The organism is Neobacillus sp. PS3-12 (assembly GCF_030915385.1).
Taxonomy (GTDB): Bacteria; Bacillota; Bacilli; order Bacillales; family Cytobacillaceae; genus JAEVLT01.
Window position 1 is genome coordinate 2,640,001 of the sequence record NZ_CP133268.1, and the last position, 115,343, is coordinate 2,755,343.

Consider the following 115,343-nt stretch of genomic DNA (forward strand, 5'->3'; position numbering starts at 1 on the left):
CGCACGTTGAAAAGTGCGCGGATGAGGTGTGGGTAGCGGAGAAATTCCAATCGAACTTGGAGATAGCTGGTTCTCTCCGAAATAGCTTTAGGGCTAGCCTCACGTTGTAAGAGTCTTGGAGGTAGAGCACTGTTTGGACTAGGGGCCCTCATCGGGTTACCGAATTCAGACAAACTCCGAATGCCAAAGACTTATCCGTGGGAGTCAGACTGCGAGTGATAAGATCCGTAGTCAAAAGGGAAACAGCCCAGACCACCAGCTAAGGTCCCAAAGTATACGTTAAGTGGAAAAGGATGTGGAGTTGCTTAGACAACCAGGATGTTGGCTCAGAAGCAGCCACCATTTAAAGAGTGCGTAATAGCTCACTGGTCGAGTGACTCTGCGCCGAAAATGTACCGGGGCTAAACGTATCACCGAAGCTGTGGGTGGACACCATTAGGTGTCCGCGGTAGGAGAGCGTTCTAAGGGCGTTGAAGCTAGACCGTAAGGACTAGTGGAGCGCTTAGAAGTGAGAATGCCGGTATGAGTAGCGAAAGATGAGTGAGAATCTCATCCACCGAATGCCTAAGGTTTCCTGAGGAAGGCTCGTCCGCTCAGGGTTAGTCGGGACCTAAGCCGAGGCCGAAAGGCGTAGGCGATGGATAACAGGTTGATATTCCTGTACCACCTCTTTATCGTTTGAGCAACGGGGGGACGCAGGAGGATAGGGTAAGCGCACTGCTGGATATGTGCGTGTAAGCAGTTAGGCTGGTGAATAGGAAAATCCGTTCACCGTGAAGGCTGAGCTGTGATGCCGAGGGAAATATAGTACCGAAGTTCCTGATTCCACACTGCCAAGAAAAGCCTCTAGCGAGATAAAAGGTGCCCGTACCGCAAACCGACACAGGTAGGCGAGGAGAGAATCCTAAGGTGAGCGAGAGAACTCTCGTTAAGGAACTCGGCAAAATGACCCCGTAACTTCGGGAGAAGGGGTGCTCTTTGGGGTTAATCGCCCTGAAGAGCCGCAGTGAATAGGTCCAGGCGACTGTTTAGCAAAAACACAGGTCTCTGCGAAGCCGCAAGGCGAAGTATAGGGGCTGACGCCTGCCCGGTGCTGGAAGGTTAAGAGGAGGGGTTAGCGCAAGCGAAGCTCTGAATCGAAGCCCCAGTAAACGGCGGCCGTAACTATAACGGTCCTAAGGTAGCGAAATTCCTTGTCGGGTAAGTTCCGACCCGCACGAAAGGCGTAACGATCTGGACACTGTCTCAACGAGAGACTCGGTGAAATTATAGTACCTGTGAAGATGCAGGTTACCCGCGACAGGACGGAAAGACCCCATGGAGCTTTACTGTAGCCTGATATTGAATTTTGGTACAGCTTGTACAGGATAGGTAGGAGCCTTTGAAGCCGGAGCGCCAGCTTCGGTGGAGGCATTGGTGGGATACTACCCTGGCTGTATTGAAATTCTAACCCGCACCCCTCATCGGGGTGGGAGACAGTGTCAGGTGGGCAGTTTGACTGGGGCGGTCGCCTCCTAAAGAGTAACGGAGGCGCCCAAAGGTTCCCTCAGAATGGTTGGAAATCATTCGCAGAGTGTAAAGGCACAAGGGAGCTTGACTGCGAGACCTACAAGTCGAGCAGGGACGAAAGTCGGGCTTAGTGATCCGGTGGTTCCGTATGGAAGGGCCATCGCTCAACGGATAAAAGCTACCCTGGGGATAACAGGCTTATCTCCCCCAAGAGTCCACATCGACGGGGAGGTTTGGCACCTCGATGTCGGCTCATCGCATCCTGGGGCTGTAGTCGGTCCCAAGGGTTGGGCTGTTCGCCCATTAAAGCGGTACGCGAGCTGGGTTCAGAACGTCGTGAGACAGTTCGGTCCCTATCCGTCGTGGGCGCAGGAAATTTGAGAGGAGCTGTCCTTAGTACGAGAGGACCGGGATGGACGCACCGCTGGTGTACCAGTTGTCTTGCCAAAGGCATCGCTGGGTAGCTATGTGCGGACGGGATAAGTGCTGAAAGCATCTAAGCATGAAGCCCCCCTCGAGATGAGATTTCCCATAGCGTCAAGCTAGTAAGATCCCTGAAAGATGATCAGGTTGATAGGTCAGAGGTGGAAGCGCGGTGACGTGTGGAGCTGACTGATACTAATCGAATCGAGGACTTAACCAATATTAATGATTATTCGTTCTTTACACTTCTTCTGATTATCTAGTTTTGAGGGAATAAACCTCAATTCAATAAGTCTGGTAATAATGGCGAGAAGGTCACACCCGTTCCCATACCGAACACGGAAGTTAAGCTTCTCAGCGCCGATGGTAGTTGGGACGAAAGTCCCTGTGAGAGTAGGACGTTGCCAGGCTAGGAAAGACAACCTGATGTAGGTTGTCTTTTTTTATAATTAAGATAGAGTTTCGCATAACGGTCAATAGTTGTTTGATACGATTTTATATCCGTAAATATTGCATTTATATCCGAACATTTCTTGATATATCCGCAACTATTAGACGTATATCCGCACTGCACCTTAAATCCCGCTATAATGAGTGATATCTTTTCATATAGGACTTATTTGAAGAAAGTATTGAAAAAATACTGTATAGACATACACCCAATTGCAAGATGCAACATAAAATAAATGGAGGATTTAAGTCTGAAATATTCTAAAAATTGTATACAAATAATTAACCTGGGAAGAATGGGTGTATGGAGGTGGGGGAATTGAGTTCGCCATTAGCACAACACCAATACGGGGAAACTTGCGTGGTCTGTGAACAAATGAAAACAAAAGGAATACATCTATACACTTCATTTATCTGTATAGATTGTGAAAAGGATATAATTCATACGGATAGCAGCAATCCAAAATATAAATATTATTTAAAGCAGCTTAGAAAAATAAACACGCCTGAAATTTTTTCATAATCTAGTCCTTTAAGGGCTTATTTTTTTTGATAAAATAAAAAAGACTCTAAAAAGGAAGTATATATATGAATCAAAATAAAAGGCCCCTATATGAAGCGCTTTGTGCACATGCAAATACCAATCCAATCTCGTTTCATGTGCCTGGCCATAAATATGGGACGGTTTCTTCGGAAAAATACTTTGAGCAGATATTCAAAATTGATGCCACAGAACTCTCTGGATTGGACGACCTTCATGCTCCAGAAGGTCCCATTTTAGAAGCAGCATCGTTATTAGCAGATTTATATAAGGTGAAAAACAGCTTTTTTCTTATTAATGGATCAACAGCAGGGAACTTAGCTATGGTTATGGCTGCCTGTGAAGAGGATGATCTCGTCTTAGTCCAACGAAATTGTCATAAGTCGATCTTAAATGCTTTAAAATTAGGGAAGGTCACTCCCATCTTTTTAGAACCTGAGTTTGACCCAGACTGGAAAATTGCCACTGGGGTCAGTATCCAGACGGTAAAAGAGGCTGTAACAGCTTATCCTAATGCAAAAGCACTCATTTTAACCTATCCAAATTATTATGGACTCACTTATAACCTTAAAGAAATGGTCGAGTTTGCCCATCAATTCCAGATTCCTGTTCTGGTTGATGAAGCACATGGTGCCCATTTTATTTTAGAAGATCCATTTCCCCCTTCAGCGGTTCAGCTGAGAGCAGATATAGTCGTGCAATCTGCCCATAAAACTCTGCCAGCTATGACAATGGGGTCATATTTGCATTATAATAGTAAATTAGTTGATGTTCACAGGGTTATGGAATATCTACATATTTTTCAGTCCAGCAGTCCTTCTTATCCAATCATGGCATCATTAGATCTGGCTAGAAGTTATTTAGCTTCCTACCGCCCCAGTGACGTCCAACTTTTAATAAATGAAATAAGTGTGTTTAAAGATAGACTAAATGAAATTTCAGGAATAAGGGTACTTCGATACCCTGAGGATGGAGACCCGCTAAAGGTAACGATCCAGTCAACTTGCTGGCATAGTGGATTTGCCCTTCAAAAGAAACTTGAAACATTTGGAATTTTCACGGAGCTTGCTGATCCTTATAATGTATTATTTGTCCTCCCGTTACAAAAGACGGACAAAGTGTACCCCTATGAGGAAGCCTTGGCAAAAGTAAAAATGGCATTAAAGGATATCTCCGTCATTCCAATAAAAGAGATTAATATTCACCCGTACAATCGAATCTCGACCTTAGCTGTTGGATATAAAGAGATGAAAAATTTAGAGATAATTGACATACCTATTTCAGAATCTGTTAATCGGGTGGCAGCAGAAACAGTAATCCCATATCCACCAGGTATACCACTCTTGTTACAAGGTGAAAAAATTACACAAGATAAAGTTGAAAATTTGAAAAGGTTAATACAAGATCAAGCTAAGTTTCAAGGCGGGTCTATGCTTAAACAACATAAGTTAAAGGTTTTTTCGGAGGTATATAGTTAATGACTAGAGGAATTTTTATTACATTAGAAGGGCCAGATGGTGCAGGGAAAACTACAATTGCACGCATGTTGGCAGAGAAGTTTGAAAATACCCTGTTAACAAGGGAACCAGGCGGTATTGAGATTGCTGAACAAATTCGCAGGGTTATTTTAGCAAAGGAAAATATAACAATGGATCCTCGTACTGAAGCGCTTTTGTATGCAGCAGCGAGAAGACAGCATTTAGTTGAAAAAGTGCAACCTGCCCTGAAGCAAGGGAAAATGGTTTTATGTGACCGCTTTGTTGACAGTTCTCTAGCGTATCAGGGGTATGCGAGAGGTTTGGGCGTTGATGAGGTATTTACTATTAATCAATTTGCCATTGGGGATATGATGCCTGAGCTTACCATATATTTTGATCTTGATCCCGAATTAGGTCTTAGTAGAATCAGTAAAAATCAAGGCAGGGAAGTAAACCGTCTAGATTTAGAATCACTGGATTTCCACCAAAAAGTACATGAAGGTTATCAACTGTTACTAGAACGTTTCCCAGAAAGAATCATCAAAATTGATGCCTCCGGCAGCCCTGAAAATGTGTTGCAGGATGCGGCAAGTGCCATTGAAAAACACTTAAACAAAGAAGCCTAAGGGCTTTTTTTGTTATAATATAGATAAGTTTTCAATGGAGCCACCATAATAGGAGTTGAGAGACAATGAAATTAATTGTAGCTGTTGTTCAGGACCAGGATAGTAACCGTTTATCAAAAGCTCTGATGGATCATAATTTTAGAACGACTAAGCTTGCGACAACAGGAGGATTTCTGCGATCTGGGAACACAACCTTTTTGATTGGAACAGAGGATATTCGAGTTGAAAAGGCTCTTGGAATTATAAAAGAGAACTGCAGGGCAAGGGACCAACTGGTTTCCCCAATGTCCCCAATGGGAGGAAACGTTGATTCTTACGTTCCTAAACCGGTTGAGGTGGAAGTCGGGGGCGCAACAGTGTTCGTTCTTCCAGTAGATCAGTTTCTTCATTTTTAAGTGGGAGTAATTTTAATGGTTAGAGAGTGATGAGATTGATAAAAAACTGGAGCCAACTTGAAGAACTTCAGCCCCTTGTCTTAACAATGATGAGGAATAGTATTTTGAAAGATAGAGTTGCCCATGCATACTTATTTGAAGGGATGCGTGGTACAGGAAAACGAGAAATCGGGATGCTTTTAGCAAAATCATTCATTTGTGAGGCCCCAATAGACGGGTATCGGCCCTGTGACCAATGTGTTAATTGCAAACGGATTAATAATGGAAACCATCCCGATGTCCATATCATTGAACCAGATGGCTTATCGATAAAGAAGCAACAGATTAAAGAATTACAAGAGGAGTTTTCTAAAAAAGCTGTTGAGTCTTCAAAAAAGATTTATATTATTATTCATGCAGATAAAATGTCTGTTAGTGCTTCGAATAGTTTATTAAAGTTCCTTGAAGAACCGAGTGCTCAAACCGTTGCCTTCCTTTTGACCGAACAAATTCAGAAAATATTACCTACCATTCTTTCTAGGTGCCAAGTTTTGTCATTTAAGCAGTTACTACCACAAACATTAGCCAAGCAATTGATTCAAAACGGAGTTAATCCGGAAAATGCTTTGTTACTGGCCCATTTGACAAATAATCCCGAAGAAGCAATTGCATTAAATGTCGATGATTGGTTTGCACAAGCCCAAAAAATAGTGTTAAAATTATATGAAGTGTTGAAAAAAAATAGCCTTGAGGCAATGGTTCAGCTGCAAGGTGAATGGCATCAACACTTTAAAGATAAAGAACAGATTGATCGTGGTTTAGATCTTTTACTTCTTATTTTCAAGGATTTATTATATATACAATTAGAGAAATACGACCAGGTTGTTTTTAAAAAGAAATGGATCGGTTTAAACAATCTGCGTTAAGAGTATCGAGTCGGCGTTTAGCAGAACAAATGGAAGCGATACTTGGGGCAAAAAGAAGATTGCAAGCCAATATGAATGTTCAGCTGTTAATGGAACAGCTTGTGTTAAAATTGCAGGAGGGATCTACATTTGTATGATGTTATAGGAGTACGCTTTAAAAAAGCGGGAAAAATCTATTATTTTGATCCCAGTGAGCTCGCAATTCAAAAAGATGACTTTGTCATTGTGGAAACGGTACGCGGTGTTGAATATGGCAAGGCAGTTATTGCCAAGAAACAGGTAGAGGAACACGATATCGTCCTTCCATTGAAAAAGGTTGTCCGAATTGCTGATCAAAAGGATCGCATGATTGTTGATGAAAATAAACAGGCTGCTGAGGAAGCCTATCAGGTATGTAATGAAAAGGTAAATGAGCATCAGCTTGATATGAAGCTTGTTGATGTCGAATACACTTTTGATCGAAATAAAGTAATCTTTTATTTTACGGCGGATGGCAGAGTGGATTTTCGTGAACTTGTAAAAGATTTAGCGGCGATTTTCCGAACAAGGATTGAACTCCGTCAAATTGGTGTCAGGGATGAAGCTAAGATGTTAGGCGGGATTGGCCCATGTGGAAGAATGCTGTGCTGCTCAACATTTTTAGGTGATTTTGACCCAGTGTCCATCAAAATGGCCAAGGACCAAAACTTATCTTTAAATCCGACGAAGATCTCAGGGTTATGCGGAAGGCTTATGTGTTGTTTGAAGTATGAAAATGATGAATATGAAACAGCGAAGGAGCAGCTTCCTGATTTAGGAGAAATGATTGCCACTCCTCATGGTCCTGGTAAGGTTGTGGGACTCAATATATTAGAGCGGGTACTTCAGGTGGAGTTAAAGGAACAAGATCGTGTTCTCGAATATACACTGGATGAAATCATAAAAGAGGGCGCTTTTTCTATTCAATCCACAGAGTAATGAGGTGGAAGACGTGGATAAAAAGGAAATATTTGATTCAGTAAGTAATATGGAAACGCAAATTGGTCACCTTTATCAACAGCTTGGTGAATTTAAAACGCACTTAGCCGAAATACTAGAAGAGAATCAATCTTTAAAACTTGAAAATGAGAATTTAAGACGTCTTCTTGATTCGACAGGGAAATTCAAGGAAAAGAAAAGTTCAGAAAAAGACAATCGGACAAGTCAGACCGAGCAGCCAGGTGCAGTGGATAAACCTTTTGATATTGGGGAGGGTTATGATAATCTTGCCCGTCTATACCATGAAGGATTTCATATTTGCAGCTTGCACTTTGGAAGCCTTCGCAAAGAAGGAGATTGTCTCTTCTGTCTTTCTTTTCTCAACAAAAAATAATCAGCCTTCCTACATGGAAGGCTATTTTTACATTTTTAGGAGAATATTCATGGTTAATTTGAAAGATGATGAACGTTTGGATTATTTACTAGCAGAGGATTTGAGAATTATTCAAAGCCCATCTGTATTTGCTTTTTCGATTGATGCTGTCTTATTGGCAAGATTCGCATATGTTCCCATCCAAAAGGGGAATTTGATCGACCTCTGTAGCGGGAATGGTGTTATTCCGCTATTTTTAAGTACACGGTCGAAAGGAAACATTATTGGGGTTGAGATCCAAGAACGCTTATTTGATATGGCCGAGCGGAGTGTCGAATACAACAACTTACAAAATAAAATACAAATGATTCATGGTGATATAAAAGACATGCCTAAAATGCTGGGATTTGGCAAGTTTGACGTTGTCACCTGCAATCCTCCCTACTTTCTTACGCCATCTAAAGACGAAATAAATTTAAATGAACATCTTGCGATTGCCAGACATGAAATTTTATGTACTTTGGAGGATGCTATTCGGGTATCGAGCCAATTGGTAAAACAGGGCGGTAAAGTTACATTTGTACATCGGCCAGGAAGATTAATTGAAATCGTGACCCTGATGAAACAATATCGGCTTGAGCCGAAAAGAATTCAATTTGTTTATCCAAAAGAAGGGAAAGAAGCCAATACCTTATTGATTGAAGCCACAAAGGACGCCAGCCCTGATTTAAAAATATTACCTCCCTTGTATGTTTATAATGAGAACAACGAATACACAAAGGAAATTAGCGAGATTTTATATGGAAAGTAATCAACACTTTTTCTACGTGTTAACCTGCAAGGATGGCAGCTTTTATGGCGGCTATACCAATAATTTGGAGCGTCGGGTGAAGATGCATAATGAGGGAAAGGGAGCAAAATATACAAGGGGACGTGGTCCTGTTACGTTAACGTATTATAAAGGTTTTGACAGTAAAAGTGATGCCTTAAAAGCGGAATACCATTTTAAACAGTTATCAAGGAAACAAAAAATCAATTTTTTGAAAGAAGAAATGGGTGGATATCATGTGGCAACAGAAAAGCTTTGAGAATGAGGAACAGAAAGGGATTCTTTATCTAGTCCCAACCCCGATTGGAAATTTAGAGGATATGAGTTTTCGGGCGATCCGCTTGCTAAAGGAAGCTGACTTTATTGCCGCTGAGGATACAAGAAATACAAAAAAGCTGTGCAACTATTTTGAGATAAAAACACCCATTGTCAGTTACCATGAACATAATAAAGAATCCAGTGGCATTAAGTTATTGGAGAAGCTAAAAGAAGGGGTCAAAATTGCGCTCGTTAGTGATGCGGGGATGCCGACAATTTCGGACCAGGGCTATGAGCTCGTTGCAGCAGCACTTACGGAAGGATTAACAGTTGTGCCGTTACCGGGCGCCAATGCTGCTTTAACAGCGTTAATTGCTTCGGGACTTCCTTGTCAGCCATTTTATTTTTATGGATTTTTGAATCGGCAGAAAAAAGAAAAGAAAAAAGAGTTAGAGACATTAAAAAAACAAACAGCCACGATTATTTTTTATGAATCTCCACACCGCCTGAAGGAAACACTGACATTGCTAGAAGCGGTACTTGGCGACCGTAGAATTGTCTTGTGCCGGGAACTAACAAAGAAATATGAAGAATTTATCAGAGGCACGATAACAGAGGCGATTGATTGGGCAAATCAAGAGGAAATTCGCGGTGAATTTTGCTTAATTGTTGAAGGATCAGATGAAGATGCTGCTGAAGAAGAGACAAGCTGGTGGGTAGATTTGATGATAGAAGAGCATGTGAACCATTACATATCAACTCAAGGGATTTCATCAAAAGAAGCAATCAAGCTGACTGCAAAAGACCGTGGACTTCAGAAAAGAGATGTATATCAAGCTTTTCATATTGAAGATTAACAGGATATTAAAAAAGCTTCTCCCAATTAAGGAGAAGCTTTTTTTGTGTAATCTTAGTTAGCTAAATTGAAGGAATCTTTAATTTCCTTAATAAGTTGCTCTGCACCTTCGCGGCTAAGAATCAGCTTGCCGCCTGCTAGTGACATATTATCATCTGAAACTTCACCAGTTACTTGGCAAGTCATATTTGGTTTGTATTTCTTCAAGATAATACGCTCATCATCAACGTAGATTTCTAGCGCATCCTTTTCAGCGATTCCAAGAGTACGTCTTAGTTCAATTGGAATAACCACACGACCTAGTTCGTCAACCTTACGTACAATACCAGTAGATTTCATAATATTAATCTCCTCTCAAATCTCCTCTATTTTTCTCTATCTATTAATTCGTCATTATTCGACAAATTTCTTATTACTTTAATAATACCAGCCATTCCCAAATCCGTCAATTATTTTATCTTATAAATAACATTAAAATTTGATTAAAAAAGCAGAAAACCTAATGTTAATAGGTTTTTTAGGTGTCTAATCAGAAAATATTAATATTGTATAATTGGAAAAAATAATAGACTCGTTTAGATTCAATTTCTCTTCAATTCGACAAATTTCTCTATAATCTGCAATCCTCTATACTATTCATAAGCAGTTCCCTTTTTTTGGGGGTATTTTGAATATTTTTACATAGTTCTATTTAGCTATACAGGTTTGTTGCAGAAAATGCCATCTTTCGGTATATTTTGCAGTATAATATTAATATTCATTCTGCACGTTATGTATTTAGCCTGAGTTTTGTTATGGTAAGTAGTTTCTTATCTTATTGGCTGTGTTAACGGTCATTGATGATTTTTTAACGCTGTTGATTGGAGCGGAAGGCACTTGACTCCTGCGGGAGTACGGGGCTGGGGAGACCCCACAGGCGCTTAAGCGCCGAGGAGGCTCCCCTGGCACGCCCGCGGAAAGCAAGTGCCTGGAGCGGAAATCAACAGCCAAATTTAACACAGCCATCCTTTTTAAAATTAGCTAAATAAGGCAATAATGGTGCAATAGGATCCATTTTTAAATTATTGGAGGGGGATACTGATGGAGGAAAAATTAAAAACCTTTTATTTAACAACGCCAATCTACTATCCAAGTGGAAATTTACATATTGGTCATGCGTATACAACGGTTGCCGGCGATGCAATGGCACGTTATAAACGCCTTCGCGGTTATGATGTTATGTACTTGACTGGTACGGATGAGCATGGGCAAAAAATTCAGCGGAAAGCAGAAGAAAAAGGGGTTACACCTCAAGGCTATGTTGATGATATCGTAAATGGCATTCAAGAACTATGGAAAAAATTGGATATATCTTATGATGATTTTATTCGGACAACCCAAGATCGCCATAAACAAGTAGTCGAGAAGATCTTTGCAAGATTACTGGAACAAGGAGATATTTATCTTGATCAATATGAAGGCTGGTATTGTACTCCTTGTGAATCGTTTTATACAGACCGCCAGCTTGTTGATGGAAACTGTCCTGATTGCGGCAGACCCGTTGAGAAAGTAAAGGAAGAGTCCTACTTTTTTAGAATGAGTAAGTATGTTGACCGCTTGCTTAAATATTACGAGGAAAATCCAGAATTCATTCAGCCTGAATCCAGAAAGAATGAAATGATTAATAACTTTATTAAACCAGGACTAGAGGATTTAGCTGTTTCGCGGACAACGTTTGATTGGGGAATTAAAGTACCTGGGGATCCAAAACATGTCATTTATGTATGGATTGATGCATTGTCGAATTATATTACTGCACTTGGCTATGGGACAGAAAGTGATGCAAAGTATTTAAAATATTGGCCTGCCGATGTCCATATTGTTGGAAAAGAAATTGTTCGTTTCCATACTATTTATTGGCCTATTATGTTAATGGCTTTGGATCTTCCGCTTCCAAAGAAAGTCTTTGCACATGGCTGGCTTTTAATGAAAGATGGAAAAATGTCCAAGTCAAAAGGAAATGTTGTTGATCCGGTTACACTAATTGATCGCTATGGCCTCGATGCATTAAGGTATTATTTATTAAGAGAAGTTCCTTTCGGGGCAGACGGTGTTTTCACACCAGAAGGCTTCGTTGAAAGAATCAACTTTGATTTGGCGAATGACCTTGGAAACTTGCTTAATAGAACAGTTGCAATGGTTAACAGATATTTTGATGGTGTTATCCCTGACTACACTGATTCTACTGAAGTCTTTGATGCTGCGTTACTTCAAGTGAATCGTGAAGTTGTATCTAGTTATGAGGAAGCCATGGAGAAAATGGAATTTTCGGTTGCTCTGTCTTCCATTTGGCAATTAGTAAGCAGAAACAATAAATATATTGATGAAACACAGCCATGGAATTTGGCAAAAACGGAAGAGAATAATGCGAAGCTGGCCAGTGTCATGGTGCATTTAGCTGAGTCATTACGCAGAATTGCTGTTCTTCTCCAACCTTTCTTAACTCGGACACCTAAAGAAATATTTAAACAACTAGGAATTACCGATGAGACACTCCAAACATGGGAAAGCCTTGAACAGTTTGGAATGATCCCGAGTGGAACGAAGGTTGAAAAGGGCCAGCCTATTTTCCCAAGACTTGAAATGGAAGAAGAGGTTGCCTTCATTAAAACAAAAATGCAGGGGACAACTGCTCCCGTGGAAGAAAAGAAGGAAGAAAAACCTGAAGAACTTCCAGAAATCTCAATTGAGGACTTTATGAAAGTGGATTTACGTGTAGCAGAGGTCATTGCTTGTGAGCCAGTGAAAAAGGCTGATAAGTTATTGAAGCTCCAGCTTGATCTTGGTTATGAAAAACGTCAAGTTGTTTCAGGAATTGCGCAGTACTACAAACCAGAGGAAATGGTCGGAAGAAAGGTTATTTGTATTACGAACTTAAAACCAGTGAAGCTTCGCGGCGAACTTTCTCAAGGAATGATATTAGCAGGCTCTAAAGATGGCCAATTATCCATTGCCACTGTAGACCAAACCTTACCAAACGGCTCAAAGGTCAAGTAAGTATACAACTTAGTGTTGTCTAGCTTCGGCACCCAGCGTCTAGTAGACTTCGCCCATCTCCCTACGATAAGTCAACATCGAATCGCTAACGCTCTTCGTGTTTCCTTTATCTCAGTCGATGTGCTCCAGTCTATACGACGCTAAACGAGTGCCTCCGCTTTTCTAATAGAAATGTTCCACGTGTAACAATTTTCGGGGCATTTCTATTTTTTTACGTTGTGTTCGACATGTAGAAAGTTAAAAAGGAGGGTTAGCATGTTATTTGATACCCATGCTCATTTAAATGCAGAAGAGTATAAGGATGATTTAGACGAGGTTATTTCAAGGGCACAGGAGGCAGGAGTAACCAATATGGTTGTCGTGGGTTTTGACCGCCCGACAATTGAGCGAGCTATGGAATTAGTGGATGGCTATGATTTTCTTTATGCTAGTGTAGGCTGGCATCCCGTTGATGCGATTGATATGACCGAAGAAGATTTAATCTGGATTGAAGAGCTCGCCTCACACCCAAAGGTAGTAGCACTTGGCGAAATGGGCCTAGATTATCATTGGGATAAATCACCGAAGGACATTCAAAAAGAAGTTTTCCGAAAACAAATTAGGTTGGCTAAAAAAGTAAAACTGCCGATTATCATTCATAACCGTGAAGCCACTGCAGATATTCTCGAAATTCTGAAGGAAGAAAATGCAGAAGAAGTAGGAGGGATCATGCATTGCTTTAGCGGCAGCCCCGAGGTTGCACGAGAATGTGTAAATATGAATTTCTATATCTCTCTGGGTGGACCCGTAACATTTAAAAATGCCAAAAAACCAAAGGATGTGGCAGCTGAAGTTCCTTTGGATAAACTTTTGATTGAAACGGACTGTCCATATTTGACACCACACCCATTTCGCGGCAAACGCAATGAACCTGGTTATGTAAAATTAGTAGCTGAACAAATTGCCGAAATAAAGGGACTTTCCTACGAGGAAGTAGCAGCAGCAACAACAAAAAATGCCAAAAAATTTTTCGGCATCGTTTGACAGTGAAAATTGTCGATTTTTCTAGAAGCTTGTCCAATTTTAAGTAAAAATAAGTAGTTCTACCAGCCTCCTCTTACTCATAGGATATTTCTGTCGAGAGTTTTTCTTTGCAAATTGTGAGAATTTATGGATAATTAGAAATAAATTTAGGCAAAATGCAAAGTTTGGCCGCTGACAGCACCGTTCTTAAATATCACTCCGAGAAAGGGAGGCGTTTTTCATCGTATTCAAAAACATGAAAAACCTGTTTTCCAAGTCTTTGAGTAGAGGGGTCACTGCTTTTGCTAGCTTCGTAGTTTTTGCAGCTGTAACAGGTTTTTCACAAGATGGAAGCTTAATGTCACAAGTTGCACCTACTTTGAATGGCAAGCAAAACGTTGTGAGATCAAATGCAGATACTGTTCGATCATCACATGATGAACAAAAAGGATCCTTACGCTCATTAGACTGTATATTTCCTGTGGCAATTACAAATTTGGATCATAATTTGCAAATTGCATGGAAACAAACAAGACAGGTTGAAATTGTCAAAGACAACGAGAAAAAAACGGTTTGGACAACAGCCGTGACGGTTGCTGAGTTACTGAAAGAGCAAAAAATTGCTTTGAAATCACATGATGAGGTCTTTCCAAAACCGTCACAGCCAATCAAGGCAAAAATGAAGGTTCACCTTATGGTGGCAAAACCCCTTACATTGGTTGATGGTGGAAATCTACGACAGGTATGGTCCACTTCGACTACGGTCGCTGACCTTTTGAAGCAACAAGGCATTACACTAAACCATTTAGACCGGGTAGAACCGTCATTAAATGATACAGTCAAAAAGAATGATGTTGTCAATATCATTCGAGTAGAAAAGGTCACCGATGTGGTGGAAGAACCAGTCCAATTTGGGGTTGTTTCGCAATTGGATCCAAACTTAGAAAAAGGTACAGAAAAAACGTTAGTTGAAGGCGTAAATGGTGTTAATTCAAAGCAATACGAAGTTATTTTTGAGAACGGTAAAGAAATTGTACGAAGGTTGATTAGTGCAGTAGAGACCAAATCAAAACAAGATAAAGTAGTTGCTGTCGGAGCCAAAGAAGTGGCTTTTCAGGCTTCCCGTGGACAAAGCAGCAGTGGACAAGATTTTTATGTAAATGCGACCGCTTACACAGCTAATTGTAATGGCTGTTCCGGTAACACAGCAACAGGGTTGAATTTGCGTGCAAACCCAGGTGCTAAAGTAATAGCTGTTGATCCTAGAATTATTCCATTAGGTACAAAGGTGTATGTTGATGGTTATGGATATGCTACTGCTGCAGACACTGGTGGAGCAATTAAAGGATATAAGATTGATGTTTTCTTTTCTTCAAATGCAGATGCTTATCGTTGGGGAAATAGAAAAGTTAAAATCACAATACTGAATTAACTTTTATGAGCAGAGGGGAGATCCTCTGTTTTTTTTTGCTTTTTGGTAAAATTTCTTTATACTTACAGCATGGGGTTAAATATCATTTATATAAGATGATCTTACTTCATATTATTAGTATTTTCAAGTGTTTATTACAAAAATATTTCAATTTTCTTTCATTTATTTCAGTATATTTTTTTGCTCTTCAATACATACATAAATGAATCAGATATATGTAATATTTATTGATTGTTGGAGGATTTTATGAAGTTAAAAGAAATTATTGTTGTGGAAGGTAAGGATGATACAACTGCGATAAAAAGGGCAGTTGATGCGGATACAATTGAAACGAATGGTTCAGCGATCAATAAGGACACCATTGAAAAAATAAAACTTGCCCAAAAAACAAGGGGAGTCATTATTTTTACTGATCCTGATTTTCCTGGTGAAAAAATAAGAAAGACCATTACCGAAAATGTACCCGGCTGTAAGCATGCATTTTTAACAAAAGAAGTGGCCATAAGTAAAAATGGAAAAAAACTTGGCGTTGAACATGCTGACCCAAGAGTGATCAGAGAAGCATTAAAAGATGCACAATTAATGCACGAAGAAATCCAAGAGGAAATTACGCAAGAGGATTTGGTCATCGCTAGTCTTATAGGGGGTGCCGGATCGAAAGAAAGAAGAATAAGGCTTGGTAAGCTTTTAAAAATCGGTTATACCAATGGGAAACAACTGCATAAACGGTTAATGATGTTCCAGATCAGCAAGGAAAAATTTGCTGCTGCACTTACGGAAATAACACAGGAGGAAACAAATGGATAAGGATATTGCGACACCCATAAGGACGAGAGGGATTCTTGAAAAGTATGGTTTTTCTTTTAAAAAGAGCCTCGGTCAAAATTTTTTAATTGATACCAATATCTTAAAACGAATTGTAGATTTTGCCGACTTAAACGAAGAAGAAACGGGGGCAATTGAAATTGGCCCGGGGATTGGTGCATTGACGGAACAACTTGCCCGTGCTAGTAAAAAAGTGGTTGCCTTTGAAATTGATCAGCGTCTGCTGCCAATTTTAGCTGAGACACTTTCTCCTTATTCGAATGTAAAGGTGATTCATCAGGATGTTTTAAAAGCAGATGTTGGCAAAGTAATGGATGAGGAATTTACTGATGTCAAAGATGTTATGGTCGTTGCCAACTTGCCATACTATGTGACAACCCCCATCATCATGAAACTTCTTGAAGAGCATTTGCCAATCCGCGGTATTGTCGTCATGCTGCAAAAGGAAGTAGCCGATCGAATTTCGGCTAAACCTGGAACAAAGGATTATGGTTCACTTTCGATTGCGATTCAGTATTATACAAAAGCTGAAACGGTAATGATTGTTCCTAAAACTGTTTTTGTACCGCAGCCTAATGTTGATTCGGCCGTAATCAGGCTAACTAGACTTGAAGAGCCTGCTGTTCAGGTGAAAGATGAAGCATTCTTTTTCCAAGTAACCAGAGCGAGCTTTGCCCAAAGGAGAAAGACGTTGTTAAATAATTTAACAAGTCAACTACCAGATGGGAAGCAAAAGAAAGAGGAGATTCTTGCAGCGTTACATACAAGCGGGATTGAACCTTCACGAAGAGGCGAGACACTCTCCCTCGAAGAGTTTGCTCGGCTAAGCGACGAATTATATCCGCATTTCCACTAGGACCTTTTTATTTTACCAGAATTTAAATACTAAATTTTTTGGATGTCTCCTGCAAATGGGCCTGTTGATTTCCACTCCAGGCACTCGCTTTCCGCGGGGAGGTCCTTGAGCCTCCTCGGCGCTTTGGCGCCTGTGGGGTCTCAAGTGACCTCTTGATCCCGCAGGAGTCGAGTGCCCTCCGCTCCAATCAACAGGGAGGCAAATCAACCTATTGTATTGCAACACACTTTTTTATCTAACTTTGCTAAGTGTGTTGCAATCTTTTTATGTTTTAGTAGGCTTCAGTAAGAAGAGCCTGTTCACTTGCATTCTTCAATCCCCGTAACCGACAGTAGCGAAGCCCGTGCAGCTCTCTTGAGTCTGCGAAGCTTCGCTCAATTTTTTCCTTTCTAAATTTATAAAGTCCTTTTCCTGATTTAGACAAGCGATTTAACCTTACCTTTTCCTTGAACTCCTCCCACACATGTCTTGTTACCACCTTTACCTTATGGCTATAATCTTTTGGCTAAAACATTGGCTTCACCACTTTTTTATTTATTAGTTGAGCTGAAGGACTTTATTGAAAACACTCGTTGATTGGTGCGGAAGGCACGAAGACTCCTGCGGGAGTACGGGGCTGGGGAGACCCCACAGGCGCTTTAGCGCCGAGGAGGCTCCCCGGCGGCACGCCCGCGGAAAGCGAAGTGCCTGGAGCGCCAATCAACAGACCTGTTTAACAGCCTATACACAATACTGTTATATAATATTAGCGCGGTGAATTCCTAAAGAAATTGAATGAAATAAAGGGCCTTCGACAGCCTTTAGGTCTTTTTTTTGTCTGATTTCACAAGTACCTCAATATTTGCATAGCTTAAGATAGGAATTTATATTTTTTAAATGGAAGGCCTATTGTTTGGTCTTATTGGAGTGACGACAGTGGATATTAAATTGATGGATATTGTCGCAAGAAGGTCATATAACTGTGATATTTTGTTTCGTGTAACAGAAATTAAGGAAACAAATGGCCGAAAAATGGCTGTCCTCTATGGTGAGGATTTCCGACTTATTGCCGATGCTCCATACGAGGATTTAGTCATCATAAACCAAAATGAACGGAGCAAACTAACACAGGAGTATAGATCGCTCGAGGAGCAATCCCTGCGCCTATTTGCACAGGATTTAGATTTATTAAAACAAAAGCAAGAATACGAGACGACTGGTGGATATGCCAAGACCTCCGATTACTTTCAAATCCCCGGTAAGGTCCTTCACTTGGATGGAGACGAATCATACTTGAACAAGTGCCTGGCAGTGTATGAAAAAATTGGGGTACCCGTGTTTGGTATCCACTGTAATGAAAAAGAAATGCCACAAAGAATTGGACAATTACTTGACTATTACCGTCCAGATATCCTTGTGGTCACTGGCCATGATGCCTATTCTAAGGCAAAGGGTAAAATGACGGATATTAATGCTTACCGCCATTCAAAATTTTTTGTGCAGGCTGTAAGAGAGGCACGCAGAAAAGTCCCAAGTTTGGATCAACTCGTTATTTTTGCAGGAGCGTGTCAATCACATTTTGAGTCGCTCATCCATGCTGGTGCCAATTATGCCAGTTCACCTTCCCGAATTAATATTCATGCGTTAGATCCCGTTTATATTGTGGCTAAAATCAGCCTTACACCGTTTATGGAGCGTATTAACGTATGGGATGTATTACGCAATACATTAACTGGTGATAAGGGGCTTGGGGGCATTGAAACAAAAGGAGTGTTACGAACAGGAATGCCGTATCGGCCGGTTTATGATGAATAATATAAAAGGTTACCTCATTAGGTAATCCTTTTTTTTGAACAATAACAGTCTCTTCGCATCCATTGGTTGACACAGTTAAACGGGCACTACCGCCTTTTTTCAAAAAAGGCACATATTCCTTGGACATTAAGGTAACCCTAGTAATGTTGAAATTTAAAAGAAAAAGTAGAACGAAATTTGTTGACAATCTTTTTACTGTCCTGATATAATTTATTATTTTGATTGACAGAACTGTGTCAGCGTGTTATACTTTACATCGTGAGGTGGACCGAATGCCAAAGACCTTAGCCGATATTAAACTGAATCTTGATTCGAATTTAGGGAAAAGGCTTTTACTAAAAGCAAATGGAGGACGCAGGAAAACAATTGAACGTTCCGGCGTTTTAGCGGAAACATATCCGTCTGTTTTTGTAATTGAGTTGGACCAGGATGAAAATGCATTTGAACGTGTTTCATACAGTTATGCTGATGTATTAACTGAAACCGTTCAAATTACATTCTTTGAAGACACCGCAGGACAGGTAGCATTAAGCTAATTATTTTAGTAAGCAGTAAACCATACAGGTTTACTGCTTTTTACTTTTTCGGGATAATAATTTTTATTCATAACAAACTAATAATGCCGTGGTTGATGAAAGGGGTTTTTAAATGGGCAGAAGAAGAGGTGTAATGTCTGATCGCTTTAAAGAGGAACTTGCTAAAGAGCTTGGTTTCTATGATGTTGTCCAGCAAGAAGGCTGGGGCGGTATCAGGGCAAAGGATGCAGGAAATATGGTTAAGCGAGCCATTGAGCTTGCACAGCAGCAGTTGCTGAATCAACGGTCAAACCAATAAACTTTAATTGACTCAGACACTTCTAGTTCCTGATTAATAACAAACATTCATCACGGCAAAGACCAGGGGGCCATCCCTGGTCTTTTACTTTTATTACATAAATGCTAAAATAAGTTATTTGAATGACAATTATGAATGAATATCTTACTTTTGGTCTATTGTGGTAAAATAGGACAAAAAATGCATCGTATTCGGACAATGTAAAAGTAGGTGGACTTGAGTGAAGCTTTTAGTAAAAGCTCCGGCTAAAATCAATCTCTCTTTAGATGTTTTACATAAGCGCCCTGATGGCTATCATGAGGTCGAAATGATCATGACAACGATTGATTTGGCTGATCGGATTGAATTAACATTGCTAAATGAAGATCGGATCAAAATTGTTTCCCATAATCGTTTTGTACCAGATGATCAGCGCAACTTAGCTTATCAGGCGGCACAACTTTTGAAAGAGCGGTTTCAGATAAAGCAAGGCGTAATCATTGCTATAGATAAGACCATTCCAGTCGCAGCTGGCTTGGCAGGGGGTTCAAGCGACGCAGCAGCAACCTTAAGAGGTTTAAATAAGCTTTGGAATCTTGGCCTGACAATGGATGAATTAGCCGAGATTGGTTCGGAAATAGGGTCAGATGTTTCTTTTTGCGTATATGGTGGGACAGCGCTCGCAAAGGGCCGCGGTGAGGTTATTACAGAACTTCCGGCCCCTCCGACTTGCTGGGTCATCTTAGCAAAACCATTTATCGGCGTATCGACGGCAGAAGTATATCGCCGACTTGACTTGAAAAATGTTACCCATCCAAATATTAGTGAAATGATTAATGGGATTAAAGAAAATGATTATGGAAAAGTTTGTCAAAATGTGGGTAATGTGTTAGAGGAAGTAACTTTACATCTTCATCCTGAAGTGGCCCAAATCAAGGAACAAATGAAACGTTTTGGCGCAGATGCTGTATTAATGAGCGGAAGCGGCCCAACGGTTTTTGGAATTGTTCAGCATGATTCCAGAATGCACAGAATCTACAATGGATTAAGAGGTTTTTGTGATCAGGTTTTTGCGGTAAGAATCTTAGGTGAACGGTTACCTCTTGATTAAACCCGTACATTAGTGATATATTACAGATAGAATATTCGGTTTTTTGGAGGTAAACTATGAAATTTCGTCGCAGCGAACGACTCATTGATATGACGAACTATTTGCTAGAGCATCCGAATCAGCTTGTCCCGTTGACTTATTTTGCTGATCGGTATTCATCTGCAAAATCATCCATTAGTGAGGATTTGGCAATTGTAAAAGAGACATTTGAGCAAAGAGGAATTGGGACGCTGCAAACAGTACCGGGAGCAGCTGGAGGTGTTCGGTTTTTTGTAAAGGTTAGTGAAGAAAAGGCAAGGCCTTTTATTGAAAAACTATGTACGATGATTGCCAACCCTGATCGGCTATTACCAGGAGGATACTTATATTTGACGGATATCCTTGGGGACCCTGATATTGTGCAAAAAGCAGGGAGAATCATTGCTTCTGCCTATGCAAATGCCAAAATCGACGTCGTTGTTACGGTTGCCACCAAAGGAATACCACTTGCTTACGCTGTAGCAAGTCAATTGAACGCTCCTGTTGTCATCGTAAGAAGAGATAGTAAAGTGACAGAAGGACCTACTGTAAGTATTAATTATGTATCAGGATCTTCAAAAAGAATTCAAACAATGGTTTTGGCCAAAAGGAGCCTGGCACAAGGTGCAAACGTCTTAATTGTGGATGACTTTATGAAGGCAGGCGGAACGGTAAGAGGAATGATTAACCTCTTGGAAGAATTTGATGCAAATGTTGCTGGAATTGCTGTTCTCGTTGAGGCCGAACAAATTGAGGAACGTCTTGTGGACGAATATCTATCACTCGTACAGCTTGCTGACGTCGATTTAAAGGAAAAGGAAATAAGCGTTCATGAAGGAAATTTCTTTTTGAACCAAGATAGGGAGGATCAATAGAATGAAATCAGTACATACAGATTTAGCTCCTGCGGCAATTGGACCATATTCGCAAGGTATTTTAGTTAATAATTTATTTTACAGTTCAGGACAGATCCCATTAAAAGCAGATGGAACATTGGTGACTGGGGATGTAAAGGAACAAACCAAGCAGGTATTTCAAAATCTCGAGGCTGTTTTAACTGCAGCAGGTGCTTCGTTTGAAACAGTAGTGAAAGCAACTGTGTTTATTGCAAATATGGATAACTTTGCAGCGGTAAATGAAGTTTATGGGGAGTATTTTTCCGCTCATAAGCCTGCGCGTTCATGTGTAGAAGTTTCCAGACTGCCAAAAGATGCTTTAGTTGAAATAGAAGTTGTAGCGCTTGTTAAATAAAACAGGCGCTTTTTTTTTACAAAATTCTATAAAAATACCCTTCATTTTACATTTGTTCACTAAATTGACATATTTTCACTAAAAAAAATTAAAATTCAAGGAGGAAAACCGTTTACAATTGTTGAATTCTTTTACCTAGATTCGATATCTACTAGAAAAGGGTGTGAAAGCATGGAAGTAACTGATGTACGGCTACGGCGCGTAAATACAGATGGTCGAATGAGAGCAATTGCCTCAATCACGCTTGACAATGAATTTGTTGTCCATGATATTCGTGTTATTGATGGAAACAATGGTTTATTCGTCGCTATGCCTAGTAAAAGAACACCAGACGGAGAATTTAGAGACATCGCGCATCCGATCAATTCGGGAACACGCGGGAAAATTCAAGAAGCAGTATTAGCAGAGTATAACCGCTTGGGAGAACTTGAAGTGGAGTTTGAAGAAGCTGGAGCTTCCTAAAAAAATTAGATACAACGTGGGCCTGACTTCTTCTGAGAGTAAGGCCTTTTTTTGTGTATAAAGAAATATTCTTCGACTAAATCAACCCTTATCTTCCATAAATCCCCTTTTAATAATAATTTTCCTTTCTTGAAAAGCTTCGCTATTTACGATAATATTCATAATGGATAAAAAGGTAAATTGGAGGCTAGTTCATGTCTAATCGTTATGCTGTTATTTTAGCCGCAGGACAAGGGACTCGGATGAAATCAAAGCTTTATAAAGTACTTCATCCTGTTTGCGGCAAAGCAATGGTACAGCACGTTGTGGATCAAATTTCAAAGCTTAACATACAAAAAACTGTTACGGTTATCGGTCATGGTGCTGAGAAGGTCAAATTAGAGCTTGGCAACAAAACCGATTATGCACTTCAAGACAAGCAGCTCGGAACTGCCCACGCTGTAATACAGACAGAGGAAATTCTAAGGGATAAAGAGGGAGTAACGATTATTGTTTGCGGTGATACTCCTCTTATTAGAGCTGAAACGATGGAAGCCTTATTTAGCCACCATGAAAAATTGGCTGCAAAGGCAACGATTCTAACCGCAAAAATAGAAGATCCAACTGGTTATGGCCGAATTATTCGCAATGAGAATGGGCTTGTTGAAAAAATTGTTGAACATAAAGATGCTACTGATGCTGAGCGTAAAATTAATGAGATTAATACAGGAACCTATTGTTTCGACAACCAGGCATTATTTTCAGCGTTAAAACAGGTATCAAATGATAATGTTCAAGGTGAGTATTATTTACCTGATGTTATAGAAATTATAAAAAAACAAGGTGAAGTTGTTACAGCCTATCAAACAGATAGCTTCGAAGAAACTTTGGGTGTGAATGACCGGGTTGCCCTTGCTGAAGCTGAGCGAATTATGAGAAATCGAATCAATCAAAACCATATGCGTAACGGAGTAACCATTATTGACCCTGCCAATACCTACATCGAAAGTGATGTTCAAATTGGTCAAGATACAGTTGTTTTTCCAGGATCAATGGTAAAGGGAAAGACGGTAATTGGATCTGATTGCCAAATTGGTCCCAATTCTGAAATAGATGGTTGTGAAATTGGAGATGAAACGGTTATACGCCAATCTGTTGCTCATAAGAGCTCAATTGGTTCTCATGTAAATATTGGGCCATTTGCCCATATTCGTCCTGACTCCAATATTAGTGATGAAGTAAAAATTGGTAATTTTGTTGAGCTTAAGAAGACTGTTTTTGGAAAAGGAAGCAAGGCTTCACATTTAAGCTATATTGGAGATGCAGAGGTTGGAAGTAATGTCAATCTCGGTTGCGGATCGATTACTGTTAATTACGATGGAAAAAACAAATTCTTAACTAAAATTGAGGATGATGTTTTTGTCGGATGTAATTCCAACCTTGTCGCACCTGTTACTGTTGGTAAAGGTTCTTATATTGCTGCTGGATCAACCATTACCAAAGATGTTCCAGGTGAAGCATTGTCCATTGCTCGTGCTCGTCAAGTAAATAAGGAAAACTACGTTCAAAAGCTTAATGTGAAAAAATAAGCGAAAATAATATGGAGGCTCAAGGCTCATGTCCAATCAATATTTAGATCCCAATTTAAAGGTTTTTACTTTGAATTCAAATAAACCACTTGCTGAAGAAATTGCAAAGGTTATTGGAGTAGAATTAGGAAAATGTTCGGTTACACGGTTTAGCGATGGAGAAATTCAAATTAATATTGAGGAAAGTATTCGTGGTTGTGATGTTTACGTGATTCAATCTACCAGTTCTCCTGTTAATGAAAATATCATGGAATTATTAATTATGCTTGATGCTTTAAAGCGTGCCTCGGCAAAGACGATCAATGTGGTTGTCCCTTATTATGGCTATGCACGTCAAGACAGAAAAGCACGTGCCCGTGAACCAATCACTGCGAAACTGGTTGCAAACCTCTTGGAAACTGCGGGAGCTACACGGATGATTACACTTGATTTGCATGCACCGCAGATTCAAGGATTTTTTGATATTCCAACAGACCAATTAATGGGTGTACCCATTTTATCTGATTATTTTAAGGGAAAGCAGCTTAATGGGGATATTGTGGTTGTATCACCAGACCATGGCGGCGTAACTCGTGCAAGAAAAATGGCAGAACGCTTAAAGGCTCCAATTGCGATTATTGATAAACGTCGCCCAAGACCAAACGTAGCCGAGGTAATGAATATCGTAGGTAATATCGAAGGTAAAATTGCGATTTTAATTGATGACATTATTGATACTGCTGGGACCATTACTCTTGCTGCAAACGCATTAGTCGAGAATGGTGCAAAAGAAGTATATGCTTGCTGTACTCACCCTGTATTATCTGGACCAGCAATTGAAAGAATTCAGAATTCAAAAATCAAAGAACTTGTGATTACGAATACCATTAACCTTCCAGAAGAGAAGCGAATGGATAAGATTGTAGAGCTTTCCGTAGCACCATTAATTGGGGAAGCAATTATCCGTGTCCACGAAGAACAATCTGTAAGCACATTGTTTGATTGATCAATAGTAAATTGACCTCCTAAATATTTTGCAAGTAATAAGTCAAATAACGTTTAGGCCTTCCTGTTTTAGGGCATTTTATATAAAAGTTGATGAACAAAAACAGGAAGGTGAAAAATATGAGTACTGTATTACAAGCAAATGAGCGTAAAGAATTTCGTAAATCAGCCGTTAAGCAGCTTCGCAACAATGGAAATATTCCTGCCGTCATATACGGAGCAAAGGCTGAAAATAAACCTATTTCAATTAGTTCTGCAGAGTTAACAAAGACAATTCGTTTAGTTGGCAGGAATGGGATTATTACACTGGATATTAATGGCGATAAACATGATGTTATCTTAACTGATTATCAAGAAAGCGTCTTGAAAAAGGAAATCATTCATGCGGATTTTCTTGCCGTCAATAAATCATCTAAAATAAATGTAAATGTTAGGCTTTCACTTGTTGGTGAGGCAGCAGGAGTAAAGGATGGCGGGGTGCTGCAGCAGCCACTTCATGAAATTTCCATTACAGCTAAGGCGGCCAATATTCCTCAACAAGTGGAAATTGATGTGACCAACCTCCAAGTAGGAGAAACAATCACAATTGCTGACATTCCTTCAGCTGGAGCATTTACAATTAATCACGATGACGATGAAGTTGTTGCATCGATCCTTCCTCCTAAACAGGAAGAAGAAATTAACTCAGGTGAACAGCAAGAGGGCGGTCCTCCTAATCATGAAGAAGGTCGGGAAACAGAGCCCTCAGGGGAATAGGTAAATGGGCGTAACCTTTTACGGTTACGTCTTTTGTGATTTTTTTCCTATGTCGCATAAGTGCAACTACGCCTCTGTCTTCGCCCTTAGGGGCTCGCCAATCGGCGAGTTTTCTTTAAAAAGCACAAGCTAGTCATTATCAAATTTCACGTTGATTTGTTATCTTATAATAGAGGTAAGAGAATGTTGAAAAGAATATTATCTTCCATTCTAACAAAAAGAACCGATCAAGAAGAGGTGGGAGAAATGAAACTGATCGTTGGTCTCGGAAATCCGGGAAAGCAATATGAAGATACAAGGCACAACATTGGCTTCAAGGTTATTGATGAATGTTCAAATTTGTTCAATATTCCACTTGATCAATCAAAACATAAAGGTTTATATGGGATTGGTTTTTATAAAGGGGAAAAAGTTCTGCTATTAAAGCCATTAACGTATATGAATTTATCAGGAGAGTCTATTAGAGCAGTTGTAGATTATTATCAGATTGATATAGAGGATGTTGTCATTATCTATGACGACCTTGATTTGCCTGTAGGAAAAGTACGGCTCCGCCAAAAGGGAAGTGCTGGCGGTCATAATGGAATTAAGTCAACCATTGCACATCTTGGTACCCAGGAATTTAACCGAATTCGTATTGGAATTGATCGTCCGCCAAGAGGGATGAAGGTCCCAGATTATGTTTTAGGCCGCTTTTCAAAGGAAGAGCAGATGTCTGTCATTGATGCTGCTAAGAAAAGTGCTGCAGCCTGCGATATGTGGCTTGATAAACCATTTTTACAAGTTATGAATGAATATAATCAGTAATAGATTCATCAGGAAGCGTTTTCTTTCATACAATGAGATTAATAAGTGAAAGCCAATCAATCCTTGAATAATTTACCCTTAATAAGCTCATACTTTAATTAGTAAGTTTGGACTAGGGAGGTATTGAAGTGGCTATACACTACCATTGTCGACATTGTGGGACGGAGATTGGTAAAATTGAAAAGACTTCAATTAATAGTGAAAGCCTGGGACTCCATACATTAACGGAACAAGAGAGAATGGAAATGGTATCCTACGATCCAATGGGCGATGTGCATATTACTTCCATTTGTGAGGATTGCCAGGAGGCTTTAGAGAGAAACCCAGATTATCATCAATTGGACTTTCTTATTCAATAACCCGCTTTGGAAAACCTCCAAAGCATTTTTCTGTTTTTTTATAAGTTGGCTGTGTTAGTTGGGCTGTTGATTTCCGCTCCGTGGGCTTCGCTTTCCGCGGGCGTGTCGGGGAGCCTCCTCGGCGCTCTGGCGCCTGTGGGGTCTCCCCTGTCCCGTACTCCCGCAGGAGTCTGCGCCCCCTCCGCTCCAATCAACAGGTTAAAAAAACCATCAATGCTATTTAACACAGCCTATTGTTCCACTAATACATCAAGTACCCCTTCTCTTTTTCAATAAGGGTACTTGTGCAGTTATAACTATAAAACTATTCCTAATATTTAAAATAGAAGAACTGAAGGAGAGGAGGATACAGGTTTATGAAGGGTCTTAAATCATTATTTCTCGGACAGGATGATTTTCGCTCGATTATCGCCGGCATGAATGAAGGCCTTAAAGAGCAACTCGTTGCTGGTTTATCTGGTTCGGCGCGAACCGTTTTTGTTGCGTCAATGTATGAACAAATGAAAAGACCGGTCTTATTGGTTACACATAATCTACTACAAGCGCAAAAGCTTTACGATGATATTGTCAATCTACTAAGCGAAAAAGACGTCTTTTTGTATCCAGCGAATGAGTTAATTGCTGCGGAAATGAGTATTGCCAGTCCGGAGTTAAAAGCACAACGTATCGAAGCATTGAATTATTGGAGCAAGAATGAGAGTGGAATTATTATTGTTCCGATTGCGGGACTGAGAAAAATCCTTCCCCAAAAGCAATTATGGAAAAAATATCAGCTGCGCTTAAAAATCGGAGATGATATCAACATTGATGAGCTACTTAATCTATTTGTAAAAATGGGATATGTAAGAGCAGAAATGGTCTCCACTCCAGGTGAATTTAGCGTGAGAGGCGGAATCATTGATATTTATCCAATTACCGAATCTGACCCGCTACGGATTGAATTATTTGATACCGAAATTGATTCAATTCGATCCTTTTCGCTAGACGATCAGCGTTCAAAGGAAAAAATGAGGGAAATCACCATTGGACCCTCAACAGAGGTCGTTTTGGAGGATGAACAATACAGCCGGCTAATTGGACAGCTGGAGGACGGTCTTTCTCAAAGCTTAAGGAAATTAAAGAATGACAAAGAAAAAATATTACTTTCGCAAAATATTGGCTATGAAATTGAACAGTTAAAAAATAGGCAAAAGCCTGATCAAATCTTTAAATACCTATCGCTTATGGATGATCATGCTAGTAGTTTGCTAGACTATCTGCCTCGAAATGGAATTATGGTCATCGATGAATTAAGCAGAGTCCAAGAGATGAATGATTCGCTGGAAAAGGAAGAGGCGGAATGGTATACATCCCTATTAGGTGAAGGTCAGATTATACATGATTTAAAAATCTCACACAATTTTCATAGTTTAATGCAGAATAGTGACTTTCCTATTTTATATATGTCTTTATTTTTGCGCCATGTTGCCAATACAAGCCCGCAAAATATTATTAATATGGCTTGTAAACAAATGCAAAATTTCCATGGGCAAATGCACCTCCTAAAAGCAGAGGTGGATCGTTGGAAAAAGGGCCAGTATTCAATTGTATTTTTGGGCCCTGATGACGAACGAGTCAAAAAACTTGAACGGGTTTTAGAGGATTATGAAATTGAATCCGCTGTAGTACATGGGGACCAGGAGTTGATTCCTGGAAAGGTACAAATCGTAAGAGGGAACCTGCAAACAGGGTTTGAGCTTTCAATCCAAAAAATGGCGGTCATCACGGAAGAAGAGCTTTTTAATAAACGGGTAAAAAAGAGCACACGAAAACAAAAGTTATCAAATGCAGAGCGTATCAAGAATTACTCGGAACTCCGTATTGGTGATTATGTTGTCCACGTTAATCATGGAATTGGAAAATACTTAGGGATCGAAACTCTTGTTATTAATGGTGTCCATAAGGATTATCTCCATATTCGTTATCATGGGACAGATAAGCTATATGTTCCAATTGAGCAAATAGATCTAGTGCAAAAATATGTTGGTTCAGAAGGAAAAGAGCCTAAGATCTATAAGTTGGGCGGAAGCGATTGGAAAAAGGTTAAGAAAAAAGTTCAATCTTCGGTCGAGGATATTGCAGATGATTTAATTAAGCTTTATGCGGAACGTGAAGCAGCAGTAGGTCATGGCTTTTCTCCTGATAGTGATATGCAGCGGGAATTTGAGGCATCTTTCCCATACCAGGAAACGGAGGACCAGCTACGTTCGATTGTAGAGATTAAAAAGGACATGGAAAGATCACGTCCAATGGATCGCCTTCTTTGCGGTGATGTCGGCTACGGTAAAACAGAGGTTGCGATTCGGGCAGCATTTAAGTCTATTGCTGATGGGAAACAGGTCGCCATTCTTGTTCCGACAACCATTTTAGCACAGCAACACTATGAAACATTGCGAGAAAGATTTCAAGACTATCCGATCAATATTGGTTTGTTAAGCCGTTTTAGGACGAAAAAGCAGCAAACTGAGACAATGAAGGGATTAAAGGCCGGGACGGTTGATATCGTCGTTGGAACCCATCGCCTTTTGTCAAAGGACATTGTTTACCACGACCTCGGTCTATTAGTTATTGACGAAGAACAGCGATTTGGGGTTACTCATAAAGAAAAGATTAAAAAATTAAAAACCAATGTGGATGTCCTAACCTTAACAGCGACGCCAATCCCAAGAACCCTGCATATGTCTATGCTTGGAGTCCGGGATTTGTCTGTTATTGAAACGCCGCCTGAAAATCGTTTCCCTGTTCAAACATATGTAATGGAATATAATGGGTCACTTGTGAGGGAAGCAATTGAGCGCGAACTTGCCCGAGATGGACAAGTTTACTTTCTGTATAACAGAGTTGAGGATATCGAGCGAAAGGCTGAGGAAATCTCCATGCTCGTTCCTGATGCCCGTGTTGCCTATGCCCATGGTCAAATGACTGAAAATGAATTGGAATCAGTCATGCTCAGCTTTTTATCAGGGGATTCGGATGTACTTGTTAGTACAACCATTATTGAAACAGGTGTTGACATCCCTAATGTAAATACATTGATTGTATTTGATGCCGATAAAATGGGATTATCCCAGCTTTATCAGCTTCGCGGTCGGGTTGGACGTTCTAACCGTGTTGCCTATGCGTATTTTACGTATCGAAAAGATAAAGTGTTAACAGAGGTTGCGGAAAAAAGACTTCAGGCCATTAAGGAATTTACCGAATTAGGCTCCGGATTCAAAATTGCGATGCGTGACCTTTCCATTCGCGGAGCGGGGAATTTATTAGGGGCCCAGCAGCATGGATTTATTGATTCTGTTGGTTTTGACCTTTATTCACAAATGTTGAAAGAAGCGATTGAAGAAAGAAAAACCGATCTTAAGGTGGATGTTCCGCCAACCGTTGAAATTGATCTTGAAATTGATGCCTATATTCCAGACGCCTACATTAAAGATGGACATCAAAAAATTGAGATGTATAAGCGATTCAGGGGAATTGTTGACCTGGAGGATATTGAGGAACTTCAAGAAGAAATGCTTGATCGTTTTGGTGAATTTCCAGAAGAGGTATCTTATTTGTTCCAAATTGCTGAAATGAAGGTTTTTGCGGTGCGCTCAGGGGTAGAGCTTGTTAAACAAGTAAAACAGGAAGTTAGTGTATTCCTTAATCCACAGGCAAGCAGCAGTATTGAAGGGTCGATAATTTCCAATATCAATACGGAGTTTGGAAGAACGATCAGCCTTGGAATGGATGGAGAAAGATTAAAAATGGTTCTTCACGTTAAAGGAATGGAAACGGCACAGTGGTTAAATAGAACCTTTGAATTAATTAAAGGTCTGGTGCCAACAAATAAAAAGCAGAAAAATCCAATTAAGTAATGTTGTACACTTTTTTAAGCTTTTTATCCAAAATTAGGATTATGGTCACGAATTTGTAAAAAAATACATTGATTGCGTATAGAACTTTTCAGTTGAAAGATACTATCTTTAAGATTGGTGATTAGTACAAGCAAAGGAAAGATTATCATTACTAACTGAAAAACAATCATCAGATGAAAGTGAGGCAACATTGGATGAAAGCAACTGGTATTGTTCGTCGAATCGATGATTTGGGTCGTGTTGTCATTCCTAAAGAAATCCGCAGAACCCTGAGGATACGTGAAGGGGATCCATTGGAAATCTTTGTAGATCGTGATGGAGAAGTAATCTTGAAAAAGTATTCACCAATCAGTGAGTTGGGTGATTTTGCGAAAGAATATGCTGAGGCCTTGTTTGACAGTCTTGGAAATCCAGTATTAATTTGTGACCGAGATGCCTACATAGCAGTAGCTGGAGGCTCTAAGAAGGATTACTTAAATAAAAATATAAGTAATTTGGTTGAAAAGACAATGGAAGATCGTAATTCCGTCATTATGAACAACCAAGAAAACCTTTCCTTGTATGAAGGCAGTGATGAAACTATTTCAGCCTATACCATTGGGCCGATCATTGCAAATGGTGACCCAATCGGAGCAGTCATTATTTTCTCCAAAGAAGGAAGTCTTGGAGAGGTAGAACACAAGGCTGTTGAAACAGCAGCGGGATTTTTAGCCAAACAGATGGAACAATAAATAATAATCGAAAAAGACAGCTTAAATGCTGTCTTTTTTCGGCTAGTAGGAAAGTATAAGTGCAACTACGCCTCTGTCTTCGCCTTTAGGGCTCGCCAATCGGCGAGTTTTCTTTATTAGATTGGTTATCGGCCCTGCCTCCTATGCTATAATATTGTGAGTTTAATTTTGGAAGGAGAGGGGCACGCTGAAGCCCGTAAATCAATCAAAGGAATTAGTCAAGGGAGCGCTGATTTTAACAATTGCTGCACTTATTACGAAAATTTTAAGTGCTTTTTATCGAATTCCCTTTCAAAATATTGTCGGGGATGTCGGTTTTTATATCTACCAGCAGGTTTATCCATTCTACGGAGCAGCAGTTGTATTAGCAACTACCGGTTTTCCTGTGGTTATTTCAAAAATGTATGCGGAATTTATTGAAAAAAAGGACCTGGATGGGGCACGAAGTTTTTTATTTGCATCTTTTGTTTTTCTACAATCATTTGGACTTATCTGTTTCCTGTTTCTTTATGTCGGTTCCACAGAAATAGCTATGCTAATGAAGGACCCACATTTAGCTATATTATTAAAAGTTGTTTCACTTGTCTTTTTACTGTTTCCGCTAGCATCATTAGTAAGAGGCTACTACCAGGGAAAAGGGAATATGATTCCAACTGCAATCTCACAGGTTGGGGAGCAATCAACTAGGGTTCTGACCATTATTGTGGTGTCATACATATTTATGCAAAAGGGGTATTCCCTTTATCTTGTTGGCGGGGGAGCGATGTTTGGTTCAGTTACAGGGAGCCTGGTTTCTTTGCTATTCTTGTTTACATTTTTTTGGATTCGTAAAGAATGGAAAGGGTTAGGTTTTAACAGAAAGTCATTCAAACGCATGATGACTGGATCAGGCTGGATCTATAAAGCTTTAATTTTTCAAGGGCTGACAATCTGCATAAGCGGGATGCTCTTGATTTTTATGCAGATGGCAGACGCCATAAACCTTTATTCCCTGCTGGTTTCCAGCGGGGCCGGTAAAGAGGCGGCGAAAAGCTTAAAAGGGATTTTTGACCGAGGACAGCCATTAATCCAAATGGGCACTGTTGCGGCTACCTCGATGTCGTTATCACTTGTCCCAATGATTACGAGTGAAAGACTTAAGCAAAAACCTGAGTTTCTATTCGATAAAATCAAATTGGCTTTACAAATTAGTATTGTCATTGGGTTAGGGGCCTCATGTGGTTTATGGGCCATCATCGAGCCAACCAATATTATGCTTTTTGAAAATAATGCTGGTTCACCAGTTCTAGGTGTACTAGGGTTTGTCATATTATTTACTTCCATTATTTCAACCGCTACAGCGATTTTACAAGGGTTGGAAAGTTTGCTATTTCCAGCTATTGTGGTTGTCATCGGTTTTCCGATCAAGTATGGACTTAATTCGCTCTTGATTCCTCATTATGGAACACTGGGTGCAGCGGTATCAACGATTATTTGTTTGACAACTTTAGGTCTGATTATGTGTGTGAAGCTGCGGAAAATAGTGGGCCAGCCATTGGTTACAGTTGAATTTTTAAAAAGTATGGCAATAGCGGTTATTGTGATGGTTGTGTTTTTGAAAGGATATTTAGCTTTTACAAATGTGTTTCCTGGAATATTTGTTTCCGCTCGTTTAGCTGAAGCTTTTCGGGCTTTAAGTGGGGCCGTATTTGGCGGATTACTATTTTTGTGGATTGTCATCAGGAGAAACGTATTTTCTGAAGAGGATCTCACGCTGTTGCCATTTGGAAGTAAGCTAGGACTTTTGTTAAAGCGTAAGGATAGGAGTCGAAATTATGGCGAAAAGAATTGAAATTGTTGGCCTTGGTGCAGGGGATCTTGAACAGCTGCCACTGGGAGTGTATAAAAAAATCACCAGGGAACCGCATTTATATTTACGTACGAAGGAGCACCCTGTTGTCGCTGAATTAGTTAAAGAAGGACTGCAGTTTACATCGTTTGATTCCGTTTATGAAAAACATGAGCAATTTGAAGAAGTTTACCTGGAAATCACTTCGATCCTTTTGGAAAAGGCAGAATCGGAAGAGATTATCTATGCAGTTCCCGGGCATCCCCTTGTTGCCGAGCGGACAGTCCAATTGCTGCTTGAAAAAGGTAAGAATGCTGGAATTGAAATTGTTATTGGTGGCGGCCAAAGCTTTGTAGATGCATTGTTTCAAGCATTAAAAATTGACCCAGTTGACGGATTTCAACTGCTGGATGGAACGTCTTTGGCAGCAGATGATATCCAACAAAATCAGCATATTTTTATCAGTCAAGTATACGATCAATTTGTTGCATCAGGAGTGAAACTCACCTTAATGGAAAAATACCCTGATGAATATATGGTCACCATTGTAACAGCTGCAGGAAGTAAGCAAGAGGAGATCATTACAGTACCGCTATTTGAATTAGATCGCCAAGTGAAGGTGAATAACCTGACCCCTGTTTACATACCTCCAGTAGAGGACGAGAATGTTCTCTTTAAAAATTTTTCAAAGCTGCGTGAAATAATAAGTGTACTAAGAGGACCAGAGGGTTGTCCTTGGGACAAAGAACAGACGCATGAGACCTTAAAAAGGTACCTCATTGAGGAAACGTATGAAGTGATTGAGGCGATTGATAAGGGCGATATTGACCATTTAATTGAAGAGCTGGGAGATGTCTTGCTGCAGGTTATGCTTCACGCACAAATTGGTGAAGATGAGGGGTATTTTTCGATTGCAGATGTAATAGAAGGAATTTCGGAAAAAATGGTTCGTCGTCATCCGCATGTATTTGGCTCCGTTGAGGTAGAGAATACAGATGAGGTTTTACAAAATTGGGAGGAAATTAAAAAGCAAGAAAAGGGTGAAGCTGATCCATCCGTTTTAACTGGAGTCTCTTATTCCCTCCCCAATTTAATTAGAGCCTATGAGCTGCAAAAAAAGGCGGCAAAAGTTGGATTTGACTGGCAGGAAATTTTGCCTGCACTCGAGAAAGTGAAAGAGGAACTGCAAGAATTTGAAGATGAACTCGATGTCATAAACGGACAATCAGAGCTTGCAAAAAAGGAGTTTGGTGATCTGTTGTTTGCGTTTGTCAATGTCGCACGCTTTTTAAAGATTCATCCTGAAGAGGCCTTATTTGAAACCAATGAAAAATTTGTTCGCCGTTTCCAGTTTATCGAACAACGGGTTGGAGAAAGCGGCAAACAGTTTGAGGACTTTTCATTAGAAGAGCTGGATCAATTTTGGGATGAAGCAAAGCGAAAGGGTCTATAAGAGAGGGAGGAATAGTTATGCGCTTGGATAAATTTTTAAAAGTGTCACGTTTAATTAAGAGAAGAACCTTGGCAAAGGAAGTGTCAGACCAAGGGCGTATCCACATCAACGGTAAAGAAGCTAAGGCAAGCTCCACAGTAAAGGTAGGAGATATCTTGACGGTTCGACTTGGCCAAAGATTGGTGACAGCTAGGATTGAGCGGGTTCAGGAAACAACAAGAAAAGAAGAAGCGGCGGAAATGTATACAATCTTAAATGAAGAGAGAATTGGCTCTCCTGAACCGTTAATCTAATTATAGGTTTGTTCTATTTTCCCTCCCTCTCACATAAAAATGTACAAAAAGGTTGTACAAAGTGATTGTGAGGGATGAGGATGAACCAATATTATGATGCAAATCCGTCGAAAAGTACTGTTCCCGATCATGATGTAATCATGAGAGGCAGGAAGCTACTCGAAATAACTGGGGTTAAACAAGTAGAAAGCTTTGATAATGAGGAATTTTTGCTTGAAACTGTAATGGGGTTTTTAGCGATAAAAGGACAAAACCTCCAAATGAAAAACCTGGATGTCGATAAAGGTATTGTATCGATAAAAGGGCGGATTTTTGAATTAATTTATATAGATGAACATCATGGGGAGAAGGCTAAAGGATTCTTTAGCAAGTTATTCCGATGACACTCTCCACACAATTTTTAACAATGCTTTCTATGATTGGGATGGGAGCACTGTTTGGAACTACGCTCGATACGTATCAGCGCTTTTTACAGCGTTCAAAAAGGAAACACTGGCTTGTATTTTTAAATGATATTCTCTTTTGGACAATTCAAGCATTACTCATTTTTTATATTTTATTTCTCATTAATAAAGGCGAGATCAGATTCTATATATTTATTGCTCTTTTATGCGGGTTTGCTGCCTATCAAAGTTTATTTAAGAGCCTTTATTTAAGAGTACTTGAAGTATTGATTACTTCGTTTATATCTTTTTATAGCTTTCTCGTAAAGATGATATCAATGCTTGTATTTAAACCTGTCCGAGGCCTTATTCAGCTGGGAATTTTCATCGTTGTATTTATTGGCAGGGGTCTTATTACCCTTGTCAAATTTATTTTTAAAGTACTACTATTAATTGTCAAATTTGTTTTTAGGTGGGTTGGAAATATTTTATTGATTTTTTGGAAACTTTTGCCGAAAGGGATTAAAAAAAGCGTCGAGAAGTTATATAATAAAACGGCAGGATTTTTTAAGCCCATAAAGAATAATTTTAATAAGTTGCTAGATAAGTGGAAAACTCGAAAATAAATAAGGAGGGAAGTGAAGGATGGCAGCAGTCCAACCAAAAAATGTAGCCAAAATTGAAACATCCTACGTCCAGCAGCAAGAATATAGTGATCATGCAGCAGCAAAGAAAAAGAAAAAGTTGTACAGACGACTTTCTGTATTTTTTGTTTTTGCATTATTCGTAGCTTATTCGATGGTCTCAAGCATCCTTTCACAGGCCTCTACTTTGGATGAAAAGGTTGCTCAAAAGAAGCAATATGATAAACAATTAACTGCATTGAAAAACCAACAGAATTCGTTAAAACAAGAAATTTCAAATCTAAATGATGATGACTATATTGCAAAGCTCGCAAGGAAAGAATACTTTTTGTCCAATAAGGATGAAATTATCTTTAATATTCCTGATGGCAATAAGGAAAAATGAACCAAGTAGTTGTCTTATTGACACTCATTTTTTTCATTCTGTATAATATATTATAAGTATGACTTTTTATATTTTTAAGGAGGAACATTCTTTTTATGTCAATTGAGGTAGGCAGCAAGTTACAAGGAAAGGTAACAGGGATTACGAATTTCGGAGCGTTTGTGGAGCTGCCGGATGGATCAACAGGACTCGTTCACATCAGTGAAGTTGCTGATAATTATGTCAAGGATATCAATGACCATTTAAAAGTCGGCGATCAAGTTGAGGTAAAAGTCATCAATGTTGAGAAAGATGGGAAAATTGGATTATCCATTAAAAAGGCAAAAGATAGACCAGAAGGCCAAGGCCAAGGCCAAGGCCAAGGCCAGAGACCCCATTCGCATTCACATTCCCAACGTCCTCGTCAGGGCAGAGCAAATGATCGTAATAATCCTAGGCCAGAAAATTTTGAAACAAAAATGGCAAAATTTTTAAAGGATAGTGAGGATCGTTTGTCTTCCTTAAAACGGAATACAGAATCAAAGCGTGGCGGCAGAGGTGCCAGACGAGGTTAACTTGCTGCTTATTACGAAATAGATAGCAGGTTTAAATTAAATAACCAAAAGACAAGTACTCTACTGCTTGTCTTTTTTTTGCTCTAATAAAAAAACAGCACCAAATCAGTGCTGTTTTTTTATAAACCACTTTTCTTATAGCGGCGAAGGGGATCGAACCCCCGACCTTACGGGTATGAACCGTACGCTCTAGCCAGCTGAGCTACACCGCCAAATGGGTTAGACACAATAAATATAATACATATATTAAAAAATACTGTCAATGTATTTTTTTAAAGAATAAAATTGGTTTTTGTCAAAGATAAAAATTTTTGAATAAAGGAGTCGAACAATTTATCTATACCTGTCCTTGATTATGACATTCTTTTAAGGTTTCCACTTTTATAATAGGTGAAACAATATTAGTGATGGGGAGTGTATGTATGGCAAAGGTAGAACGAAGTTTAATAGATCCAATTGGTGAAGTAAACTTTCATTCATCTAAAATGGACCTATCAAATAATGTTAAGAAATTACGATTAAAAATAGAGAATTTCCTTATTCGAAAGGGATATCTTTTGTTACTGGTGGGATTTTTACTTGGACGTGCCTTAATCCTGTCAAAACTGACTCCATTTAGCCTGCCATTTTTTGCGGTTGTCTACTTTGTAAAAAAGGACTGGGCACCGATGGCCTTGGTTGGATTAGTAGCAGGGGCGGTCACAGTCTCGTATGCTAATGCGGCTTCAACCTTTGCTATTTCATTTCTATTTTTATTTATTTATCGCCTATCAAAAAGATGGCTAGAAAATGAAGCAAAAGCCTTGCCTGTCTATGTAAGTAGTATCCTAGCAGCCGGCAAGCTTGCTGAATCCTTTATTACTACAGGGCAATTATCCATATATGATGCCATGATGACAGGGGTACAAGCAGGACTTGCTTTTATTTTAACACTGATATTTTTACAAAGTATTCCACTCTTGACTTGGAGTAAGCGGAGACAGCCCTTAAAAACAGAGGAGATTGTTTGTGTCATCATCATGCTAGCATCGATCATGACCGGAACAATTGGCTGGGTCGTTTACAGCCTATCGATTGAGCATATCATGTCCCGCTATTTAGTCTTGGTTTTTGCCTATGTTGCCGGGGCAACAGTAGGTTCAACTGTTGGTGTTGTAACAGGATTAATTTTCAGCCTTGCAAATGTATCAAGTTTTTATCATATGAGTTTACTAGCCTTCTCTGGAGTCTTAGGGGGATTATTGAAAGAAGGCAAAAAGCTGGGTGTTGCGGTAGGGTTACTAATTGCCACACTCTTAATTGGTATGTATGGAGAAGGCGGCGGATCTCTAGTATTGGATGTTTTGGAATCGGTAGCAGCAATTGCCTTATTTCTTCTGACACCCAAGGCTTTAACTGCAAGGCTAGCAAAATATATTCCTGGAACACCTGAACATTTAGCAGAGCAGCAAAAATATATGCGGAAGATGCGAGATGTTACCGCACAGCGTGTTTCCCAGTTTTCAAATGTGTTTCATGCTCTTTCTAAAAGCTTTTCCCAGAGTAATGAGCAGCAATTTGACGAGGACGGAGATCGCGAATTAGATTATTTTCTAAGTAATGTAACGGAAAAGACATGCCAGACTTGTTTTAAGAAAGAGCATTGTTGGACAAGGAACTTTAATACAACATATGAGTACATGGAAGATATTATTCATGAAATGGACCTAAATGATGGAGTTGTTTCTGGAAAATTATCAAGGGAGTGGGACAAGCATTGTACTCGGTCAAAGAAAGTTATTGAGGTCATCCAGCAGGAATTAACCTTTTTCCAGGCAAATCAAAAACTAAAGAAGCAAGTAAAAGAGAGCAGAAGGCTGGTAGCGGACCAATTGCAAGGTGTTTCAGAGGTTATGGAAAATTTTGCGAAGGAAATACAGCGTGAGCGGGAAAATCATCATAAACAGGAGGAGCAAATTATGGAGGCCCTCCAGGATTTTGGAATTCAGATAGAACAAGTTGAAATCTACAGCTTAGAAAAAGGAAATGTTGATATTGATATCGTGCTTCCTTTTGGCAATGACCACGGTGAATGTGAAAAATTAATTGCGCCGCTTTTGACAGATATATTAGGTGAATCCATTATTGTCAGCACAGAAGATAGTTCTTCGTATCCGCAAGGATTTTGTCAAGCTACCTTCCGATCCTCAAAGGCTTTTGTGGTGGAAACGGGCGTTGCTCATGCTGCAAAAGATGGCGGGCTTGTTTCTGGCGATAGTTATTCCATGATCGAAATAGGCTGCGGGAAATATGCGATCGCCATCAGCGACGGAATGGGTAATGGGGAGAGGGCCCATTATGAAAGCCAGGAGACACTGCAGCTGCTTCAGAAATTCTTACAGTCTGGAATTGAAGAAAAGGTAGCGATCAAATCCGTAAATTCCGTTCTATCACTGCGTACAACGGATGAGATTTTTTCTACACTCGACCTAGCGATGATTGACTTGCAAAATGCCTCAACTAAATTTCTAAAGATTGGTTCAACACCAAGCTTTATTAAACGAGGAAATAAAATTATTAAAATTGAATCGAGCAACCTTCCGATGGGAATCCTTCAAGAATTTGAAGTGGATGTTGTCAGTCAGCAACTAAAAGCAGGCGATTTGCTGATTATGATGAGCGATGGGGTGTTTGAAGGACCGAAGCATGTTGAAAATTATGATGCATGGATGAAACGAAAAATACAGGAGCTTGAGACAAATGACCCGCAGGAGGTAGCGGATTTAATTATGGAGGAGGTCATTCGCTCACGTTCAGGATTAATTGAGGATGATATGACGGTTACTGTTGCCCAGATTAAACACAATACACCTAAATGGGCATCCATCCCTGTCGAAAAGTTTAAAAAGAGAGCGTAATCTCGCCTTCAGCGCCAATAAAAAATATGGTTAACCAGAGCCAAATTTTTACTTTACCCTCTCTTCATCTCATTTATGTATAAATCTTCTCCTACCAGTCGAAAATGGTAGCATCATGATAAATGGAGGAGAAGATCTATGTATACCGGGAAGATCCGTCAGATATTATTAATTACAGATGGCTGCTCGAATCAAGGTGAAGACCCAATTGCCATGGCTGCACTTGCAAGAGAAGATGGGATCACTGTCAATGTGATTGGCGTTATGGAACAGGATACGATCGATGAAAAGGGAATGAAGGAAATTGAAAATATCGCCATGTCAGGCGGAGGCGTCAGTCAAATTGTTTATGCCCAGCAGCTGTCACAAACAGTGCAAATGGTAACCAGAAAAGCAATGACGCAAACCATTCATGGGGTAGTAAACAGGGAATTACAACAAATCCTTGGAAAATCCCAGACGCTTGAGGACCTTCCCAGAAAAAGAGGAGAGGTCATTGAGGTTGTAGACGAGTTAGGTGAAACCGTAGAACTCGAGGTTTTAATTTTGGTTGACAGCTCTGCCAGTATGAAACAAAAGCTGCCAACAGTAAAAGAGGCCTTGCTAGATCTTTCAATTAGCTTAAATGCAAGATCAGGAAATAATTATTATTCTGTCTATGTATTTCCTGGGAAAAGGGATAATGTCGAAAAGGTATTAGATTGGACGCCAAATCTGCAATCTTTAACGAAAATTTTTTCCCAGCTGACAACAGGCGGAATTACACCGACAGGCCCGGCAATTCGTACTGCGATTTCCTCATTTAATCAAAATCGTTCGATGAGAAGGAGTCTCCTTTCCCGTGATGATGAATCATTCTTTGAAGAGTCAATGTAAAGTTAATCCTGGTACGGTTATTTTCGGGAAGTGGCATCAAAAAAAATATAAAATTGTAAAGGAACTAGGATTTGGTGCCAATGGAATTGTGTATCTCGCTGAACACAATGGTACGCTAGTAGCATTAAAAATGAGTGACAATGGACTTTCTATTACCTCCGAGGTAAATGTTCTTAAATCCTTTGCAAAGGTCCAAGGGTCTTCCCTCGGGCCTTCTTTGCTTGATGTTGATGATTGGCAAAGTAACCAAGGGAAAATCTCCTTTTATGTAATGGAATATATTCATGGTCCTAACTTTTTATCCTTTATCGCCCAAAAAGGAAGGTCATGGACAGTTGTTTTACTTCTCCAATTATTAAATGATCTGGATCTTCTTCACCAAAACGGCTGGGTATTTGGTGATCTAAAACCCGAAAATTTAATTGTTACTGGCCCGCCAACGAGAATTCGGTGCATTGATGTTGGGGGTACAACGATTCAAGGTAGAGCAATAAAGGAGTTTACAGAGTTCTATGACCGAGGTTATTGGGGATTAGGGTCAAGGAAAGCTGAGCCTAGCTACGACTTATTTGCAGTGGGTATGGTTATGATCAATACAGCTTATCCTAATCGCTTTTCAAAAAAAACAGGAGGTATTGTCCAACTAAGGGAAGCAATCAGGCAGAAGCCCGAACTAGTTCCTTTTGAAAAAGTGATTATAAGAGCACTCGAAGGCGGTTATCAAAGTGCAAAACAAATGCGGTCTGAAATGTTGTCATTAGTAACAAAACAACAAGTACCTGAAACCACTAAGGGACAATCCGTTTCGAAACAAGGAAATACGAATATACAGCATGGAAATACGAATAAACCAAAAAATAATCAATACCCTTCAAGAAAAACCTATAAAAAGAAAAAGAAAAAAAACGGCTGGCTGGAAACGATTTGCATCATTACAGTAATCGTTTGTTTATATTTTTTGTATATTATGTTTAAAATTTAATATTTTTTGAAACATTTATGGCTTTTGTTCGTAAATACTAGAAATACTTGCTGTTTTAGTTTTTATATATAATGGTAGTAGAAAATGATCATGACCTTAAGGAAGAATGTAAAATGTTGGAAGAAAAAGTAGAAGCCTTTCTGGAAAGACATTCATTTTCATTGAAAGGCAAAAAAATTGTAGTGGGAGTTTCAGGAGGACCAGATTCGTTGGCGTTGCTGCACTATCTTCAAGCACAAAAAGAAAAGCAAGAGCTCTCGATTGTTGTTGCACATGTAGATCATATGTTTCGCGGAGAGGAATCCTTTCAGGATGCCATGTTTGTCAAAGAGTATTGTGAGGAGCTTTTTATTCCATTTGTAATGGACCAAATAAACGTTCCAGAACTTATGAAACAAACAGGAAAAAGTGCAGAAACAGCTGGGAGACAAGCACGCTACGACTTCTTCGCTAAGGTAATGAAGGAACATGATTATCCTTATTTAGCATTGGCCCATCACGGGGATGATCAAATTGAAACAATTTTAATGCGCTTTACAAGGGGGAGTACAGGGAAGGCAAGAGCAGGAATTCCTTTTCAACGCTCGTGTCAAAATGGTATGATTTTTCGGCCGTTTTTGGGATTAACGAAGGAAGAAATTGAAGAGTATTGTGAAGAAAATAGGTTAGTTCCAAGAATAGACCCAAGCAATAAAGAAGAAATTTATAGCAGAAACCGTTTTCGTAAAGTTGTCTTACCTTTTTTAAAATCTGAAAATCAACAAGTTCATGAACAGTTTCAGCGTTTTAGCGAGGAAATGCAAAGTGATGAGGCATATCTTCAGGAATTAACAGTTCAAAAAATGAATACAGTAATGACAACAAGAAATGACCAGCAAATAACTATTGACATAAACCTTCTGCTTGAAATGCCAATACCTTTACAAAGAAGAGGGATTCAACTAATATTAAACTATCTTTACAAAGAACGTCCTTCATCACTTTCTGCTGTCCATATTGATCAGGTATTTTCTCTAATCAATCGTCAGCATCCATCAGGGACATTAGATTTTCCTAATGGACTGAAAGTGACTCGTTCCTATCAAGATTGCCATTTTCAATTTAACTTCGATAAACCGCTATCCTTTCTATTCGAAATGATAGCCCCTGGGGTTTTTGAAATACCAGGGGGAGGAATAATAAAAATGGAGTATGTTGAATCGTCATTCGTTCATCCTAATCAGTATACAGCTTTTTTTGTCAGGGAGTTGGTATCATTACCTTTATTTATCCGAACAAGGAAAACTGGTGACAGAATGACGTTAAAGGGAATGTCAGGTACGAAGAAAGTAAAGGATATCTTTATTGATCATAAAGTTCCGCTTCATGAAAGGGATACTTGGCCAGTTATTACAGATCAACAAGGCCGTATTCTATGGCTTCCCTGCTTAAAAAAGTCAGCACTTGAGGGCATTGATAATAAAGCGGGATCTTATATCCAACTTACATATTATAAGCATTGACTTCTAGGAGGAAATTTTTTGATGGAAAAAGACATTGAAAAGGTTTTAGTTAGTGAGGAAGAGATTCAGGCAAAAATCAAATCTTTGGCCGAGGAGCTGACAGCGGAGTATAAAGACCGTTTTCCACTCGCAATTGGAGTGTTAAAAGGCGCAATGCCTTTTATGGCAGACTTAGTAAGGCGGATGAATTGTTACCTGGAAATGGATTTTATGGATGTTTCCAGCTATGGAAATTCAACTGTTTCCACTGGTGAAGTAAAAATCCTTAAAGATTTGGACACTTCAGTGGAGGGAAGGGATTTATTAATTATTGAGGATATCATTGATAGCGGTTTAACCTTGAGTTATCTTGTTGATCTATTCCATTATCGGAAAGCAAAATCGATCAAAATTGTTACATTACTTGATAAACCAACGGGAAGGAAAAGTAAAATTGAAGCTGATTATGTAGGGTTCCATGTTCCAGATGAATTTGTGGTTGGATATGGCTTGGACTACGCTGAAAAGTACCGCAACTTGCCATATATCGGAATATTGAAACCTGAAGTATATAGTAACAATGATTAAGTAAAACCTATAGTATATAGCTTATTTAAGTCCTTCGTACTTAAGTCTTGTAAATTGAGCGTTATTCCTTGAATTGCCATGATTTTCTATGATACTATTTAGTATAGTTTTTTTCTACCGTGGGAGGAGGTAAGGGATGAATCGGATTTTCCGTAATACCATCTTTTATTTATTAATATTTTTAGTCATTATTGGTGTGGTTAGCTTTTTTAATGGAAGTAATGACCCGACAGATCATATATCATATGATAAATTTGTTACCAATTTAGAAAAGGGTCAAGTTAAGTCCTTCTCTATGCAGCCCGACCGAGGTGTATATGAGGTTCGAGGTGAATCTACAAGTGGGAAAAGCTTCTTAACCTACATTCCAAACAGTGAGAAAATACAGGATCGAATCGATAAAGCAGCTGCTACTTCTAAAGTAGATGTATTGCCTGCAAAAGAAACAAGCGGCTGGGTAACGTTCTTTACATCAATTATTCCTTTTGTGATTATTTTTATCTTGTTCTTCTTCTTGTTAAATCAAGCTCAGGGCGGCGGCAGCCGAGTGATGAATTTCGGCAAAAGTAAAGCCCGACTTTACAACGATGATAAGAAAAAGGTTCGTTTTAGAGATGTAGCTGGTGCAGATGAAGAAAAGCAAGAATTGATTGAGGTTGTTGACTTTTTGAAGGATCCACGGAAATTTGCAGAATTGGGTGCTCGCATTCCAAAAGGTATTCTTCTTGTTGGACCTCCAGGGACTGGTAAAACCCTCCTTGCCAGAGCGGTTGCAGGTGAGGCTGGCGTTCCATTCTTCTCGATCAGCGGATCTGATTTCGTTGAAATGTTTGTCGGGGTCGGAGCGTCCCGTGTCCGTGACTTGTTTGAAAATGCAAAGAAAAATGCTCCGTGTATTATTTTTATTGATGAGATTGACGCTGTTGGGCGTCAGCGTGGTGCTGGTCTTGGCGGTGGTCATGATGAGCGTGAGCAAACATTGAACCAATTGCTTGTTGAGATGGATGGATTCGGGGCAAATGAAGGAATTATTATCATTGCCGCTACTAACCGTCCTGACATTCTGGACCCAGCTCTTTTAAGACCTGGTCGTTTTGACCGTCAGATTACAGTTGACCGTCCTGACGTAAATGGTCGTGAGGCTGTTCTTAAAGTTCATGCCCGCAACAAGCCTTTAGACGAATCCGTAAATTTAAAAAGTATTGCACGCAGTACTCCAGGTTTCTCTGGGGCTGATTTGGAAAACCTATTAAATGAGGCAGCACTGGTAGCAGCTCGCCGCAATAAAAAGAAAGTTGATATGGATGACGTTACTGAAGCAACTGATCGTGTCATTGCTGGTGTAGCGAAGAGAAGTCGGGTAATTTCTGAGAAAGAACGTAATATTGTTGCTTTCCATGAAAGTGGTCATACTGTAATCGGCTTGGTACTGGATGAGGCAGAAATTGTCCAAAAGGTAACAATTGTCCCACGTGGACAGGCTGGCGGATATGCTGTTATGCTTCCTAAGGAAGACCGTTACTTTATGACCAAGCCAGAATTGCTGGATAAAATTACTGGTCTTCTTGGCGGCCGTGTGGCAGAAGATATCGTATTTGGAGAAGTAAGTACAGGAGCACATAATGACTTCCAACGTGCTACTGGAATTGCAAGAAAAATGGTTACTGAATATGGCATGAGTGATAAGCTGGGTCCATTACAATTTGGCCAGGCACAAGGTGGTCAAGTGTTCCTTGGACGCGACATCAATAACGACCAAAATTATTCAGATGCTATTGCCTATGAAATTGACCTTGAAATTCAAAGAATCATTAAAGAGTGTTATGAAAGAGCGAAAAAGATCTTAACAGAAAACCGTGATAAGCTTAATCTTATTGCCACTACTCTACTTGAGGTCGAAACACTTGACGCAGATCAAATTAAACATTTGATTGACAATGGTTACTTACCAGCTAGAACTGCTGCTAATAATGATTCATTCAAGCCTGGTTTAACCAAAACAGATGATGTAAAAGTGAACATCAATAAGAAAAAGGATGATGAAATCGACCTTTCTAAGTCAGAATCAACAGGTCCTGAATCTTCATCAAACAATGATGATAAACCAACATTATAGTCAGTGTTAAATTGGAAAGAGTGCTTCGAATAGGAGCACTCTTTTTTGGTCTGCCGTTGGGTTGTTTGCTTTATTGTATAAATATTTTTATGGTATGATGTTGACAGTGAAGATTAGACTTTGGACAAAGTGGTGATTGTGTTGATTTTTGTATTTGACGTTGGAAATACAAACATTGTATTGGGTGTATATGATAAAGATGAATTAAAATATCATTGGCGGATCGAAACAGACCGTAATCGTTCTGCAGATGAATATGGAATGATTATTAAAGCCTTATTTGATTTTTCAGATCTCACTTTTAACCAAATATCGGGGATTATAATATCTTCTGTAGTACCACCTATTATGTTCTCATTAGAGAGAATGTGCCAAAAATACTTTAATGTTAAACCGATGGTTGTAGGGCCTGGTATTAAAACAGGGCTTGATTTAAAAATTGACAACCCAAGGGAAGTTGGTGCAGACCGAATTGTGAATGCGGTGGCAGCCATTCATGATTATGGGTCTCCGTTAATCATTATTGATTTTGGGACAGCGACAACCTTCTGTTATATAAATGAGCATAAGCAGTATATGGGTGGTGCGATTGCTCCTGGTATTAACATTTCAACTGAAGCCCTTTATTCAAAAGCAGCTAAGCTCCCAAGAATTGAAATTGCTCGTCCTGAAGGGGGAGTTATCGGGAAAAATACCGTTTCCTCCATGCAATCAGGAGTACTATATGGTTATGTCGGCCAAGTAGAGGGTATTGTCAAACGTATGGTAGAACAAACTGGGCAAAAACCGACTGTTATCGCTACAGGGGGATTATCAGCACTTATTGCCAAGGAGTCAAATGTTATTGATATTGTCGAGCCGTTTTTAACGTTGAAAGGATTACAGTTAATCTATAAACGAAACATGGATATGATAAAAAAGGGCAACTAGAAAGGAGTTAAAGCATGAATGATTATCTCGTAAAGGCTCTTGCTTTTGAAGGGCAGGTTAGAGCATACGCCGTTCGTACGACGAATACAGTCTCAGAGGCACAGCGGCGCCATCAAACATGGAGAACAGCATCAGCGGCTTTAGGACGTTCCATAACAGCCGGTGTGATGATGGGAGCGATGTTAAAAGGGGAAGAGAAGTTAACGATCAAAGTTGAGGGTGATGGTCCCCTGGGGCATATTTTAGTTGACAGTAATGCAAAAGGGGAAGTGCGGGGTTATGTTCATAATCCTCAAGTCGACTTTGAAGCAAATGAGAATGGGAAGCTTGATGTAAAAAGAGCAGTAGGAACCTCTGGCACATTAACAGTTGTTAAAGACATTGGTTTGCGTGATTATTTTAGCGGGCAGGTTCCGTTAGTTTCAGGTGAATTAGGCGAGGACTTTACTTATTACTTTGTTACTTCGGAACAAGTTCCTTCTTCTGTTGGAGTTGGAGTCCTGGTCAATCCTGATGATTCTATATTGGCAGCAGGGGGCTTTATCCTGCAGCTAATGCCAGGTACGGATGATGAAACGATTACGAAAATAGAGAAAAGTTTAGAGACAATTCCTCCTATTTCGAAGCTGATTGAGTCAGGACTAACGCCAGAAGAAATTTTGGTGAAGTTGTTTGGCAAAGAACATGTAAAGTTTTTAGAAAAAATGGTTGTTCAATTTAAATGCACCTGTTCAAAGGAACGGTTTGGTGATGCCATCGTCAGCCTTGGTAAAGAAGAAATTACCGATATGATCGAAACAGAGGGGATGGCAGAAGCCCATTGTCATTTTTGCAATGAAAAGTATATATTTCCAAAAGAAGAGCTGGAGGAAATGCTAAAAGAAACAAAATAAAAATTAGGCCTAACTTCTAAAGAGAAGTTAGGCCTTTTTTCTCATATTTCTCATTTAAATATGACTATGTAAGCGAATTATTTTTTTAATTTAGGAAAATTTAAACTGGTAAAGTAATTGACAAAATACATAGAAAGCGGTAAATTCTAAATAAACCAATAAAAATACTCGGGATAAGGGGTGGCCAAAATGGTGCGTGTTGCAAATTCAGTTGCCGAATTAGTCGGTCAAACACCAATTGTTAAATTAAACAGATTAGTTGATGAAAATAGTGCAGAGGTATATTTAAAGTTAGAATACTTCAACCCTGGAAGCAGTGTAAAAGATCGTATTGCTTTAGCGATGATCGAAGCTGCTGAAGAACAAGGTATTATTAAACCTGGTGATACAATTGTTGAGCCTACAAGCGGAAATACTGGTATTGGACTTGCAATGATTGCAGCTGCAAAAGGCTATAAGGCTGTATTAGTAATGCCTGAAACTATGAGTATTGAAAGACGCAACCTCTTGCGTGCTTATGGTGCAGAGCTTGTTTTAACTCCTGGACCAGGCGGCATGAAGGATGCTATTGCTAAAGCAGAAGAGCTTGTTAAAGAGCGTGGATACTTCTTACCGCAACAATTCCAAAACCCAGCAAACCCAGAAGTTCATAAACGTACAACTGGTAAAGAAATTGCTGAACAAATGGATCAATTAGATGCATTTGTTGCAGGTATTGGAACAGGCGGTACCATTACTGGTGCAGGAAGCGTTTTACGTGAAAAATTCCCTGAGATTAAAATTTATGCTGTAGAACCAAAAGATTCAGCAGTATTATCGGGCGGCAAACCAGGACCACATAAAATTCAAGGAATTGGTGCAGGTTTTGTACCAGCTGTATTAGATACAAAATTGTATGACGAGGTCCTCCTCGTAACGAATGAAGAAGCTTTTGAAGCTTCACGCCGTGCTGGAAGAGAAGAAGGAATTCTTGCTGGTATTTCTTCAGGTGCTGCGATCCATGCAGCAATTGAAGTAGCTAAAAAACTAGGAAAAGGCAAGAAAGTACTTGCTATTGTTCCTGATAACGGAGAACGTTATTTAAGTACACCACTTTATCAATTTGATGCACAACAATAGGGCTGGAATATAGTGGAAAGGCATTGGTGTGGACCAATGCCTTTTTTCTTTTTCTAAAAAAATGTATAGTAAAAGAGTGAATTTTGAACGAATATGGGGGAATTGGTTTGAAGGAGACACTTACTAAGACGATTCAATGTGGCCCATATACATTGGATTACGGTAAGAAGACACTTATAATGGGAATCTTAAATGTAACTCCAGATTCATTTTCTGATGGCGGAAAGTATTATAATCTTGAACAGGCGATTGAACATGCCAAACAGATGGTTGAAAATGGGGCTGATCTTATTGATATTGGCGGGGAATCAACAAGACCGGGTCATACACCGCTTTCAGTTGAAGAAGAGCTTGAACGGGTTATTCCAGCAGTCAGTGCTATTTCCAAGCATGTTCATGTTCCTATTTCCGTTGATACCTTTAAAGCAGAAGTTGCCAGACAGTCAATTGAAGCAGGTGCTCATATCATCAATGATATTTGGGGGGCAACAAGAGACCCGAAAATGGCTGCGGTTATTGCTGAACTAAATGTTCCCATCATCTTAATGCATAATCGGACGAATCGTGACTATCAGCATTTTATTCGTGATGCTTTAAATGACTTGTACGAAAGTATTATGCTTGTAAAGAATGCCGGAGTGAAAGATGAAAATATTATCTTGGATCCGGGGATTGGATTTGCCAAGGACTACAGTGAAGATATCGAAATGATGAGGAACCTTGATAAACTTGTTGCTACAGGTTATCCTGTACTTTTAGCAACATCTCGCAAAAGAATGATTGGGAATGCTACTAGCTTGCCTGTTGATCAAAGAGTGGAAGGAACAGGTGCTACCGTCTGTTACGGAATTCAAAAGGGCTGCCAAATGGTTCGGGTACACGATGTAAAAGAAATTGCCAGGATGGCAAAAATGATGGATGCTTTATTAGGCAAAGGTGATGCTGGTGGACAAAATATATATTAGTAAAATGGAGTTTTACGGCTACCATGGTGTTTTTCCTGAGGAAAACAAACTGGGGCAACGCTTTGTTGTCGATTTAAGCGTATCAGTTGATTTAAAGCGGGCTGGAGAAACAGACCAGCTTGAGTATTCAGTTAATTATGGAGAACTATTTTCTGTTTGTCAGCAGATCGTAGAGGGTAAACCTTACAAACTAGTTGAGACTGTTGCGGAACAAATTGCAGGAGTAATTTTAAAGGACTTTTCGCTTGTTTCAGAGGTAACCGTTAAAGTGATCAAACCAGACCCGCCAATTCCGGGTCATTATCAATCTGTTGCGATCGAGATAACAAGGAGAAGATCATAGTGGATAATACGGCATATATTGGTCTGGGAACAAACATAGGAGACCGCTATCAATATTTGGTACAAGCCATTGATTTATTAGCAGAAACTCCATTGATAAAATTGACAAATATTTCCTCGGTATATGAAACTGACCCGGTTGGTTATGAAGACCAGGATTTATTTTTAAATATGGTGATAGAGGTCAAAACAGACTTATCGGCAGAACAACTACTTGCAAATTGTATGAGGATTGAACAAAATTTAGGAAGAAAAAGGGAAATTAAGTGGGGGCCACGAACAATCGATCTTGACATTCTTCTCTATAACCAAGAAAATATTGAAACAGAGAAGCTTGTTGTTCCGCATCCCCGAATGCTAGAGAGAGCATTCGTCATGGTCCCTCTTTTAGAGATTTGTCCGGATATTAAAATTCCTGGGTTTGATAAATCTTATTCCTTGCAGCGTGATCAATACCCTAGTACAGAAGGAGTCCGAATATGGAAGCGGAAAAGTGGGGAAGACGTATTCGTGCCTATCGAAAGCTAAAAGGCTTTACACAGGAAAGCTTTTCGAAGGAGCTTGGCGTTTCAGTTTCAGTTTTAGGAGAGATCGAAAGAGGCAACCGTCTCCCGTCTGAAGACTTTGTTGAAAAAATGGCAATTGCTTTAAAAATATCTGTGTATGATTTAACGCCGCCTGATGATAATATTTAGTCATAAACTAGGAGGTTTATTTCGTGTTAAAGATCGGTAATATTACGATGAAAAACCCGGTTGTTTTGGCACCAATGGCCGGTGTTTGCAACGCAGCATTTCGTCTAACTGTTAAAGAATTTGGTGCCGGACTTGTTTGTGCTGAAATGGTCAGTGACAAAGGCATTGTTTTAAAAAATGAAAAAACAATGAATATGCTTTATATTGATGATCGTGAAAAACCGCTAAGCCTGCAAATTTTCGGTGGTGAAAAAGAAACGCTTGTTGAAGCAGCGCAATTCGTTGATCGGAATACGAATGCTGATATCATTGACATAAATATGGGCTGCCCTGTTCCGAAAATCACAAAATGTGATGCAGGTGCAAAATGGCTCTTGGACCCTGATAAAATCTATGAAATGGTTGCCAGTGTTGTCGATGCAGTTGAAAAACCTGTTACAGTAAAAATGAGGATGGGCTGGGACGAACAACATATTTTTGCAGTAAAAAATGCGCAAGCAGTGGAACGAGCTGGAGGGAAAGCTGTTGCTTTACATGGCCGGACACGTGTTCAAATGTATGAAGGAAAATCGAATTGGGATATCATCCGTGAAGTAAAACAATCCGTTAACATTCCAATCATCGGGAACGGTGATGTTCAGACACCGCAGGATGCTAAAAGAATGCTTGATGAAACAGGCTGTGATGGCGTTATGATTGGCAGAGCAGCTTTAGGTAATCCGTGGATGATTTACCGCACAGTACAATACCTTGAAACAGGAAAACTAATGGGAGAACCTTCTGTTCGTGAAAAAATGGATGTCTGTATTCTTCATTTAGACCGTTTAATCGCACTAAAAGATGAGTATATCGCAGTACGTGAAATGCGCAAACATGCAGCATGGTACTTAAAAGGTATTCACGGCAATGCAAGAGTGCGTAATTTAATCAATGAAATAAACACCAGAGAAGATCTAGTTACACTATTAAATCAACTAGTCCTTAATTTGGAAGGTGATGAAGAAGACCAGGCTATTGTAGGTTAATTCGGCACGCCTGCGCTTTGAGTGGAAATCAATAGACAAGTTTAACACAATGATTAAATAAGATAAAAAAGAGTAGAATTTGACTTTTAGAATACCTTTTTCTATAATACCTGTGTTAAAGATGAAGACTGCCAGTGGAAATACTGGCAGTTTTTATATATATTTATACATTTTTAATGTCTGTTTCCTTAAGTTTGTGTAAAATAGTAAAGTATGTATATAAATTAGATAGCTGTTCAACATTGCTATTTACATATTGAGATGAAAATAATTGGAGTGATAAATCATGAGTCAAGAAGAATTAAATGATCAATTTCTCGTCAGACGTGAAAAAATGAATCAATTGCGTGAGGATGGAATTGACCCATTTGGTAAACGGTTTGAAAGAACAAATCTCGCAATGGAAATAATAGAAGAATATAACGACCTGGAGAAAGAAGAGCTTGAGGCAAAAAATATTTCAGTTACACTTGCTGGAAGGATTATGACAAAGCGCGGAAAAGGAAAAGCAGGATTTGCTCATATTCAAGACTTATCAGGTCAGGTGCAAATTTATGTAAGAAAGGATGCAGTTGGGGAAGAACGGTATAAAGTTTTCACTTCTGCGGATTTAGGCGATATTGTCGGTGTTACTGGGGTGTTATTTAGAACCCAAACAGGAGAATTATCAATTAAAGTAAAAGACTTTGTTTTCTTAACAAAAGCACTACGTCCATTACCAGACAAATTTCATGGCTTAAAGGATGTTGAGCAGCGATACCGCCAACGTTATTTAGACTTAATTATGAGTCAAGAAAGCAAGGAAACATTTATTACACGCAGTAAAATTATTCAGTCAATGCGTCGCTATTTAGATGATCATGGATATTTAGAAGTTGAAACACCTATGATGCACGCTATTGCCGGAGGTGCAGCAGCTCGTCCGTTTATCACCCATCATAATGCACTTGATATGCCTCTCTTTATGCGTATAGCCATTGAACTTCATTTGAAACGATTAATTGTCGGTGGACTTGAAAAAGTATATGAAATTGGCCGCGTATTTCGGAATGAAGGTGTTTCAACAAGGCATAATCCTGAATTTACGATGATTGAGCTTTATGAAGCATATGCTGACTTTAGAGACATTATGAGTCTTACTGAAAATTTAATTGCTCATATCGCTCAAGAAGTACTTGGTACAACACAAATTAAGTATGGTGAATATGATGTTGACCTTCAACCTGAGTGGAAAAGACTGCATATGGTTGATGCGATTAAAGAATATACTGGTGTAGACTTCTGGAAAGAGATGAGTGTAGAAGAAGCCCGCCAACTTGCTAAAGAAAATGGCGTTGGAATTACAGAACATATGCAATATGGTCATATCGTTAATGAATTCTTTGAACAAAAAGTAGAAGAAAAATTAATTCAGCCAACATTTATTTATGGACATCCAGTTGAAATCTCACCTCTTGCAAAGAAAAATGAAGAGGATCCAAGATTTACTGATCGTTTTGAGCTCTTTATTGTTGCGCGTGAGCATGCTAACGCATTTACAGAATTAAACGATCCTATCGATCAGAGAGAGCGTTTTGAAGCGCAATTGAAAGAACGTGAACAAGGTAACGATGAAGCACATATGATGGACGAGGATTTTGTCGAAGCACTTGAGTACGGAATGCCACCAACAGGCGGATTAGGAATTGGCATTGACCGTCTGGTTATGCTATTAACAAATTCGCCATCCATTCGTGATGTATTGTTATTCCCACTAATGCGTCTTCGTTAAGACGATCTAAGGCACCGAGTTTCTCGGTGCCTTTATTAATCAAAACAGCTTTAGTGAGGGTTATAAGTAAATTTGTCGAAAAAAGTGATAAAAGCTATTGCGTATATCAAATAATAGTGATATAGTATTAAATGTTGCTGCAAGACAGCAAAAATAAATATTAAAAAGTTATTGACAACACGTTAACAACTTGGTAATATTATAAAGTCGTCTTTGAGTGATGATGATATTGTTCTTTGAAAACTAAACAAACAAAAACGTCAACAATAAAAATATAGTGAAGCGAGTCTTCACTAGCCAACGTAACATTTATGAGCTAACTCATACTCTTATCGGAGAGTTTGATCCTGGCTCAGGACGAACGCTGGCGGCGTGCCTAATACATGCAAGTCGAGCGAATCATTAGGAGCTTGCTCCTGATGGTTAGCGGCGGACGGGTGAGTAACACGTGGGCAACCTGCCTGTAAGACTGGGATAACACCGGAAGTCGGTGCTAATACCGGATAATTCTTCACCTCTCATGAGGTGAAGCTGAAAGTCGGTTTCGGCTGACACTTACAGATGGGCCCGCGGCGCATTAGCTAGTTGGTGAGGTAACGGCTCACCAAGGCGACGATGCGTAGCCGACCTGAGAGGGTGATCGGCCACACTGGGACTGAGACACGGCCCAGACTCCTACGGGAGGCAGCAGTAGGGAATCTTCCGCAATGGACGAAAGTCTGACGGAGCAACGCCGCGTGAGTGATGAAGGCCTTCGGGTCGTAAAACTCTGTTGTTAGGGAAGAACAAGTATCGGAGTAACTGACGGTACCTTGACGGTACCTAACCAGAAAGCCACGGCTAACTACGTGCCAGCAGCCGCGGTAATACGTAGGTGGCAAGCGTTGTCCGGAATTATTGGGCGTAAAGCGCGCGCAGGCGGTCCTTTAAGTCTGATGTGAAAGCCCACGGCTCAACCGTGGAGGGTCATTGGAAACTGGGGGACTTGAGTGCAGAAGAGGAAAGCGGAATTCCACGTGTAGCGGTGAAATGCGTAGAGATGTGGAGGAACACCAGTGGCGAAGGCGGCTTTCTGGTCTGTAACTGACGCTGAGGCGCGAAAGCGTGGGGAGCAAACAGGATTAGATACCCTGGTAGTCCACGCCGTAAACGATGAGTGCTAAGTGTTAGAGGGTTTCCGCCCTTTAGTGCTGCAGCTAACGCATTAAGCACTCCGCCTGGGGAGTACGGCCGCAAGGCTGAAACTCAAAGGAATTGACGGGGGCCCGCACAAGCGGTGGAGCATGTGGTTTAATTCGAAGCAACGCGAAGAACCTTACCAGGTCTTGACATCCTCTGACACTCCTAGAGATAGGACGTTCCCCTTCGGGGGACAGAGTGACAGGTGGTGCATGGTTGTCGTCAGCTCGTGTCGTGAGATGTTGGGTTAAGTCCCGCAACGAGCGCAACCCTTGATCTTAGTTGCCAGCATTTAGTTGGGCACTCTAAGGTGACTGCCGGTGACAAACCGGAGGAAGGTGGGGATGACGTCAAATCATCATGCCCCTTATGACCTGGGCTACACACGTGCTACAATGGATGGTACAAAGGGCAGCGAAGCCGCGAGGTGGAGCCAATCCCATAAAACCATTCTCAGTTCGGATTGTAGGCTGCAACTCGCCTACATGAAGCCGGAATCGCTAGTAATCGCGGATCAGCATGCCGCGGTGAATACGTTCCCGGGCCTTGTACACACCGCCCGTCACACCACGAGAGTTTGTAACACCCGAAGTCGGTGGGGTAACCGTAAGGAGCCAGCCGCCTAAGGTGGGACAGATGATTGGGGTGAAGTCGTAACAAGGTAGCCGTATCGGAAGGTGCGGCTGGATCACCTCCTTTCTAAGGAAAATGTCCTAACGGACATCACAGATTGTTTGACGGATTTTGTTTGTTTAGTTTTGAGGGAATAATTCTCTCAAAGTTTATTTTTGTTCCTTGAAAACTAGATAATCGTATAAGAAGAAGTCAAGAAAGAACCGAGTAATCGCCATTTTAGTTTTCTCTCTTATTTAATTAAGAAGAAAAAAACCTTTTAGGTTAAGTTAGAAAGGGCGCACGGTGGATGCCTTGGCACTAGGAGCCGATGAAGGACGGTACTAACACCGATATGCTTCGGGGAGCTGTAAGTAAGCTTTGATCCTGAGATTTCCGAATGGGGGAACCCACTGCTCGTAATGGAGTAGTATCTTTATCTGAATACATAGGATAATGAAGGCAGACCCTGGGAACTGAAACATCTAAGTACCCGGAGGAAGAGAAAGCAATTGCGATTCCCTAAGTAGCGGCGAGCGAAATGGGAACAGCCCAAACCGAAAGGCTTGCCTTTCGGGGTTGTAGGACACTCTACATGGAGTTACAAAGGAACGGGGTAAATGAAGCGATCTGGAAAGGTCCGTCATAGAAGGTAAAAACCCTGTAGTTGAAACTTCGTTCCCTCCTGAGTGGATCCTGAGTACGGCCGGACACGTGAAATCCGGCTGGAAGCTGGGAGGACCATCTCCCAAGGCTAAATACTCCCTAGTGACCGATAGTGAACCAGTACCGTGAGGGAAAGGTGAAAAGCACCCCGGAAGGGGAGTGAAACAGTTCCTGAAACCGTGTGCCTACAAGTAGTCAAAGCCCTTTTATGGGTAATGGCGTGCCTTTTGTAGAATGAACCGGCGAGTTACGATCCCATGCAAGGTTAAGTTGATGAAACGGAGCCGCAGCGAAAGCGAGTCTGAATAGGGCGATTTTAGTATGTGGTCGTAGACCCGAAACCAGGTGATCTACCCATGTCCAGGGTGAAGGTAGGGTAACACCTACTGGAGGCCCGAACCGACGCACGTTGAAAAGTGCGCGGATGAGGTGTGGGTAGCGGAGAAATTCCAATCGAACTTGGAGATAGCTGGTTCTCTCCGAAATAGCTTTAGGGCTAGCCTCACGTTGTAAGAGTCTTGGAGGTAGAGCACTGTTTGGACTAGGGGCCCTCATCGGGTTACCGAATTCAGACAAACTCCGAATGCCAAAGACTTATCCGTGGGAGTCAGACTGCGAGTGATAAGATCCGTAGTCAAAAGGGAAACAGCCCAGACCACCAGCTAAGGTCCCAAAGTATACGTTAAGTGGAAAAGGATGTGGAGTTGCTTAGACAACCAGGATGTTGGCTCAGAAGCAGCCACCATTTAAAGAGTGCGTAATAGCTCACTGGTCGAGTGACTCTGCGCCGAAAATGTACCTGGGCTAAACGTATCACCGAAGCTGTGGGTGGACACCATTAGGTGTCCGCGGTAGGAGAGCGTTCTAAGGGCGTTGAAGCTAGACCGTAAGGACTGGTGGAGCGCTTAGAAGTGAGAATGCCGGTATGAGTAGCGAAAGATGAGTGAGAATCTCATCCACCGAATGCCTAAGGTTTCCTGAGGAAGGCTCGTCCGCTCAGGGTTAGTCGGGACCTAAGCCGAGGCCGAAAGGCGTAGGCGATGGATAACAGGTTGATATTCCTGTACCACCTCTTTATCGTTTGAGCAACGGGGGGACGCAGGAGGATAGGGTAAGCGCACTGCTGGATATGTGCGTGTAAGCAGTTAGGCTGGTGAATAGGAAAATCCGTTCACCGCAAAGGCTGAGCTGTGATGCCGAGGGAAATATAGTACCGAAGTTCCTGATTCCACACTGCCAAGAAAAGCCTCTAGCGAGATAAAAGGTGCCCGTACCGCAAACCGACACAGGTAGGCGAGGAGAGAATCCTAAGGTGAGCGAGAGAACTCTCGTTAAGGAACTCGGCAAAATGACCCCGTAACTTCGGGAGAAGGGGTGCTCTTTGGGGTTAATCGCCCTGAAGAGCCGCAGTGAATAGGTCCAGGCGACTGTTTAGCAAAAACACAGGTCTCTGCGAAGCCGCAAGGCGAAGTATAGGGGCTGACGCCTGCCCGGTGCTGGAAGGTTAAGAGGAGGGGTTAGCGCAAGCGAAGCTCTGAATCGAAGCCCCAGTAAACGGCGGCCGTAACTATAACGGTCCTAAGGTAGCGAAATTCCTTGTCGGGTAAGTTCCGACCCGCACGAAAGGCGTAACGATCTGGACACTGTCTCAACGAGAGACTCGGTGAAATTATAGTACCTGTGAAGATGCAGGTTACCCGCGACAGGACGGAAAGACCCCATGGAGCTTTACTGTAGCCTGATATTGAATTTTGGTACAGCTTGTACAGGATAGGTAGGAGCCTTTGAAGCCGGAGCGCCAGCTTCGGTGGAGGCATTGGTGGGATACTACCCTGGCTGTATTGAAATTCTAACCCGCACCCCTTATCGGGGTGGGAGACAGTGTCAGGTGGGCAGTTTGACTGGGGCGGTCGCCTCCTAAAGAGTAACGGAGGCGCCCAAAGGTTCCCTCAGAATGGTTGGAAATCATTCGCAGAGTGTAAAGGCACAAGGGAGCTTGACTGCGAGACCTACAAGTCGAGCAGGGACGAAAGTCGGGCTTAGTGATCCGGTGGTTCCGCATGGAAGGGCCATCGCTCAACGGATAAAAGCTACCCTGGGGATAACAGGCTTATCTCCCCCAAGAGTCCACATCGACGGGGAGGTTTGGCACCTCGATGTCGGCTCATCGCATCCTGGGGCTGTAGTCGGTCCCAAGGGTTGGGCTGTTCGCCCATTAAAGCGGTACGCGAGCTGGGTTCAGAACGTCGTGAGACAGTTCGGTCCCTATCCGTCGTGGGCGCAGGAAATTTGAGAGGAGCTGTCCTTAGTACGAGAGGACCGGGATGGACGCACCGCTGGTGTACCAGTTGTCTTGCCAAAGGCATCGCTGGGTAGCTATGTGCGGACGGGATAAGTGCTGAAAGCATCTAAGCATGAAGCCCCCCTCGAGATGAGATTTCCCATAGCGTCAAGCTAGTAAGATCCCTGAAAGATGATCAGGTTGATAGGTCAGAGGTGGAAGCGCGGTGACGTGTGGAGCTGACTGATACTAATCGATCGAGGACTTAACCAATAGTAATGATTATTCGTTCTTTACACTTCTTCTGATTATCTAGTTTTGAGGGAATAAACCTCAATTCAATAAGTCTGGTAATAATGGCGAGAAGGTCACACCCGTTCCCATACCGAACACGGAAGTTAAGCTTCTCAGCGCCGATGGTAGTTGGGACGAAAGTCCCTGTGAGAGTAGGACGTTGCCAGGCTTTTATTTTGGAGGATTAGCTCAGCTGGGAGAGCATCTGCCTTACAAGCAGAGGGTCGGCGGTTCGATCCCGTCATCCTCCACCATATTTTTTTGCCGGCCTAGCTCAATTGGTAGAGCAACTGACTTGTAATCAGTAGGTTGGGGGTTCAAGTCCTCTGGCCGGCACCACCTTTTCAACCCATCAGTTGAAAGTAGGGCCATTAGCTTAGTTGGTAGAGCATCTGACTCTTAATCAGAGGGTCGAAGGTTCGAATCCTTCATGGCCCATACGTAGATGCGGGTTGGAATATTATTTATTTTTACGAGCCATTAGCTCAGTCGGTAGAGCAGATTGCTTACTCCATTGAATAAGCTTCTGCGGCAATCTGCGAGAAAAATCGGGAGATTTTTTGAGCATCTGACTACGAAATAAAAGATTAGTGAATGATTTTTAGTATGAGCCATTAGCTCAGTCGGTAGAGCATCTGACTTTTAATCAGAGGGTCGAAGGTTCGAGTCCTTCATGGCTCACCATTCATGTTAATATGCGGGTGTGGCGGAATTGGCAGACGCACCAGACTTAGGATCTGGCGCCGCAAGGCGTGGGGGTTCGACTCCCTTCACCCGCACCATTTAAATAATTTGCGGAAGTAGTTCAGTGGTAGAACATCACCTTGCCAAGGTGGGGGTCGCGGGTTCGAATCCCGTCTTCCGCTTCAATATTGCCGGGGTGGCGGAACTGGCAGACGCACAGGACTTAAAATCCTGCGGTAGGTGACTACCGTACCGGTTCGATTCCGGTCCTCGGCACCATTTTTAAAAGATATGCGCCAGTAGCTCAATTGGATAGAGCGTCTGACTACGGATCAGAAGGTTATGGGTTCGACTCCTTTCTGGCGCGCCAATCTTTAACGGGAAGTAGCTCAGCTTGGTAGAGCACTTGGTTTGGGACCAAGGGGTCGCAGGTTCGAATCCTGTCTTCCCGACCATTAACAACATATTATAAATTATATTTGGGGGATTAGCTCAGCTGGGAGAGCGCCTGCTTTGCACGCAGGAGGTCAGCGGTTCGATCCCGCTATCCTCCACCAAATAGTTTTAAAATATAATTGACAAATGTTTTTGAGTTTGTTATTATATAAAGGTTGCTTCAAGCAACAGTAATATTGTTCTTTGAAAACTAAACAAACAAAAACGTCAACAATAAAAATATAGTGAAGCAAGCCTTCACTAGCCAACGTAACATTTATGAGCTAACTCATACTCTTTAATGGAGAGTTTGATCCTGGCTCAGGACGAACGCTGGCGGCGTGCCTAATACATGCAAGTCGAGCGAATCATTAGGAGCTTGCTCCTGATGGTTAGCGGCGGACGGGTGAGTAACACGTGGGCAACCTGCCTGTAAGACTGGGATAACACCGGAAGTCGGTGCTAATACCGGATAATTCTTCACCTCTCATGAGGTGAAGCTGAAAGTCGGTTTCGGCTGACACTTACAGATGGGCCCGCGGCGCATTAGCTAGTTGGTGAGGTAACGGCTCACCAAGGCGACGATGCGTAGCCGACCTGAGAGGGTGATCGGCCACACTGGGACTGAGACACGGCCCAGACTCCTACGGGAGGCAGCAGTAGGGAATCTTCCGCAATGGACGAAAGTCTGACGGAGCAACGCCGCGTGAGTGATGAAGGCCTTCGGGTCGTAAAACTCTGTTGTTAGGGAAGAACAAGTATCGGAGTAACTGACGGTACCTTGACGGTACCTAACCAGAAAGCCACGGCTAACTACGTGCCAGCAGCCGCGGTAATACGTAGGTGGCAAGCGTTGTCCGGAATTATTGGGCGTAAAGCGCGCGCAGGCGGTCCTTTAAGTCTGATGTGAAAGCCCACGGCTCAACCGTGGAGGGTCATTGGAAACTGGGGGACTTGAGTGCAGAAGAGGAAAGCGGAATTCCACGTGTAGCGGTGAAATGCGTAGAGATGTGGAGGAACACCAGTGGCGAAGGCGGCTTTCTGGTCTGTAACTGACGCTGAGGCGCGAAAGCGTGGGGAGCAAACAGGATTAGATACCCTGGTAGTCCACGCCGTAAACGATGAGTGCTAAGTGTTAGAGGGTTTCCGCCCTTTAGTGCTGCAGCTAACGCATTAAGCACTCCGCCTGGGGAGTACGGCCGCAAGGCTGAAACTCAAAGGAATTGACGGGGGCCCGCACAAGCGGTGGAGCATGTGGTTTAATTCGAAGCAACGCGAAGAACCTTACCAGGTCTTGACATCCTCTGACACTCCTAGAGATAGGACGTTCCCCTTCGGGGGACAGAGTGACAGGTGGTGCATGGTTGTCGTCAGCTCGTGTCGTGAGATGTTGGGTTAAGTCCCGCAACGAGCGCAACCCTTGATCTTAGTTGCCAGCATTTAGTTGGGCACTCTAAGGTGACTGCCGGTGACAAACCGGAGGAAGGTGGGGATGACGTCAAATCATCATGCCCCTTATGACCTGGGCTACACACGTGCTACAATGGATGGTACAAAGGGCAGCGAAGCCGCGAGGTGGAGCCAATCCCATAAAACCATTCTCAGTTCGGATTGTAGGCTGCAACTCGCCTACATGAAGCCGGAATCGCTAGTAATCGCGGATCAGCATGCCGCGGTGAATACGTTCCCGGGCCTTGTACACACCGCCCGTCACACCACGAGAGTTTGTAACACCCGAAGTCGGTGGGGTAACCGTAAGGAGCCAGCCGCCTAAGGTGGGACAGATGATTGGGGTGAAGTCGTAACAAGGTAGCCGTATCGGAAGGTGCGGCTGGATCACCTCCTTTCTAAGGAAAATGTCCTAACGGACATCACAGATTGTTTGACGGATTTTGTTTGTTTAGTTTTGAGGGAATAATTCTCTCAAAGTTTATTTTTGTTCCTTGAAAACTAGATAATCGTATAAGAAGAAGTCAAGAAAGAACCGAGTAATCGCCATTTTAGTTTTCTCTCTTATTTAATTAAGAAGAAAAAAACCTTTTAGGTTAAGTTAGAAAGGGCGCACGGTGGATGCCTTGGCACTAGGAGCCGATGAAGGACGGTACTAACACCGATATGCTTCGGGGAGCTGTAAGTAAGCTTTGATCCGGAGATTTCCGAATGGGGGAACCCACTGCTCGTAATGGAGTAGTATCTTTATCTGAATACATAGGATAATGAAGGCAGACCCGGGGAACTGAAACATCTAAGTACCCGGAGGAAGAGAAAGCAATTGCGATTCCCTAAGTAGCGGCGAGCGAAATGGGAACAGCCCAAACCGAAAGGCTTGCCTTTCGGGGTTGTAGGACACTCTACATGGAGTTACAAAGGAACGGGGTAAATGAAGCGATCTGGAAAGGTCCGTCATAGAAGGTAAAAACCCTGTAGTTGAAACTTCGTTCCCTCCTGAGTGGATCCTGAGTACGGCCGGACACGTGAAATCCGGTCGGAAGCTGGGAGGACCATCTCCCAAGGCTAAATACTCCCTAGTGACCGATAGTGAACCAGTACCGTGAGGGAAAGGTGAAAAGCACCCGGAAGGGGAGTGAAACAGTTCCTGAAACCGTGTGCCTACAAGTAGTCAAAGCCCTTTTATGGGTAATGGCGTGCCTTTTGTAGAATAACCGGCGAGTTACGATCCCATGCAAGGTTAAGTTGATGAAACGGAGCCGCAGCGAAAGCGAGTCTGAATAGGGCGATTTTAGTATGTGGTCGTAGACCCGAAACCAGGTGATCTACCCATGTCCAGGGTGAAGGTAGGGTAACACCTACTGGAGGCCCGAACCGACGCACGTTGAAAAGTGCGCGGATGAGGTGTGGGTAGCGGAGAAATTCCAATCGAACTTGGAGATAGCTGGTTCTCTCCGAAATAGCTTTAGGGCTAGCCTCACGTTGTAAGAGTCTTGGAGGTAGAGCACTGTTTGGACTAGGGGCCCTCATCGGGTTACCGAATTCAGACAAACTCCGAATGCCAAAGACTTATCCGTGGGAGTCAGACTGCGAGTGATAAGATCCGTAGTCAAAAGGGAAACAGCCCAGACCACCAGCTAAGGTCCCAAAGTATACGTTAAGTGGAAAAGGATGTGGAGTTGCTTAGACAACCAGGATGTTGGCTCAGAAGCAGCCACCATTTAAAGAGTGCGTAATAGCTCACTGGTCGAGTGACTCTGCGCCGAAAATGTACCGGGGCTAAACGTATCACCGAAGCTGTGGGTGGACACCATTAGGTGTCCGCGGTAGGAGAGCGTTCTAAGGGCGTTGAAGCTAGACCGTAAGGACTGGTGGAGCGCTTAGAAGTGAGAATGCCGGTATGAGTAGCGAAAGATGAGTGAGAATCTCATCCACCGAATGCCTAAGGTTTCCTGAGGAAGGCTCGTCCGCTCAGGGTTAGTCGGGACCTAAGCCGAGGCCGAAAGGCGTAGGCGATGGATAACAGGTTGATATTCCTGTACCACCTCTTTATCGTTTGAGCAACGGGGGGACGCAGGAGGATAGGGTAAGCGCACTGCTGGATATGTGCGTGTAAGCAGTTAGGCTGGTGAATAGGAAAATCCGTTCACCGCAAAGGCTGAGCTGTGATGCCGAGGGAAATATAGTACCGAAGTTCCTGATTCCACACTGCCAAGAAAAGCCTCTAGCGAGATAAAAGGTGCCCGTACCGCAAACCGACACAGGTAGGCGAGGAGAGAATCCTAAGGTGAGCGAGAGAACTCTCGTTAAGGAACTCGGCAAAATGACCCCGTAACTTCGGGAGAAGGGGTGCTCTTTGGGGTTAATCGCCCTGAAGAGCCGCAGTGAATAGGTCCAGGCGACTGTTTAGCAAAAACACAGGTCTCTGCGAAGCCGCAAGGCGAAGTATAGGGGCTGACGCCTGCCCGGTGCTGGAAGGTTAAGAGGAGGGGTTAGCGCAAGCGAAGCTCTGAATCGAAGCCCCAGTAAACGGCGGCCGTAACTATAACGGTCCTAAGGTAGCGAAATTCCTTGTCGGGTAAGTTCCGACCCGCACGAAAGGCGTAACGATCTGGACACTGTCTCAACGAGAGACTCGGTGAAATTATAGTACCTGTGAAGATGCAGGTTACCCGCGACAGGACGGAAAGACCCCATGGAGCTTTACTGTAGCCTGATATTGAATTTTGGTACAGCTTGTACAGGATAGGTAGGAGCCTTTGAAGCCGGAGCGCCAGCTTCGGTGGAGGCATTGGTGGGATACTACCCTGGCTGTATTGAAATTCTAACCCGCACCCCTTATCGGGGTGGGAGACAGTGTCAGGTGGGCAGTTTGACTGGGGCGGTCGCCTCCTAAAGAGTAACGGAGGCGCCCAAAGGTTCCCTCAGAATGGTTGGAAATCATTCGCAGAGTGTAAAGGCACAAGGGAGCTTGACTGCGAGACCTACAAGTCGAGCAGGGACGAAAGTCGGGCTTAGTGATCCGGTGGTTCCGCATGGAAGGGCCATCGCTCAACGGATAAAAGCTACCCTGGGGATAACAGGCTTATCTCCCCCAAGAGTCCACATCGACGGGGAGGTTTGGCACCTCGATGTCGGCTCATCGCATCCTGGGGCTGTAGTCGGTCCCAAGGGTTGGGCTGTTCGCCCATTAAAGCGGTACGCGAGCTGGGTTCAGAACGTCGTGAGACAGTTCGGTCCCTATCCGTCGTGGGCGCAGGAAATTTGAGAGGAGCTGTCCTTAGTACGAGAGGACCGGGATGGACGCACCGCTGGTGTACCAGTTGTCTTGCCAAAGGCATCGCTGGGTAGCTATGTGCGGACGGGATAAGTGCTGAAAGCATCTAAGCATGAAGCCCCCCTCGAGATGAGATTTCCCATAGCGTCAAGCTAGTAAGATCCCTGAAAGATGATCAGGTTGATAGGTCAGAGGTGGAAGCGCGGTGACGTGTGGAGCTGACTGATACTAATCGATCGAGGACTTAACCAATAGTAATGATTATTCGTTCTTTACACTTCTTCTGATTATCTAGTTTTGAGGGAATAAACCTCAATTCAATAAGTCTGGTAATAATGGCGAGAAGGTCACACCCGTTCCCATACCGAACACGGAAGTTAAGCTTCTCAGCGCCGATGGTAGTTGGGACGAAAGTCCCTGTGAGAGTAGGACGTTGCCAGGCACAAAGAAGACAACCTGATGGGTTGTCTTTTTGTATAATAAGATACAATTTTGCATAACGGTCTATAGTTGTTTGATACGATATTATATCCGTAAACTTTGCACTTATATCCGAACATTTCTTGATATATCCGCAAACTTACAACCTTTTTCTGAACTCTCCGATATATCCGTAAACTTTGCACTTATATCCGAACATTTCTTGATATATCCGCAAACTTACAACCTTTTTCTGAACTCCCCGATATATCCGTAAACTTTGCACTTATATCCGAACATTTCTTGATATATCCGTAAACTTACAACCTTTTTCTGAACTCCCCGATATATCCGTAAACTTTGCACTTATATCCGAACATTTCTTGATATATCCGTAACTTATCATCTTTTATCTGAACTCCCCGATATATTCGGAACTCACCCCACCTTTTCCGAACAAATCTCTCATATATCCGTAACCTTTAGTCAGTTATCCGTATCTAAAACTATCTTTAATTTCTAGATGATATATTCGGAAAAATAGACGTTTCCCCACGATCTTTTATTTTTTCTCATTAAAGAGTTAAAAAGATTGAAAAAATTAATGTTTCACAATGGCGAGATTTGGAGAAAATATTACAGTAGCATTTCGTTGCAACTAAACATATACTTCATGTATAATTTATGTCAAATATAGTCAAAGTCAGATTGGGGGGTGGTTAGATGAGAAACATCTCCGATATAATAGAAAGCTACTTAAAGCATGTTTTAGAATTGAGCGAAGAGGACCTCGTTGAAATCAAACGCAGTGAAGTTGCAGACAAGTTCCAATGCGTACCATCACAAATAAATTACGTCATTAACACAAGGTTTACCGTAGAAAGAGGATACATTGTAGAAAGCAAGCGTGGCGGCGGCGGATATATTCGGATTATGAAAGTTGAATCTCATGATGCCGCACACCTAATCGACCATTTATTGTCACTTTTACAAAACAGGATAAGTCAATCAAGTGCCGAAGATATAATATACAGACTTGTCCATGAGGAGATCATCACAAACCGAGAAGCAAAAATTATGTTAAGTGTGATTGACCGATCTGTTTTATATATTGATCTTCCATACCGTGATGAATTACGCTCAAGAATGCTAAAGGCAATGTTAACTTCTTTACGATATAAATAAAGCAGCAGGAGAGGTGAATTTATGATTTGCCAAGAATGTAATCAAAGGCCGGCTACACTGCATTTCACAAAAATTATCAATGGTGAAAAAACCGAGGTACACCTTTGTGAGAAGTGTGCACAAGAAAAAGGCGAAATGTTTATGTTCAGTGGGGAATCTGGTTTTACTTTCAATAACCTATTAGCTGGGCTTCTAAACATTGATACTTCGTTTAAGCAAAAAAACAAAAATACATTTCAGCGAGAGGAAATCCTTCAATGTGATCGCTGTGGAATGACGTTTCCTCAGTTCGTAAAAATAGGACGTATTGGATGTTCTCACTGCTATGATACTTTTAAAGATGAATTGAAACCTGTACTGAAACGCTTGCACAGTGGTAATTGGACCCATAACGGTAAAATTCCAAAGCGTAGTGGCGGGGGAATTCAATTAAGAAAGAGAATTGAAGATTTAAAAAGTGAGCTGAAAAATTCAATTATCCAGGAGGAATTTGAAAAAGCAGCATACCTTAGAGACGAAATTCGTTCCCTTGAACAGGATTTAACGGAAAACCAAGAGGGAGGGAAATAACGTGTCATTAGAGCAGTTTTTAAATAATGCGATTAGCCCTTGGATGAGTAAGGAAGGACCGGATTCTGATATTGTACTAAGCTTCTCGGATTCGGTTAGCTCGAAACTTTGAAGATTATAAATTTCCTACTTTGTTTACACCAGAAGAAGCTAGAGAGATTGTTAGGAAGATGGAAGATATAATTTTCTCTTCCGAATTTAATCAGTATGGATCAATGGAATTATTAAAAATAGAAGAAATGCAGCCGCTGCAAAAACGGGTATTGGTTGAAAAGCACTTGATCAGCCCGCAGCTTTCAGAAGAATCCCCATATGGCGCTTGCTTGTTAACTGAAAATGAAGAAGTCAGTATTATGATTAATGAAGAGGACCATGTTCGCATCCAGTGCCTTTTCCCGGGTTTGCAATTATCAGAAGCACTTAACGCTGCCAACGAGGTTGATGATTGGCTTGAAGGAAATACCCAATTTGCATTTTCTGAGAAGTGTGGATATTTAACAAGTTGTCCAACGAATGTAGGAACAGGTCTCCGTGCTTCCGTTATGATGCATCTTCCAGGATTAATTTTAACACAGCAAATTAATCGAATTATACCGGCAATTAACCAATTAGGATTAGTTGTTAGAGGAATTTATGGGGAAGGTAGCGAAGCATTAGGTAACCTTTTTCAAATTTCTAATCAAATCACCCTTGGAAAATCCGAGTATGACATTGTTGAAGATTTGAAGAGTGTGGTACATCAATTGATTTCCCAAGAAAGGTCTGCCCGAGAAGCATTACGAAAGACTTCTAACATAGAATTAGAAGATAGGGTGTTTCGGTCCTTGGGAACTTTGGGAAATTGCCGAATTATTGAATCAAAAGAAGCAGCACGATGTTTATCAGATGTTCGGCTAGGAATTGATATGGGTTATATTAAAAATATTTCTAAAAATATTTTAAATGAATTAATGATCTTAACGCAGCCAGGCTTTTTACAGCAGTATGCCGGTGGTCCATTAAGGCCAAATGAACGGGATATTAGAAGAGCAGCACTTATTAGGGAACGTCTCAAAATGGAAAAGAGAAAAGGCGAGGAGGAATAGACGATGATGTTTGGCCGATTTACTGAGAGAGCACAAAAGGTTTTGGCTTTAGCACAAGAGGAAGCAATTCGTATAGGACATAATAATATTGGAACAGAGCATATTTTATTAGGTTTAGTTCGCGAAGGCGAAGGGATTGCAGCAAAGGCATTGTTTGGGCTTGGTTTAGGTGCAGAAAAGATTCAACAGGAAGTTGAAAACTTAATTGGGAAAGGCCAAGAGTCAACGCAGACCATTCATTATACTCCAAGAGCAAAAAAGGTTATTGAACTATCAATGGACGAAGCTAGAAAACTTGGTCACTCTTACGTTGGGACAGAGCATATTCTGCTTGGTTTAATTCGCGAAGGTGAAGGAGTTGCCGCAAGAGTTTTAAATAACCTGGGTGTCAGCCTCAATAAGGCACGTCAGCAAGTACTTCAATTATTAGGAAGCAATGAGTCAAGCGGGCATCAAGGGGGAGCATCAACCAATGCCAACACGCCTACCCTAGATAGCCTAGCAAGAGACTTAACAGCAATTGCCAGAGAGGGTACACTTGATCCGGTTATTGGACGAAGCAAAGAGATTCAACGTGTCATTGAAGTCTTGAGCCGCCGAACAAAAAATAACCCAGTATTGATTGGTGAGCCTGGAGTTGGTAAAACAGCAATTGCCGAAGGCCTTGCCCAGCAAATTGTTCATAATGAAGTGCCCGAGATTCTCCGTGATAAGCGTGTGATGACGCTTGATATGGGAACTGTCGTAGCGGGTACAAAATACCGTGGTGAATTTGAAGACCGCTTAAAGAAAGTAATGGATGAAATTCGCCAGGCAGGAAATATTATTTTATTCATTGATGAGCTTCACACTTTAATTGGTGCCGGTGGAGCAGAAGGTGCGATCGATGCTTCTAATATCTTAAAACCATCACTTGCCCGTGGAGAATTGCAGTGTATTGGGGCCACGACTCTTGATGAATATCGTAAATATATCGAAAAAGATGCTGCTTTAGAGCGACGCTTCCAGCCAATCCGTGTCGATGAACCAACACTGGAAGAGTCCATTCAAATATTAAAGGGTTTAAGAGATCGCTATGAAGCACACCACCGTGTTTCAATCAACGATGCTGCAATTGACGCAGCTGTCAAGCTTTCAGATCGTTATATTTCCGATCGGTTCTTGCCGGATAAAGCCATTGACTTAATTGATGAGGCAGGTTCGAAAGTACGTCTTCGTTCCTATACAACACCGCCTAATTTAAAGGAATTGGAAATTAAGCTTGAGGAAGTTCGCAAGGAAAAGGATGCATCCGTACAGAGTCAGGAATTTGAAAAAGCTGCCTCTTTAAGGGATACAGAGCAGCGCCTGCGTGAACAGCTGGAAGAAACGAAGAAAAATTGGAAGGCACAGCAAGGCAAAGAGAACAGTGAAGTTACCGTTGAGGATATTGCCAGTGTCGTTTCCAGTTGGACGGGTATTCCAGTATCCAAGCTGGCACAAACTGAAACAGAGAAACTATTGAATCTTGAAGAAATCCTTCATTCTCGGGTTATTGGTCAAGAAGAAGCTGTTAAGGCGGTATCAAAAGCAGTCCGCCGTGCCCGTGCTGGATTAAAAGATCCAAAACGTCCAATTGGTTCATTTGTATTTTTAGGACCAACAGGGGTAGGAAAAACAGAGCTGGCTCGTGCACTTGCAGAAGCCATGTTCGGTGATGAGGATGCAATGATTCGGATCGATATGTCTGAATATATGGAAAAGCATTCAACATCCAGACTTGTAGGATCGCCTCCAGGATATGTAGGTTATGAGGAAGGCGGACAATTAACAGAAAAAGTGCGTAGAAAACCTTACTCTGTTATCTTGCTTGATGAAATTGAAAAGGCACATCCAGATGTGTTTAATATCCTCTTGCAGGTTCTTGAAGATGGACGCTTAACGGACTCAAAAGGAAGAACCGTTGACTTCCGTAACACAGTGTTGATCATGACATCCAATGTTGGTGCACAGGCACTGAAGAAGAACAAGTATGTAGGCTTTAACATTCAAGATAGCACGGATCAGGATTACAAAGATATGAAGGGTAAAGTCATGGAAGAATTGAAGAAGGCCTTCCGTCCTGAATTCTTAAACCGTATTGATGAAATAATTGTTTTCCATGCTTTAGAGAAAAAGCATCTTCAGGAAATTGTAACATTGTTGTCAGATCAGTTGGTAAAACGCCTAAAAGAACAAGATATCGCCTTGGAATTAACCGAGTCAGCTAAAGAAAAAATTTCAAAAGAAGGTTATGATCCTGAATATGGGGCACGTCCATTGCGCCGTGCGATTCAAAAACATATTGAAGATCGCCTTTCTGAAGAATTACTAAGGGGTACATTGCTAACAGGGCAGCATGTTATCATTGATGTAGTAGATGATGAATTTAAAGTAAGAACGGCCGAAAAAACCAGCCTGGCAAAATAGGTTTTTGGAAAAATGAATGGAGGTACACGTAAATAACGTTAATCGTGTACCTCTTTTTTTAATGGAAAATCTCGTAGGGGGAGGTGGGAACAATGGCAAAAAGGAAGACAAAGTTTATATGCCAAGAGTGCGGCTATGAGTCTCCAAAATGGATGGGAAAATGCCCTGGCTGCGGCGTATGGAATAAAATGGTGGAGGAAGTAGAAGTAACGGGAACATCTCGAAGAGGGGCCTTTGCTCATTCGCAGGGAGGTCCAATGATTGCATCCAAGCCGACTCCAATCACGTCGATTGAAACGGCCAGTGAACCGCGAATTCTTACTGACCTCAAAGAACTTAATCGAGTTCTGGGGGGAGGTGTAGTCAGAGGTTCCCTTGTTCTAATTGGCGGTGACCCTGGTATTGGAAAGTCAACTCTTTTACTGCAGGTTTCTTCCCAGTTGGCGCATAAAGGTAACCAGGTATTATATATTTCAGGGGAAGAATCATTACGGCAGACAAAGCTTCGGGCTGACAGACTTGGCGTAATGTCAGAAAATCTCCTTGTTTATTCAGAAACAAATCTCGAGGAAATTAATCGAACAATTGATGGGACAAATCCTGACTTTGTTATTATTGATTCCATCCAAACGATTTTTCATCCAGATGTTACTTCTGCCCCGGGAAGTGTGTCACAGGTTCGGGAGTGTACCGCAGAATTAATGAGGATTGGAAAAACAAAAGGAATTGCTGTCTTTATCGTGGGCCACGTTACAAAGGAGGGCTCGATCGCAGGACCACGATTGCTTGAACATATGGTTGATACTGTCCTTTACTTTGAAGGAGAACGACATCATACATATCGGATTTTAAGAGCGGTTAAAAGCCGGTTCGGGTCAACAAATGAAATGGGAATTTTTGAAATGAAAGAAATGGGTCTTGAAGAAGTCGAAAATCCATCGGAAATTTTTCTTGAGGAAAGATCTCGGGGGGCTGCTGGCTCTACCGTTTGTGCCTCCATGGAGGGAACAAGACCTGTTTTAGTAGAAATTCAAGCATTGATTTCGCCTACCAGTTTTGGAAATCCAAGAAGGATGGCGACGGGTATTGATCATAACAGGGTACCACTCTTGATGGCGGTATTGGAAAAGCGGGTTGGTATGCTTTTGCAAAACCAAGACGCTTATTTGAAGGTAGCCGGCGGGTAAAGTTAGATGAACCTGCCATTGACCTTGCCATTGCCGTCAGCATTGCCTCAAGCTTCCGTGATAAATCGACAAGACCGACAGACTGCGTTATTGGAGAAGTCGGATTGACTGGAGAAGTTAGACGTGTCTCGAGAATTGAACAGCGTGTTCAGGAAGCAGCTAAACTTGGTTTTGAACGAGTGATCCTGCCTGCCAACAACTTAGGCGGATGGAAGGGTCCACAGGGAATTGAGTTAATCGGCGTTTCATCTGTGAGTGAGGCATTAGTGGCAACTTTAGGAGGATAGTGAATGGACAATAAACGGTCGAGTGAGCAAACGGTGATGGAGGTACTAAAGTTTATTGCTCCTGGCACTCCCATTCGCGAGGGAATTGATAATGTATTGAGGGCAAATACTGGCGGACTCATTGTCGTGGGCTACAATGAAAAAGTGAGAAGTATCGTAGATGGCGGATTTGAAATCAACTGTTCTTTTACGCCCAGCTATTTATATGAATTGGCAAAAATGGATGGAGCTATCATTTTGAATGAATTGGGCAATAAAATATTATATGCGAATGCCCATCTTGCTCCAGACCCAGGAGTACCATCATCTGAAACGGGGATGCGTCATCGGACAGCTGAGAGGGTGGCAAAACAAACAAAAGCACTTGTCATCGCAATATCACAAAGAAGGAACATTATTACCTTATATCAAGGGAATCTACGTTATGAGCTAAATGATATTGCTGTGATGCTGGCAAAGGCAAATCAAGCGATTCAAACGCTTGAGAAATATAAAATTGTTTATGAACAAGGCGTGGTTAATCTAAGTGTTTTGGAGTTTGAGGAATCTGTTACCTATATTGATTTCTTGCAGGTGCTTCGTCGCTTTGAAATGGTTTTAAAAATAAAAAAAGAGCTATTGGCCTATCTGAGTGAACTGGGAATGGAAGGACGACTGATACGCCTACAAATGAATGAGATCTTAAAAGAGTTAGAAGAATCAGCAGAGCTAATCATTAAGGATTATGCATATGATCGGGACGTAAAGGCACGAGATATATTTTTAAAACTGCAAATGATGGTTAATATTGACCCATTAGAAGATGCTAGTTTGTTAAAAGTAATGGGTTACCAGGGCTATGTTCATCTTGATGAATTTAAGTGCCCGCGCGGATATCGGATTCTTCATAAAATTCCCCGTCTCCCACTTGTGATCATTGAAAATTTAATTAATCGTTTTGGGGAACTTCCAAAGATTGTTGCTGCTTCAGTTGAGGAATTAGATGAAGTGGAAGGAATTGGGGAAGTCAGAGCTCGTAAAATTAAAGAGGGATTCAAGCTAATCAAAGAACGGCTCGTTACAGAACGGCACATGTAAAAAAACAAATGGAAATAATTCCATTTGTTGACACAATATTTTACCGGTGCTAACCTTTAAATATGTAGAAATACCAACCTTTTTAAACCAACTGTTTTTTGGAAAATATATTATATTTCATTGCTGTTACAAATGAAAAAAATATCTATTATCTTACGTTTCAATTTTGTGATTATGTTTATAATGAATAGAAGGAGGTGAAGGAATGTTAAAACGTATCGTTCAAGCTTGTTTCCTAATAACCGGGGGACACTTGGAATACTGTTAATTCCTGATTTATTTTCATTAGTAAGGATTAGTGACAATCCAATCATTAATAACTCGTATGTTTCAGCTATTTTAGGTGCAATTATTTTTTATCTTATTACTTTTTGGGCAGTGGATTATGTCATCGGATTTATTGGATGGGCAGAGGATTCACTAGAAAAGGTCCCTGTAACAGATATTCTGTTTGGCAGTGTCGGATTAATCTTTGGTCTATTGGTGGCTTTTTTAATCGGATTACCTTTAAATGCAATAAAAGTCCCATTATTAAATACAATTGCTCCTATTTTACTTACACTGTTACTTGGTTATTTTGGTTTTCAGGTTGGCTTTAAGAAACGGGACGAGCTTTTGAATCTATTTTCAAATCGAAGGGATAAGAAAAAAACGGGTGAAGAAGAAAGTGATGTGGCAGTCAGCGAGCAGCTGAAAATATTGGATACAAGTGTCATTATTGATGGACGTATTGCTGATATCTGTCAAACAGGCTTTCTTGAAGGCACGATTGTCATTCCGCAATTTGTCCTTGAGGAACTCCAGCACATTGCAGATTCATCAGATGTATTAAAACGAAATCGTGGCAGAAGGGGTCTTGATATTTTAAATCGAATTCAAAAAGAGCTTTCGATTAAAGTAGAGATTTATGAGGGCGATTTTGAAGAAATACAAGAAGTAGACAGCAAACTTGTGAAGTTGGCAAAATTGACAAATGGAATTTTAGTTACGAATGATTTTAATTTAAATAAGGTATGTGAGCTACAAAAGGTCACAGTATTAAATATTAATGATTTAGCAAATGCGGTTAAGCCGGTAGTTCTTCCTGGTGAAGAACTAAATGTACAAGTGATTAAAGACGGGAAAGAGTATCACCAAGGTGTTGCCTATTTGGATGATGGAACAATGATTGTCGTAGAAGAAGGAAGAGAGTATATCGGTAAACGAATCGATGTGCTTGTTACAAGTGTCCTTCAAACATCTGCAGGCAGAATGATTTTTGCAAAACCAAAATTATTGGAAAAAGCGTTGTAAAATAGAAAATGCCTTAAAAGGGCTAGATATTAGATTGGGGTATTATTATGACTTACCAGGTCATTATCCCTGCAGCTGGTCAAGGGAAACGAATGGGAGCAGGGAAAAACAAACTCTTAATTGAACTGAATCAAATTCCTATCTTGATTCATACGTTATTTGTTTTTGAAAACGATGAGGATTGTGAAGGAATCTTTCTAGCTATTCATCCTGAAGATGAAAGTGAATTTAAAACTTTAATTCGTAAATACAAGATATCCAAGATAAAAGGATTGGTTCCTGGGGGAAAAGAACGTCAGGATAGTATTTACCACGCACTTCAAACCGTTCGTGAAGATGGGATTGTTCTTGTGCATGATGCGGCTCGTCCTTTTATTAAAAAAGAACAGATCCACCTCCTTGTGGAAACTGCAGAAACAAAAGATGCAGCCATAATTGGAGTCCCTGCCAAAGACACGATGAAAAAGGTTCAGAATGGGATTGTAACCGAAACGGTAGAAAGGTCCAGCTTGTGGATTGTTCAAACTCCACAAGCTTTTCGTTTTGCCCTTTTAATAAAAGCTTACGAAAAAGCAGAACGAGACCATTTCATTGGCACAGATGATGCCAGCCTAGTAGAACGCCTAGGTGTTTCTGTTACTATGGTCGAAGGGGATTATGATAATATCAAACTCACTACGCCAGAAGATCTTATCTTTGCAGATGTAATTTTAAAAAAGAACGTAGATTAGTAAAGGAGTTGCCGTTATGTTTCGAATTGGACAAGGCTTCGATGTACATCAATTGACTGAAGGACGGCCCTTAATTATTGGAGGGGTTACCATTCCCTATGAACAAGGACTTTTAGGTCATTCAGATGCAGATGTTTTGTTGCATGCTGTGTCTGACGCCTGTATTGGTGCAATTGGTGAAGGGGATATCGGAAAGCACTTCCCTGATACTGATCCAAGGTTTAAAAATGCAGATTCAGCTCTGCTTTTAAAGCATATCTGGGATCTGGTAAAGGAGAAAGGATATACACTGCTGAATGCTGATTGTACGATCATCGCCCAAAAACCAAAAATGGCACCGTATATTGACCAAATGAAAAAAAGGATTGCCGAACTCCTTGAAGCTGAACCAGAGCAAATTAATGTAAAAGCTACAACGACTGAAAAATTAGGGTTTACTGGAAGAGGGGAAGGGATTGCTGCACAGGCAGTTGTCTTGCTTCAAGCGATAAATCATGGTGAATAATCTTTAAAGTTTACTTGCACAATGGTAAAATAAATCAGGATTGATAAAATATAGAGTCAATAGCAACTCACTTCTTTTTAAGGAGGGTTTGCTTTTTGTCAGGAGGCATCATAAATGGCAAATGAAATTCGCGTAAGGTACGCTCCAAGTCCAACCGGACATTTACATATTGGGAATGCCCGTACGGCTTTATTTAATTACTTGTTTGCGCGGAATAAAGGCGGCAAGTTCATCCTTCGGATTGAGGATACGGATCAAAAAAGAAATATCGAAGGCGGCGAGCAAAGTCAAATTAAATATTTGAAATGGCTCGGAATGGATTGGGATGAAGGCCCAGATATCGGCGGTGAATATGGTCCTTACAGGCAGTCGGAACGAAACGATATCTATAGGGAATATTATACAAAACTCCTAAACGAGGGAAATGCCTATAAATGTTATTGCACGGAAGAGGAATTAGCCGCTGAACATGATGCGCAGGTTGCTAGAGGAGAAACACCTCATTATTCCGGTAAGTGCCGTCACTTAACAGAGGAGCAACGTGCTGCACTGGAAGCGGAAGGACGCATGCCAAGCATCCGCATTAAGGTTCCTGCAGGTAAAGTATATTCATTTGATGATATTGTTAAAGGTTCTGTCTCATTCGAATCCGACGGTTTCGGTGATTGGGTCGTGGTTAAAAAGGACGGAATTCCAACCTATAACTTTGCGGTAGTAATCGATGATTATTTAATGAAAATTACCCATGTACTTCGCGGTGATGACCATATTTCCAATACACCTAAACAATTAATGGTCTATGATTTATTAGGGCTGGAGATTCCAGTTTTTGGCCATATGACATTAATTGTAAATGAAAATCACAGAAAGCTCAGTAAACGTGATGAATCGATTATTCAATTTATGGAGCAGTATGAAGGATTAGGTTATCTTCCTGAAGCTTTGTTAAACTTTATTACACTCTTAGGTTGGTCACCGGGCGGAGAAGAAGAAATCTATTCAAAAGAAGAGTTTATTAAGATTTTTGATGCAAATCGTCTTTCTAAGTCCCCAGCTGTCTTTGATAAACATAAGCTAGAGTGGATGAATAATCAATACGTAAAACAAGCTGACCTTGATAAAATTGTTGCAATCTCCTTACCACAGTTAATAAAGGCTGGCCGTGTTCCTGCAGATATGAGCGAGTCTGAAAGAGAGTGGGCAATTAAATTAATTGCACTATTCCAAGAAAAAATGAGCTTCGGAGCAGAAATTGTGGAACTTTCGGATATGTTTTTTAAGGATGAAGCAGAATATGAAGAAGAAGCTAAGGCAATCCTTTCTGGTGAAACTGTTCCCCAAGTTTTAAAGGCTTTTTCAGAAGAGGTTGCAGGTCTGGAAGACTTTATCGCAGAAAATATTAAAGCAGCTATAAAAACTGTTCAAAAAACGACAGGGCAAAAAGGGAAAAACTTGTTCATGCCAATTCGCTCAGCCGTTACAGGTCAAACGCATGGACCAGACCTTAATCAAACAATTGAACTGTTAGGAAAAGAAAAAGTTCAAGCACGGCTTCACAAACTTATCGGTTAACATTAGCGGGAAAATATAATATAGTATAAGAGAATCACTATACGCAAAAATGTTGAAGAGGAAAAGTATAAAATTGATGCTTTAAAGAGAGAACCATCATCGGCTGAAAGTGGTTCAAGCCAATCTATTTTAGAAGTGCACCTCTGAGTCCCATTTCGAAATGACTTTTCATGTAGACTTGGGCGGAACCTTCCGTTAAAAGGTTAAAGTTGAGACCAGTAAAATCCTGGTCTAAACAGAGTGGAACCGCGCCTAAAGCGTCTCTGTCATTATGACAGAGACGCTTTTTTTAGTTTTTTCAATCTATTTTAATTAAAGAAAAAGGGGAACAGGGTAATGTTTAAAAGATTAAAGGAGGACGTAGACGTTATTTTTGAACAAGATCCAGCAGCACGAAGTTATCTGGAAGTGATCTTAACCTACTCCGGTCTCCATGCCATTTGGTCGCACCGAATAGCCCATGCATTTTATAAACGAAAATTTTACTTTCTAGCTCGAGTCATTTCCCAGGCAAATCGCTTTTTCACTGGAATAGAAATCCACCCGGGTGCCATCATTGGCAGACGTTTTTTCATCGACCATGGGATGGGAGTAGTCATAGGTGAGACGTGTGAAATTGGTGATAATGTTACTCTTTATCAGGGGGTAACACTAGGTGGAACAGGAAAAGAAAAAGGAAAACGGCATCCAACCTTAAAGGATAATGTACTTGTCTCAACTGGAGCTAAAGTGTTGGGTTCCATTACCATTGGTGAAAACTCAAAAGTAGGCGGCGGTTCTGTTGTGTTAAAGGACGTTCCGCCAAATTCAACGGTTGTCGGTGTTCCAGGAAGAGTCGTTATTCAAAATGGCAAGAAAATCAGCAGGGATTTAAATCACAGTGATTTACCCGATCCAATCGCAGATCGTCTAAGAGAGATGGAAAGTGAAATTTGTGAGCTAAGGCAAATGCTTAAAAAGGTTAAAGAAGAAGGAGTTAAAGTAAATGACCATACAACTATATAATACGTTAACTCGTAAAAAAGAAGTCTTTGTCCCAATTGAAGAAGGAAAAGTAAAAATGTATGTTTGCGGACCTACGGTCTATAACTATATTCATATTGGGAACGCAAGGCCTGCCATCGTTTTTGATTCAGTCCGCCGCTACTTTGAGTATCGTGGTTATGATGTTCAATATGTTTCCAATTTTACAGATGTGGACGATAAACTAATTCGGGCAGCAAAAGAGCTTGGAGAAGATGTTCCAACGATTGCTGATCGATTTGTGAATGCTTACTTTGAAGATGTCCACGCATTGGGCTGCAAAACAGCTGATGTACATCCTCGTGTAATGGAAAATATGGAAATCATTATAGAGTTTATCGCAAAGTTAATTGAAAAAGGGTATGCTTATGAATCTGAAGGAGATGTTTATTTCCGAACGAGAAGGTTTAAAGATTATGGGAAACTATCTCATCAGCCGATTGATGAACTGCAAATTGGTGCCCGCATTGAAGTAGGGGAAAAGAAACAAGATAGTTTGGATTTTGCTTTATGGAAGGCTGCGAAGGAAGGGGAAATTTATTGGGAGAGCCCTTGGGGAATTGGTCGGCCAGGCTGGCATATTGAATGTTCAGCAATGGCAAAAAAATACTTAGGTGAAACGATCGACATTCATGCTGGCGGGCAGGATTTAGCTTTCCCGCACCATGAAAATGAAATTGCCCAATCTGAAGCCTTATCAGGGAAAACATTTGCTAACTATTGGATGCACAATGGTTATATTAATATTGATAATGAAAAGATGTCTAAGTCCTTAGGGAATTTTGTTCTCGTTCATGACATTATTAAAAAGCACGACCCACAAGTGCTGCGGTTCTTTATGTTATCTGTTCACTATCGTAATCCAATCAATTACAGTGAAGAATTATTAGAGAGTACAAAGGCAGCATTCGAAAGAATAGCAACATCCTACCAAAACCTAAAGCACCGCAGGGAAGCAAGCACAAATTTAACAGATCATAATCAGGAATGGTTTGATAAAATTGAGGGATTAAAAGAGCAATTTATCAAGGAAATGGACGATGACTTTAATACAGCGAATGCGGTTTCTGTTTTGTTTGAGCTTTCCAAACTTGCGAACTATTATTTGATGGAAAAAAATACAGCTGTTATCGTCATTGATGTGTTTGTAAAGGTATTTGATGAGCTCTCCCATGTTTTAGGTTTAACCTTTGAAAAAGAAGAACTAATGGATGCTGATATTGATGCACTTATTGAAAAACGTAATCAAGCTCGAAAAGATCGTAACTTCCAGCTCTCCGATCAAATTAGGGACCAGTTGAAAGAGATGAATATTATTTTAGAGGATACGCCGCAAGGCACAAGATGGAAAAGAGGCTAGATGAATGCTTCATTATGAAAATAATGTGGACCCAAAACAATTGAATAGCCTTGCCCTTGCTTACATGGGTGATGCCATTTATGAAACCTATGTAAGACGCCATCTAATTCAAAGCGGTAAAGTAAAGCCCAATCAATTGCACCGCATGGGAACAAAATTTGTTTCGGCTAAAGCACAGTGTGCCATTTTGTTTCAAATGTTGAATGAAGAGCGTTTAACTGAAGAAGAAATGGCGGTTGTCATGCGCGGTAGAAATGCTAAATCAGCAACAGTTCCCAAAAATACAGATGTGCAAACGTATCGGTATAGTACAGCGTTTGAAGCATTAATGGGGTATTTATATTTGCTGGAACAAAAGGAACGATTGGAAGAACTGATTGCATTATCATTTTCATATGTAGAAGAACTAGGAAAGAGGGTGAAAGAATGAATCAGGAACAGGAATTTATTATTGGGAAAAACCCCGTCATTGAAGCTCTCAAGGCAAATCGGGATATCAATAAAATTTTAATTGCAGAAGGGTCGCAGCGAGGACAAATGCAGCAAATAACGAGTTTGGCTAAAGAGAGCAACGTCCTTGTTCAATTTGTACCGAAGAAAAAGCTTGACCAAATTACCGATGGAATTCATCAAGGTGTCCTTGCTTATGTAGCTGCTTACCAATATGCTGAGCTGGATGATTTATTTGCTGCTGCAGAAGCAAGAGAGGAACCGCCGTTCTTCCTCTTGCTAGATGAAGTAGAGGACCCACATAATCTTGGATCCATTATGCGTACAGCAGATGCGGTAGGTGCACATGGAATTATTATTCCTAAAAGAAGGGCTGTTGGCCTAACAGCAACCGTTGCTAAAGCCTCTACAGGAGCGATTGAATATATTCCGGTTGTTCGTGTTACAAATATGGCAAGAACCATTGATCAATTAAAGGAACTTGGTGTTTGGATAGCTGGCACAGATGCGAGTGGTACAGAGGATTATCGTCACTTCGATGGAACACTTCCTCTCGGTCTCGTGATTGGCAATGAGGGGAAAGGTATGGGTAGGCTCATTAGAGATAAATGCGACTTTTTAATTAAACTTCCAATGGTAGGAAAAGTGACATCACTAAACGCTTCAGTAGCTGCTTCCTTGCTCATGTATGAAGTATTTCGAAAACGCCACCCGCTTGAGGGATAGCTATGGACATACTCATTGTTGATGGTTATAACATTATTGGTGCATGGCCCGAGCTAAAAGCATTAAAGGATAAGGATTTGGCTCAAGCTCGGGATTTATTAATTGCGAAAATGGCAGAGTTACAAGCCTATTCAGGTTTCCGAGTCATTGTAGTCTTTGATGCTTACTTTGTACAAGGAATTGAAAAAAAATATAAAAACCATAGGGTTGAGGTCATTTTTACCAAGGAAAATGAAACAGCTGATGAGCGGATTGAAAAAATGGCTATTCAATTAAGCAACCGCAAGACCCAAATTCATGTAGCTACCTCGGATTACACAGAGCAATGGGCTATATTTGGCCAAGGAGCACTCAGGATATCGGCGCGCGAGTTGTTAACAGAAGTAAATGAACTTGAAAAAAGAATTGAAAAAAATGTTAAAAATATCCAGGTGAACAAACCTGCTTCAAAGATTCCAATAAGCAGTGAAGTGGCAGAAATTTTTGAAAAATGGAGACGGGGAGAGAGGTAAGCGTTGACCATTTGGAAATTTCTGCTGTATAATAACTCTAACTATGCTTGTTCGGTAGAGGGGGATCCTAGTGAGGATGGACTTCATTACACTAAATAATACACGATTCACGTCGCTGGAAGATGAAGAAGTTGTTGAATTGGTACACAAAGGGGAAAGCGAAGCGTTAGATTATTTAATTCATAAATATCGGAACTTTGTACGGGCAAAAGCGAGATCTTATTTTTTAATTGGAGCAGATAAAGAGGATATTGTACAAGAAGGAATGATCGGTCTATACAAGGCAATCCGTGATTTTCGAGAAGACAAGCTCACATCGTTTAAGGCTTTTGCCGAATTATGCATTACAAGACAGATTATCACAGCCATTAAAACGGCAACGAGGCAGAAACATATTCCTTTAAATTCTTACGTTTCGTTGGACAAGCCTATTTATGATGAAGAATCTGACCGAACTTTAATGGACGTTTTGTCTGGAGCAAAAGTATTAGACCCTGAGGAATTGATTATCAATCAAGAAGAGTTTGATAATATTGAAGTAAAAATGTCTGAATTATTAAGTGACTTGGAACGTAAGGTGCTGTCTCTTTATTTAGAAGGTCAGTCGTACCAGGAAATTTCTGAAGAGCTCAATCGCCATGTGAAATCGATCGATAATGCCCTGCAGCGTGTTAAAAGAAAACTAGAGAGATATCTGGAGATTCGTGAATTCTCGCTTTAGCGTTCTTTGAAGTTTGATAACTGTCTAGCGCAAGCGGACCAGCGCCTTGTGTACTTCGCCCATCTCCCTACGATAAGTCAACATCGAATCGCTAACGCTCTTCGTGTTTCCTTTATCTCAGTCGATGTGCTCCAGTCCTGTCGTGCGCTAAACGGTCGCTTCCGCTTTGAAATTTTGTCAATCTTATGAATCCGCTCCCATGGACTATTGACATTAATTAGAGGTCCATGTTACATTTTTAAAGATATTATCCATGTATAAAGTAGGGGTCAAGGATGAGTAATAAAACGATTCTAGCTTGTGCTGATTGTGGGTCAAGGAATTATACCTACCCTAAAAAGGCGGACCAAACCGAGCGATTTGAATTGAAGAAATTTTGTAAAACGTGTGGAACCCAAACAGTCCACCGTGAAACAAAATAATTTTAATAGATATAGATAGCTATTCATAGTTGGAGGGTACAGCATGCAGCGCATTACGAAATTTTTCAGTGATATTGCTCGTGAAATGAGGAAAGTCAGCTGGCCAAAACGTAAAGAACTGACTCGTTATACAATCACAGTTTTATCAACTGTTATCTTTTTTGCTTTGTTTTTTGAGGTAATAGATTTTGGTATTTCAAAATTGATTCGGTTAATTCTTGAATAACAAATACTATTTCATGGTATAATGACAATATTAGAGGAAATTTTAGCTAAAAACCCGTTTATCGGGTTTTTTAATTTGTAAAAAATCAGGCTGTGTTAAATTAGGTTGTTGATTTCCGCTCCGGGCACTTGCTTTCCGCGGGCGTGCCGGTGAGCCTCCTCGGTGCTAAAGCGCCTGTGGGGTCTCCCCAGCCACGTACTCCCGCAGGAGTCAAGTGCCCTCCGCTCCAATCAACAGGTTTAGAAAATCACCAAGGACCTTCAACACAGCCAAAATTATACTATTACTATTAAGTAAAAATAGGGAGGGACGGACGAATTAGTCCTATTGAATGGAAAAGAACTGGTATGTTGTTCATACTTACTCCGGCTACGAAAATAAGGTGAAAGCCAATTTAGAAAAGCGCGTGGAATCGATGGGGATGGCCGATAAGATTTTCCGTGTAGTGGTTCCGGAAGAAGAAGAAACTGAAGAAAAAAATGGCAAGAAAAAAGTAGTAAAAAGAAAGGTTTTCCCCGGATATGTCTTGGTTGAAATAATAATGACAGATGATTCGTGGTATGTTGTCCGGAATACTCCAGGTGTAACGGGATTTGTTGGCTCGGCTGGATCTGGTTCTAAACCAACACCGCTTCTACCGGAAGAAGTGAATTTTATTCTGAAAAGAATGGGTGTTGAGGAAAAACGATTTGATGCCAATTTTGAGATTGGTGAAACAGTGAAAGTTAAAGCTGGTCCTTTTGCCAACTTTACCGGAGTAATTGAAGAAATGGACAAAGATAAAGCTAAGCTCAAAGTTTTGGTTAATATGTTCGGTCGGGATACACCAGTGGAGCTCGATTTCACGCAAATAGAGAAATTATCTTAAAAAAAGAGCTAACCAAACCATAAATGTAAACAAATATAAACTATCATTCCGAAAAAACTTGAAATGAATCTTAAAAAATGTTAATATTTCATAGGTCAGTATGTCTCGATATTCTGACAAGACATTTTGTCAAGCTCTTTATCTTTATATAAAGACTAATGAATGAGTGGGAGGGTTAACCCCTATTACCACATCACGGACTTTAAGGAGGTGTGTCTCGTGGCTAAAAAAGTAATTAAGGTTGTTAAATTACAAATTCCTGCTGGTAAAGCTAATCCAGCACCACCAGTTGGTCCTGCACTAGGTCAAGCCGGTGTTAATATCATGGGTTTCTGTAAAGAATTCAACGCACGTACAGCAGATCAAGCTGGTTTAATCATTCCTGTTGAAATCACGGTTTTTGAAGACCGTTCATTTACATTTATTACGAAAACTCCTCCTGCTGCCGTTCTTTTAAAAGTAGCAGCTGGAATCCAGTCTGGTTCAGGCCAGCCTAACCGTAATAAAGTAGCAACAGTAAAGCGTGATAAAGTACGCGAGATTGCGGAACAAAAGATGCCTGACCTTAACGCAGCAAGCGTTGAAGCAGCAATGCGCATGGTTGAAGGTACTGCACGCAGCATGGGAATCGTTATCGAAGATTAATCCATGTAAAACTGTTTTTTTTGTAAGATGAGGGGTTGCGATGTTAATTAAACTAATCGCAACCTTTTTCGTGGGAGATTAATTCGCTAAAACCACAATCAAGGAGGAAATTTTAAAATGGCTAAAAAAGGTAAGAAGTATGTAGAGGCTGCAAAGCTTATCGACCACACAAAAGCTTATCCAATTGTAGAAGCAATCGAGCTTGTGAAAAAAACAAACTTTGCAAAATTTGATGCTACATTAGAAGTTGCTTTCCGTCTTGGGGTAGATCCTAAGAAAGCTGACCAACAAATCCGCGGTGCTGTCGTTCTTCCTAACGGAACTGGTAAAACTCAACGCGTGCTAGTATTCGCTAAGGGTGAAAAAGTGAAGGAAGCTGAAGCTGCTGGTGCAGATTATGTAGGCGATTCAGAATACATCAACAAAATCCAACAAGGCTGGTTTGAATTTGATGTAATCGTAGCAACACCTGACATGATGGGTGAAGTTGGTAAATTAGGACGTACTTTAGGACCTAAAGGCTTAATGCCAAACCCTAAAACAGGTACTGTTACATTTGATGTAACAAGAGCTGTAAATGAAATCAAAGCAGGTAAAGTAGAATACCGTGTTGATAAAGCTGGAAATATCCATGTACCAATCGGTAAAGCATCATTTGAAGATCAAAAGCTCGTTGAAAACTTCAACACTATTTTTGATACAATGGTAAAAGCAAAACCTGCTGCAGCTAAAGGAACTTACATGAAGAACGTTACTGTTGCTTCAACGATGGGACCTGGCGTAAAGGTTGATCCTTCTACTGTAACTGTAAAATAATGGATTGTTGACAAACATAAATATATCTTATAAAATATATTTTGTTGTTTAAATAAATACTCATTTGTACCGTAGACAGCAGGCGCTAAAATGCTTAATTTCCTGCCGAGGTAATGCGATAGAATTGCTTTTTAGTATGAACCGCATTCCACCTCCATGTCTGTAAGGGTATGGAGGTTTTTACTTACCTGGTATAAATGTAAAAAATCTACAGGAGGTGTAAGAATGAGCAGCGTAATCGAACAAAAGAAACAAATCGTAGATGAGATTGCAGAGAAAATGAAAGCAAGCAAATCTACAATCGTCGTTGACTATCGTGGTCTAACAGTTGCTGAAGTAACTGAACTTCGTAAAACTCTTCGTGAAGCAGGCGTTGAATTCAAAGTTTACAAAAACTCAATGGCTCGCCGTGCTGCAGAAGCTGCAGATCTTGCAGGCTTAAATACTGCATTAACAGGTCCAAACGCTATTGCGTTTAGTACTGAGGATGTTGTAGCACCAGCTAAAATCTTAAACGACTTTGCGAAAAAACACGAGGCACTTGAATTAAAAGCAGGTGTAATCGAAGGGAATATCGCAACAGTTGAAGATGTTAAAGCTCTTGCTGAACTACCTTCACGCGAAGGCTTACTTTCTATGTTACTCAGCGTACTACAAGCACCAATTCGCAATCTTGCTCTTGCTGCAAAAGCTGTTGCAGACCAAAAAGAAGAACAAGGCGCGTAAGTTAATCTGTCATTACACGTTTATCGAATAAATCGAACCGAAATTAAGGAGGAAAATTAATCATGACTAAAGAACAAATCATTGAAGCAGTTAAAAATATGACTGTTTTAGAACTTAACGATCTAGTAAAAGCTATCGAAGAAGAATTCGGCGTAACTGCTGCAGCTCCTGTAGCAATGGGCGGCGTAGCTGTTGCAGCTGTTGAAGAGCAAACTGAATTTGATGTTATCCTAGCTGGCGCTGGAGATCAAAAAATTAAAGTTATCAAAGTGGTACGTGAAATCACTGGTCTTGGACTTAAAGAAGCAAAAGACCTTGTTGACAACACTCCTAAGGCTGTTAAAGAAGGCGTTTCTAAAGAAGAAGCTGAAGAAGTTAAAGCTAAGCTTGCAGAAGTTGGAGCAAACGTCGAAGTTAAGTAATTGCAATTTGAAAAAGCTCGCTGCTTAGGCGGGCTTTTTTTGGCTATATTAAAAGTAGCTATGAAGAGTGTGGCAACATGTAATGACAATCCTCAAACTCCTTCATATTCTATTTCTTCGGAGGTGAATCTATGTCAGAACACTATTATTCCCGAACGCAAAAGGTGGAAAGTGATCCAAAATACTGGGATTTTACCCTAAGAGATTTTCGTTTTCGTTTTAAAACCGATAATGGTGTTTTTTCCAAAAGAGAGGTTGATTTTGGTTCGCAATTATTAATTGAAACCTTTACTCTCCCTGAGGTGGAAGGGCCGATTTTAGATGTAGGCTGCGGCTATGGGCCGATAGGCTTATCTGCCGCAAAGTTGGATCAACAACGCCTTGTCCATATGGTAGATGTGAATGAACGTGCACTTCTGCTGGCAAAAGAAAATGCTGAGCTAAATCAGATTTCAAATGTGAAGATTTATGAGAGTGATCGGCTTCAAAATGTGACAGAGGACAATTTTGCTGCCATTCTAACAAACCCACCAATTAGGGCGGGGAAAAAGGTCGTCCATGAGATTTTTGAGCAAAGCTATGACCATCTTAAAGAAAATGGTGAGTTGTGGGTCGTGATTCAAAAGAAGCAAGGGGCGCCTTCAGCCATTGAAAAACTAAAAGAACTTTTTTCGGAAGTTGAAACAGTTGACAAAGAAAAAGGATATTTTATCATAAAATCAAAAAAAGTTTGACTCGAGAATATCACTGTGTTATTATTATAAAATGCCAAGATACCATTTTCCGAATTATTCCTTTTAATCTACATTTAAGGTATAAAAAAGGATTAATAAGGGAAAAATGACAAAATAATAATCAAAAAATGTAAAAATGTGGTTTTTGAGTTAAAAAACCCTTTTTCTTTTTGTCCTATGAAAGGTTTCTTTAGCTTTCACGGGATGCAATACATTTATTACTTAATACGCTTGATTTGAGGGGTGAATCAGTTGACAGGTCAACTTGTTCAGTATGGACGGCACCGCCAACGTAGGAGTTACGCGCGAATCAGTGAAGTTTTAGAATTACCAAATTTAATTGAAATCCAAACCTCTTCATATCAATGGTTTCTTGATGAGGGATTGCGTGAAATGTTCCAAGACATTTCTCCAATTGAAGACTTTACTGGTAACCTATCTCTAGAATTTATTGATTACAGCCTTGGCGAACCAAAGTATTCTGTTGAGGAATCGAAAGAACGGGACGTTACATATTCAGCACCATTAAGAGTAAAAGTACGTCTTGTAAACAAGGAAACAGGTGAAGTAAAAGACCAGGATGTTTTTATGGGCGATTTTCCACTTATGACGGAAACAGGAACATTTGTCATCAATGGTGCAGAACGTGTTATTGTTTCCCAGCTAGTACGCTCTCCGAGTGTCTATTTCAGTGGAAAAGTTGATAAAAACGGAAAAAAAGGATTTACGGCTACTGTGATTCCGAACCGCGGCGCTTGGCTTGAATATGAAACAGACGCCAAAGACGTCGTATATGTCAGAATCGATCGTACTCGGAAGCTGCCCGTTACGGTTCTTTTGCGTGCTCTTGGATTCGGCTCTGATCAAGAAATCATTGAATTGATTGGAGACAATGAGTATCTTCGTAACACATTGGAAAAGGATAACACCGAAAGTGTAGAAAAAGCGCTTCTTGAAATTTATGAGCGTCTGCGTCCAGGTGAACCGCCAACTGTAGATAATGCAAAGAGTTTATTGGTTTCTAGATTTTTTGACCCAAAACGCTATGATTTAGCTAGTGTTGGCCGTTATAAGATCAATAAGAAACTTCATATTAAAAATCGCTTGTTTAATCAGCGGTTAGCAGAATCTCTTGTTGACCCTGAAACAGGTGAGATTATTGCTGAAAAGGGCACAATTCTTGATCGTCGTAACTTGGATCGGGTCTTGCCTGCACTTGAAAAAAATATCAATTTCAGCAGTTATCATCCTGCTGGAAGTGTTGTAGATGAGGATATTGTTTTACAATCGATCAAAATCTACGCTCCAAATGATGAAAACGAGAAAGCCATTAATGTAATTGGGAACGCCTATGTTCCTGAGCCAATTAAAAATATAACTCATGCTGATATCATTGCATCCATCAGTTACTTCTTTGACTTACTGCATGGTGTAGGAGATACCGATGATATCGATCATTTAGGAAACAGACGTTTACGTTCTGTGGGTGAGCTTTTGCAAAACCAATTCCGTATCGGTTTATCTCGGATGGAACGTGTTGTTCGTGAAAGAATGTCGATTCAAGATACAGCAACCATTACACCACAGCAATTAATCAATATTCGCCCTGTTATAGCTTCGATCAAAGAGTTCTTTGGAAGCTCACAGTTGTCTCAGTTCATGGATCAAACGAATCCCTTGGCTGAGTTAACACATAAGCGTCGTTTATCAGCGCTGGGACCTGGTGGATTGACACGTGAACGTGCCGGAATGGAAGTTCGTGACGTTCACTATTCACACTATGGCCGTATGTGTCCGATTGAGACACCAGAGGGTCCAAACATTGGTTTAATTAACTCGTTATCATCTTATGCCAAAGTGAATCGTTTCGGTTTTATTGAAACACCTTACCGCCGTATCGACCCTGATACTGGTAAAGTAACAGGCCGAATTGATTATTTAACAGCAGACGAAGAAGATAACTATGTAGTAGCACAGGCAAACTCTCGTCTTGGCGACGATGGTTCATTCCTTGATGAAGATATCGTTGCCCGTTTCCGTGGTGAAAACACTGTTATCAATCGTGATCGTATTGATTACATGGATGTATCACCTAAACAGGTTGTTTCGGCTGCAACTGCTTGTATTCCGTTCCTTGAAAATGACGACTCAAACCGTGCGTTGATGGGAGCAAACATGCAGCGTCAAGCTGTTCCTCTAATGGAGCCAGAAGCACCACGCGTTGGTACAGGTATGGAATATGTATCTGCAAAAGACTCAGGTGCTGCTGTTATTTGTAAGCATCCGGGTATTGTTGAACACGTTGAGGCCCGTGAAGTTTGGGTCCGCCGAATTGTTGAAATTGATGGTCAAGAAGTCAAGGGTGACCTTGATAAATATAAAATGCTAAAATTTGTCCGCTCTAACCAAGGAACTTGTTATAACCAACGTCCGATTGTAAGCGTCGGCGACCGAGTTGTAAAAGGTGAAGTTCTAGGTGATGGACCTTCAATGGAAAAAGGTGAGCTTGCACTGGGACGAAATGTGCTGGTTGCCTTCATGACATGGAATGGTTACAACTACGAGGATGCCATCATCATGAGTGAGCGTCTCGTTAAAGACGATGTTTATACATCAATCCATATTGAAGAATATGAATCAGAATCTCGTGATACAAAGCTTGGACCAGAAGAAATCACACGTGATATTCCAAATGTAGGTGAAGATGCGCTTCGTAACCTTGATGAGCGTGGAATTATCCGAATTGGAGCAGAAGTAAAAGACGGTGATTTGCTTGTTGGTAAGGTTACGCCTAAAGGTGTGACAGAGCTTACTGCGGAAGAACGCTTGCTCCATGCGATCTTTGGTGAAAAAGCCAGAGAGGTACGTGATACGTCACTAAGAGTACCACATGGCGGCGGCGGAATTGTTCATGATGTGAAAGTGTTTAATCGTGAAGATGGTGACGAACTGCCACCAGGAGTTAATCAATTAGTACGTGTGTACATCGTCCAAAAGCGTAAAATCCATCAAGGTGACAAAATGGCAGGACGCCATGGTAATAAAGGGGTTATTTCCCGAATCTTGCCTGAAGAGGATATGCCATTCCTTCCAGACGGTACACCTGTAGATATCATGTTAAATCCACTAGGGGTGCCATCACGGATGAACATCGGTCAGGTACTTGAGCTTCATCTTGGTATGGCAGCTAGAGCACTTGGCATTCATGTTGCAACGCCTGTATTTGACGGTGCGCGTGAGGAAGATGTTTGGTCAACGATTGAAGAAGCTGGCATGGCGCGTGATGCGAAAACAATCCTATATGACGGCCGATCTGGAGAACCATTCGATAATCGTATCTCTGTTGGTGTCATGTACATGATTAAGCTCGCACACATGGTTGATGATAAACTTCATGCTCGTTCGACAGGACCTTATTCACTTGTTACGCAGCAACCACTTGGCGGTAAAGCACAATTTGGCGGTCAGCGTTTCGGTGAGATGGAGGTTTGGGCCCTTGAAGCATATGGCGCTGCCTATACACTTCAAGAAATCCTAACTGTAAAATCAGACGACGTGGTTGGTCGTGTGAAGACATATGAAGCAATTGTTAAAGGTGAGAATGTTCCGGAGCCAGGTGTTCCTGAATCATTCAAGGTCTTAATCAAAGAACTTCAGAGTCTTGGTATGGATGTGAAGATCTTGTCCGGCGATGAGGAAGAAATTGAAATGCGGGACTTAGATGATGAAGAAGACTTGCAACAAGTCGACACTTTAAATATTGCGCCAGAAAACCTTGAATCAGAAAAGGTTGGTATAAAAGAATAAATTAGCTGCACATGAATAGGCTGCTGCCTATTCAATCGAAAAGCATAAGCTTTTTCAGGAGCGCACAAGCCCCTTAAGACGATCGTTAAAATCAGCTTGAAGACAAACAGTCTTCAATGGCTCTTGGCTTTTGTCTCAAGGGGTTGGGGCGTGCGCTGCCACTTTTTTCGCAAATAGGGTAAAACCTGAGATCAAAAGGGAGGTAGGCCCCTTGCTGGACGTTAATAATTTTGAATATATGAAAATCGGCCTTGCATCACCGGATAAAATCCGTTCTTGGTCTTTCGGTGAAGTGAAAAAGCCAGAAACCATTAACTATCGTACATTAAAGCCTGAAAAGGATGGCTTATTCTGTGAAAGAATTTTCGGTCCAACAAAGGACTGGGAGTGCCACTGCGGAAAATATAAGCGTGTTCGTTATAAAGGCGTAGTTTGTGACCGATGCGGTGTTGAAGTAACGAGGGCAAAAGTTCGTCGTGAACGCATGGGACATATTGAATTAGCAGCACCTGTTTCCCATATCTGGTACTTTAAAGGGATCCCTAGCAGGATGGGACTTGTCTTGGACATGTCACCTCGTGCTTTAGAAGAAGTCATTTATTTTGCCTCCTATGTTGTAACAGAATCCGGCGATACTGCTCTGGAAAAGAAACAGCTATTATCCGAAAAAGAATACCGCGCATACCGCGATAAGTATGGTAATAAGTTCCAGGCATCAATGGGTGCTGAAGCAATTAAAAAGTTGCTTTTTGATATCGACTTAGATAAAGAAGCCGATTTCTTAAAGGAAGAGTTAAAAACGGCTCAAGGCCAGCGTCGTACACGTGCCATTAAACGCCTTGAAGTGATTGAGGCATTTCGCAGTTCAGGAAATGAACCTTCATGGATGATCCTTGACGTACTTCCAGTTATTCCGCCGGAACTTCGTCCTATGGTTCAATTAGATGGCGGAAGATTTGCAACATCTGATTTGAATGACCTTTATCGTCGTGTTATTAACCGTAATAACCGTTTAAAACGTTTATTAGACCTTGGTGCACCAAGCATTATCGTACAAAACGAAAAGCGGATGCTCCAAGAAGCTGTTGATGCATTAATCGACAATGGACGCCGTGGTCGTCCTGTAACAGGTCCTGGTAACAGACCATTAAAATCACTTTCCCATATGTTAAAAGGGAAACAAGGCCGTTTCCGTCAGAACTTGCTAGGAAAACGTGTTGACTATTCAGGACGTTCCGTTATTGTCGTTGGTCCAAATTTAAAAATGTATCAATGCGGACTGCCAAAAGAAATGGCAATTGAATTATTCAAGCCTTTTGTCATGAAGGAATTAGTTGAAAAAGGCTTAGCACATAATATTAAATCTGCAAAACGCAAAATTGAACGAGTGTCACCAGAAGTTTGGGATGTGCTTGAAGATGTTATTAAGGAGCACCCTGTACTTTTAAACCGTGCCCCAACTCTTCACAGATTGGGAATTCAGGCATTTGAGCCAACCATTGTAGAAGGTCGTGCGATCCGTCTGCATCCGCTTGTATGTACTGCTTATAATGCAGACTTTGATGGAGACCAGATGGCTGTACACGTACCGTTATCTTCGGAAGCGCAAGCAGAAGCACGGTTACTTATGCTCGCTGCCCAAAACATCTTGAACCCTAAAGATGGTAAACCGGTTGTTACACCTTCACAGGATATGGTACTTGGTAACTATTACCTCACCCTAGAACGAGAAGGCTCAGTCGGTGAAGGTATGATTTTTAAAGATATAAATGAGGCATTGATTGCATATCAAAATGGATATGTACACTTCCATACAAGGGTCGCTGTACATGCAGGTTCATTGAACAATGAGACATTTACGGAAGAACAAAATGAGAAGCTGTTAATTACGACAGTTGGAAAACTTATTTTTAATGAAATTCTGCCGAAGTCATTCCCATATATTAATGAGCCAACAAGAGACAACTTAGAAGTCAAAACACCAGAAAAGTATTTTGTTGAAAAAGGTGAAGATGTAGTTGCGCGAATTAAATCGATGCCACTAGTTGATCCGTTTAAAAAGAAAATTCTTGGAAATATCATTGCAGAGGTATTCAAACGTTTCAAAATAACAGAAACGTCTAAAATGCTTGACCGTATGAAGGACCTTGGATTTGCTTATTCAACAAAAGCTGGTATTACTGTTGGGGTCGCTGACATCGTCGTATTAGGTGAGAAACAGGAAATTCTTCATGAAGCTCAAATCAAAGTAGATAACGTTATGAAGCAATTCAGACGTGGTTTGATTACAGAGGATGAGCGTTATGACCGTGTTATTTCTATTTGGAGTCAGTCGAAGGATACGATTCAAGGAAAACTAATGAAATCCTTGAATAAAACAAACCCAATCTTTATGATGAGTGACTCTGGTGCCCGTGGTAATGCATCGAACTTTACTCAGCTTGCTGGTATGCGCGGATTGATGGCCAACCCGGCTGGACGGATTATTGAGTTGCCAATCAAGTCAAGTTTCCGTGAAGGTTTAACGGTATTAGAGTACTTTATCTCTACCCATGGTGCCCGTAAAGGTCTTGCTGATACAGCCCTTAAGACAGCAGACTCAGGTTACTTAACACGTCGTCTCGTGGACGTTGCTCAGGATGTTATCATTCGTGAAGATGATTGCGGCACAGACCGTGGTTTAATAATTAAAGCTCTAAAAGACGGAAATGAAATCATTGAAGCTTTAGATGAGCGTCTAATTGGCCGCTATGCTCGCCGAGCAATCAAACACCCTGAAACAAAAGAAGTTATTGTTGCAGAAAATGAATTAATAACAGAAGATCTTTCTGAGGTTATTGTCGCAGCAGGTATTGAGGAAGTTTCGATTCGTACTGCCTTTACTTGTAATACGCGTCATGGTGTTTGTAAGAAATGTTATGGCCGTAACCTTGCAACTGGCCAAGAGGTTGAAGTCGGTGAAGCGGTTGGAATCATTGCAGCCCAATCCATTGGTGAACCAGGTACACAGTTAACAATGCGTACATTCCACACTGGTGGGGTTGCCGGAGCCGATATCACTCAAGGTTTACCGCGGATTCAGGAAATTTTTGAAGCGCGTAATCCAAAAGGGGTTGCCGTTATTTCTGAAATTGATGGGGTTGTGGTTGGTATCAATGAAGGCCGTGACCGCCAGCATGAAGTCGTAATTCAGGGTGAAGTGGAATCACGCACCTATACTGCTCCATACACATCAAGATTAAAAGTAGCAATTAACGATAAGATTGAGCATGGTCAGGAATTAACTGAAGGTTCGATTGACCCTAAAGAATTAATCAAAGTTAGAGATGTTAACTCCGTTCAAGAATACCTGCTGCGTGAAGTGCAAAAAGTTTACCGCATGCAAGGTGTTGAAATTGGCGACAAACATATCGAAGTAATGGTACGACAAATGCTTCGTAAAGTTCGCGTTATTGATGCAGGTGAAACAGATGTACTCCCTGGCACCTTGCTAGATATTCACCAATTCACTGATGCCAACGAAAAAGCATTGTTATCTGGTAACATGCCAGCAACTGGACGTCCAGTATTGCTCGGAATTACAAAAGCATCGCTTGAAACGGATTCCTTCTTGTCTGCTGCTTCCTTCCAAGAAACCACAAGGGTTCTTACAGATGCAGCAATCAAAGGTAAACGTGATGAGCTCTTGGGCTTGAAAGAAAATGTTATCATCGGAAAACTTGTTCCAGCTGGTACAGGTATGCAACGCTACCGTAAAGCTGAACCTGTTTTAAGAGATACAACTTCTGAAGAAACAGTAACAATTGAGTAAACTTCATTCCAGCGGTGCTTGCTACTTTTGCAAGCACCGCATTTTAAAGAAAAAAATCAATTATTTATTTGACATGGCTGTATAAAAATGATACTATATCAAAGGTGCTTCATTCACCTGATACTTTGGAGGATATGAAAATGTCTTATGAAAAAGTATTACAGGCAAATAAAGTTATTATTGGAACAAAACAAACAGTCAGGGCACTGAAAGAAGGAAATGTAAGTGAGCTAGTGGTTGCAGAGGATGCAGATCCTAATGTAACAGATTTGCTGATCAAGCAAGCTAACGATGCAAACATTCCGGTTGTACATGTGGATTCAAAGAAGAAACTTGGAAAAACATGTGGAATAGAAGTTGGTGCAGCAGCTGTGGCTATTATTCATTAAAAACTGTTTTTGTAGATCAACCATACTACAAAGACGTTGTTTTTTGTAAAAAAATGAACCACCTGGATGTGTGGGCTTAGAAAAAATGAAGGGAGGAAAAAGTAATGCCTACTATTAATCAATTAGTGCGCAAGCCTCGTCAATCAAAAGAGGAAAAGTCAAAATCACCTGCGCTAAATAAAGGTTACAACAGCTTCAAAAAGTCACAAACTAATGTGTCTTCACCACAAAAACGCGGTGTATGTACTCGTGTTGGTACAATGACTCCAAAGAAACCAAACTCAGCGTTACGTAAATATGCTCGTGTACGTTTGACAAATGGTATTGAGGTGACAGCATACATTCCTGGTATCGGCCACAACCTTCAAGAGCACAGTGTTGTTCTTATTCGTGGAGGACGTGTAAAAGACTTACCAGGGGTACGTTATCATATCGTACGTGGAGCTCTTGATACTGCTGGTGTAAACAACCGTATGCAAGGCCGTTCTAAATACGGTACTAAGAGACCAAAAGCAGCTAAAAAATAAATTTATTAAATAAATAGAGCTTGTTTGAAAGGAGGAAATAAAATGCCACGTAAAGGTCCTGTAGCAAAAAGAGACGTGTTACCTGATCCACTTTACAATTCAAAATTAGTTACTCGTCTAATCAACAAAATGATGATCGATGGTAAAAGAGGTAAGTCACAAGAAATCCTTTATTCTGCATTTAACACCATTCGTGAACGTTCTGGTAAAGAACCAATGGAAGTTTTTGATGCAGCAATGAAAAATATCATGCCTGTATTAGAAGTAAGAGCACGCCGTGTAGGTGGTGCAAACTATCAAGTACCAGTTGAGGTACGTCCTGATCGCCGTACTACTTTAGGTCTTCGCTGGTTAGTTAACTATGCGCGTCTTCGCGGAGAAAAAACAATGGAAGAGCGTTTAGCTAACGAAATCTTAGATGCAGCTAACAACACTGGCGCATCTGTTAAGAAGCGTGAAGATACACATAAAATGGCCGAAGCCAACAAAGCTTTTGCACACTATCGTTGGTAATCTAACCGTCATATTGAAACACGCCGCTTGTTTAGTTTCTACAAGCCGGCGTTGTTTTACATATGCACAATCAGGAAATACTAGTAAATAAAATACTTAAAAAAGGAAGGAGAAAGACATTATGGCAAGAGAGTTCTCCTTGTATAATACTCGTAATATCGGGATCATGGCTCACATTGATGCTGGTAAAACGACTACCACTGAACGTGTTCTTTATTACACTGGTCGGATCCATAAGATTGGTGAAACACATGAAGGTGCGTCCCAGATGGACTGGATGGAGCAAGAGCAAGAGCGCGGAATCACAATCACTTCCGCTGCAACTACTGCACAATGGAAAGGCCACCGCGTTAACATCATTGACACTCCAGGACACGTAGACTTCACAGTTGAGGTTGAACGTTCTTTACGTGTACTTGATGGTGCGGTAGCAGTACTTGATGCACAGTCTGGTGTTGAGCCTCAAACTGAAACAGTTTGGCGTCAAGCAACGACTTACGGAGTACCACGTGTAGTATTTGTTAATAAAATGGATAAAATTGGTGCGGATTTCTTGTATTCTGTTGGAACTATACATGACCGTCTGCAGGCAAATGCCCACCCAATTCAATTACCGATTGGTGCAGAGGATCAGTTTGAAGCAATCATTGATTTGGTAGAAATGAAAGCTCATTTCTATACCAATGATCTTGGAACTGATATCGAAGTCAGAGAGATTCCAGAAGAGTACAAAGCTCAAGCTGACGAATACCATGAAAAATTAGTAGAAGCAGTTGCAGAACTTGATGAAGTGTTAATGGAAAAATACCTTGGTGGAGAAGAAATCTCTGTTGAAGAGCTAAAAGCTGCTATTCGTAAAGGTACTGTTAATGTTGAATTCTATCCTGTTATTTGCGGTTCTGCATTTAAAAACAAAGGTGTTCAGTTGATGTTGGACGCTGTTATCGATTATCTTCCTTCTCCATTAGATGTACCTTCAATCAAAGGTCATAATATTGATGATGAAGATGAAATAATCGAACGTCATTCAAGTGATGAAGAGCCATTCTCTGCTCTTGCATTTAAAGTAATGACAGACCCATATGTTGGTAAGTTAACGTTCTTCCGTGTTTATTCTGGTACACTTGAGTCTGGTTCATATGTTCAAAACTCAACAAAAGGTAAACGCGAACGTATTGGTCGTATCCTGCAAATGCATGCAAACTCCCGTAAAGAAATTGATAAGGTTTATGCCGGTGACATTGCTGCTGCAGTAGGTTTAAAAGATACAACAACTGGCGACACTTTGTGTGATGACAAAAATCTTGTTATCTTAGAGTCAATGCAATTCCCTGAGCCAGTAATTCAACTTTCAGTTGAACCAAAATCAAAAGCAGACCAAGATAAAATGACAACTGCTTTGCAAAAGCTTCAAGAAGAAGACCCTACATTCCGTGCACATACTGACCAGGAAACTGGACAAACAATCATCGCTGGTATGGGTGAACTCCACCTTGATATCATCGTTGACCGTATGCGCCGTGAATTTAAGGTTGAAGCAAATGTAGGTGCACCACAGGTTGCTTATCGTGAAACTTTCCGTTCATCGGCATCAGTTCAAGGTAAGTTTGCTCGTCAATCTGGTGGACGCGGACAATACGGAGATGTTTGGATCGAATTCTCACCTAATGAAGAAGGTAAAGGATTTGAATTTGAAAATGGTATTGTTGGTGGTGTTGTACCACGTGAATATATTCCTGCTGTTGAAGCTGGTTTAAAAGATGCCCTTCAAAGAGGTGTACTTGCTGGTTATCCTTTAGTTGACATTAAAGCAAGACTTTTTGATGGTTCATACCATGATGTTGACTCCTCTGAAATGGCATTTAAAATTGCTGCATCTTTAGCACTTAAAAATGCTGCTTCGAAGTGTACTCCAGTTATCCTTGAACCGATAATGAGAGTAGAAGTTGTTATTCCTGAAGAATACCTTGGGGATATTATGGGACAAATAACTTCTCGCCGTGGTCGTGTAGAAGGAATGGAAGCACGCGGTAATGCACAAGTAGTTCGTTCTATGGTTCCACTTTCAGAAATGTTTGGTTATGCAACTGCACTTCGTTCTAGTACACAAGGACGTGGAGTATTCTCTATGCACTTTGATCACTACGAAGATGTACCAAAGTCAATTTCTGAAGAAATTATCAAAAAAAATAAAGGTGAATAATTGATTTTCACCAAACTATAAAGTATAACTATTTTTGTAAGTCTGGAAACTGTAGGATGAGCGCTCATTTTGCAGTTTTCATACCAATATACTTAAAATTAATTTTTTAATCCAAAGGAGGATTTTTCTAATGGGAAAAGCTAAATATGATCGTTCAAAGCCACACGTTAACATTGGTACAATCGGACACGTTGACCATGGTAAAACTACTTTAACTGCTGCTATCACTTCTGTTCTTGCTAAGCAAGGTAAAGCTGAAGCTCGTGCATATGATCAAATCGATGGTGCTCCAGAAGAAAGAGAGCGTGGAATCACAATCTCTACTGCCCACGTTGAATATGAAACTGATGCTCGTCACTATGCACACGTTGACTGCCCAGGACACGCTGACTATGTTAAAAACATGATCACTGGTGCTGCTCAAATGGACGGCGGTATCCTAGTTGTTTCTGCAGCTGATGGTCCAATGCCACAAACTCGTGAGCACATTCTTCTTTCTCGTCAGGTAGGCGTACCTTACCTTGTTGTATTCATGAACAAGTGTGATATGGTTGATGACGAAGAATTATTAGAGTTAGTAGAAATGGAAGTTCGTGACCTTCTTACTGAATATGAATTCCCTGGTGATGATATTCCTGTAATCAAAGGTTCTGCTCTTAAAGCATTAGAAGGCGACGCTGCATGGGAAGCAAAAATCAACGAACTTATGGATGCAGTTGACAGCTATATCCCAACTCCAGAGCGTGACAACGCAAAACCTTTCATGATGCCTGTTGAGGATGTATTCTCAATCACTGGTCGTGGAACTGTTGCAACTGGTCGTGTAGAGCGTGGACAAGTTAAAGTTGGTGACGTTATTGAAATCGTTGGTTTAACTGAAGAGCCAAAATCTACAACTGTAACTGGTGTTGAAATGTTCCGTAAGCTTCTTGACTATGCAGAAGCTGGTGATAACATTGGTGCGCTTCTTCGTGGGGTTGCTCGTGAAGAAATCCAACGTGGTCAAGTACTTGCAAAACCAGGTACAATCAAGCCACACACAAAATTTAAAGCACAAGTATATGTTCTTTCTAAAGAAGAAGGTGGACGTCATACTCCATTCTTCTCAAACTATCGCCCACAGTTCTTCTTCCGTACATCTGATGTAACAGGAGTAGTTCATCTTCCTGAAGGAACTGAAATGGTAATGCCTGGCGATAACATCGAAATGACAGTTGAACTTATCGCTCCTATTGCGATCGAAGATGGAACTAAGTTCTCTATTCGCGAAGGCGGACGTACAGTTGGCGCTGGATCTGTTACAGTAATCGAAGGATAATTTTAATTAATAATAGAAGAAGCAGATGGGTGACGATCCATCTGCTTTTTTGCATCCTCAAATTCCTCTTATCTAATTCCTGATTTTTTTGACAACTTCTAAGTTTTCCATTGACAATTACCTTGAATACTGTTAAATTAAATTAAACCGATATAATAACTTGGAATTAAAAGCTTGCTTTTCGATATTCCGTTTTGGTTTTTGAAAATCATTTATCCATCTTATCAAGAGTGACTGAGGGACTTGGCCCCATGATGTCCGGCAACCTGCAGCAAGCAAGGTGCTAAATCCAACAAAATGTGAGACCATTTTGGAAGATAAGGTAAATATATTACCTTTGAAAGCTTTCCAAAATGGAAAGTTTTTTTGGCGAGTGCAACTATGCCTCTGTCTTCGCCCTTTTGGGCTTGCCAGTCGGCGAGTTTTCTTTATGAATGGAGGAAGAAAAATGTCAGAGCTTCTTACCTATGAATCAATCGATAACAGTTCTTTACCGGAATTTCCGATTGATAATGATACAAAGGGAGCACTAAATGTATTGCAGTGGGCATATCAAAATTATTCCGATGATGAATTAATCTATGCCTGCAGTTTTGGTATCGAGGGTATTGTTCTTATCGATCTAATTTCAAAAGTAAATGACAGTGCAAAAATAGTTTTTCTAGACACTGATCTTCACTTTGAAGAGACATACCAATTAATTGACCAAGTAAAACAAAAGTATCCAAACTTAAGAATTGAAATGAAGAAGCCGGCAATTACTCTCGAACAACAAGCTGAACAATATGGTGATAAGCTTTGGGAGCGAGAGCCTAATAAATGCTGTGAAATTAGAAAGGTCATTCCATTAAATGAGGTACTGAGCGGTACAACAGCATGGCTTTCAGGTTTGCGCAGAGAGCAATCCGAAACAAGAAAAAATACGCTGTTCCTAAATAAAGATAATAAATTTAAAGCAATTAAAATCTGTCCATTAATTCACTGGACTTGGAAGGATATCTGGCGCTACGCACATAAAAATCAGCTTCCATATAATATCCTTCATGACAAAGGTTACCCAAGCATCGGCTGCAAACCTTGTACAAATCCTGTTTGGAACGAAGAAGATCTTCGTGCAGGAAGATGGAGTGGTAGCGGTAAAACAGAGTGCGGACTACACTTATAAGAGGGAATCTAAATGATATTAACTTATGCGGCTTGTGCCGTCGCCTTGTTTTTTGCATTAAACATTGGGGCTAGTGGGGCAGCTGCCTCCATAAGCATCCCCTACGGATCCGGTGCACTCCCCAATCGGAAATTAGCCTTACTGCTTTGCGGGATTGCTATTTTTGCAGGCGCTGTTTTAGGGGGGTCTGAAGTTGTTAAAACAATTGGGAGTAATATTATCCCCCATCAGTTTTTGACGGTAAAGGTTGTTCTGATTATCTTATCATCTGCAGCAGTCGCCCTGTTTATTGCCAATATTTTAAGTATACCTCTTTCAACCAGTGAAATTACCGTTGGAGCAGTGGTTGGTGTAGGGGTTGCTAAACATGCACTCTTTATTAATAATATACTGGTGATTGTAGGGTTTTGGTTTCTGATTCCTGCTATTGGTTTTTCATTCGGATTTCTGTTCGGTAAAGTCATTAAAAGGATTGAACAGAAATTTCCTCAAGTAAAGAGAGGCAAATGTAAAAAGATCCTATCCATTTTTGTCATTATAGTTGGCTTTTTTGAATCATTTTCAGCTGGAATGAATAATGTGGCTAATGCAGCTGGTCCAATTGTTGGTGCGGGAATTGTCTCCACACATACAGGAATTTTAATTGGTGGTTTTATTATTGCTATAGGCGTTGTTCTCCTTGGAAAAGGTGTCCTGCAAACAAATGCTAAGAGGATCACAAAATTTTCTTTGCTTGAAGGTGGAGCTATTTCAGGAACTGGAGCTGTTCTTGTAATCTTATCTTCACTTTTTGGATTGCCGGTTCCATTGACACAAGTGACAAGTACAGCGATTATGGGATTAGGCGTTGCTCAAAAGGGCAAGGAAATTTTTAAAACAAAGGTTATCAGTAAAATTGTTAAAGTATGGATTGTATCCCCGTTCTTGGCCCTTGTCATTTCGTATGGATTTATTAAAATGTTTGTAGACTCTGATATGTACGCAGTCGTTGTATTATTTAGCGTATGTGCTGCAACATTGGGAATAATAAGCCTTGTCAAAACCATTAAGGAAGAAAGCCGGACTACCTTTGAAGGCGGAGGCGGAATATAAAATTTATTCCTAGTAAATTAATATGAATAATGGACTTTCGGACATAATCCTAGTAAAATAATAAGAATAATAGACATTTAATTGACAATAAAATTTGGAGGAATGGAACATGACAGTTAGTAAGCCACATGGAGGCACGTTAATCAATCGTTGGGAACCTTCTTATGACTATAAAAATATTGAAAAAGAAATTGAAATAGACTTTATGGCATTAAGTGACCTTGAGCTAATTGGTGTGGGCGCCTACAGTCCAATTGAGGGATTTATGGAACAGAAAGATTATGAGTCTGTTGTTAAAACGATGCGTCTTGCAGATGGAACGGTATGGAGCATTCCGATTGCTCTACCAATTTCAGAAGAAACAGCACAAAACATCAAAGTTGGCGATGAAGCAAGACTAGTATTTGATCACGAAACATATGGAGTTATTACTGTATCCGATATTTATCGTCCCGATAAGACATTCGAAGCAGAGAACGTATATCGCACCGCTGAGGAAGCTCACCCTGGCGTTAAGAAATTGTATAGTCGTGGAAATGTCTATATTGGTGGGAAAATTAAACTTATCAAACGTATCGTTCGTGATAAATTCCAAGAATTCCACTTGGACCCTGCAGATACTAGAAAGATATTCGCAGAAAAGGGCTGGGAAACCGTGGTTGGTTTCCAAACAAGAAATCCTGTTCATAGAGCACATGAATATATTCAAAAAACAGCACTTGAGTCTGTTGATGGTTTATTTTTAAATCCACTAGTTGGTGAAACTAAATCTGATGATATTCCTGCTGATGTCAGAATGGAAAGCTATCAAGTTCTTTTGAAAAACTATTATCCTGCTGATCGTGTCTTTTTAGCTGTTTTCCCTGCAGCAATGCGCTATGCCGGGCCAAGAGAAGCCATTTTCCATGCAATGGTGAGAAAAAACTTTGGCTGCACACACTTTATTGTCGGGCGTGATCATGCAGGTGTAGGCGAATATTACGGAACATATGATGCGCAAAAGATCTTTAGTAATTTTACTCAAGAGGAGTTAGGTATTACTTTATTTTTCTTTGAACATAGTTTCTATTGCAATAAGTGCGGTAACATGGCATCAACGAAAACTTGCCCACATGGCAAAGAGGATCGTGTTATTCTCTCCGGTACAAAGGTTAGAGAAATGCTTCGCAGCGGTCAGCTTCCTCCAAGTACATTCAGCCGTAAAGAAGTAGTAGAAGTCTTGATCAGAGGCATGCAAGAAGAAGAAGAAACGGTAAAAGCTTAAGGAATCGGAGTGAATAATGTTGGAAAAGAGTACAAATGTTGTCTGGCATGAAGCATCCTTATCAAAGGATGCCCGAAGAAAACAAAATGGCCATCATAGCTTTGTGATTTGGTTTACAGGACTTTCAGGTTCAGGAAAATCAACTGTTGCCAATGCAGTGGCAACACGTTTATACGAGAACGGTGTTCGCAACTATGTGTTAGATGGAGATAATATTCGCCATGGTTTAAACAAAGATCTTGGCTTTTCTGAGGAAGACCGAAAAGAGAACATCCGAAGAATTGGTGAGGTTTCTAAGTTATTCGTCGATGGCGGACAGGTTGTCTTAACAGCATTTATCTCACCTTTCTTGCTTGACCGCCAAGTTGTACGTGATTTACTTAAAGAAGATGAATTTGTGGAAGTATTCGTTAAATGCCCAATCGAGGAATGTGAAAAAAGGGATCCGAAAGGACTCTATGTCAAAGCCAGACAAGGAATTATTTCGGACTTCACAGGAATCTCATCTCCTTACGAAGAGCCCGAAAATCCTGAATTAGTTGTTGAAACAAACCTCTATTCCGTTGAGGAATGTGTAGATCAGGTTATTGCTTATTTAAAATCGAGACAATTCATTTAATTTAATAATAGACCTAAAGCGCCTTACGGAGTAGGGCGCTTTGCTTTTAAGAACTTTTAGAATATACTTAATGATCATATTCAGCAAGCGAGGATTTTAAGATGAATGCAGTGATTTATATTTGTCATGGAAGCAGGGTGGCTACCGGAAGAGAGCAAGCTGCTACCTTCATAAAAAAATGTATGAATAGAGTGAAGGTGCCAATACAAGAATATTGTTTTCTGGAATTGTCTTCACCAACCATAGAAGATGCATTTATTAGCTGTATTAATAAAGGAGCAACTAAAATAGCAGTTATCCCAGTACTGCTGCTTACTGCAGCCCATGCAAAAAAGGATATTCCAAATGAATTGGATCGCTTATCATCCCTATATCCCAATGTTCATGTTAAGTACGGCTCACCAATAGGAGTAAATCCAAAGATGGTTGAACCATTAATAGATCGAATAAAGGAAATAGGAGAAGATATAACCGAAAACTCTATGGTACTCCTTGTAGGCAGGGGGAGCAGTGATCCGGATGTGAAGAGGGATTTGAATAATGTTGCTTCCTTACTAAAGGAAAAGACCGACATTGGGAAGGTTGATACCTGCTTCTTAACAGCGGCAACTCCAAATTTGGAGGATGCGCTGCAATCAGCCAGTGAAAGTAACTTTGAGAAAATATTTGTCATACCTTATCTATTGTTTACTGGTGTTTTATTGAAGCATATTAATAAGGTTATTGAAACGCATCCGTTTAGCAGCAAGTTTTATTTATGCAATTATTTGGGATATCACTCCGCAATTGAGGAGATTTTAGTTGAAAAAGCAGAGATGCTATTGATGGATATATAAAAAGAGTTGTATATATATAGAAGAAAAGTGGATATGAATAAAGGGAGAAGCTGTGTTACCAAGCTTCTCCCTTTATATTCTTTTAATAATGTAGAGAGTTTTGGATTTATGGATAGTATCATGCAAGACCATCATTATCTACCAATTATATTCTCCTTGAAAAACCGACATATGCCCGCTATAATAATAAAAGTGTTGTGAAACATAAACAAATAAAAAGAATGTCTTGCGTTTGCTTTATGTTTTATGTATAATAGACAATGTTGGTCTTTGACTGCGATGAAGTGGGAGGTTGCTGACACACCCGGCCGCTTTGCCATGGCGCGTGTGACAGGAAAATTTCCACGGAGAATGTCTATTTTAAAAATAGGCGATAAAGGAGGGAAAATAATGGCAAAACAAAAAATTCGTATCCGTTTAAAAGCTTATGATCACAGAATCCTTGATCAATCAGCTGAGAAAATCGTTGAAACAGCTAAACGTTCAGGTGCAGCCGTTTCTGGACCGATTCCGCTTCCGACTGAAAAGTCTATTTACACGATCCTTCGTGCGGTGCATAAGTACAAAGATTCTCGTGAGCAATTCGAGATGCGTACACACAAGCGTCTAATCGACATAGTAAATCCAACTCCACAAACAGTTGATTCGTTAATGCGTTTAGACTTACCATCTGGTGTTGATATTGAAATCAAACTTTAATGACAATAAATGATTAAAAAAATTAGGAGGTGTGACTCTATGACCAAAGGAATCTTAGGAAGAAAAATTGGTATGACTCAAGTATTTGCTGAAAATGGTAACCTAATCCCTGTTACAGTAATTGAAGCTGCTGATAACGTGGTTCTTCAAAAGAAATCAGTTGAAAGCGACGGTTACGAAGCTATTCAAGTAGGTTTTGAAGATAAGCGTGAAAAGTTAGCAAACAAACCTGAAAAAGGGCATGTTGCAAAAGCAAACACTAATCCTAAGCGCTTCATTCGCGAATTCCGCGGAGTTGACTTAACAGGATATGAGGTTGGTCAAGAAGTCAAAGTTGATATTTTCGCTGCAGGCGATATTGTAGATGTAACAGGAGTATCAAAAGGTAAAGGTTTCCAAGGCTCAATCAAACGCCACGGACAATCTCGTGGACCTATGGCTCACGGTTCCCGTTATCATCGTCGTCCTGGTTCAATGGGACCAGTTGCTCCAAACCGTGTATTTAAAGGTAAAGCATTACCTGGACGTATGGGTGGAGAACAAGTTACTGTACAAAACCTAGAAATCGTAAAAGTTGACGTTGAACGTAATCTTTTATTGGTAAAAGGTAATGTGCCAGGAGCTAAAAAATCACTAGTAAAAATTAAAGGTGCAATTAAAGGATAATTAATTCATAAGAAAGGAGGGGCTAAAGAATGCCAAAGGTAACATTATTAAACCAAAGCGGTTCTCAAGTCGGTGAGATCGAACTTAATGAATCGGTATTTGGAATCGAGCCTAACCAACACGTATTATTCGAAGCGATTGTTATGCAACGTGCTTCATTACGTCAAGGAACACATAAAGTAAAAGGACGTTCAGAAGTGAGCGGCGGTGGACGTAAACCATGGCGACAAAAAGGTACTGGCCGTGCGCGTCAAGGTTCAATCCGTTCTCCACAATGGCGCGGAGGTGGTACTGTATTCGGACCTACTCCACGAAGCTACAGCTACAAATTACCTAAAAAGGTTCGTCGTTTAGCAATTAAATCTGCGCTTTCATCAAAAGTATTAGAAGAAAACATTTTAGTACTAGAAAGCCTTGCATTAGAAACACCAAAAACAAAAGACTTCAAAGCTGTTTTAACTGGTCTTTCTGTTGATAAAAAGGCACTAGTTGTTACTGCAGACTTGGATGAAAACGTAGCATTATCTGCACGTAATATTCCTGGTGTAACAGTTGTAACTGCTAATGGAATCAGCGTATTAGACGTTGTAAGCCATGATAAATTGATCATGACTAAAGCAGCTGTTGAAAAAGTAGAGGAGGTGCTTGCATAATGGATGCACGCGATATCATTAAGCGCCCCGTTATTACTGAACGTTCAACTGACTTAATGTCTGAGAAAAAATATACATTTGAAGTTGATGTTAGAGCTAACAAAACTCAAGTGAAAGATGCTGTTGAAGAAATCTTTGGTGTTGATGTTGAAAAAGTAAACATCATGAACTACAAAGGTAAATTCAAACGCATGGGTAAATTTGGCGGTTACACAAACAAACGCCGCAAAGCAATTGTTAAATTAACTGCTGACAGCAAAGAAATCGAAATCTTTGAAGCGTAAAAACTCAAGAAGAGGAGGGAAAAGAAATGGCGATTAAAAAGTACAAACCTACCTCTAACGGTCGTCGTGGTATGACAGTATCTGATTTTGCTGAAATCACAACAGATACTCCCGAAAAGTCTCTATTAGCTCCATTAAAGAGCAAAGGCGGCCGTAATAACCAAGGTAAGTTAACTGTTCGTCATCAAGGTGGCGGCCATAAGCGTCAATATCGGATCATCGATTTTAAACGTGATAAAGATGGCATTCCAGGACGCGTTGCCACTGTCGAATACGATCCAAACCGTTCCGCAAATATTGCACTAATTAATTATGTTGATGGAGAAAAGCGTTATATCATTGCTCCTAAAAACCTACAAGTTGGTGCCGAAGTGATGTCTGGACCAGAAGCTGATATTAAAGTGGGTAATGCACTTCCACTTGCAAATATCCCAGTTGGTACAGTTGTTCATAACATTGAATTAAAACCAGGTAAAGGCGGACAATTAGTTCGTTCTGCAGGAACATCTGCACAAGTGCTTGGTAAAGAAGGAAAATACGTTCTAGTTCGCTTGAATTCTGGTGAGGTTCGCATGATTCTTGCTGAATGCCGTGCAACGATCGGTCAAGTAGGTAATGAACAACACGAGCTTATCAACATCGGTAAAGCAGGACGTTCTCGCTGGTTAGGCAAGCGCCCAACTGTTCGTGGTTCTGTAATGAACCCTAACGATCACCCACACGGTGGTGGTGAAGGACGTGCTCCTATCGGACGTAAATCACCAATGTCTCCATGGGGTAAACCAACTCTTGGATACAAAACACGTAAGAAAAAGAACAAATCTGACAAATTTATTGTCCGTCGTCGTAAAAAATAACGGGACTAAGCTACGGTTCATAAAACGAACCGTAGATCAGTCGCGAAGGGAGGTTCACTTATGGGTCGCAGCTTAAAAAAAGGACCTTTTGTTGATGAGCACTTAATGACAAAGATCGAAAAGTTAAACGAAACGGAAGGAAAACAAGTAATTAAAACTTGGTCACGCCGTTCTACGATCTTCCCGCAATTCATCGGTCATACAGTCGCTGTTTATGATGGTCGTAAACATGTACCTGTATATGTTACTGAAGACATGGTTGGTCACAAGCTTGGAGAATTTGCTCCAACACGTGCATACAAAGGCCATGGAAATGATGACAAGAAAACAAGACGTTAATGAGAGGAGGACATCCTAATGCAAGCTAAAGCTGTTGCAAGAACAGTTCGAATTGCTCCTCGTAAAGCACGTTTAGTCGTCGATTTAATTCGAGGTAAGCAAGTTGGTGAAGCGGTAGCTATCTTAAACCTTACTCCAAGGGCAGCTTCTCCAATCATAGAAAAAGTATTAAAATCTGCTATGGCAAATGCCGAGCATAATTATGAAATGGACGTTAATAATTTAGTTATAGCACAAGCGTTTGTAGATGAAGGACCAACTTTAAAACGTTTCCGTCCTCGTGCAATGGGCCGTGCTAGCGCAATTAACAAACGTACTAGCCATATTACAATCGTTTTATCAGAAAAGAAGGAGGGATAACTAGTGGGTCAAAAAGTAAATCCAGTTGGTTTGCGTATCGGAATCATTCGTGATTGGGAATCTAAATGGTACGCAGGCAAAGATTTTGCTGTTCTTTTACACGAAGACATCAAAGTTCGTGAATACATCACGAAACGATTAAAAGATGCTTCTGTTTCTAAAGTTGAAATCGAACGTGCTGCAAACCGCGTGAACGTTACTATTCATACAGCGAAGCCTGGAATGGTTATCGGTAAAGGCGGTACAGAAGTTGAGGCTTTACGTAAAGCATTAAACCAACTTACTGGCAAACGTGTTCACATTAACATTCTTGAAATTAAAAAAGCTGATATGGATGCAAAATTAGTTGCTGAAAATATCGCTCGTCAATTAGAAAACCGTGTTTCTTTCCGTCGTGCCCAAAAGCAAGTTATCCAACGTGCTATGCGTTCGGGTGCAAAAGGAATTAAAACACAAGTTTCTGGTCGTTTAGGCGGAGCAGATATTGCTCGTTCAGAACATTACAGCGAAGGAACTGTTCCACTTCACACACTTCGCGCTGACATCGACTATGCTACAGCCGAAGCAGATACAACTTATGGAAAGCTTGGCGTAAAAGTATGGATCTATCGTGGAGAAGTCCTTCCTACTAAGAAGAAAACTGCGGAAGGAGGCAAATAATATGTTATTGCCAAAGCGCGTAAAATATCGCCGTCCACACCGTGGAAGTATGAAAGGTCCATCAAAAGGTGGTACTGAAGTTACTTTCGGCGAATATGGCTTACAAGCATTAGAAGCTTCTTGGATTACTAACCGCCAAATTGAGGCTGCCCGTATTGCAATGACACGTTACATGAAACGTGGCGGTAAAGTTTGGATTAAAATATTCCCACATAAAGCATTTACTGCAAAGCCTTTAGAGGTTCGGATGGGTTCTGGTAAAGGGGCACCTGAAGGATGGGTTGCTGTTGTTAAACCAGGAAGAATTATGTTTGAAATCGCAGGTGTTCCTGAAGAAGTCGCACGTGAAGCACTTCGCCTTGCAATGCACAAACTACCTATAAAATGTAAGTTTGTAAAACGTGAAGAAATTGGTGGTGAATCAAATGAAAGCTAATGAAATTCGTGACCTTACCACTGCCGAAATTGAACAAAAAGTTAAATCCTTAAAAGAAGAGCTTTTCAACCTTCGCTTTCAATTGGCGACTGGACAACTTGAAAACACAGCTCGCATTCGTGAAGTACGCAAAGCGATCGCTCGTATGAAAACTGTGATTCGTGAAAGAGAAATCAGCGTTAATAAGTAAAACACGAGAGGAGGTTCGCCCAATGAGTGAACGCAACCAACGCAAAGTTTACAGTGGACGCGTTGTTTCAGACAAAATGGATAAAACCATTACTGTTCTAGTTGAAACATATAAAAAGCATCCTCTTTACGGTAAACGCGTTAAGTACTCTAAAAAGTTCAAAGCTCATGATGAGCAAAATGAAGCTAAAATTGGCGATATCGTACGCATCATGGAAACTCGCCCACTTTCAGCTACAAAACGCTTCCGTTTAGTAGAAGTAGTAGAAAAAGCAGTTATTATATAATTGTTCGGATTAGCTTAATTCCGAAAGGAGGTTACACGCATGATTCAACAAGAAACACGTTTAAAAGTTGCTGACAACTCTGGTGCACGTGAAGTACTTACAATCAAAGTTTTGGGTGGTTCTGGCCGTAAATTTGCTGGTATTGGCGATGTTATTGTTTGTACAGTGAAACAAGCAACACCAGGTGGCGTTGTTAAAAAAGGTGACGTTGTTAAAGCTGTTGTTGTACGTACAAAGAGTGGTGCTCGCCGCCAAGATGGTTCATACATTCGTTTCGATGAAAACGCATGTGTAATTATCCGCGATGATAAGAGCCCACGTGGAACTCGTATTTTCGGACCAGTTGCTCGCGAACTTCGTGATAACAACTTTATGAAAATCGTTTCCCTAGCTCCAGAAGTACTATAATTTTTTAAATACATTGCCTTTAAGGAGGTGCGACCAGATGCATGTAAAAAAAGGTGATAAAGTCAGAGTCATCTCTGGTAAGGATAAAGGTAAAACAGGAGTAATCCTTGCTGCCTATCCTAAAGAAAGCCGTGTGCTTGTAGAGGGTATTAATATCGTAAAGAAACACGCTAAACCTTCTCAAGTTAACCCACAAGGTGGAATCATTAACCAAGAAGCACCGATTCATGTGTCAAACGTGATGCCAATCGATCCTAAGTCTGGCAACCCAACTCGTGTAGGGTACCAAACAGTTGATGGCAAGAAAGTTCGCGTAGCAAAATCCGGTGAAGTTTTAGATAAATAGTTAATTAAAGAAGGGAGGTACACTCAATGAACCGCCTAAAGGAAAGATATAATAAAGAGATCTCGCCTGCTCTAGTGAGCAAGTTCAACTATAAATCAGTAATGCAAGTACCAAAAATCGAAAAAATCGTTTTGAACATGGGTGTTGGTGACGCTGTTCAAAATGCAAAAGCACTTGATAATGCAGTAGAAGAGCTATCTATTATTACAGGACAAAAACCTGTTGTAACTCGTGCGAAAAAATCGATCGCTGGTTTCCGTCTTCGTGAAGGTATGCCGATCGGTGCGAAGGTTACTCTTCGTGGAGAGCGTATGTATGAATTCTTGGATAAATTAATTTCTGTGTCTTTACCTCGTGTACGTGACTTCCGTGGTATTTCGAAGAAAGCATTTGATGGCCGCGGCAACTACACTTTGGGTGTTAAAGAACAATTAATCTTCCCTGAAATTGATTACGATAAAGTAACCAAAGTTCGTGGAATGGATATTGTTATTGTTACAACTGCCAACACTGATGAAGAAGCTCGTGAGCTTTTAACTCAAATTGGAATGCCGTTCCAAAAGTAATCACGAAATAAGGGAGGCGAAAACGTGGCTAAAAAGTCAATGATTGTGAAACAAAAGCGCACGCCTAAATATAAAGTACAAGAGTATACTCGCTGCGAACGCTGCGGCCGTCCACACTCTGTATACCGCAAATTTAAGCTTTGCCGTATTTGTTTCCGTGAATTAGCGTATAAAGGACAAATTCCTGGTGTTAAAAAAGCTAGCTGGTAAAACCCAAAGCTGTGGAAGGAGGTAAAAATAATGGTCATGACAGATCCAATTGCTGATATGCTTACTCGCATTAGAAATGCGAATATGGTGCGTCACGAAAAGTTAGAAGTGCCTGCTTCTAATATTAAAAAACAAATCGCTGAAATTCTAAAGCGTGAAGGTTTCGTGCGTGACGTTGAATATATTGAAGACAATAAACAAGGTATTATCCGTATCTTCTTAAAATACGGTGCAAACAACCAACGTGTAATCACTGGTTTAAAACGTATAAGCAAGCCTGGCCTTCGCGTTTACGCAAAATCTGATGAGGTACCACGTGTACTTAACGGACTTGGTATTGCGTTAGTTTCAACATCAACAGGTGTTGTAACAGACAAAGAAGCTCGTGCAAAACAAATCGGCGGAGAAGTTCTAGCATACGTTTGGTAATAGATTTTTTGAATGAATGGAGGTGCACTAAATGTCTCGCGTAGGAAAAAAGCCTATCGAAATTCCAACAGGAGTTACGGTAACGTTAAATGGGAATGTTGTTACAGTAAAAGGACCTAAAGGCGAACTAACACGTACTTTTAATCCTGATATTGAGATCAAAGTAGAAGAGAACATCATTAATGTTTCTCGCCCGTCTGAATCTAAGGAGCACCGCGCATTGCACGGCACAACTCGCGCGTTACTTTCAAACATGGTTGAAGGTGTTTCCAAAGGATTTGAAAAAGCATTAGAATTAATCGGGGTCGGATATCGTGCGCAAAAACAAGGTAACAAGCTTGTGTTAAACGTAGGATATTCCCATCCAGTTGAAATCACACCAGAAGCTGGTCTTGAAGTTGAAGTTCCTGCCAATACAAAAATTATTGTAAAAGGAACAAGCAAAGAACGCGTTGGCGCATTAGCAGCTAACATTCGTGACGTTCGTCGTCCAGAGCCTTACAAAGGTAAAGGGATCCGTTATGAAGGCGAATTTGTTCGTCGTAAAGAAGGTAAAACTGGTAAGTAATGCCGCTTAGGTAAATGAAAGGAGTGACGTAAATGATTACGAAGCTTGATAAAAACGCTACTCGCAAGAAAAGACATGCCCGTGTTCGTGCGAAACTTAGCGGAACTCCAGCTCGTCCGCGTCTAAATGTGTTCCGCTCTAATCAGCACATTTATGCTCAAGTGATCGATGATATGAACGGAGTAACTTTAGCAAGTGCTTCTACAATAGAGAAAGATTTAAACCTTGAATCTACTAGCAATCTTGAAGCTGCACAAAAGGTTGGAGAATTAGTCGCAAAACGTGCGCTTGAAAAAGGTATTGAAGCGGTTGTATTTGATCGTGGAGGATACTTATACCATGGACGTATTCAAGCATTGGCTGATGCAGCCCGCGAAAACGGCCTACAATTTTAATAGTCAAAGGAGGGACACAAAAAGATGCGTCGTATTGATCCAAACAAACTTGAACTTGAAGAACGCGTTGTTACAGTTAACCGTGTTGCGAAAGTTGTTAAAGGTGGACGTCGTTTCCGTTTCTCTGCTCTTGTCGTAGTAGGAGATAAAAACGGTCATGTCGGTTTCGGTACAGGTAAAGCTCAAGAGGTACCTGATGCAATTCGTAAAGCCATTGAGGATGCAAAGAAAAACTTAGTCGAAGTACCAATGGTTGGAACAACAGTTCCTCACCAAGTAATTGGCCGCTTTGGCGCTGGTGAAATTCTTCTTAAGCCTGCTTCAGAAGGTACAGGAGTTATCGCTGGTGGTCCAGTTCGTGCCGTGCTCGAATTAGCAGGTGTTGCTGATATTCTTTCTAAATCATTAGGAACAAACACACCTATTAATATGGTTCGTGCAACGATAGAAGGACTAAAACAATTAAAACGTGCTGAAGACGTAGCTAGATTACGTGGGAAATCAGTAGAAGAACTATTAGGATAAGGGGGAAACATAATGGCAAAATTAGCAATCACCCTCACACGCAGCCTAATTGGTCGTCCAGAAGACCAACGTGAAACAGTAAAAGCATTAGGATTACGCAAACTTAATCAAACAGTTGAGCATGAAGATAATGTTGCGATTCGCGGCATGGTCAATAAAGTGTCTCATCTTGTAACGGTTAAAGAACAATAATTGATTTTTCTCTTTCAATAAGGAGGTGCCAATATGAAACTTCATGAGTTAAAGCCTGCGGAGGGTTCTCGTAAAGAGCGTAAACGTTTAGGACGCGGTATCGGTTCTGGCCAGGGTAAAACTGCTGGTAAAGGTCATAAAGGTCAAAATGCCCGTTCCGGCGGCGGTGTCCGCATCGGTTTCGAAGGTGGTCAAACACCTCTATTCCGTCGTTTACCAAAACGTGGATTTACAAACATCAATCGTAAAGAATATGCAGTAGTTAATCTTGACGTTTTAAACCGCTTTGAGGACGGTACAGAAGTTACTCCAGAACTTCTTATCGAATCTGGTGTGGTTAAAAACGAAAAGGCAGGAATTAAAGTTCTTGCAAACGGAACATTAGAGAAAAAATTGACTGTAAAAGCTCATAAATTCTCCTCTGCTGCCAAGGAAGCAATCGAAGCTGCCGGTGGAAATACTGAGGTGATCTAATGTTTTCAACCATCTCCAATTTTATGCGCGTGGGTGATATAAGACGAAAGATCATATTCACCCTTTTAATGTTAGTTGTGTTTCGACTTGGAACGTTTATTCCTGTACCAAATGTAAATGCCTCAGCACTTGATACTACAAGCGGTGCAAATATATTTGGAATTCTAAATACCTTTGGTGGAGGAGCATTAAAGAAATTCTCCATCTTTGCCATGGGTATTATGCCATATATCACTGCTTCCATCATAGTTCAATTATTGCAGATGGATGTTGTACCAAAGTTTACAGAGTGGTCCAAACAAGGAGATGCCGGACGACGTAAATTAGCTCAATTCACACGTTATTTTACAGTTGTTCTTGGTTTTATTGAGGGGATCGGAATGTCCTATGGTTTTAATAACTTCAGCCGGCGGTCAACTGATTTCAAATCCTAGTATTGGAACTTACCTCTTAATTGCTACTGTTTTAACAGCTGGGACTGCATTTTTGATGTGGCTTGGTGAACAAATTACTTCACATGGTGTAGGTAATGGGATTTCTATCATTATCTTTGCTGGTATTGTTGCTCAAATTCCGACAACATTGAATCAAATTTACATCCAGCAATTCGAAAATGTTGGCAGTCAGTTATTCATAAAGATTGTCACTGTTGTAGTTCTTGCTCTTGCTGTTATAGCTGTAGTAGTTGGGGTTATTTTCTTTGACCAGGCTAAACGTAAAATTCCAATTCAGTATGCAAAACGTGTGGTTGCTGGACGTACTCCTGTTGGAGGACAATCTACCCACATGCCGTTAAAAGTGAATGCTGCAGGGGTTATTCCTGTTATCTTTGCTATTTCGTTTATTGTTACACCAAGAACAATTGCTTCGTTTTTCCCAACCAACCAAGTAACGATTTGGATAGGAAAAATATTTGATTATTCACACCCAATTGGAATGGTGATTTATGCCGCGTTAATTATTGCGTTTACGTATTTCTATGCCTTTATTCAGGTTAACCCTGAACAAGCAGCAGAAAATCTGCAAAAGCAAAGTGCCTATATTCCAGGAATTCGTCCTGGAAAAAGTACACACGAATACTTAACACGTGTATTATATCGGTTGACATTTGTTGGTTCGATTTTCTTAGCAGTTGTTGCTGTACTTCCAGTTATCTTTATTCAGATTGCCAATCTTCCACAGTCGGCACAAATTGGCGGAACAAGTTTGCTTATCGTAGTCGGTGTAGCACTTGAAACAATGAGACAGCTAGAGGCGCAGTTGGTAAAACGCCATTATAAAGGGTTTATAAAATAACTGGTTTTGGGGACATTAGTTCCCTGAAACCCAATTAGCACGAAGGGGGAATACGTGTGAATTTAGTATTAATGGGGCTTCCAGGTGCAGGTAAGGGCACCCAAGCTGAAAAAGTTGTCGAGGAATACGGCATCCCTCATATCTCTACTGGAGATATGTTCCGTGCAGCTATGAAAGAAGGAACAGAACTAGGTTTAAAAGCTAAATCATTCATGGACAAAGGCGAACTTGTTCCTGATGAAGTAACAATCGGGATTGTACGTGAGCGTCTAAGTAAGGATGATTGCAAAAAAGGCTTTTTACTAGATGGTTTTCCTAGAACAGTTCCTCAAGCAGAAGCGTTAGAAAATATTCTTGCTGACTTAGAAAGAAAAATTGATTATGTAATCAATATCGATGTTGATAAGAATATCCTAATGGAACGTTTAACAGGACGTCGTATTTGTAAGAGCTGTGGTGCAACATACCATCTCATTTTCAACCCACCAGCACAGGAAGGTGTTTGTGACCGTTGTGGCGGTGATCTGTATCAACGCGCAGATGATAATGCAGAA

106 protein-coding genes, 11 tRNA genes, 8 rRNA genes, 6 pseudogenes, 1 riboswitch and 2 other annotated features (2 of these 134 only partly in view) are annotated in these 115,343 nt (G+C 40.8%); of the genes and pseudogenes, 128 read left to right on the forward strand and 3 right to left on the reverse strand.

From position 1 onward, the window contains the following. The 12 genes and pseudogenes from RCG17_RS13345 to rsmI all read left to right on the forward strand — a co-directional run. A 23S ribosomal RNA gene (locus tag RCG17_RS13345) occupies positions 1-2,152 on the forward strand (it extends 785 nt beyond the left edge of the window). A 73-nt stretch (positions 2,153-2,225) separates the two neighbouring features. Then, a 5S ribosomal RNA gene (gene rrf / locus RCG17_RS13350) occupies positions 2,226-2,342 on the forward strand. Positions 2,343-2,686: 344 nt separating this feature from the next. Next, positions 2,687-2,905: a sigma factor G inhibitor Gin gene (locus RCG17_RS13355; RefSeq protein ID WP_374120930.1), complete on the forward strand. Its 219-nt coding sequence runs from the start codon at positions 2,687-2,689 to the stop codon at positions 2,903-2,905. Positions 2,906-2,970: 65 nt separating this feature from the next. Further along, positions 2,971-4,401 (forward strand): aminotransferase class I/II-fold pyridoxal phosphate-dependent enzyme, encoded by a 1,431-nt coding sequence (locus RCG17_RS13360; protein WP_308175590.1) that lies wholly within the window; start codon positions 2,971-2,973, stop codon positions 4,399-4,401. Further along, on the forward strand, positions 4,401-5,027 hold the full coding sequence (gene tmk / locus RCG17_RS13365; RefSeq protein ID WP_308175591.1) for a dTMP kinase: 627 nt from the start codon (positions 4,401-4,403) through the stop codon (positions 5,025-5,027). The genes RCG17_RS13360 and tmk overlap by 1 nt, the downstream gene beginning before the upstream one ends. A gap of 65 nt (positions 5,028-5,092) precedes the next feature. After that, on the forward strand, positions 5,093-5,422 hold the full coding sequence (locus RCG17_RS13370) for a cyclic di-AMP receptor DarA (protein WP_308175592.1): 330 nt from the start codon (positions 5,093-5,095) through the stop codon (positions 5,420-5,422). Positions 5,423-5,457: 35 nt separating this feature from the next. Then, positions 5,458-6,464, forward strand: a pseudogene (gene holB / locus RCG17_RS13375) (DNA polymerase III subunit delta'). Continuing rightward, a complete protein-coding gene (locus tag RCG17_RS13380; RefSeq protein ID WP_308175593.1) occupies positions 6,457-7,284 on the forward strand; it encodes a PSP1 domain-containing protein in 828 nt (275 codons plus the stop codon). Before holB ends, RCG17_RS13380 begins: the two are co-directional and overlap by 8 nt. Before the next feature lie 13 nt (positions 7,285-7,297). After that, positions 7,298-7,678 carry a DNA replication initiation control protein YabA gene (gene yabA / locus RCG17_RS13385; RefSeq protein ID WP_308175594.1) on the forward strand — a complete coding sequence of 127 codons (381 nt, stop codon included), beginning with the start codon at positions 7,298-7,300 and terminating at the stop codon, positions 7,676-7,678. 49 nt (positions 7,679-7,727) lie between these two features. Further along, entirely contained in the window at positions 7,728-8,468 is a 741-nt protein-coding gene (locus RCG17_RS13390) for a tRNA1(Val) (adenine(37)-N6)-methyltransferase (RefSeq protein ID WP_308175595.1), read from the forward strand. Continuing rightward, positions 8,458-8,745 (forward strand): GIY-YIG nuclease family protein, encoded by a 288-nt coding sequence (locus RCG17_RS13395; protein WP_308175596.1) that lies wholly within the window; start codon positions 8,458-8,460, stop codon positions 8,743-8,745. Before RCG17_RS13390 ends, RCG17_RS13395 begins: the two co-directional genes overlap by 11 nt. Further along, the gene (gene rsmI / locus RCG17_RS13400; protein WP_308175597.1) at positions 8,723-9,601 is read left to right on the forward strand and encodes a 16S rRNA (cytidine(1402)-2'-O)-methyltransferase; all 879 of its coding nucleotides are present in this window, start codon (positions 8,723-8,725) and stop codon (positions 9,599-9,601) included. Before RCG17_RS13395 ends, rsmI begins: the two co-directional genes overlap by 23 nt. A gap of 53 nt (positions 9,602-9,654) precedes the next feature. On the opposite strand, the gene RCG17_RS13405 is transcribed toward rsmI, so the two are convergent. Then, positions 9,655-9,939 (reverse strand): transition state genes transcriptional regulator AbrB, encoded by a 285-nt coding sequence (locus tag RCG17_RS13405; protein ID WP_308175598.1) that lies wholly within the window; start codon positions 9,937-9,939, stop codon positions 9,655-9,657. Positions 9,940-10,680: 741 nt separating this feature from the next. Here RCG17_RS13405 and metG point away from each other — a divergent pair. From metG to rsmA, 5 genes are all read left to right on the forward strand, one after another. Beyond that, on the forward strand, positions 10,681-12,636 hold the full coding sequence (gene metG, locus RCG17_RS13410; RefSeq protein ID WP_308175599.1) for a methionine--tRNA ligase: 1,956 nt from the start codon (positions 10,681-10,683) through the stop codon (positions 12,634-12,636). Positions 12,637-12,891: 255 nt separating this feature from the next. Beyond that, entirely contained in the window at positions 12,892-13,659 is a 768-nt protein-coding gene (locus tag RCG17_RS13415) for a TatD family hydrolase (RefSeq protein WP_308175600.1), read from the forward strand. Between the two features lie 337 nt (positions 13,660-13,996). Beyond that, positions 13,997-15,070, forward strand: coding sequence for a resuscitation-promoting factor (locus tag RCG17_RS13420; protein ID WP_308175601.1), 1,074 nt, complete (start codon positions 13,997-13,999; stop codon positions 15,068-15,070). Positions 15,071-15,316: 246 nt separating this feature from the next. Next, entirely contained in the window at positions 15,317-15,877 is a 561-nt protein-coding gene (gene rnmV, locus RCG17_RS13425) for a ribonuclease M5 (protein WP_308175602.1), read from the forward strand. Further along, positions 15,870-16,751: a 16S rRNA (adenine(1518)-N(6)/adenine(1519)-N(6))-dimethyltransferase RsmA gene (gene rsmA, locus RCG17_RS13430; protein WP_308175603.1), complete on the forward strand. Its 882-nt coding sequence runs from the start codon at positions 15,870-15,872 to the stop codon at positions 16,749-16,751. Before rnmV ends, rsmA begins: the two co-directional genes overlap by 8 nt. Before the next feature lie 203 nt (positions 16,752-16,954). Here rsmA and RCG17_RS13435 read toward each other — a convergent pair. After that, positions 16,955-17,232, reverse strand: a pseudogene (locus RCG17_RS13435) (transposase); the annotation flags it as partial. A gap of 434 nt (positions 17,233-17,666) precedes the next feature. Here RCG17_RS13435 and yabG point away from each other — a divergent pair. From yabG to RCG17_RS13540, 21 genes are all read left to right on the forward strand, one after another. Further along, on the forward strand, positions 17,667-18,545 hold the full coding sequence (gene yabG / locus RCG17_RS13440; protein WP_308175604.1) for a sporulation peptidase YabG: 879 nt from the start codon (positions 17,667-17,669) through the stop codon (positions 18,543-18,545). Positions 18,546-18,817: 272 nt separating this feature from the next. After that, positions 18,818-19,081, forward strand: coding sequence for a biofilm formation stimulator Veg (gene veg, locus RCG17_RS13445; protein ID WP_308175605.1), 264 nt, complete (start codon positions 18,818-18,820; stop codon positions 19,079-19,081). Between the two features lie 112 nt (positions 19,082-19,193). Continuing rightward, on the forward strand, positions 19,194-19,379 hold the full coding sequence (locus RCG17_RS13450; RefSeq protein WP_308175606.1) for a small, acid-soluble spore protein, alpha/beta type: 186 nt from the start codon (positions 19,194-19,196) through the stop codon (positions 19,377-19,379). 220 nt (positions 19,380-19,599) lie between these two features. Further along, entirely contained in the window at positions 19,600-20,469 is an 870-nt protein-coding gene (gene ispE / locus RCG17_RS13455) for a 4-(cytidine 5'-diphospho)-2-C-methyl-D-erythritol kinase (RefSeq protein ID WP_308175607.1), read from the forward strand. Positions 20,470-20,525: 56 nt separating this feature from the next. Next, positions 20,526-21,362: a pur operon repressor gene (gene purR, locus RCG17_RS13460; RefSeq protein ID WP_308175608.1), complete on the forward strand. Its 837-nt coding sequence runs from the start codon at positions 20,526-20,528 to the stop codon at positions 21,360-21,362. A 1-nt stretch (position 21,363) separates the two neighbouring features. Then, a complete protein-coding gene (locus RCG17_RS13465) occupies positions 21,364-21,738 on the forward strand; it encodes a RidA family protein (protein WP_308175609.1) in 375 nt (124 codons plus the stop codon). Between the two features lie 171 nt (positions 21,739-21,909). Next, on the forward strand, positions 21,910-22,200 hold the full coding sequence (gene spoVG, locus RCG17_RS13470; protein ID WP_308175610.1) for a septation regulator SpoVG: 291 nt from the start codon (positions 21,910-21,912) through the stop codon (positions 22,198-22,200). Between the two features lie 194 nt (positions 22,201-22,394). After that, positions 22,395-23,768, forward strand: coding sequence for a bifunctional UDP-N-acetylglucosamine diphosphorylase/glucosamine-1-phosphate N-acetyltransferase GlmU (glmU, locus tag RCG17_RS13475; protein WP_308175611.1), 1,374 nt, complete (start codon positions 22,395-22,397; stop codon positions 23,766-23,768). Positions 23,769-23,796: 28 nt separating this feature from the next. Next, positions 23,797-24,753 carry a ribose-phosphate diphosphokinase gene (locus RCG17_RS13480; RefSeq protein WP_308175612.1) on the forward strand — a complete coding sequence of 319 codons (957 nt, stop codon included), beginning with the start codon at positions 23,797-23,799 and terminating at the stop codon, positions 24,751-24,753. 119 nt (positions 24,754-24,872) lie between these two features. After that, on the forward strand, positions 24,873-25,508 hold the full coding sequence (locus RCG17_RS13485; protein WP_308175613.1) for a 50S ribosomal protein L25/general stress protein Ctc: 636 nt from the start codon (positions 24,873-24,875) through the stop codon (positions 25,506-25,508). 246 nt (positions 25,509-25,754) lie between these two features. Next, positions 25,755-26,315 carry an aminoacyl-tRNA hydrolase gene (gene pth, locus RCG17_RS13490; RefSeq protein ID WP_308175842.1) on the forward strand — a complete coding sequence of 187 codons (561 nt, stop codon included), beginning with the start codon at positions 25,755-25,757 and terminating at the stop codon, positions 26,313-26,315. A gap of 128 nt (positions 26,316-26,443) precedes the next feature. Then, a complete protein-coding gene (locus tag RCG17_RS13495) occupies positions 26,444-26,674 on the forward strand; it encodes an anti-sigma-F factor Fin (RefSeq protein WP_308175614.1) in 231 nt (76 codons plus the stop codon). Between the two features lie 356 nt (positions 26,675-27,030). Continuing rightward, a complete protein-coding gene (gene mfd, locus RCG17_RS13500) occupies positions 27,031-30,567 on the forward strand; it encodes a transcription-repair coupling factor (RefSeq protein ID WP_308175615.1) in 3,537 nt (1,178 codons plus the stop codon). A 194-nt stretch (positions 30,568-30,761) separates the two neighbouring features. Next, a complete protein-coding gene (spoVT, locus tag RCG17_RS13505; protein WP_308175616.1) occupies positions 30,762-31,298 on the forward strand; it encodes a stage V sporulation protein T in 537 nt (178 codons plus the stop codon). Positions 31,299-31,485: 187 nt separating this feature from the next. Continuing rightward, positions 31,486-33,129 (forward strand): putative polysaccharide biosynthesis protein, encoded by a 1,644-nt coding sequence (locus RCG17_RS13510; RefSeq protein WP_308175843.1) that lies wholly within the window; start codon positions 31,486-31,488, stop codon positions 33,127-33,129. After that, on the forward strand, positions 33,113-34,579 hold the full coding sequence (gene mazG / locus RCG17_RS13515; RefSeq protein WP_308175617.1) for a bifunctional methyltransferase/pyrophosphohydrolase YabN: 1,467 nt from the start codon (positions 33,113-33,115) through the stop codon (positions 34,577-34,579). The genes RCG17_RS13510 and mazG overlap by 17 nt, the downstream gene beginning before the upstream one ends. A 17-nt stretch (positions 34,580-34,596) precedes the next feature. Further along, complete coding sequence (locus RCG17_RS13520) at positions 34,597-34,872, forward strand: RNA-binding S4 domain-containing protein (protein ID WP_308175618.1); 276 nt, start codon at positions 34,597-34,599, stop codon at positions 34,870-34,872. Between the two features lie 80 nt (positions 34,873-34,952). Further along, positions 34,953-35,255 (forward strand): sporulation protein YabP, encoded by a 303-nt coding sequence (yabP, locus tag RCG17_RS13525; RefSeq protein ID WP_308175619.1) that lies wholly within the window; start codon positions 34,953-34,955, stop codon positions 35,253-35,255. After that, positions 35,252-35,881, forward strand: coding sequence for a spore cortex biosynthesis protein YabQ (gene yabQ / locus RCG17_RS13530; RefSeq protein ID WP_308175620.1), 630 nt, complete (start codon positions 35,252-35,254; stop codon positions 35,879-35,881). Before yabP ends, yabQ begins: the two co-directional genes overlap by 4 nt. 19 nt (positions 35,882-35,900) lie before the next feature. Further along, positions 35,901-36,284: an FtsB family cell division protein gene (locus RCG17_RS13535; protein ID WP_308175621.1), complete on the forward strand. Its 384-nt coding sequence runs from the start codon at positions 35,901-35,903 to the stop codon at positions 36,282-36,284. 95 nt (positions 36,285-36,379) lie between these two features. Next, positions 36,380-36,838 (forward strand): S1 domain-containing RNA-binding protein, encoded by a 459-nt coding sequence (locus RCG17_RS13540; RefSeq protein WP_308175622.1) that lies wholly within the window; start codon positions 36,380-36,382, stop codon positions 36,836-36,838. Positions 36,839-36,976: 138 nt separating this feature from the next. Here RCG17_RS13540 and RCG17_RS13545 read toward each other — a convergent pair. Beyond that, positions 36,977-37,050 (reverse strand) — tRNA-Met (locus tag RCG17_RS13545). A gap of 210 nt (positions 37,051-37,260) precedes the next feature. Between RCG17_RS13545 and spoIIE the strand changes: the two genes are divergently transcribed. The 90 genes and pseudogenes from spoIIE to RCG17_RS13995 all read left to right on the forward strand — a co-directional run. After that, positions 37,261-39,735, forward strand: a complete 2,475-nt coding sequence (spoIIE, locus tag RCG17_RS13550; RefSeq protein WP_308175623.1) for a stage II sporulation protein E — start codon at positions 37,261-37,263, stop codon at positions 39,733-39,735. 138 nt (positions 39,736-39,873) lie between these two features. Then, on the forward strand, positions 39,874-40,611 hold the full coding sequence (locus RCG17_RS13555) for a VWA domain-containing protein (RefSeq protein WP_308175624.1): 738 nt from the start codon (positions 39,874-39,876) through the stop codon (positions 40,609-40,611). Next, on the forward strand, positions 40,580-41,593 hold the full coding sequence (locus tag RCG17_RS13560) for a protein kinase domain-containing protein (RefSeq protein ID WP_308175625.1): 1,014 nt from the start codon (positions 40,580-40,582) through the stop codon (positions 41,591-41,593). The genes RCG17_RS13555 and RCG17_RS13560 overlap by 32 nt, the downstream gene beginning before the upstream one ends. 113 nt (positions 41,594-41,706) lie before the next feature. Next, positions 41,707-43,095, forward strand: a complete 1,389-nt coding sequence (gene tilS / locus RCG17_RS13565) for a tRNA lysidine(34) synthetase TilS (protein ID WP_308175626.1) — start codon at positions 41,707-41,709, stop codon at positions 43,093-43,095. Between the two features lie 21 nt (positions 43,096-43,116). Then, positions 43,117-43,662, forward strand: a complete 546-nt coding sequence (gene hpt, locus RCG17_RS13570) for a hypoxanthine phosphoribosyltransferase (protein WP_308175844.1) — start codon at positions 43,117-43,119, stop codon at positions 43,660-43,662. 136 nt (positions 43,663-43,798) lie between these two features. Next, the gene (gene ftsH / locus RCG17_RS13575; RefSeq protein ID WP_308175627.1) at positions 43,799-45,778 is read left to right on the forward strand and encodes an ATP-dependent zinc metalloprotease FtsH; all 1,980 of its coding nucleotides are present in this window, start codon (positions 43,799-43,801) and stop codon (positions 45,776-45,778) included. Positions 45,779-45,919: 141 nt separating this feature from the next. Beyond that, entirely contained in the window at positions 45,920-46,708 is a 789-nt protein-coding gene (locus RCG17_RS13580; protein WP_308175845.1) for a type III pantothenate kinase, read from the forward strand. A gap of 14 nt (positions 46,709-46,722) precedes the next feature. Further along, entirely contained in the window at positions 46,723-47,601 is an 879-nt protein-coding gene (gene hslO / locus RCG17_RS13585; protein ID WP_308175628.1) for an Hsp33 family molecular chaperone HslO, read from the forward strand. A gap of 189 nt (positions 47,602-47,790) precedes the next feature. Continuing rightward, entirely contained in the window at positions 47,791-48,720 is a 930-nt protein-coding gene (gene cysK / locus RCG17_RS13590; RefSeq protein WP_308175629.1) for a cysteine synthase A, read from the forward strand. Positions 48,721-48,899: 179 nt separating this feature from the next. Continuing rightward, a complete protein-coding gene (gene folP, locus RCG17_RS13595; protein WP_308175846.1) occupies positions 48,900-49,685 on the forward strand; it encodes a dihydropteroate synthase in 786 nt (261 codons plus the stop codon). Next, the gene (folB, locus tag RCG17_RS13600; protein WP_308175630.1) at positions 49,666-50,028 is read left to right on the forward strand and encodes a dihydroneopterin aldolase; all 363 of its coding nucleotides are present in this window, start codon (positions 49,666-49,668) and stop codon (positions 50,026-50,028) included. Before folP ends, folB begins: the two co-directional genes overlap by 20 nt. Then, on the forward strand, positions 50,028-50,555 hold the full coding sequence (folK, locus tag RCG17_RS13605; protein ID WP_308175631.1) for a 2-amino-4-hydroxy-6-hydroxymethyldihydropteridine diphosphokinase: 528 nt from the start codon (positions 50,028-50,030) through the stop codon (positions 50,553-50,555). Before folB ends, folK begins: the two co-directional genes overlap by 1 nt. Next, positions 50,507-50,722 carry a helix-turn-helix domain-containing protein gene (locus tag RCG17_RS13610; RefSeq protein ID WP_308175632.1) on the forward strand — a complete coding sequence of 72 codons (216 nt, stop codon included), beginning with the start codon at positions 50,507-50,509 and terminating at the stop codon, positions 50,720-50,722. The genes folK and RCG17_RS13610 overlap by 49 nt, the downstream gene beginning before the upstream one ends. Positions 50,723-50,745: 23 nt before the next feature. Then, positions 50,746-51,747, forward strand: a complete 1,002-nt coding sequence (gene dusB / locus RCG17_RS13615; RefSeq protein WP_308175633.1) for a tRNA dihydrouridine synthase DusB — start codon at positions 50,746-50,748, stop codon at positions 51,745-51,747. Between the two features lie 286 nt (positions 51,748-52,033). Beyond that, entirely contained in the window at positions 52,034-53,518 is a 1,485-nt protein-coding gene (gene lysS / locus RCG17_RS13620; protein WP_308175634.1) for a lysine--tRNA ligase, read from the forward strand. 329 nt (positions 53,519-53,847) lie between these two features. Further along, positions 53,848-55,396: ribosomal RNA gene (locus RCG17_RS13625) — 16S ribosomal RNA — on the forward strand. Positions 55,397-55,592: 196 nt separating this feature from the next. Then, positions 55,593-58,529 (forward strand): 23S ribosomal RNA (locus RCG17_RS13630). A gap of 73 nt (positions 58,530-58,602) precedes the next feature. Beyond that, positions 58,603-58,719, forward strand: a 5S ribosomal RNA gene (gene rrf, locus RCG17_RS13635). A 9-nt stretch (positions 58,720-58,728) separates the two neighbouring features. Next, positions 58,729-58,804: transfer RNA gene (locus tag RCG17_RS13640), tRNA-Val, on the forward strand. Between the two features lie 9 nt (positions 58,805-58,813). Further along, positions 58,814-58,889 (forward strand) — tRNA-Thr (locus RCG17_RS13645). Positions 58,890-58,915: 26 nt separating this feature from the next. After that, positions 58,916-58,988, forward strand: a tRNA-Lys gene (locus tag RCG17_RS13650). A 170-nt stretch (positions 58,989-59,158) separates the two neighbouring features. After that, positions 59,159-59,234, forward strand: a tRNA-Lys gene (locus tag RCG17_RS13655). A 13-nt stretch (positions 59,235-59,247) separates the two neighbouring features. Beyond that, positions 59,248-59,332 (forward strand) — tRNA-Leu (locus RCG17_RS13660). A gap of 12 nt (positions 59,333-59,344) precedes the next feature. Further along, a tRNA-Gly gene (locus RCG17_RS13665) sits at positions 59,345-59,416 on the forward strand. Between the two features lie 8 nt (positions 59,417-59,424). Beyond that, a tRNA-Leu gene (locus RCG17_RS13670) sits at positions 59,425-59,513 on the forward strand. A 14-nt stretch (positions 59,514-59,527) separates the two neighbouring features. Further along, positions 59,528-59,604: transfer RNA gene (locus RCG17_RS13675), tRNA-Arg, on the forward strand. Between the two features lie 8 nt (positions 59,605-59,612). Continuing rightward, positions 59,613-59,689: transfer RNA gene (locus RCG17_RS13680), tRNA-Pro, on the forward strand. 26 nt (positions 59,690-59,715) lie between these two features. Next, a tRNA-Ala gene (locus RCG17_RS13685) sits at positions 59,716-59,791 on the forward strand. A gap of 176 nt (positions 59,792-59,967) precedes the next feature. Continuing rightward, positions 59,968-61,516: ribosomal RNA gene (locus tag RCG17_RS13690) — 16S ribosomal RNA — on the forward strand. A gap of 196 nt (positions 61,517-61,712) precedes the next feature. Then, a 23S ribosomal RNA gene (locus RCG17_RS13695) occupies positions 61,713-64,647 on the forward strand. A gap of 73 nt (positions 64,648-64,720) precedes the next feature. Beyond that, positions 64,721-64,837 (forward strand): 5S ribosomal RNA (rrf, locus tag RCG17_RS13700). Together the 16S, 23S and 5S rRNA genes with 10 tRNA genes alongside form the textbook arrangement of a ribosomal RNA operon. Before the next feature lie 701 nt (positions 64,838-65,538). After that, positions 65,539-66,000: a CtsR family transcriptional regulator gene (locus tag RCG17_RS13705; RefSeq protein WP_308175635.1), complete on the forward strand. Its 462-nt coding sequence runs from the start codon at positions 65,539-65,541 to the stop codon at positions 65,998-66,000. 21 nt (positions 66,001-66,021) lie between these two features. Further along, the gene (locus tag RCG17_RS13710) at positions 66,022-66,570 is read left to right on the forward strand and encodes a protein-arginine kinase activator protein McsA (protein ID WP_308175636.1); all 549 of its coding nucleotides are present in this window, start codon (positions 66,022-66,024) and stop codon (positions 66,568-66,570) included. Between the two features lies 1 nt (position 66,571). Next, positions 66,572-67,655: pseudogene (locus RCG17_RS13715) on the forward strand (protein arginine kinase). Positions 67,656-67,658: 3 nt separating this feature from the next. After that, the gene (gene clpC, locus RCG17_RS13720; protein ID WP_308175637.1) at positions 67,659-70,103 is read left to right on the forward strand and encodes an ATP-dependent protease ATP-binding subunit ClpC; all 2,445 of its coding nucleotides are present in this window, start codon (positions 67,659-67,661) and stop codon (positions 70,101-70,103) included. 92 nt (positions 70,104-70,195) lie between these two features. Further along, positions 70,196-71,577, forward strand: a pseudogene (gene radA / locus RCG17_RS13725) (DNA repair protein RadA). A gap of 3 nt (positions 71,578-71,580) precedes the next feature. Further along, the gene (disA, locus tag RCG17_RS13730) at positions 71,581-72,654 is read left to right on the forward strand and encodes a DNA integrity scanning diadenylate cyclase DisA (RefSeq protein WP_308175638.1); all 1,074 of its coding nucleotides are present in this window, start codon (positions 71,581-71,583) and stop codon (positions 72,652-72,654) included. A gap of 205 nt (positions 72,655-72,859) precedes the next feature. Further along, positions 72,860-73,947, forward strand: a pseudogene (locus tag RCG17_RS13735) (PIN/TRAM domain-containing protein). 47 nt (positions 73,948-73,994) lie between these two features. Beyond that, positions 73,995-74,678, forward strand: coding sequence for a 2-C-methyl-D-erythritol 4-phosphate cytidylyltransferase (gene ispD, locus RCG17_RS13740; protein ID WP_308175639.1), 684 nt, complete (start codon positions 73,995-73,997; stop codon positions 74,676-74,678). A gap of 16 nt (positions 74,679-74,694) precedes the next feature. After that, positions 74,695-75,183 carry a 2-C-methyl-D-erythritol 2,4-cyclodiphosphate synthase gene (ispF, locus tag RCG17_RS13745; protein ID WP_308175640.1) on the forward strand — a complete coding sequence of 163 codons (489 nt, stop codon included), beginning with the start codon at positions 74,695-74,697 and terminating at the stop codon, positions 75,181-75,183. Positions 75,184-75,297: 114 nt separating this feature from the next. After that, complete coding sequence (gene gltX / locus RCG17_RS13750) at positions 75,298-76,755, forward strand: glutamate--tRNA ligase (RefSeq protein WP_308175641.1); 1,458 nt, start codon at positions 75,298-75,300, stop codon at positions 76,753-76,755. A 43-nt stretch (positions 76,756-76,798) separates the two neighbouring features. Beyond that, positions 76,799-77,023, forward strand: a binding site (T-box leader). Positions 77,024-77,091: 68 nt separating this feature from the next. Continuing rightward, positions 77,092-77,760: a serine O-acetyltransferase gene (gene cysE / locus RCG17_RS13755; RefSeq protein WP_308175642.1), complete on the forward strand. Its 669-nt coding sequence runs from the start codon at positions 77,092-77,094 to the stop codon at positions 77,758-77,760. Beyond that, positions 77,741-79,138 carry a cysteine--tRNA ligase gene (gene cysS / locus RCG17_RS13760; protein WP_308175643.1) on the forward strand — a complete coding sequence of 466 codons (1,398 nt, stop codon included), beginning with the start codon at positions 77,741-77,743 and terminating at the stop codon, positions 79,136-79,138. The genes cysE and cysS overlap by 20 nt, the downstream gene beginning before the upstream one ends. 4 nt (positions 79,139-79,142) lie before the next feature. Continuing rightward, complete coding sequence (locus tag RCG17_RS13765; protein ID WP_308175644.1) at positions 79,143-79,568, forward strand: Mini-ribonuclease 3; 426 nt, start codon at positions 79,143-79,145, stop codon at positions 79,566-79,568. Next, on the forward strand, positions 79,565-80,314 hold the full coding sequence (gene rlmB, locus RCG17_RS13770) for a 23S rRNA (guanosine(2251)-2'-O)-methyltransferase RlmB (RefSeq protein ID WP_308175645.1): 750 nt from the start codon (positions 79,565-79,567) through the stop codon (positions 80,312-80,314). Before RCG17_RS13765 ends, rlmB begins: the two co-directional genes overlap by 4 nt. 2 nt (positions 80,315-80,316) lie before the next feature. Then, complete coding sequence (locus tag RCG17_RS13775) at positions 80,317-80,826, forward strand: NYN domain-containing protein (protein WP_308175646.1); 510 nt, start codon at positions 80,317-80,319, stop codon at positions 80,824-80,826. 70 nt (positions 80,827-80,896) lie between these two features. Beyond that, positions 80,897-81,547 carry an RNA polymerase sporulation sigma factor SigH gene (gene sigH, locus RCG17_RS13780; RefSeq protein WP_374120931.1) on the forward strand — a complete coding sequence of 217 codons (651 nt, stop codon included), beginning with the start codon at positions 80,897-80,899 and terminating at the stop codon, positions 81,545-81,547. 275 nt (positions 81,548-81,822) lie between these two features. Beyond that, positions 81,823-81,969 carry a 50S ribosomal protein L33 gene (gene rpmG, locus RCG17_RS13785; RefSeq protein WP_308175648.1) on the forward strand — a complete coding sequence of 49 codons (147 nt, stop codon included), beginning with the start codon at positions 81,823-81,825 and terminating at the stop codon, positions 81,967-81,969. A gap of 43 nt (positions 81,970-82,012) precedes the next feature. Then, on the forward strand, positions 82,013-82,195 hold the full coding sequence (gene secE / locus RCG17_RS13790; RefSeq protein WP_308175649.1) for a preprotein translocase subunit SecE: 183 nt from the start codon (positions 82,013-82,015) through the stop codon (positions 82,193-82,195). Positions 82,196-82,526: 331 nt separating this feature from the next. After that, positions 82,527-83,063 (forward strand): transcription termination/antitermination protein NusG, encoded by a 537-nt coding sequence (gene nusG, locus RCG17_RS13795; RefSeq protein WP_308175650.1) that lies wholly within the window; start codon positions 82,527-82,529, stop codon positions 83,061-83,063. A gap of 219 nt (positions 83,064-83,282) precedes the next feature. Next, entirely contained in the window at positions 83,283-83,708 is a 426-nt protein-coding gene (gene rplK / locus RCG17_RS13800) for a 50S ribosomal protein L11 (RefSeq protein ID WP_042453928.1), read from the forward strand. 117 nt (positions 83,709-83,825) lie between these two features. After that, entirely contained in the window at positions 83,826-84,524 is a 699-nt protein-coding gene (gene rplA / locus RCG17_RS13805; RefSeq protein WP_308175651.1) for a 50S ribosomal protein L1, read from the forward strand. A 51-nt stretch (positions 84,525-84,575) separates the two neighbouring features. Then, positions 84,576-84,716 (forward strand) — a sequence feature (ribosomal protein L10 leader region). A 33-nt stretch (positions 84,717-84,749) separates the two neighbouring features. After that, positions 84,750-85,250 (forward strand): 50S ribosomal protein L10, encoded by a 501-nt coding sequence (gene rplJ, locus RCG17_RS13810; RefSeq protein ID WP_308175652.1) that lies wholly within the window; start codon positions 84,750-84,752, stop codon positions 85,248-85,250. A 62-nt stretch (positions 85,251-85,312) separates the two neighbouring features. Then, positions 85,313-85,672, forward strand: coding sequence for a 50S ribosomal protein L7/L12 (gene rplL, locus RCG17_RS13815; RefSeq protein ID WP_308175653.1), 360 nt, complete (start codon positions 85,313-85,315; stop codon positions 85,670-85,672). Positions 85,673-85,803: 131 nt separating this feature from the next. Continuing rightward, positions 85,804-86,406: a class I SAM-dependent methyltransferase gene (locus tag RCG17_RS13820; RefSeq protein WP_308175654.1), complete on the forward strand. Its 603-nt coding sequence runs from the start codon at positions 85,804-85,806 to the stop codon at positions 86,404-86,406. A gap of 252 nt (positions 86,407-86,658) precedes the next feature. Next, positions 86,659-90,213 (forward strand): DNA-directed RNA polymerase subunit beta, encoded by a 3,555-nt coding sequence (gene rpoB, locus RCG17_RS13825; RefSeq protein ID WP_308175655.1) that lies wholly within the window; start codon positions 86,659-86,661, stop codon positions 90,211-90,213. Between the two features lie 211 nt (positions 90,214-90,424). After that, on the forward strand, positions 90,425-94,024 hold the full coding sequence (rpoC, locus tag RCG17_RS13830; RefSeq protein ID WP_308175656.1) for a DNA-directed RNA polymerase subunit beta': 3,600 nt from the start codon (positions 90,425-90,427) through the stop codon (positions 94,022-94,024). Between the two features lie 140 nt (positions 94,025-94,164). Then, the gene (locus RCG17_RS13835; protein WP_308175657.1) at positions 94,165-94,413 is read left to right on the forward strand and encodes a 50S ribosomal protein L7ae-like protein; all 249 of its coding nucleotides are present in this window, start codon (positions 94,165-94,167) and stop codon (positions 94,411-94,413) included. A 104-nt stretch (positions 94,414-94,517) separates the two neighbouring features. Then, positions 94,518-94,940 carry a 30S ribosomal protein S12 gene (gene rpsL / locus RCG17_RS13840; RefSeq protein WP_026565517.1) on the forward strand — a complete coding sequence of 141 codons (423 nt, stop codon included), beginning with the start codon at positions 94,518-94,520 and terminating at the stop codon, positions 94,938-94,940. A gap of 42 nt (positions 94,941-94,982) precedes the next feature. Next, the gene (rpsG, locus tag RCG17_RS13845; RefSeq protein WP_308175658.1) at positions 94,983-95,453 is read left to right on the forward strand and encodes a 30S ribosomal protein S7; all 471 of its coding nucleotides are present in this window, start codon (positions 94,983-94,985) and stop codon (positions 95,451-95,453) included. A gap of 121 nt (positions 95,454-95,574) precedes the next feature. Beyond that, positions 95,575-97,656, forward strand: a complete 2,082-nt coding sequence (fusA, locus tag RCG17_RS13850; RefSeq protein ID WP_308175659.1) for an elongation factor G — start codon at positions 95,575-95,577, stop codon at positions 97,654-97,656. Positions 97,657-97,786: 130 nt separating this feature from the next. After that, on the forward strand, positions 97,787-98,974 hold the full coding sequence (tuf, locus tag RCG17_RS13855; RefSeq protein WP_308175660.1) for an elongation factor Tu: 1,188 nt from the start codon (positions 97,787-97,789) through the stop codon (positions 98,972-98,974). 218 nt (positions 98,975-99,192) lie between these two features. Continuing rightward, positions 99,193-99,298, forward strand: a riboswitch (SAM riboswitch). Between the two features lie 124 nt (positions 99,299-99,422). Beyond that, entirely contained in the window at positions 99,423-100,139 is a 717-nt protein-coding gene (locus RCG17_RS13860) for a phosphoadenylyl-sulfate reductase (protein WP_308175661.1), read from the forward strand. Between the two features lie 12 nt (positions 100,140-100,151). Next, positions 100,152-101,231, forward strand: a complete 1,080-nt coding sequence (locus tag RCG17_RS13865; RefSeq protein WP_308175662.1) for a sulfate permease — start codon at positions 100,152-100,154, stop codon at positions 101,229-101,231. 109 nt (positions 101,232-101,340) lie between these two features. Continuing rightward, positions 101,341-102,495, forward strand: a complete 1,155-nt coding sequence (sat, locus tag RCG17_RS13870) for a sulfate adenylyltransferase (protein WP_308175663.1) — start codon at positions 101,341-101,343, stop codon at positions 102,493-102,495. Between the two features lie 16 nt (positions 102,496-102,511). Then, a complete protein-coding gene (gene cysC, locus RCG17_RS13875; protein ID WP_308175664.1) occupies positions 102,512-103,114 on the forward strand; it encodes an adenylyl-sulfate kinase in 603 nt (200 codons plus the stop codon). A gap of 101 nt (positions 103,115-103,215) precedes the next feature. After that, entirely contained in the window at positions 103,216-103,950 is a 735-nt protein-coding gene (locus RCG17_RS13880; RefSeq protein WP_308175665.1) for a sirohydrochlorin chelatase, read from the forward strand. A gap of 390 nt (positions 103,951-104,340) precedes the next feature. After that, on the forward strand, positions 104,341-104,649 hold the full coding sequence (gene rpsJ, locus RCG17_RS13885; protein WP_009336571.1) for a 30S ribosomal protein S10: 309 nt from the start codon (positions 104,341-104,343) through the stop codon (positions 104,647-104,649). 39 nt (positions 104,650-104,688) lie between these two features. After that, positions 104,689-105,315, forward strand: coding sequence for a 50S ribosomal protein L3 (rplC, locus tag RCG17_RS13890; RefSeq protein ID WP_308175666.1), 627 nt, complete (start codon positions 104,689-104,691; stop codon positions 105,313-105,315). Between the two features lie 29 nt (positions 105,316-105,344). Next, positions 105,345-105,968: a 50S ribosomal protein L4 gene (rplD, locus tag RCG17_RS13895; protein WP_308175667.1), complete on the forward strand. Its 624-nt coding sequence runs from the start codon at positions 105,345-105,347 to the stop codon at positions 105,966-105,968. Next, the gene (gene rplW / locus RCG17_RS13900; RefSeq protein WP_308175668.1) at positions 105,968-106,252 is read left to right on the forward strand and encodes a 50S ribosomal protein L23; all 285 of its coding nucleotides are present in this window, start codon (positions 105,968-105,970) and stop codon (positions 106,250-106,252) included. The genes rplD and rplW overlap by 1 nt, the downstream gene beginning before the upstream one ends. 26 nt (positions 106,253-106,278) lie before the next feature. Then, the gene (gene rplB / locus RCG17_RS13905) at positions 106,279-107,109 is read left to right on the forward strand and encodes a 50S ribosomal protein L2 (protein WP_308175669.1); all 831 of its coding nucleotides are present in this window, start codon (positions 106,279-106,281) and stop codon (positions 107,107-107,109) included. 60 nt (positions 107,110-107,169) lie between these two features. Continuing rightward, positions 107,170-107,448: a 30S ribosomal protein S19 gene (gene rpsS / locus RCG17_RS13910; RefSeq protein WP_308175670.1), complete on the forward strand. Its 279-nt coding sequence runs from the start codon at positions 107,170-107,172 to the stop codon at positions 107,446-107,448. Between the two features lie 18 nt (positions 107,449-107,466). Continuing rightward, positions 107,467-107,808: a 50S ribosomal protein L22 gene (gene rplV, locus RCG17_RS13915; protein WP_308175671.1), complete on the forward strand. Its 342-nt coding sequence runs from the start codon at positions 107,467-107,469 to the stop codon at positions 107,806-107,808. A gap of 3 nt (positions 107,809-107,811) precedes the next feature. Continuing rightward, complete coding sequence (gene rpsC / locus RCG17_RS13920) at positions 107,812-108,468, forward strand: 30S ribosomal protein S3 (protein WP_308175672.1); 657 nt, start codon at positions 107,812-107,814, stop codon at positions 108,466-108,468. A gap of 1 nt (position 108,469) precedes the next feature. Then, positions 108,470-108,904 (forward strand): 50S ribosomal protein L16, encoded by a 435-nt coding sequence (rplP, locus tag RCG17_RS13925; RefSeq protein ID WP_308175673.1) that lies wholly within the window; start codon positions 108,470-108,472, stop codon positions 108,902-108,904. Further along, complete coding sequence (gene rpmC, locus RCG17_RS13930) at positions 108,894-109,094, forward strand: 50S ribosomal protein L29 (RefSeq protein ID WP_251472022.1); 201 nt, start codon at positions 108,894-108,896, stop codon at positions 109,092-109,094. The genes rplP and rpmC overlap by 11 nt, the downstream gene beginning before the upstream one ends. Positions 109,095-109,116: 22 nt before the next feature. Then, positions 109,117-109,380, forward strand: a complete 264-nt coding sequence (gene rpsQ, locus RCG17_RS13935) for a 30S ribosomal protein S17 (RefSeq protein ID WP_308175674.1) — start codon at positions 109,117-109,119, stop codon at positions 109,378-109,380. A gap of 39 nt (positions 109,381-109,419) precedes the next feature. Next, positions 109,420-109,788, forward strand: coding sequence for a 50S ribosomal protein L14 (gene rplN / locus RCG17_RS13940; protein WP_308175675.1), 369 nt, complete (start codon positions 109,420-109,422; stop codon positions 109,786-109,788). Positions 109,789-109,825: 37 nt separating this feature from the next. After that, complete coding sequence (gene rplX / locus RCG17_RS13945) at positions 109,826-110,134, forward strand: 50S ribosomal protein L24 (RefSeq protein WP_308175676.1); 309 nt, start codon at positions 109,826-109,828, stop codon at positions 110,132-110,134. 26 nt (positions 110,135-110,160) lie between these two features. Next, positions 110,161-110,700, forward strand: coding sequence for a 50S ribosomal protein L5 (gene rplE, locus RCG17_RS13950; protein ID WP_308175677.1), 540 nt, complete (start codon positions 110,161-110,163; stop codon positions 110,698-110,700). Positions 110,701-110,724: 24 nt separating this feature from the next. Then, on the forward strand, positions 110,725-110,910 hold the full coding sequence (locus RCG17_RS13955; protein ID WP_256237720.1) for a type Z 30S ribosomal protein S14: 186 nt from the start codon (positions 110,725-110,727) through the stop codon (positions 110,908-110,910). A 30-nt stretch (positions 110,911-110,940) separates the two neighbouring features. Further along, on the forward strand, positions 110,941-111,339 hold the full coding sequence (gene rpsH / locus RCG17_RS13960) for a 30S ribosomal protein S8 (protein WP_256237719.1): 399 nt from the start codon (positions 110,941-110,943) through the stop codon (positions 111,337-111,339). A gap of 31 nt (positions 111,340-111,370) precedes the next feature. Next, complete coding sequence (gene rplF / locus RCG17_RS13965; RefSeq protein ID WP_308175678.1) at positions 111,371-111,907, forward strand: 50S ribosomal protein L6; 537 nt, start codon at positions 111,371-111,373, stop codon at positions 111,905-111,907. Between the two features lie 32 nt (positions 111,908-111,939). Further along, on the forward strand, positions 111,940-112,302 hold the full coding sequence (gene rplR / locus RCG17_RS13970) for a 50S ribosomal protein L18 (protein WP_308175679.1): 363 nt from the start codon (positions 111,940-111,942) through the stop codon (positions 112,300-112,302). Between the two features lie 24 nt (positions 112,303-112,326). Further along, on the forward strand, positions 112,327-112,827 hold the full coding sequence (gene rpsE / locus RCG17_RS13975) for a 30S ribosomal protein S5 (RefSeq protein ID WP_308175680.1): 501 nt from the start codon (positions 112,327-112,329) through the stop codon (positions 112,825-112,827). Positions 112,828-112,839: 12 nt separating this feature from the next. After that, a complete protein-coding gene (gene rpmD, locus RCG17_RS13980; RefSeq protein WP_308175681.1) occupies positions 112,840-113,019 on the forward strand; it encodes a 50S ribosomal protein L30 in 180 nt (59 codons plus the stop codon). A gap of 33 nt (positions 113,020-113,052) precedes the next feature. After that, entirely contained in the window at positions 113,053-113,493 is a 441-nt protein-coding gene (gene rplO, locus RCG17_RS13985; protein WP_308175682.1) for a 50S ribosomal protein L15, read from the forward strand. Beyond that, positions 113,493-114,789 (forward strand): annotated as a pseudogene (gene secY / locus RCG17_RS13990) (preprotein translocase subunit SecY). Before rplO ends, secY begins: the two are co-directional and overlap by 1 nt. 56 nt (positions 114,790-114,845) lie before the next feature. Continuing rightward, positions 114,846-115,343 carry the 5' portion of an adenylate kinase gene (locus RCG17_RS13995; RefSeq protein WP_308175683.1) on the forward strand. 156 nt of this gene lie beyond the right edge of the window, so 498 of the gene's 654 nt are visible here — the first part of the coding sequence; it begins with the start codon at positions 114,846-114,848; its stop codon lies off the right edge, out of view.

Coding starts and splice junctions, on each gene's coding strand:
- rpsS (WP_308175670.1), top strand. CDS start 107,170: ATGGGTCGCAGCTTAAAAAAAGGACCTTTTGTTGATGAGCACTTAATG.
- RCG17_RS13540 (WP_308175622.1), top strand. CDS start 36,380: ATGTCAATTGAGGTAGGCAGCAAGTTACAAGGAAAGGTAACAGGGATT.
- spoIIE (WP_308175623.1), top strand. CDS start 37,261: ATGGCAAAGGTAGAACGAAGTTTAATAGATCCAATTGGTGAAGTAAAC.
- RCG17_RS13370 (WP_308175592.1), top strand. CDS start 5,093: ATGAAATTAATTGTAGCTGTTGTTCAGGACCAGGATAGTAACCGTTTA.
- rplO (WP_308175682.1), top strand. CDS start 113,053: ATGAAACTTCATGAGTTAAAGCCTGCGGAGGGTTCTCGTAAAGAGCGT.
- gltX (WP_308175641.1), top strand. CDS start 75,298: ATGGCAAATGAAATTCGCGTAAGGTACGCTCCAAGTCCAACCGGACAT.
- rpmD (WP_308175681.1), top strand. CDS start 112,840: ATGGCAAAATTAGCAATCACCCTCACACGCAGCCTAATTGGTCGTCCA.
- clpC (WP_308175637.1), top strand. CDS start 67,659: ATGATGTTTGGCCGATTTACTGAGAGAGCACAAAAGGTTTTGGCTTTA.
- mfd (WP_308175615.1), top strand. CDS start 27,031: ATGAAGGGTCTTAAATCATTATTTCTCGGACAGGATGATTTTCGCTCG.
- fusA (WP_308175659.1), top strand. CDS start 95,575: ATGGCAAGAGAGTTCTCCTTGTATAATACTCGTAATATCGGGATCATG.
- veg (WP_308175605.1), top strand. CDS start 18,818: ATGCCAAAGACCTTAGCCGATATTAAACTGAATCTTGATTCGAATTTA.
- lysS (WP_308175634.1), top strand. CDS start 52,034: ATGAGTCAAGAAGAATTAAATGATCAATTTCTCGTCAGACGTGAAAAA.
- rpmC (WP_251472022.1), top strand. CDS start 108,894: ATGAAAGCTAATGAAATTCGTGACCTTACCACTGCCGAAATTGAACAA.
- hpt (WP_308175844.1), top strand. CDS start 43,117: ATGGAAAAAGACATTGAAAAGGTTTTAGTTAGTGAGGAAGAGATTCAG.
- rpsJ (WP_009336571.1), top strand. CDS start 104,341: ATGGCAAAACAAAAAATTCGTATCCGTTTAAAAGCTTATGATCACAGA.
- RCG17_RS13520 (WP_308175618.1), top strand. CDS start 34,597: ATGCGCTTGGATAAATTTTTAAAAGTGTCACGTTTAATTAAGAGAAGA.
- rpmG (WP_308175648.1), top strand. CDS start 81,823: ATGAGTAATAAAACGATTCTAGCTTGTGCTGATTGTGGGTCAAGGAAT.
- RCG17_RS13835 (WP_308175657.1), top strand. CDS start 94,165: ATGTCTTATGAAAAAGTATTACAGGCAAATAAAGTTATTATTGGAACA.
- purR (WP_308175608.1), top strand. CDS start 20,526: ATGAAATTTCGTCGCAGCGAACGACTCATTGATATGACGAACTATTTG.
- mazG (WP_308175617.1), top strand. CDS start 33,113: ATGGCGAAAAGAATTGAAATTGTTGGCCTTGGTGCAGGGGATCTTGAA.
- rplW (WP_308175668.1), top strand. CDS start 105,968: ATGGATGCACGCGATATCATTAAGCGCCCCGTTATTACTGAACGTTCA.
- rplD (WP_308175667.1), top strand. CDS start 105,345: ATGCCAAAGGTAACATTATTAAACCAAAGCGGTTCTCAAGTCGGTGAG.
- RCG17_RS13360 (WP_308175590.1), top strand. CDS start 2,971: ATGAATCAAAATAAAAGGCCCCTATATGAAGCGCTTTGTGCACATGCA.
- RCG17_RS13820 (WP_308175654.1), top strand. CDS start 85,804: ATGTCAGAACACTATTATTCCCGAACGCAAAAGGTGGAAAGTGATCCA.
- RCG17_RS13390 (WP_308175595.1), top strand. CDS start 7,728: ATGGTTAATTTGAAAGATGATGAACGTTTGGATTATTTACTAGCAGAG.
- RCG17_RS13555 (WP_308175624.1), top strand. CDS start 39,874: ATGTATACCGGGAAGATCCGTCAGATATTATTAATTACAGATGGCTGC.
- rsmA (WP_308175603.1), top strand. CDS start 15,870: ATGGATAAGGATATTGCGACACCCATAAGGACGAGAGGGATTCTTGAA.
- tilS (WP_308175626.1), top strand. CDS start 41,707: ATGTTGGAAGAAAAAGTAGAAGCCTTTCTGGAAAGACATTCATTTTCA.
- RCG17_RS13535 (WP_308175621.1), top strand. CDS start 35,901: ATGGCAGCAGTCCAACCAAAAAATGTAGCCAAAATTGAAACATCCTAC.
- tuf (WP_308175660.1), top strand. CDS start 97,787: ATGGGAAAAGCTAAATATGATCGTTCAAAGCCACACGTTAACATTGGT.
- secE (WP_308175649.1), top strand. CDS start 82,013: ATGCAGCGCATTACGAAATTTTTCAGTGATATTGCTCGTGAAATGAGG.
- yabP (WP_308175619.1), top strand. CDS start 34,953: ATGAACCAATATTATGATGCAAATCCGTCGAAAAGTACTGTTCCCGAT.
- ftsH (WP_308175627.1), top strand. CDS start 43,799: ATGAATCGGATTTTCCGTAATACCATCTTTTATTTATTAATATTTTTA.
- sat (WP_308175663.1), top strand. CDS start 101,341: ATGACAGTTAGTAAGCCACATGGAGGCACGTTAATCAATCGTTGGGAA.
- RCG17_RS13355 (WP_374120930.1), top strand. CDS start 2,687: ATGGAGGTGGGGGAATTGAGTTCGCCATTAGCACAACACCAATACGGG.
- rplL (WP_308175653.1), top strand. CDS start 85,313: ATGACTAAAGAACAAATCATTGAAGCAGTTAAAAATATGACTGTTTTA.
- glmU (WP_308175611.1), top strand. CDS start 22,395: ATGTCTAATCGTTATGCTGTTATTTTAGCCGCAGGACAAGGGACTCGG.
- rplJ (WP_308175652.1), top strand. CDS start 84,750: ATGAGCAGCGTAATCGAACAAAAGAAACAAATCGTAGATGAGATTGCA.
- rsmI (WP_308175597.1), top strand. CDS start 8,723: ATGTGGCAACAGAAAAGCTTTGAGAATGAGGAACAGAAAGGGATTCTT.
- rnmV (WP_308175602.1), top strand. CDS start 15,317: ATGAAGTTAAAAGAAATTATTGTTGTGGAAGGTAAGGATGATACAACT.
- RCG17_RS13860 (WP_308175661.1), top strand. CDS start 99,423: ATGTCAGAGCTTCTTACCTATGAATCAATCGATAACAGTTCTTTACCG.
- RCG17_RS13705 (WP_308175635.1), top strand. CDS start 65,539: ATGAGAAACATCTCCGATATAATAGAAAGCTACTTAAAGCATGTTTTA.
- RCG17_RS13395 (WP_308175596.1), top strand. CDS start 8,458: ATGGAAAGTAATCAACACTTTTTCTACGTGTTAACCTGCAAGGATGGC.
- RCG17_RS13610 (WP_308175632.1), top strand. CDS start 50,507: ATGGAAGCGGAAAAGTGGGGAAGACGTATTCGTGCCTATCGAAAGCTA.
- rpsG (WP_308175658.1), top strand. CDS start 94,983: ATGCCACGTAAAGGTCCTGTAGCAAAAAGAGACGTGTTACCTGATCCA.
- RCG17_RS13775 (WP_308175646.1), top strand. CDS start 80,317: ATGGACATACTCATTGTTGATGGTTATAACATTATTGGTGCATGGCCC.
- rplF (WP_308175678.1), top strand. CDS start 111,371: ATGTCTCGCGTAGGAAAAAAGCCTATCGAAATTCCAACAGGAGTTACG.
- RCG17_RS13405 (WP_308175598.1), bottom strand. CDS start 9,939: ATGAAATCTACTGGTATTGTACGTAAGGTTGACGAACTAGGTCGTGTG.
- ispD (WP_308175639.1), top strand. CDS start 73,995: ATGACTTACCAGGTCATTATCCCTGCAGCTGGTCAAGGGAAACGAATG.
- RCG17_RS13880 (WP_308175665.1), top strand. CDS start 103,216: ATGAATGCAGTGATTTATATTTGTCATGGAAGCAGGGTGGCTACCGGA.
- yabQ (WP_308175620.1), top strand. CDS start 35,252: ATGACACTCTCCACACAATTTTTAACAATGCTTTCTATGATTGGGATG.
- rpsL (WP_026565517.1), top strand. CDS start 94,518: ATGCCTACTATTAATCAATTAGTGCGCAAGCCTCGTCAATCAAAAGAG.
- nusG (WP_308175650.1), top strand. CDS start 82,527: ATGGAAAAGAACTGGTATGTTGTTCATACTTACTCCGGCTACGAAAAT.
- cysE (WP_308175642.1), top strand. CDS start 77,092: ATGTTTAAAAGATTAAAGGAGGACGTAGACGTTATTTTTGAACAAGAT.
- tmk (WP_308175591.1), top strand. CDS start 4,401: ATGACTAGAGGAATTTTTATTACATTAGAAGGGCCAGATGGTGCAGGG.
- cysC (WP_308175664.1), top strand. CDS start 102,512: ATGTTGGAAAAGAGTACAAATGTTGTCTGGCATGAAGCATCCTTATCA.
- pth (WP_308175842.1), top strand. CDS start 25,755: ATGAAACTGATCGTTGGTCTCGGAAATCCGGGAAAGCAATATGAAGAT.
- rplE (WP_308175677.1), top strand. CDS start 110,161: ATGAACCGCCTAAAGGAAAGATATAATAAAGAGATCTCGCCTGCTCTA.
- rplN (WP_308175675.1), top strand. CDS start 109,420: ATGATTCAACAAGAAACACGTTTAAAAGTTGCTGACAACTCTGGTGCA.
- rplP (WP_308175673.1), top strand. CDS start 108,470: ATGTTATTGCCAAAGCGCGTAAAATATCGCCGTCCACACCGTGGAAGT.
- rplV (WP_308175671.1), top strand. CDS start 107,467: ATGCAAGCTAAAGCTGTTGCAAGAACAGTTCGAATTGCTCCTCGTAAA.
- RCG17_RS13710 (WP_308175636.1), top strand. CDS start 66,022: ATGATTTGCCAAGAATGTAATCAAAGGCCGGCTACACTGCATTTCACA.
- rpsH (WP_256237719.1), top strand. CDS start 110,941: ATGGTCATGACAGATCCAATTGCTGATATGCTTACTCGCATTAGAAAT.
- RCG17_RS13420 (WP_308175601.1), top strand. CDS start 13,997: ATGTCACAAGTTGCACCTACTTTGAATGGCAAGCAAAACGTTGTGAGA.
- RCG17_RS13450 (WP_308175606.1), top strand. CDS start 19,194: ATGGGCAGAAGAAGAGGTGTAATGTCTGATCGCTTTAAAGAGGAACTT.
- hslO (WP_308175628.1), top strand. CDS start 46,723: ATGAATGATTATCTCGTAAAGGCTCTTGCTTTTGAAGGGCAGGTTAGA.
- rlmB (WP_308175645.1), top strand. CDS start 79,565: ATGAATCAGGAACAGGAATTTATTATTGGGAAAAACCCCGTCATTGAA.
- ispF (WP_308175640.1), top strand. CDS start 74,695: ATGTTTCGAATTGGACAAGGCTTCGATGTACATCAATTGACTGAAGGA.
- RCG17_RS13485 (WP_308175613.1), top strand. CDS start 24,873: ATGAGTACTGTATTACAAGCAAATGAGCGTAAAGAATTTCGTAAATCA.
- rplB (WP_308175669.1), top strand. CDS start 106,279: ATGGCGATTAAAAAGTACAAACCTACCTCTAACGGTCGTCGTGGTATG.
- rplR (WP_308175679.1), top strand. CDS start 111,940: ATGATTACGAAGCTTGATAAAAACGCTACTCGCAAGAAAAGACATGCC.
- RCG17_RS13865 (WP_308175662.1), top strand. CDS start 100,152: ATGATATTAACTTATGCGGCTTGTGCCGTCGCCTTGTTTTTTGCATTA.
- spoVG (WP_308175610.1), top strand. CDS start 21,910: ATGGAAGTAACTGATGTACGGCTACGGCGCGTAAATACAGATGGTCGA.
- rplA (WP_308175651.1), top strand. CDS start 83,826: ATGGCTAAAAAAGGTAAGAAGTATGTAGAGGCTGCAAAGCTTATCGAC.
- rplC (WP_308175666.1), top strand. CDS start 104,689: ATGACCAAAGGAATCTTAGGAAGAAAAATTGGTATGACTCAAGTATTT.
- RCG17_RS13465 (WP_308175609.1), top strand. CDS start 21,364: ATGAAATCAGTACATACAGATTTAGCTCCTGCGGCAATTGGACCATAT.
- cysS (WP_308175643.1), top strand. CDS start 77,741: ATGACCATACAACTATATAATACGTTAACTCGTAAAAAAGAAGTCTTT.
- RCG17_RS13415 (WP_308175600.1), top strand. CDS start 12,892: ATGTTATTTGATACCCATGCTCATTTAAATGCAGAAGAGTATAAGGAT.
- rpsQ (WP_308175674.1), top strand. CDS start 109,117: ATGAGTGAACGCAACCAACGCAAAGTTTACAGTGGACGCGTTGTTTCA.
- folP (WP_308175846.1), top strand. CDS start 48,900: ATGGGAATCTTAAATGTAACTCCAGATTCATTTTCTGATGGCGGAAAG.
- rplX (WP_308175676.1), top strand. CDS start 109,826: ATGCATGTAAAAAAAGGTGATAAAGTCAGAGTCATCTCTGGTAAGGAT.
- metG (WP_308175599.1), top strand. CDS start 10,681: ATGGAGGAAAAATTAAAAACCTTTTATTTAACAACGCCAATCTACTAT.
- rpsE (WP_308175680.1), top strand. CDS start 112,327: ATGCGTCGTATTGATCCAAACAAACTTGAACTTGAAGAACGCGTTGTT.
- RCG17_RS13560 (WP_308175625.1), top strand. CDS start 40,580: ATGATGAATCATTCTTTGAAGAGTCAATGTAAAGTTAATCCTGGTACG.
- cysK (WP_308175629.1), top strand. CDS start 47,791: ATGGTGCGTGTTGCAAATTCAGTTGCCGAATTAGTCGGTCAAACACCA.
- RCG17_RS13480 (WP_308175612.1), top strand. CDS start 23,797: ATGTCCAATCAATATTTAGATCCCAATTTAAAGGTTTTTACTTTGAAT.
- RCG17_RS13765 (WP_308175644.1), top strand. CDS start 79,143: ATGCTTCATTATGAAAATAATGTGGACCCAAAACAATTGAATAGCCTT.
- disA (WP_308175638.1), top strand. CDS start 71,581: ATGGACAATAAACGGTCGAGTGAGCAAACGGTGATGGAGGTACTAAAG.
- spoVT (WP_308175616.1), top strand. CDS start 30,762: ATGAAAGCAACTGGTATTGTTCGTCGAATCGATGATTTGGGTCGTGTT.